Genomic DNA, 115,343 nt, shown 5'->3' on the forward strand with positions numbered 1-115,343 from the left:
GCGCTGTGCTCAATTCGTATCGCTTGATCCCCATCGCCCGTTCCCCCATCAACACGGAGACCTATGAAGCAGCGATTAGCCTATTTGGAAATCCTGAATGTCGATTGGCCCTAGAATTCCTCTAAAATCACCTTCATAATCAAGATGCGTTTATAAGAGTGTTGCTTCCACCAACAAGATAAATACTTTCCCACATATGATGACGCCGTTGTGTTGGTGATAGGACGCGCGTCAACTTTCGAAGTGAGATGCCACACCATGAAAGCGCTTCCCTTAATGTCCATTCAAAAGAAATGTCGTGATAATCTGCTTTCTGAAGGGAAGAAAATAGAATAGGCACTGAACAATCAAACTCTCTCTGACATTGCTGTTATGAGCACCCTCAGGCGGAGGAGTATACTTTCTTCTGCCATTCGAGCTTTAGATAGTCTGCCTCAAGGCTATTGCCGGCGAACGGATAGCTGCTCGTAAAGTCTGCCCCAGGACAGTCACAACCGCAATAGCAAGGGCTCCCAACGTCACAATGATAAACGGCAGTGGTGTCAGAGCGATCCGTTCATCAAAGCCTGCCAGCCATACCTGCATCAATAGATAGGCCGCTGGCCACGCCACGAAGCTGGCGATCATGACCGGACGTAGAAACTGCATCACCAACAGCCAAAGAACGTCCCGCGTCTGTGCTCCCAGGACCTTTCGAATACCAATTTCCTGCATTCTGCGTGAAACATTGAAGGCAGAAAGTCCATACAGGCCAAGGCAGGCTATTCCGACAGCAACCGCAGACCCGATACCGAAAAGCACGCTATGGCTGGCATCTGAACGATAATCCTCTGCAAAAATGTCGGATGCGCTTTCAGCCGAGAAAGCGACGTCCGGCGCGATTTCTGCCCATGCTTTTGCCAGACGGTCCATCTCAACATGTTCTGACGCACCGCTATATCGCACAAGCGCCCCCACATAGGAGACAGGTCCAGATGTTCCAAAATATAGAAGAGGTGCCATGCGGCTTTTCGCGCCCCGAAAACGGATATCATCAATAACCCCAATGACCCGATATGTTTGGGGGAGTCCCACCTCCCGAAGCTCCTGACCAATGGCGTCTTGGGGCGAAGAAAATCCGAACTGCTCTGCCGCCAGACGCGACAGAATAATACTGGCCCCATTCTCTGCTCCACGATCGTTTAAAACATAGTCTTGTCCATGCTGCGTATCAAAGAAACGTCCAGCGATAAGCCGCGCGCCAATGGCATCAAAATAACCCGGCGTTGCCTTCCCCCAATGCATGGCATGCTTTTGCGTTTGCCCCACGCGGGTCCAGTCATCGTTATTCAGAAGGTGATGAGGGAAAATATCGGAACGTGTGGCAATCTTCACTCCCGGGACACTGGCCAAACGGGCTACAATTTCTTTCTGCCGCGTTGCAAGGGAGGCATCGTTAAGAGCACTGATGACAATGAGTCCGTTCTGTTTCATCCCGCGATTGAGAGTGCGTACATACGCCGCCTGATTGCTCATGACCAAAGTGCAGAGGGCCAAAGTCATAGCAAAACTGAACTGTAGGACAACAAGTACAGAACGCAGCGTAGATTCCACCCGGCCACCAGCAGGTGTCTTGCTTGCCGCAAGAACAGCAGCAGGCTGAAAAGACGAAATTACCAGAGCTGGATAAATTCCGGCAAGGCTTCCCGTTAGCAGGATAACGACAATGCTGGTGCAAAGCACGAAGCCCCAATCCAGCGAAAGCCTCCATCCGCCCCATGTATTGACCCAGTGCAGAGAGAGTTCCGTCAGGGCAACGCCAAATGCGGCGGCAAATGCAACCAGTATGAAAGCTTCTGCCATAAACTGGATGATCAGATTATACCGCGTTGCCCCGAGTACCTTTCGTACCGCGACTTCACGCGCGCGTAATGCGGAGCGTGCCGTTGCCAAGTTAACGTAGTTGATGACTGCCGTGGCTAATGCGGCCAAGCCAATAAATCCCAGAATGCTGACAAGAGCCAGACTGTTACCCCCTTCCCCAATCGCAGCATTATGAAAATGAACAGCAGGCAACGGGATCAGTTTCATGCCTCCATTGCCGAATACCTCCCGAATCATCTCTTTACTCCAGTTTCCTGGATGAAGAACTGGATAACGGGCAAGCTCTTGATTGATACGTGGAACCGCCTGCGGATTGTCAATCCGAGCCCATATTGTTCCCCAGTTTGATCCCCAATTTGTGAACGCTGGCTTGGAGAACCAGTTACTGGGAATCACTTCCACAATATCAAACTGCATTGTCTGGTTCGGGGGTGCTGGTGCCAGCACACCAGTTACCATGGCTTCACTCTGGCTATTGTCGACCCGGAGTTTTTTGCCAAGTGCCTCCTCGGTACCGAAATATTTGCGCGCTATCTCAGCCGAAATCACGATTTTTCCGGGACCATCCAAAGCCGTAGTCTTGTCTCCGGCAAGAAGAGGTAGGTCAAAAACCGAGAAGAACTCCCGGTCTGTCATCGTCACCTGTTCCTGTGCCAGCTTGCTTCCAACGCGCACCACGAGAGGTATCTGCATCACTCTTATGGCAGCATCAATCTCTGGAAAGTCCTGTTTGATGAAGGGAAACGGCACGAAACTGACTGCTTTATTTTCCGTGGGCTTATGGCCAGACGGATGAAAAAACTCGTCGATCTGGAAAATCTGACTGGCATGCGGAACGGTGGCATCGTAACTATTCTCATAACGAACGATCAGCGCCATCGTGAGAAATACCGAGATCCCGAGCGCCAAGCCCAAAACATTGAGAAATGTATAGCGTTTGTGCCGCGAAAGAGTACGAAGTGTGGACGTAAAAATATTTACCAACATAACTCGATCTCTCGTCTTTACCAGCCTGTACGGTCGAGTGCTGAAACAGGGGCTTGAAGTGGATCCCAACCACGGGTTCGAGCGTGCTGAAATTTTGCCTCAGCATCGTAATGACGCATGGTTGGGAGAAGATCCGCTGCCTGAAGATGACCTATGGCCGAGAGAAGATTGGCTTCTGCTACGATTGTGTCGTGGCGGCTGGAGGCCAGTTCCACTTGGGCAGAACGAAGATTTTCATCGGCATAGAGCACATCTGTCGTGCTGCGCAATCCATAGCCATATTCGAGTTGATAGCCCTTTAAAGTCATCTCGCCTGATTGTACTTCGGCCATCCCGGATTTAATTGCCTGAAGGCCGTTTTCGACAGCTTTCCAGTTCGTAACCACGTTTTGAAGAGCATTACGCCGCGCAGCTTCGACATTCTGTCGCGCCTGCTCATCCTTATCGCGAGCCTGCCTGATCTGGGAGTTGTATAAATCCCCATTGTACAGAGGTTGGACGAGGGAAACCGTACCCGCAAGTTGCTCGCCATAGTCTCGCCCGCGAAACGGGGATGCCGGTCCAATAGTGCCAAAAGTGCCCTGAACCTCGATTTGCGGCCCCCATTGGGAACGTGCAGTATCAATATCTGCGCGGGTCGCGGCTCGGGTTTCTTTCATCTGGGCCAGTTGCGGATTGAATGTGATCGCCATTTTCAAGGATTGATCGATATTCGTAGGCAGGCCGGGCAGCCCATCGGGCATTGTCAGTTTCTTCGGGGGCACACCAATAACGGCTTCAAAAAGAGCTTCAGATGCTGCCAGTGTGGCACGCGCCTGTGTCAGCGCGACTTCCGCCGAACGACGACGTGTTTCGGCTTGCTCCACGTCTGTTTTTGTCACTTGTTCACTGGGTGCGCCGCCAAGATTGTACCGTGATGTGGTAAGTTGGACCTGCCGTTGGAGCATATTCAGATCCGCCTGCCGGACATCCCGCACGTAACGGTCACGAAGAACATCCATGTAAGCACTGATTGCACGGGTAAAGACCTGTGCTTCCGTCAGCCGGAGAGCATGCCCTTCGGCCCGGGAACGTGCGTCAGCCGCTCGAACCTGATTAGCCACATGCCCGAACGAATAGAGCGTCTGCCTTGCCGAAAGATAACCCTCGGCAGCGTTAGATGTCACGGAACCAAGGCCATAGGCGGAACTATACGGCCCTTGTTGATAGCTGGCGTCCATGTTGATTGAGACAGTGGGGCGCCAGCCTGACCGCGCTTGAGCAGAGTTTTCCGTCACGGCACGCTGGTTGGCCTGCTCTCCCATAAGGGTTGGATTGCTCCGGTAAGCCAGTGCCAGAGCCTCCTGAAGGCTTTGGGCCTGAGCTGCCGAGACAGGGGCTGATAACAGGACAGATAAAGCGATCAACGGTCGCATGATCATCCCTCCGCCCTCAACGCACGCGCCGGCTCTACTCGGGCAAGGCGCAGGGTCTGCCCGAGAACAGTCAGTACGGCGATGATGACTGCCCCGCTTATGCCGATCAGGAAATATGCTGGGTTAAGAGCAATCCGTTCATCAAATTCGCTCAGCCATTGCCGCATGAGAACCCACGCCACAGGGCAGGCAATCAGGCACGCCAACAGCACCGGCCTAAGAAAATCGTGCACAAGCAGCCGGATAATTTGGGGGGCTGTGGCTCCTAATGTTTTGCGAATACCAATTTCGTGAAAGCGACGCGCTGCGGCAAAGGCTGCCAGGCCGTAAAGGCCAAGACAGGCGATAAAAAGGGCCGCTACAGCTCCCATCGTAAAAAGGTGCCCTCGCCTTTCATCTCCGGCGTAGTAAGGTTCCATCAATTCATCGGCGGGCACAAAGTTGCTGGCAATGTCGGGCCGGAGCGTCCGCCAGGCCCGATTGAGCCGTTCGGCCATGACAGAGCGCGGCACACCTTTGAACTGCACGGCAGGAACAGGGTTATCAAAACCACGGTGCGTCAGCGTTGAAAAAGTCAGTATTTCCGGTGGAACAGTCTCACGAGGCGAACCGAAACGAATATCACTGATCACGCCAATGATTTCGTACTGTGTCTTGTCCATATGCAAAACTTTGCCAATCGCCTCGGCTGGACTGCTAAATCCGTAAGCTCGCACGGCTTTTTCGTTCAAAATGACATTTCGCGTGGTGTTTGCACTCTCTCCCGGTAATGGAGAATCATCCTGCCCATGCGCAGAATCAAACCATCGACCGGCAAGCACACGAGGACGATACGTTTCCCTGTAGCCAGGCGATATCCGGTCTTGCAGTAACTGGGCTTCCACAGCACCACCCGGACTATTATAGGCGAAGTTGGTCCGCGTCTGGCTATGAGGGTCTGGTTCCAACTCTCCGAACGCAATGGATGTCACGCCGGGCACAGCCCGCAGCGTATCGAACATTCGTCTTTGAAGTCCGATATCTTCAGTCTCCATTGGCTGACCGACCAACAAACCGGATTTGACATAACCTCGGTCAGCAGTGCGGAGAAAACGTGTTTGTTGGTCTATGACGAGTGTACAAATCACGATGCAGACGGCGATTGAGAATTGTCCGGCAACCAGAGCATTTCGTAACATTACGGCCCTGCGCCCGCCCGATGGCATTCTTGTGGCAGCCAGAATTGTTGCTGGCTGATAACCGGACAGAACTAACGCCGGGTACACGCCTGAAGCGACGCCACACCCAATAACAATAAGTGGGAGAGCCCATAAGATGAAACCGTAATCCACGTGGATAGCTTCACCCGTCATACTGGCCATGATGGGAACCAGCACTTCGCAAACGGCCATACCGACAACGCCTGCTATCAGGGATATCAGAAGGGCCTCTCCCATAAACTGGGTGAAAAGTGCCGAACGTGAAGCCCCGAGCGTTTTACGTAGTGCAACCTCCCGAGCGCGCATACCAGCGCGTGCCGTTGCCAGATTAACGGTATTGGCACAGGCAAGGAGCAATGCCAGCAAACCAATCAGACCAATGCTGTCAACAACGTTCTGGTTGACACCATCATCTGCGTCCTGAACGGTTGCATCGTGAAAATGCAGATCACGAAGAGGGATTGCTGAAAGTGCATAGACCTTTTCAGGATGGGGTCCGAGCGAGATACGGTCATCTGCGCCACCACTGGCCCGGCGTTCGACAAAATTTGGCAGACCGTCACGAAGCGCGTTGATATCTTTCTTGTTTTTCAGCTTCAAAAAAACGTTGCTGCAACTACTTCCCCAGAAAAGAAAACAGGATCTTTTCTCTTTCATCTGCTGTGGTATCGGAAGGATCATCTCCACACCATCAAGAAGCCCGGGTCCGGAGATTGCTGTCAGAACTCCCGTAACAACATGGGTGCTTTTCTCGCCGCTCTGATTAATGGTAACTGTTTTGCCAATCGCGTCGATGGTTCCGAAGAGGCTTAGTGCTGCACTTTTTGAGAGAACCAGACTATCCGGCTCTGTCAGACTCTTTCCCGTGTTTTCGTGCAACAATGGGAGCGGGAAAATACGAAAGAATGCAGGGTCCGTCATCTTCCCGGTGAATGTGATAAAATGCCCTTCCCGCTCTACCCGCACCGTCGTGCCCATTAACGGAATTGCCTCTTCAATCTGTGGGAAGTCCTGTTTGAGAAATGGAATGGCGCGGAAAGTTGTATCAGCGCTCTCATATGGCGTTGTACCGGGCTCTGACCAACGTTCGTCTATCCGCACAATCCGGTCCGCATCGGAAAAATTGGTGTTGAAGCTGTATTCAAACCGGACAAGCTGGACGAGTGTCAGAAAGGCGCCAATTCCGAGTGCAAGCCCGAACACATTGAGACCGACATACAGCGGATGGCGGTACGCCTGCCGTAAAACGCTTTTTGTGACCGTGCTCAACATGATTTTGCCCTTTCAGATGGCGTTCCGCACGGAAACAACAACCTGCCCATCAAGCATGTCGATCCGCCGCTTCGCGAGATCAGCGTGGCTGGGCGAGTGCGTGACCATGATAATGGTCGCGCCTTCGTCATTAAGGCCCTGAAGAATATCCATGACCTGTGCACCGTTTTCTGTATCGAGGTTGCCGGTCGGTTCATCGGCCAGAATAAGGCGCGGTTCACCCACCACCGCGCGCGCGATGGCTGCACGCTGCTGTTGGCCGCCGGACAACTGTGATGGGTAATGCCGCGCCCGGTGCGCAATGCCGACACGATCCATAGCCTGTGCGACACGCGTGCGACGTTCTGCTTTTGGCATATTACGATAGATTAAAGCGAGCTCGATATTTTCCTCAATCGTCAACTCGTCAATCAAATTGAAACTCTGGAAGACATACCCTAGATGCTCGCGCCGGAATTTAGCGAGGGAAGCCTCATTCAATGCTGTCAGTTCATACTCGCCAAAACGATAGGAGCCACCTGTTGGGCGATCAATTGTCCCGAGAATGTTCAGAAGTGTCGATTTTCCGCAGCCAGACGGCCCCATGATTGCGACGAATTCCCCCGCATCAATCCGCAGATCGATATCCTGCAAAGCTGTGGTTTCCACTTCATCGGACCGATAAAGACGCTGGATGTGCGAAAGTTCAATCAGCATATCTGTGCTCCTGCACTTATTTAATCGCGAGATGGTTGAAATTTTTGTAAGAATTGTAAGAAGAAACGATCACCTGATCGCCTTCATGCAGACCGTCGGTTATCTCGACCTGATCAGGATTGCGTCGCCCTGAGGTAATGCTCACCCGATCCGCCGTACGGCCGTTCAAAGCAACCACAAAAGCTGAAGAGCCACCGCTCGCTTCCAGCCACGCACTATTAGGGAGCACGAGCGCACGATGTGTTTCGCCAAGTGTGATGCGCAGATCAACGCTCTCACCACGCCGCAAGCCTGTTGGCGGCGGCTTGTCAAAGGTTAGCTCCGCACGGAACTGACCGTTTGTCACCTGTGGGTGAACGCGCGAGACGGTCAGGGCAATTTTTGTGTCACCAAGATCAGCGTCAGCTCGTTCTCCCACGGCAACACGGCCGAGATAAAACTCATCAATATCCGCGTCGAGGCGATACAGTCCTTCGCTATCAATCTGACCGATTTTGTCACCTGCCTTGAGGGACTGCCCCGGCTGAAGTTCGAAGTTGGTCAACCGTCCCGACAACGGTGCGCGTAGTACGAGCGCATCAAGGCTCGCTTCCACAACGTCCAGATTGGAGCGCAAACGCTGCGCTTCTTCATCTATTTCCAGCCCCTGACGATCAGCAACCTTAACATCCTGCACCAACGCTCCTTCAAGCCGCTTGAGACGCTGGGCATAATAATCAGCCTCGTCACGGTAAGATTGAACGTTGGCATCAGACTCAAACCCTTGTCCGCGCAACTGTTCTCTGATGGAAAGCTCACGCCGGGCCTTAAGGAGATTGTACCGGGCTTCGGCGAGTTGTGTTTCTTCCGTTGTGCGTGTCTGTTGCAAAGTAAGGCGCTGAGCACTCACAGCGCCAAGCTGGCTGGCTATCTGTGCCTTGCGGGAAGTGACATCCAGTTGGAGTTGTGGATTTGTGAGCCGCGCCAGCACATTGCCCTTTTCCAGCAATGCGCCGTCTTTTGCGACAACTTCCAAGACCTCACCCCCCTGTATGGCATCAATAAAGGTAACATTCAGTGGAGCGACCGTTGCTCGGACGGGCAGATAATCCAGGAAGGGCGCAGAGTGAACGGTTGCGATGGAAAGCTGCGTCTGCGGAACGGAAAGCGTGCCTGACGCAGGGATCAGCCGCCATCCCCCCCAAACGAACAGCGCCATGGCAATAGGGGTGCCATATCGTAACGCACGCCGGAACAGGAGCTTTTGCCGCGAGGGACGCACAGCCCGATCCATCCCAGCCCCCGGGATAGCGCGTGGTGTTTCGGCAGTTACTGGATTGTCAGGGATCGATTGATCCATACACTGTTTCTCCTCTTGAAAAACAGTGTATCATGAGGGATATGAACACTATCTAATTGTAAAATAAGAATAATTTTTCGTCATTACAACGCGCCCGTTCGAAATCGGACACACTGTCCGGATACGGACACCCTTTAGCAGTCTGTCAAGAGGACAATGAATACATTTCACAACGAATCAGCGGAGGACATCCTGCAGCAAAATAGCTCAAATCCATCTCTGCTGTTCGTGGATGATGATCAGGATGTTCAGGCCGCCGCTCGTCTCCTTTTCCGTCGGCGCGGGATCAAAATGCTGTCAGCCTATGATACGCAAGAGGCCCTGACACAACTTGCTGTCCACTCCTTTGATCTTGTGTTGTTGGATCTCAATTATAGCAAAGGCGCGACAAATGGTGCCGAAGGGCTCGCGCTGCTGAAGGATATCCTCATTCTTAGGCCAGATCTGCCTGTTGTGGTTGTGACGGGCCACAGCGGGGTTACAATCGCTGTTGAGGCAATGCGCGCCGGGGCATGCGACTTCGTTATGAAGCCTTGGAACAATGACCGCCTTGGAGATCTAGTTCACAAGATCCTTGATGGTCGCAAGAGCGAAACGATGGCGGAATCCGAATCAATCCTGATTATCGCGTCCCCAGACATGAAGCGGATCGTTGCGGAGGCTGATCGGTTGGCACCGACCCGCGCACCGCTCATCATTTGCGGACCGGCGGGTTCGGGTAAAACGGTGTTGGCACAGCGCATCCATGCATTGTCCCGCAATACCGGTCCAATACGGATGATCTATGCTGAGGAATGCAACAGGCTGCCAGAAGGTGGCGGCACCTGGCTTTTTCGTGATATCGCAGCATTGGCTCCTTCATTGCAACGTCAACTGGCTGATCGTCTTGATGGGGGTGAGGCTGTTCGTGTTATCGCCTTGACCTCGCAGGATCGAAAAACGCTCGAGGCGCAACTTGAGCCTCGGCTGATGCTCCTCTTGGGAATGGTTACGCTTGTCATTCCACCCTTGAATGAAAGGCCAGGTGATATCCCTGCGTTGGCCATGCATTTCCTGCGCTATTTTGCTTCCCGTCATGGCCTACCCGAACCCGTCATGGAGCCGAGGCATCTTGCAGCGTTACAAGCGGGACTGTGGCCTCAAAACGTCAGGTCCTTACGGGCCATGATTGAACGGGCGGTGTTGATGGGGACATGGGAGACGCCATCGGAATCCCCAAATGCCTCTGGCGACGGCACACCAACATTACGCGACGCGGAACGCTCCCTTATCGAGACAGCACTCCGCAACCACAGCTTCAACGTGACAAAAGCTGCCCGAGAATTGGGGCTGACACGTCCTGCGCTCTATCGCCGTATGGCGCGATACGGGCTGTAAATGCGTAATGCACTAAGCGTAATGGGGCGGCTGGTTGGCATTATCCTCGCCTGCCTCCTGATCGGACCTATATGGCAAGAGGGATTTTTTGCAACGGCCGTCCTTTTGGTTTGTATTGCCGTCTTTTGTGCAACTTCGCTGGTTGTCACTCACCTCGAAATGTTACGTCGTGTTCAACGTCGTGAGCCGTCGATAGTACACCCGACGGATCGTGAGAAACTCCGCAACCGGGCGCTCCTTGACCACGCGCCGGTACCATTACTATTCCAGCGCGCGGATGGCACGTTGCATGCCGCCAATCGCGCTGCACGTCGCTTGTTTGAAACTGACGGTCCCATTCTCGTACCACCAGAACCACTTCTGGCGGCTCTTGAGAATAACATGTCAGGGCCAGAAAAAAAGATGATCCGTCTGACGCCTCCATCAGGCGGAAAGCCTCATGTTTATGCATTATCCATTGGTCAGGGGGGTGGCGCGGTTGGTATCGTGACCTATATCGCTCTGACAGACGTGGAGGCGGGCCTCAATGCTGCTGAGGCTCAGGCTCTGCGCGATCTTCTTCAGATTCTCAGTCATGAAATCATGAATTCCCTGACGCCGATTGTTTCACTTTCAGCAACGGCAGAAGAGCTATTTTCTGAAGACGCGACGGAAGACACGAAACCGCTTATATCTGAAGCGCTTGCGACGATCCGTCGGCGCGCGAATGGTTTGGATCGGTTCGTGCGGGGATACCGAGATCTTGCCCGGCTGCCTGCACCCGAACTAAAACCTGTCAATCTTGGCGAACTCCTGCAAGAAACAGCAAGACTTTTCAGAGCGCGATGGACCGGGCGTGTCGAGCTCCAGTTAGATCTGCCATCTGTCCGGACAATAGTCAGACTGGATAAAGCGCAAATGGAGCAGGCGCTGCTCAACCTGCTGAATAACGGCGCTGAAGCCGCTCTTGCGCAGCCCTCTCCGTCCGTACAGATTGCCGTAGAAGAACGTTCCGGTTCAATCAGCATTGTTGTGCGTGATAATGGTCACGGCGTTACTCCAGAACAGCGGGGGCGTATCTTCCAACCGTTCGTGTCGTTTAAACCAAACGGTAACGGTATCGGTCTCAGTCTCGCCCGGCAGATTGTACTGGGGCATGGAGGAACATTGATTCTTGACGAGGTAAAGCTCGAAATAAATTCTCCTTGGTCAACCTCGTTCCGCTGCCAATTTTGATATTTTCCAGTAATGGCAAGCAGCTACTTACGTCCGAGAGCTATCCATCTCATTTGTCTCTCTCTACCACTCTGCGCGTCTTCAGAGATGATTGCTCCATCCCCGTTGGACAACAGATAAGGCAGTTACAGTTCTTTACGTAGAATCTAAGAACGCAGCATCCATCGTTCCTTTATAGGTCTATCTTCCGTTTTTTGTACTATTCATGTATTTCTGAAATATTATCAAATGATCCTATGATGTATTTCTCTTTTACAATGCAAACAGGGTTTCACTTTTCTGAACCTCATTCCGTATGAAGCTACATACCTGCTCAATGCGAGCAGTTTTTTGCTCTTCCGCGCGGGTAATCAGCCAGTAATGGCGTTCAAGCCTTACCTGATGGGGCAAGACGGCTATTAACTCAGGCCGCGTTGCAGCAACAAAGGTAGGCAGGACTGCCATACATAAACCGGAGCAAGCGGCTTCCATTTGCGCCTGCACACTTGAGTTCTGAATTCGCACCATCTTGCGCGAGACGCCAAGATGCCCCAGATAGTCCAGCTCCCGCATAAAAATCATTTCATCTACATAGCCTGCAAACAGGTGTGATGAAAAATCATCCGGCCTTCTGATGGTTTTTTCCCGATCAAGATATGCACGAGTAGCATAAACGCGCAAATAATAGGGTGTCAGCTTTTCGCAGACAAATCGATCATCCACTGAAGGCATCACGGTAATGGCTATATCGGCATGCCTACGCGAGAGCGCGACAATCTGCTGTATAGTCAGAATTTCAATCGTCAGGGCAGGATTATCCGTCATCAGCGGACCAATGCGGGAAGCCAGAAAGAAATTAGCAAACCCCTCAAGCGCGTTGATCCGCACAATGCCTGTCAACCCATGAGCCGGATTGGTCGCCTGTGCCACCTGTGTTGCCTCGCGGTCCATGGCTTCCGCTGTGGTTAACAGGTCCTGCCCGTAGCGTGTCAGTGCATAACCGCGCAGATGCCGTTCGAACAGAGTTTTGCCGACCGATGTTTCCAAAGAAACAATGTGTCGGCCCACAGTTGCGTGATCAACGCCCAATAAACGTCCCGCTTCTGAAAGTGAACCCGAGCGCGCCACAGCGAGAAAAAACTGCAGATTTCTCCAGTCCAGGCTGCGTTTCATGGGATAAGAATCCTTGATTATCGGTGCTTATGTGCAGATTTGCACACCAATTGGGCGAAATCTCCTGATTTTCTAGTGATGCCTTTTGCGCGTTCACTACTCAGACAAGAACAACAGCCGGAAAGGAACGGCTCACGCCGTAACCATTCCCAGGAGAAAAGGCTATGACAGCACTTTATCTGCCCTCTCTGGTACGTATTGGAGGCGGTGCGCTGAACGAACTTCCCACCGCATTGAAGCAGGTCGGGCTTTCCGCCCCCTTTATTATTACCGATGGATTCATGGCCAAATCCGGCCTTCTGGATAGGGTGCAAGCGCTGCTGGCTGAAGCGGATATTCAGTCTGGCGCTTTCCCGGATGCAGTGCCGGACCCCACGGTCACATCAGTTGACGCCGCGCTCGCTGCGTTAAAGCGTGGTGTTTATGACTGTGTGATCGGCCTTGGCGGGGGCAGCCCAATTGACACCGCCAAAATGGTAGCGGTGCTCGCCAAGCACGGTGGCACGCCTTCACAATTGAAAGTGCCACACGTGCAGGATGAGGCAGGCCTACCCATTATCGCCATTCCCACCACTGCTGGCACGGGATCTGAAGCCACACGCGTCACGGTCATTACTGACGAAAAAACCGACGAGAAAATGCTGTGTACAGGCTATGCCTATCTGCCACACATTGCCATTGTCGACTATGAACTGACCCTGACCATGCCACGCCGTCTCACGGCTGATACCGGCATTGATGCGCTAACCCATGCACTTGAAGCCTATGTGTCCAAACGTGCGTCCCCTTTTACCGAGGCTCTGGCTCTGGCAGCCATGAAGCGTATCTGGTACGCCCTACCCATCGCCTGCGCAGAACCCTCCAACCGTGAAGCGCGCGAGCAGGTGATGCAGGGTGCGTTCGAAGCGGGCATGGCGTTCTCCAACGCATCGGTCGCGCTTGTGCATGGTATGAGCCGCCCTATCGGCGCGCATTTCCATGTCGCGCACGGGCTTTCAAACGCCATGTTGTTGCCGGAAATAACGGCATGGTCTGTTACCGGCGCACAAGCACGTTATGCCACCTGTGCCCGCGTGATGGGTATTGTGCCATCGGGCACGGAGGACGGTGCTGCCTGCGCTGCACTTGTCGCAGCACTTCGTGAACGCAATCGACAGTTGGATGTCCCCTCCCCCGCCGCCTACGGGCTTGAGGAAGGCCGCTGGAACAGCCTGCTGCCCCTGATGGCTGAACAGGCTCTCGCTTCTGGCTCTCCAGACAACAACCCGCGTGTGCCAAATCACAGCGAAATTATTGATCTATACCGGAAAGTCTGGGCCTGACGACAAACGGCTGCGTATAAAAAACAGTAAAGCTCCTGATAGGAGACCAAAATAATGATATTCCATGAAAAAGAAGAACGCTCCATGCGTTCTCTGGTGCTTGCCTCAAGTGTTGGCACCGTTATTGAATGGTATGATTTTTTTCTCTACGGCAGTCTGGCCATTTTCTTTGCCCGCCTGTTTTATCCGCCAGGCGATGACGTTGCTGCAACCCTCATCAGTGTCGCTACCTTTGCAACCGGGTTTGCCGTGCGCCCGCTGGGCAGCCTGATATTTGGATATATGGGCGATAGTGTCGGGCGAAAAACTACTTTTCTGATCACGCTCCTTATCATGGGCTGTTCCACAGCGGCTATTGGCTTGCTGCCTACATTTGCAACAGCCGGTTATGCAGCGCCTGTTCTGCTTATTCTATTACGCATTGTGCAGGGACTGGCTCTAGGCGGTGAATATGGTGGGGCAGCAACCTATGTGGCAGAACACTCCCCGCCCGGTGAACGCGGGAAATGGGCCAGCTACATTCAGGCCATGGCCTCCGGCGGTTTTGTACTGTCTCTGGGGATGGTGCTCACCCTGCGTCTGTGGTTGGGCGAGGATGCGTTTGGCACATGGGGCTGGCGAGCACCATTTCTGGTATCATTTGTTCTGGTTGCAGTCTCTTTGCGTATTCGCCTTCGGCTTTCCGAATCTCCTGTTTTTGTGGAAATGCACAAACAGGGCAAACTGTCCAAATCACCAGTGCGCGATGCCTTCCGTATTCCGGGTAATGCACGGCGTATTATCCTGTTCCTCTTTGGGGTCGCCTGTGCACAGGCCGTTACATTCTACACGGCTCAGTTCTATGCCCTGTATTACATCCAGACATTTATGAAAATGCCGTTCCTGCCAGCCACCTTGTCTGTCGCAGTCGGTGCGTTTCTGGGAGTACCGTTCTTCGTGCTATTTGGTGCACTGTCGGACCGAATTGGACGTAAACGTCTGTCGCTTGCGGGTATGGCAGCGGCTGTACTGTTCTATATCCCTATCTTTTCCATTATTCGCCACGCCATAACACCAGAAAACACGAGTTACGCTACAATTTCAGCCTGCGTGTTTGTTCTGGTTATCATTGCTGCCGCTGTTTACGGCCCCTATGGCGCATTCATTGTTGAAAGCTTTCCCGCCAATGTGCGCTACACTTCCATTTCCGTTCCTTACCATATCGGGAATGGCATTTTCGGTGGTTTTCTACCACTGGTTAGTCTCTGGCTGGTTACACAGACAGGTAATCCTTACGCGGGACTGCTCTACCCGATGGGCCTGTGCCTGATCGGCTTTTTCATCACACTGTTCTGGGTGCCTGAAACATTGAACGTACGAAAAGGTGCGCACACCCAGATCGTCTCCCTCTCACATGAAGCTATTGGCGAAGGCTGATATTCAGTAAAACAAGGATAAGAAAAATGAATACAATTCAGCACATCATCGGTGGAAAGCCTACCACGGGCAACAGCGCCCGATTTGGCGACGTATTCAATCCGGCTACAGGCGTGGTCGAAAAAAAGGTTGTGCTTGGCACACAGGATGATCTGGATGCCGCTGTTGCCGCAGCCAAGAAAGCCTTCCCCTCATGGGCAGAAACTCCACCGCTGACCCGCGCCCGTATCCTGTTCCGTGCGCGCGACCTGATAGAACAACGTATGGATGATCTGGCTGCAATTATAACCGCAGAGCACGGAAAAATCCTGTCTGATGCCAAAGGGGAAGTCACACGCGGACTGGAAGTTGTTGAATTTGCAACCGGCGTGCCGGAATTGCTGAAAGGAGAATATACAGAACAGGTGGCACGCGGCATTGATGCATGGACCATGCGCCAGCCTATTGGCATTGCTGCCGGGATTACGCCCTTCAATTTTCCGGTGATGGTGCCTTTATGGATGGCCCCAATGGCGCTGGCGACCGGTAACTGCTTCATTTTGAAGCCTTCTGAACGTGATCCCTCAGCATCCGTGCTACTGGCCGAAATTCTGCAAGAAGCTGGCCTCCCGGACGGTGTGTTTCAGGTCGTGCATGGCGACAAGGACATGGTAAATGCCATTCTGAAGCACCCCGATATTGCGGCTGTCAGTTTTGTAGGCTCTACCCCTATTGCCCAGCACGTGTATGCAACGGGTACCGCGCACGGAAAAAGAGTGCAGGCTTTAGGCGGCGCAAAAAACCACGCCCTTGTCATGCCAGATTGTGATCTGGAAAAAACGGTCGATGCCCTGATCGGTGCTGCCTATGGTTCTGCTGGCGAACGATGCATGGCTATTTCCGTGGCTGTGGCCGTAGGGCCTGTTGCGGATACTTTAGTGGCAGAACTGGCCAAAAAGGTAAAAGCCATCACCATTGGCAACGGCACGCATGATACCAGTGAAATGGGTCCACTGGTCACCGCACAGCATCTGGCCCGTGTAAAGGGATTGGTCGATGCAGGCGTCAGTCAGGGCGCAAAACTGGTTGTGGATGGGCGTAACGTGACAGTGAAAGATCATGAAAAAGGATTTTTCATTGGTGGTTCACTGTTTGATAATGTCACACCAGAGATGGACATTTACCGGGAAGAAATTTTCGGCCCTGTTCTGTGCGTCATGCGTGCGCCAGACTTCGATACCGCACTCAAGCTGATAAACGGGAGCCCCTTCGGAAACGGTACGGCCATTTTCACTCGTGACGGTGACACCGCCAGAACCTTTACCCATAATGTAACAGCCGGAATGGTGGGTGTGAATGTCCCTATTCCGGTGCCTATGGCATTCCATTCTTTCGGTGGCTGGAAAGACTCCCTGTTTGGAGATCACCACATGCATGGGCCAGAAGGCGTGCGTTTCTTTACACGCATGAAGGCTGTAACACAGCGTTGGCCGGCAGGTATCCGTTCTGGAGCGGAATTTGTGATGCCCACTCACGGATAAATAAAGCCGTAGGCCGGGCGAAAGCGACCCGGCCTCTCGTGAGTTTGTTATGCCGTTAAGCGTCTGGATTCAGAAAGATTTCAGTCCGTTTCTTGCTACACTCTATCTTGCCCTATCCAACCGGTATCATTCCTTATCCGATAGGCTCATAGCACGTTTTTTGTCGCGCTCGCATTCTTCGTCTGGTGAGCTGGCGTTTATATTTCGGCACCCAACCAGACCAGAGCATCGTTCATGCTAGGTGGCTATTTTGCTTCTGCCACATCAGAATGGCTTATCGGCAGCCCGGTGCTGGCGGTTATTGCACGTTATGCTCCAGCCAGCCTGAATGCCCTAATGGTCGGCGCCTATTCTCTCACTGTGGGGGCTGGCATGTATTGGGGTAGCAAAATTTCGGGTTTTGCGAGCCCAGTAGTCAAGACAGGTGCCTTCCAGAGCAGACATTCTGAGACACTGTTCGGCGTCTTAGGTGTGGCTGCTCTCGGGTTGGTAATTATCTCTTTGCTTGTCGCCTAACTCATCAGGCGGCAGCCAGGCCGCCATCAGGAAGATGATCTCGCATCAGTTTTATACTGACGATATTGGGTAACGCGATTACGCAGCTTTCTTATGATGTCATTTATGCACCTCAACAGCGAAGACATATGTTGGGCCGAGCATATTTGACCGAAAAATCACATATTTGCCATCAGGCGTGAAATTCACGTTCGGCTCTAAATGGTAATTATGTTTGGACATATTGACCAACTTCTCTGCCCGGAACCGGCCGGGCTGAATGAGATGCTCACCTAAACTGTGGTCATCCTTTATCAACTCTGGATGAAACAGATAGAGCCACTTTGCTCCAGGGGCATCGCTACCGTCGCCAGCAAACAGTGTCCCGTCAACAGACCTAGTAAAATGGATGGAGGATTCTTCCGGGGTATAATGGAACCACGTCCTATCACCATTTTCGACGTTATAACTTGCAACGAACGAGATCATTCCTAAAGGTATATGGAGATCGTACCATATATTTTTCCCGTTATGGTCCCACCATTGGTGGCCACTGCCCTCCATTTTCATGATACGCGGGTTGATATGTTTATTCTGTGAACCATCGGTGCGAATGGTCCAAAGTTTTTCTACCTGCTGCCACTCACCTTGATGGGCATACATGAGCAATGTCGGGTCGGTTGGGGAAAACTGTAAATGATCGATCCAGTCCGTGCTGGCAAAAACTGGTTTGATCTGACCCGTGTGTAAATCGACGGTAAAGACAACCATCGGCAGCCTTGCGGCAAGACGTCTGGCCATCTTGGTCTTTTTATCTAACGGTTCATCCGGTGTATGTTGCTGAGCGACCTGCCCGGCTTGGCGTCCATTATAATCTTCGCCATCCCCAATGATGTAACTTCCTACTCCCAGCGTCTCATCAGCATTAATGGAAAAGATGCCTGCGCGACGTGGTAGATCAGCTATTTTTCTCTGCTCTCCCGTCTGGATGTTGGCACTCCAGAGGGAAGCATATTGCGCATCGCCCTTTAGTCCTTTGAAATAATAAACTGTTGGTGTTTTGTGCCCCACAACAACAGCGCCAGGGCCGCCGCCAACTGGTCCTTTTACCAAAGGTTTGGCTGTAAACGTAGCCAGATCGATCACCCCAATACCACGGTCTGCTGTCGTGTATATCATCTGCTTACCGTCGGGCGTGTAAGCATTGATGTTAAAATAAAGGCTTGCAGATCCAGGTTCGTCTGTCACCCGAATGACGCGATGACCCGTATCAGGATCAATCCACGATTGTGGAGGTGATTTTTTTTCAGCAAGAGCCATGGCTGGCAGTAGGAGCAACGCAAGGCCGCCCAAGACACAGCGGGCCGAATAACGGAAGAGCATAGATGGACCTTTTTGTTAACACCAAACCCCGTTGTATATTAATATCTATAAAACGGAATATTACGATTTATTAACTATACCATCCAATTATAACGTGCAAATCGGCATACCAATATCAATTACCGTTTTTCAGTGGTGGTTAAGTTGAGTATCTCAAGACACGCTTTTGCTAGTGGCTTTTTGCTGGCGACAACCCTGCTGAGCACCAATGCATGGTCCGAGCAAACCTCCCCTTCTTCCAATTCAAGCCATAAGAAACTTCACAAGCTTGCCAAACAGAGAAGAAATCTCGCAGCAGGAGAATCTGTGGAGGTTTTAGGAAACAGGATCACAATAGATAGGCAAAGACCCACCTCGTCATCCTATCATTTCACGGGTAAGGAACTTGAAAGTGAACGGATCAATACCATTGAAGACCTTCAGCAACTCTCTCCAAGCCTGAATGTTGATGCTGCAGATCCTTTCAACAGTAGTATCTCTATTCGCGGCATGGGTGACGGAGGCGGCCAGACTGGGGGGGAAGCCAATGTTGGTATGCCGAGTAGTGTCGGGCTGTTTCTTGATGGTGTTTATTTGAGCCGTCCTTCCATGATGGCTCATGGGTTTAACGATCTTGATTCTATTGACGTCTATAACGGCGCAACTCAAGGAACCTTGTATCCGGCTAACGTGACGGCTGGTGTTATTGACATCAAAACAAGAGTGCCAACAGCCACAACGCGCCGTGAAGCGTTCTTTTCTTACGGCAGTTACGGCTACATGCGTGCATCTGCGCTCGTATCGGGGAAAATACTGAATAATCTGTACGGAAGCATAAGCTATAATCACACCGCTCAAGGCGGCTATATAAAAAATGTCCGTTATGGAAATAGCGTGAATGGCTATCACGGAGATAGCGTACGCACTCAACTTTACTACACACCAAATGAAAACCTGAATTTTCGTCTGATTGCAGATTATAGTGCTGAACGCGAGACGCCCACACCAGTTCTCTATAAAAGCATTACTGTGGAAGGCGTGAATCAGTTCGAAAATATGTCCGCTGCTTTGGGAAACCATATTATAACCGGGCGTGCAACTGATCTTGATTACCAGAATTATGACACCACCCAGCAACTGGGTGTCTCTCCACAAATAAGCTGGAGATTTGGTGGGGGCTGGAAACTGTCGTCTATCAGTTCATTCCGCTACTTCTATACGAACCCTGTCATGTCTGACCCGTACAGCATTAATGTCTATTACAATTCTGGCACGAATGTCAGGGATAGAACGTGGTATGAAAACATTCGCTTTGATTCCCCCCAATGGAAGACGATTAATTTCGCAACGGGTTTTGCCTATTCTGGTGAAAGCCTTAACACAAATGCGATTAGCCAATATAGTGATGGCGTTTCCGGTGCCTGGTATAAGAGCACCAGTTACGATAATTTGACCGTCTATCGCTATGGTTCTTTAAGAGACGATTACTATTCTCTCTATGCTCAGGCAACAGCGCACCCTTTAAAGAGGCTCACGGTTAAATTTGGATTTAGAGAAGGGATTGATGATAAAAGTGGAACATTCAGAAGGCTGAATAAAAGTCCATTTTACTCGGGGGTGTTAAGCAAAACGACAGCTTTGCCATCAGCGATGGTAAATGTTGATTATGATCTGGACAACCTTACAAAATTTTACGTGGCGCTGTCTTACGGTAAAAAAGCAGGTGCCTTAAACATATCCTCTGGCTCGGCAGGCAAGGCTGGATTCGATAGCCTTTATATCAAGCCAGAAACGACAGAGAGCATTGAGGTCGGTTTGCATAAAGATATTCCCGCGGCAAAGCTCGACTTCAAAATTGATTACTTTAATGCGTTAGTCAAAGATTTTCAGACCCAAGGCTATGATACGGAAACTCAACAGACCTATTTGACCAATGCAGGAAACTACAGGTCTCGTGGTGTTGAATATACTATGAACTGGCGTCCGATAAAAAACCTGACGATCACACCAAATGTTTTGTATAATGACACAAAATACCTGAGCTATGACAATGCTCGGTGTGCACCAGAAGTCTCTCTGCAAAGTCAGCCGCCTGCCTCCTGTAACCTGAACGGGCGTCCTGTATTCCGCGCACCCAAGCTTTCCTTGAGCGTGATGGGACGTTATGAGCATAGTTTGAATGACAAGTCTTCTCTGTATGCAACTGTTCGCTATTCCTATCGTACAGCGACTTTTGCAACGGTTGATGATTCTCCTTCAGCCAAAATACCCGCCTATGGCCTGCTGAATTTTTCATTGGGCTATAAGCTGAAAGTTCATGGCACTTCTTTGGACACATCTATTTGGGTCAATAATGTTTTGGATAAAACGTACTATATGAGCCTTCGTGAAGGGGATTATGGTTCCGTTTTCGGGTGGATGGGAACCCCGCGTGTTATTGGTGGGTCTGTTGGCGTTCATTTCTGACATTTAAAGCTTAGATGCATATGTGGCCATGTGTGAGTTTATGCGGATAGTGTTAAGGAGTTGCGCCGAAGCATGGCCGGGCGGTGTAAGGTTTTCATTTTGATGAAAGACGTGTTTTATTGATAGTTCTTATGATCAGAAAGTTTGATCAGCCCGCCCCGTCAGGTTTTCTGCCATCGTATTTTACATCTTTTCTAAAGTTTCAGTATGATAGGTGCGAAAGTGAGAAAACTGATAGCTCTATTCTATGAGAGAGACGGCTTTTTATGACACTGTTTAGGCCCCTATTCATGCCCCACACGTGGATTGTGGGGCTTACGGTAAGTCTGATTATTCAAGCCTCAGCATTTCCCAAAGCTCATGCTGAAAGTACGGTCACCGTACAAGATAGACAACACCATACATGGCGTCTGGAAGCAGAAAAAACTGCGCAGGGCATCCCTCCTTCGCGTATTGAAGTCTCTACTAACGGACTTCGGGTGTGGGCACAAAATGGTTTGACGCTCTGGCTTCTTCTTCCTTTACACGGTAACTATACGCTCTCTTTTGACCGCAAAATCTTCAAGCCTATAGGCAATTTCCGTGTTTCAGATATGAACATCTTCTGGAATGCACATGAAAAAGATGGTGGTCTTCCTCGTCCACTCAACGGAACCCTTGCTGCATATAATAGCCTTGTCCTTGAATATGCCGGAATTGGTGGCAACGCCAACACTACAACGCGGTTCAGGCATTATGACGGGTCAGGTAACCGTATCCTGCTGCAAGAAAGCAAGGATCAGTCAGATCTTCTTGTTGCTGATCATGTTTACCATACCATCATAAATGTTCGGAACGGCACCACCTCAGTCTCACTGGATGGAAGGGTCATTTTCTCTGGGCCAGTTATATCCGAGATTCCAGGTTATTTCGGCATTCGTACTGTTGGCTCATGGCAGGAGATTTCGCATCTCTCGGTTTCAAAATAATACCGAAAAATTCGTATAGAGCCGACAGAGGTATAGGCTCCCCTCCCCGCGCAGATCACCTGTCATATATGGCACGTGTAAGTGCAAGAGATGTAACGGCATTCCGCCGAAAATTAAGCAGGATGGCTTCTTCTTATTTTCAGCAGGCGCTACATTAGTCAGACAGGGGATGAAGCCGCGGGAATAGGGCCGCTCCAACGCTTGAGCATCTGTTGCTCGACCTCCCCGATCCACTCAAGTGCTGTCATGTCACTTATGATCCAGTCGAGATCAGAGGGCAGAAGAGTGCCCTCGGAGAAAGTGACGCATTCGCGAGCCTCCCCGCCGGGCAAGATGGTGCGGGTCGAGGCTGGGGGTAATAGCAACCCTCCGTCTGTTATGGGAGCAGCCAGCGCCTGCGTAATTTCTTCATGATGCGTGGGCTTCTGGCAGAAGGAAAGCGCCTCCTGAACCGCAAGTGACATACGGCTTACCTTTTGTTCGCAAGCTAATAGTTTTCTTGATGCGACAAGGACCTTCTCAAGGTGACCGGGAAGGACGGTGGCCGATCCCCCCACCTGAAAAGCAAGTCCGAGTTGCTCTGCTTCAGTGCCCCATGGCGGACCAACACAACCGCCATCAATCGCGTTTTCCGCGAGTGCATGGATCATATCAGCGGGAGGCATGACGGACAGAGTGACCTCATTCTCCATATCCACATCAATCATCTTCAGGAACCGCCGGAGAATGAGAAGATGAGTGGAATACATATGAACAATGGCTATGCGCGGTTTCCTGCCGATAGCATTGCGCCAGATATCAAAAGCATTTCGGCCATGGGATCCTGCTTGCCATACTCCGCTAGCCGGGTTGATACCGCGCAGCATGATCGTGTTGCCGCCTCGGCTGATCCGTGCCAGAGGGCGGAGTTCGGCACCATGGCCACGGTGCCCAAGCGCCGTCATCATAGCGAGCGGCGCGAAAACAACAGCGGCATCCAGACGGTTCCACGCCAACCCATCGGCTATATTCGCCCAGGATGGGGAGACAATAATCTCGGTTTCCAGCCCATGATGGGCAAAAATTCCCTTTTGCTGCGCCATGATGACGGGGGCGCTGTCAGCCAGCTTCAGCACGCCAATCCGTAATGGTGCGTTCATGATGCCTCATCCTTTTTCTGCGCTGCCAGATATTCCTCGGCAACCACCGCTATCCGACGCGAGGTCTGCATGGCCCGGCGCTGGAGCCACCGGTAGGCCTGTGCTTCGTTGGCTTTTTCATTTTTCATGAAAGATCTCTTTGCCTGCTCGATAAGCCTGCGTTCGGCAAGGGCGATCTGTGCTTCGGTCAGTTCGTCACGTGTGCGGCGGAAACGGGCATAAAGCGCAATAGCGGCACGCAGAAGCGGCTTTACATCCCGCGGTAAGGCTTCAAGAACATTGTAGGAACACACGCCTGTATCAAAAGCTGTCTCCATCAGATCAACGTCATCTTCGTCCACAAACAGGGCAACGGGCCGCTCAAGCGCCGAACAGGACAGAGCACGAATGCTATCCAGCGCATCACGATCCGCCCTGTCCAGATCAACAAGCACCACGTCCGGCCCATAATCGCGTACGGCATCAATCAGTGCTTTATCGGGAGGAACGGTCAGAACATCCAGTGAAGCATCAGCATGCAAGGTTTCTGACAGCGCGTGTCCTCTGCGGGGATTTTCATCTGCAACCAACACCCTGAGGCGCGTGCCTGATGATTTTTTTTCCTCATTCATCAATAAACGTCACGCAGATAGCGGCCTTCACGTGTCAGATTGCTCACAAATGCGTCTGCATCACCTGAGGACAGATTGCCATGGCGCGCCACAATCCGGCGCAATGCCGCGTCAACATCCCGTGCCATGCGTGTTGCATCCCCGCATACATAAACATATGCTCCTTCCTTCAGCCAATCCCACAATTCTGTTCCAGCTGCTTCCATACGGTCCTGCACATAGATGCGCTCTGATTGATCACGTGAAAAGGCAGTGTCCAGACGTGTCAGTAATCCTGCCGCCAGAAAAGCATCAAGTTCGTCCTGGTAGTAAAACCCTTTTGCGGCGTGGCGTTCGCCAAAGAAAAGCCAGTTTCGGCCCGTGGATTTCCGTGCCGCCCGTTCCTGCAGGAACCCCCGGAAGGGTGCGATGCCAGTGCCAGGCCCGATCATGATCATGGCAGCGTCATCGTCCATTGGCAGACGGAAATGCGTGGTTGGTTGGATAAAGACCGGAATTTCTGCATCTTCCGTCAATCCTGCCAGCCAGTTTGAACAAATGCCGGGCCAAGGCGTGCAGCTTACCCCCATTGTCAGTTCAATTACCCGCCCAGCCACTTTTGGCGAGGACGCAATCGAATAAAGCCGTGGCTGGAGACGTCGGAACAAAGAAGCAACATCCTGCGCCGTAACGGTCAAAGAGGCCTCTTTCAGCAAATCAGGCAGGAAGCCGGGCGCACGCCCCCCAAGTGCAGCCAGCATGGCCGGATTGGGGCGTGTCAGATCAAGATGACGGACAAGCGCTTCACGTAGCTCTACTGTGCCGCAGCCACGCAGAACAATGGGCGTGTCCTCTGCAAGACCAAGGGCGCGCAGGGCCACTTCCACATGATGCTCCGGGTTGCGGGGCCATATGCCTAATGCGTCTCCGGGGGTCCAGCTTAACTCTGTCCCACTGACATCAAGACCAATGCGCCGTGTGTCCCTGTCATACCCCGTCGCACAGAGGCGTTCGTTGATACAGAGCCGCGCCATAACCGGGGCATCGCGAGAGCCTGAGACTGGGGCAGCTGGCTTTTCCACCTGCAGAGGCAAGGCCGGCAGCATAGCTTCCGTCTTGTCGGATGATAGCTGGGAAAAAGCATTCAGCAAAGAGCCCCGCCAAGCCTCCACCGTATCTTCAAAATCAGGTTCGCATTCCACCCTTTCCAGCAAGGGCGTCGCACCAAGTTCCATCAGATGCCCATCTAGCGCCCGCCCGAAGCCGCAGAAATTCGCATAGGAAGAATCTCCCAAGGCTAACACCGCAAAGGTCAGGCCGGACATGGGGCCTTTTTGCGTTCTCAGCATATCCCAGAACGGAGCGGCACAGTCTGGAGGATCACCATCACCGAAAGTGGACACGACAAAGAGAGCCGCGCCCACAAAATTGCTGGCTGTATCAAATGTATCGAGGCACTTTGCTTCTGCTTCGTGACCTGCCTCCCGTAACCAGGTCACGATCGTGGCGGCCAACCCTTCCGCTCGTCCGGTCTGGGACGCCCACCATACGATGATCTTCGGCGCAGTTGAGGCATTTGCCTCCTGTAGCGGCAAAACCTCATGGTCCGCATAGGTCCGGCTGTAAAGACCCGCGAGAAGGCCGCCAATCCGTGCCCGCATCTGTGCTGGCAGGGGAGCTGATGCGGGCAGTGTGGGCATTTCGCCTGCACCTGGCGGTGCCATTTCCAGTCCGTCAAGAAATCCGGAAAGCCACGCTCGCGCGTCATCGGACAATGATGCCGCGACTGGCTGATCCGACCGTTCCAGACCAAGATGACTGGTTAGCGCACGCAGCATCATAACGGAATGTCCCTTCCTGCTTGGTTCTGCCCCTTGGGGGGCTGGACATGCGGGTTTTTCAATACGTTCCAGCGCCACCGCGCAGAGTTTAAAGCCAGGTTGCAACGACAACGGATCAACTGCGTCCGGAGTGACGGAATTGACCGTCAGATCCTCTCCAAAGCGGTCGTTCCAGTGAAACGGTGCAAAACAGGTGCCGAGCCTTACTCGGGTGGAAATCTGGGCTGGCAAAACAATCTGCCCTCGCCGTGATGTGATCCTGACACTATCATCCTGTTCCAAACCCAGCGCCTGTGCATCACACGGCGCTATTTCCACAAAGGGACCGGGGTTAAGGCGGTTGAGGCTTTCAACCCGGCCGGTTTTGGTCAGCGTATGCCACTGGTGTTGTAACCGACCGCTGTTCAGCACGAAGGGAAAATCCTCGTCCGGCCATTCCTTGGGCCGCATCCAGGGCCGGGCAAAAAAGACCCCCTTCCCGTCCGGCGTTGCAAAAACGGGCCCCTTCCCATCGGGAGAAATATAGCGGATGGGGTGTCGGGCTCGCGTGTCGCCTGCAGGAGCGGGCCACTGCACCGGCCCCTTGTGCAGCCGTTCATGACTTACGCCCGCAATGTCATAACCCGTCTTCGGATTACTAAACTGGCTTGCTTCCGAGAACACCTCTGCGGCAGACGTAAAAGCAAAGTCTTTTTCGAACCCCATGGCCCGCGCCACACGTGCAATGATATCCCAATCCGCCAAGGCCTCTCCCGGCGGGGAAACCGCTTTTCTGGCAAGTGTCATGGTACGATCAGAATTGACCTGCACACCATCACTTTCAGCCCATAGGGCCGCAGGCAACACGATATCTGCAAAACGGGTCGTTTCGCTGTCTGCAAATGCATCCTGCACGATAACGCATTCTGCTACCTCCAACCCCCGAATGACGTGGCGGCGGTTGGCAACAGTCGCAACGGGGTTTGTGCATATCACCCAACATGCCTTGATCTCACCGCGCTCCATTGCCTCGAACATGGCAATCGCGCCGCCTCCCCCGGTTTCTCGTAGCGTGCCGGCAGGAAGAGCCCACAATTTTTCGGTAAAGGCCCGGTCTGCTGCCACGAGCGCACTGCGCTGGCCCGGCAGTCCCGGCCCCATATAGCCCATCTCGCGCCCGCCCATGGCGTTGGGTTGGCCCGTCAGCGAGAACGGTCCACTACCGGGGCGGCAGATAGCACCCGTAGCAAGATGGAGATTGCACAGCGCGTTGGTATTCCAAGTACCTGCAATGCTCTGGTTTAGGCCCATGGTCCACAGGCTCATCCATTCTCCAGCCTCAGCAATCCAGTGTGCTGCAGTCAGGATGTCTTCAACCGGCAGGCCCGTGATTTCAGCTACTGTCTGGGGTGCATACTCATCCAGAAAGGCTTCCATTGCCTCCCATCCCGTCGTAGCCCGAGCGATGAACTCTCTGTCTATTGCATCATTCTTCACCAGCACATGAAGAAGGCCATTAAGGAGCGCCAGATCCGTGCCCGGACGAATGGGCAGATACAGGTCGGCTTTTTCCGCAGTAGCCGTGCGGCGGGGATCAACAACAATCAGCTTCGCGCCCGCCCGTTTGCGGTCCATCAGCCGCAAGAAGAGGATTGGATGGCAATCCGCCATGTTCGCACCGATGACGAAAAACAGGTCTGTGCAGTCAAAATCCTCGTAGCTACCCGGCGGGGCGTCTGCCCCGAGGGAAAGCTTGTAGCCCGTGCCTGCGGCAGCCATGCAGAGACGGGAGTTGGACTCGATATGCTGGCTACGAACAAATCCTTTGGCCAGCTTGTTGACGAGGTACTGCGCCTCCATCGACATCTGTCCCGATACGTAAAAGGCAATAGCATCCGGCCCGTGCGCATCAAGGATAGCACGTAGCCGCTCAGCAGTTGTTTCAATGGCCTGCTGCATGGCAACGGGGACCACCTTTTCGCCCCGTCTGGAACGGATGAGAGCCTGATGCAGGCGCTGGTCGGACAGAAGCGGTTTGTCGCAGGAACTGCCTTTGGTGCACAGGCGACCACCATTTGCAGGATGTGCGCCATCGCCACGCACTTTCCTGATACGATCGTCCTCTACCTCAAGTATGACGCCGCACCCTACCCCACAATAGGGGCAGACAGTGCGAACTTCTTCCCGCGTCATGACTGAATCAGACCAGAACAGGTTCCGGTGCGGCTTTGATCGTCTTGGCCCGGATTTCTACTCTCCCGTTTTCTACGCGCGCGTCCCATGTCCGCAACTGGACGGTGGAGTCTTCAAGGCATTGGCCGTCTTCCAGACAGAAATGCTGTTTGTAGAGGGGAGACGCAACCACCAGTTGCCCCTTCAGATCACCCATCAGTCCTCGGCCAAGCACGTTGGCGTTTGAGAACGGATCATGGTTATCTATCGCATAGACCCGTGCAGGCGTCTCTTCCGTGCCAGGCAGGTAGAACAGGGCAATCTGGTTGCCCTCATGCCATGCCACAACCCCTGATTTTGCCACCAGGTCGGCTTGGCTACACAGTTCAGTCCATTGCGTTGGGCCGGCCGAGGCCGCAGTTTCGGGCATATTATCCGCCGGGCGAACCTGTTCCCGTTCTGGCAGGGTGCGTATGTTCGGGTCAGGGCGACCATCATTGACGAACGTCCGGAACCTTTTGAGTTTTTCACGGTCGGTCAGTGCATCACGCCATTCGCACTGATAGCGATCCACCACCATCTGCATCTGGCGCTCAAGTTCTTCGCAGATACCCAAGCTATCGTTTATGATGACGTCACGCAGGTAATCCAGTCCGCCTTCAAGATTTTCTCGCCAGACAGAGGTACGCTGAAGTTTATCTGCCGTCCGGATATAAAACATCAGGAAACGGTCAATGTATTTCACCAGCGTTTCAGCATCGAGATCTGTCGCAAACAGTTCTGCATGGCGGGGCCGCATACCCCCATTGCCGCAAACGTAAAGATTCCAGCCGTTTTCTGTAGCAATTACTCCCACGTCCTTGCTTTGTGCTTCCGCACATTCGCGGGTGCACCCTGAAACGGCAAATTTAAGCTTATGGGGAGAACGCAGACCCTTGTAGCGGTTTTCCAGATCCAGCGCCTTGCTCACGCTGTCCTGTACCCCATAACGGCACCATGTGCTGCCCACACAGGATTTTACAGTCCGGGTGGATTTGCCATAGGCATGGCCGGTCTCGAACCCGGCTTCCAGCAATTCGCTCCAGATATCGGGCAGTTGGTCCAGTTGCGCACCGAACAGATCAATACGCTGGCCGCCGGTAATTTTGGTATAAAGGCCATATTTCTTTGCTACTTGCCCAAGGACAATCAGTTTATCTGGCGTAATTTCACCTCCCGCTATGCGCGGTACAACAGAATATGTGCCGTTTTTCTGCATGTTGGCCATGAACGTGTCGTTCGTGTCCTGCAACGGGATATAAAGCGGGTCGGTAATGGGTTTGTTCCAGGCTGATGCAAGGATTGAACCGACAGCGGGCTTACAGATATCGCAACCAAGCCCCCCATTGCCATATTGTGCCATAAGCTCTTCAAACGTCTGGATTCCGTGTACGCGAACGAGGGAATAAAGCTCCTGCCGCGTATAGGAAAAATGTTCGCACAAACTATGGTCAACAGTAATGCCACGGGCTTCCAGTTCCGTTTCAAACACGGTTTTGAGCAGGGCCGAGCAGCCACCGCAGCCAGTGCTGGCTTTTGTGGATTGTTTAAGCCCCACAAGATCCGTGCACCCTTCCTCAATGGAGGAACAGATCGCTCCTTTTGTAACGTTGTGGCATGAACAGATCATGGCTGAATCGGGCAGCGCGTCGGCACCTAGCAGATCCGCCCCTTCCCCGCGTGGCAGAATCAGTGCAGCGGGGTCGGCCGGCGGTTTAATGCTGTTCTGCACATACTGAAGAATGGTGTCGTAATAGGCGTTGTCCCCCACTAGCACAGCCCCAAGCACGCGGCTGCCATCCCCAGAAAGCACAAGGCGACGATATGAACCGTCCATCTCCCCAATGAAGCGATAGCTCAGGCTGCCCGACGTGGAGCCATGCGCATCACCGATGGAGCCCACATCCACGCCCAGCAGCTTGAGTTTGGTGGACATATCCGCCCCGCAAAAGGCGGCGTCTTCTCCGGCAAGCGTGGAGGCAACCGTGCGGGCCATTGTGTATCCCGGCGCGACCAGCCCAAAAATCTGACCGTTCCAGCAAGCACATTCGCCAATGGCATAGATATGCGGGTCAGAAGTAAGGCATCGCTCGTCAATCACGATACCGCCGCGCGGGCCGATAGCGAGGCCGCAGTCACGGGCCAATCGGTCCTGTGGACGAATACCGGCCGAGAACACCACCAAATCAGTTTCCAGAAATGTGCCATCGGCAAAAACCAGCCGATGTCGGTGCGTTTCCCCTGCAATGATCTGCTGGGTGGCATGAGCCGTAAGGACATTGATCCCTAACGCCTCAATCCGTTGCTTCAGAGCCTGACCGCCCTCGTCGTCCAACTGTACCGGCATAAGGCGAGGCGCGAATTCAACAACGGCCGTGGATAGCCCCAATCCCGCCAAGGCATTTGCTGCTTCCAGCCCCAGCAATCCTCCGCCAATGACCACACCGTGTGCGGCTCCTTCTGCCGCGGCCCGGATCATGTCCAGATCATCCAGTGTGCGATAAACCAGTCCCGCTGTGCCCGTATTGCCGGGAACCGGTGGCACGAAAGGTGTGGAACCGGTAGCAAGGATCAACGTGTCATAAGGCAGCAGGCCTTCAGCACTTTCCACCATCCGCGCCTCACGGTCGATGCGCGTCACCCTTACGCCACGGTGCAGGGTCAGGCCGTGATGGGCGTGGAAATCATCCGCATGCAGCCGCAACGCCAGAGCATCCTGTCCGCTCATATACTCCGTCAGATGCACGCGGTCATAGGCATCGTGAATTTCATCGCCAAAAATATGGATCGCGCAATTTTCATGCAGCCCATGCATCACAAGTTGCTCGGCACAGTAGTGGCCAACCATCCCATTACCGATGACGACGATATTTCCTGTTTTGGACATGATCATTTCTCCTGTCGTGCTATCGGCGGTCAGAACTTGAATTCCATGGTTTGCATGTAGAAAGCGCCGTCCTTTGCGCCTGCGTGATGCATACCGTGTGAGGCGACAAAACCTGCGATGTCATGCGTCCAGGTCCAGTGGGGCGCAAAGTTCCACGCAAGCTGGGTCTGGGGTGTAGCTCCAATGAACCCGCCCGAAAGACCATTGCGCCAGCTATATATTTTTCCCGTGCCATACACCGCATCCTGCGTGCTTTCGCGCCAGAAAAAGGGAACGTGCAGCTTGAGATGCAGGTTCGCCAACGGTGCAGCCGCAATAACAGGCCCAATACCAATCAGGTTTTGGGATGTCAGAGCCAGTGTTACATCGTTATAGTAGGGCAGCGGAAAATAAGGGGTGGCGAATGTGCCGACCGCACCATCCTGACTATGGTAGGACCCACCTGAAAACACGTCCCCCTGCAAGGCAATGGATGGTTTGGCTTTCAGATTTTTTGCCGTCCAGCCGAACGTGCCATTAACTGCATAGGCCCGGACTGCCCGTGTGGGATTGTTACCGGCAGGCCGGAATTCTCCGCCCTGAAACACGCCAGTGAGGCTGATATCGAAAGGACCAACATTCCCCCATACCCGTGAACCGATATTGTCCCGGCGGGTCGATCCCGCCCGTGTACCTGTTGTGGTCGCCAAAGCGGCTGCTGCTCCGTTGAACAGGTAGTCAATGAAGAATACATCCGCAAAAATCTGGCTCTTCTGTCCCATGACCGAAAATTGCGGCAGCGCGGTGGAGGTATAGATGCCATACATCCGGGCGTTGTAATTCGTACCATCAGCAAACACATTGCGGGGAAGCTTGTTGGTCTGCATGAAATCGAACAGATCCAGCCGGAAAGATTTCCATACCGCATAACCGCGAAATCCATCCCACGATTGCTGGGCATTGGTCAGGTCCCGTGCGGACTGCATGGTAACCGGGGCATCCAGAAAAATCTGGCGACCACCGATCACGCCCATTTTAGCCCCCAGCATTCTGCCCTTTATTTCCAGAATACCCTGCTGAAGATCCAGCCGTTCACGCTGTACGCCGTTCTGGTAGCCGTAATAATTCGATCCTCCGGCGACACCCCAAAGAAACTCGGCATAGGCTCGTACGTGGTCCCCCAAATGGAGGTCCGCCCCATACTGGTTACGCAGCAAAATGCGGCTGGCGTCTGTTTTGCCCGCAGTTCCCATCATGGGCTGGTTCTCAAAGATGTAACGCAGCCGTTCTTCCCCGTTGAGGGAAAGCCAGATGTCTCCCTTGTTGGTCAGGGAAATGTGTTTCAAGCGGTTAAACCAGTCCTTCCGCCGTTGTTCGGGGGCTGTCGTAACAAGGTCGCTCCAGTCCTCCGCCCAGCGCGCCTGACCAAAACCACCGGCAGTTCCGAACCCGGCTGCCGCCCCTTTCCCGGCGTTGAATACTCCCCAGTCAGGACTATGCGGCAATGTAACATGGTGAACCGCCGCTTTTTCTGCCGGTGGAGATGAAGCCGACTTCATTTTGGTGGCCGTCACGCCAGCTGCAGGCGCGATGTCGGCCTGTGCCGCATGGCCCACATTCAGACTGACAAAAAGGGTGGTGATACCTGCCGTAAGCGAGGCTGGGCGAAACACTGCAGAGATACGGGTCACGGGACACGTTCCTGATTAAGTAGGGAGCAATAATTACGAAGACGCAGCAGCATCGGCCTCGGCCGACATGTGGGACTGCTCAGCCGTCCAGCGACGGCGGCACAGCCCGACACAGAGAAACGCCACCACCGTGATCGCGGCAAAGCCCAGAAAACCCGGACCGTAGGAGCCCGTAGCCTGGCGTGCGGCCCCAAGGGAGGATGCCAGATAGAATCCCCCTACCCCGCCGCTCATGCCCACCAGGCCTGTCAGGATACCAACCCGGCTCGGGAACCGTGTCGGCACAAGCTGGAAGACAGCACCATTCCCCAGACCCAGCACAAGCATACCAAGAAAAAAGGCAGGAAACGCAAACCAGATTGTCGGCAGGCCAAACCCGATCAGAGCAAAAATGACAGCAGCAAGTGCGAACAGGATGCTCAAAGCGCGTTCCCCGCCGATACGATCAGCCATTGCGCCCCCAAGCGGACGCACGAAGGACCCAACAAACACCACGAAAGCCGTGCAGCTTCCTGCAATGGCGGGAGGCAAACTGTACTGATCGTTGAAATAGATGGTCAGGAACGAAGCAAGCCCTACAAAACCGCCAAATGTCACGCCGTAGAAAAACATCAACAACCAGCAGTCGCTGCTACGCAGAACGGGCAGCCAAGCCACCAGCCCCCCGCTGGACCGACGCTGAGGAGGCTCGCTGGCGAGAAACAGAAAGGCAATCAGAACAGCGATCAAAGGCAGGGTTGCCAGCCCCAGCACATTTACCCAGCCGTAGAGAACTGCCAGACCGGGCGCAAAAAGGGATGCAAGGGCGGTGCCGGAATTACCCGCCCCGGCAATACCCAACGCCGTGCCCTGATAGTGTGGCGGATACCATGCAGACGCTAGCGGCAGAGCAATGGCAAACGATGCCCCAGCCACCCCTAACACCAGCGCCACACCGAACAATGCGCCATAGCTGTGTGGCGCAATCAGCCACGTCAGGAATAGCCCGGAAATGACAAGAATCTGGGCACCAATCGCAACCCGACGAGGCCCGAAATGATCGACCAGCGCGCCAGCCAGCACACGTAGCAGAGCCCCTGCCAGAACCGGGGTGGCCACAAGCAGCCCCTTCTGTCCGGCATTCAGGTGCAGATCATGAGCAATCGAAATACCGAGCGGTCCCAGCAGGACCCACACCATGAAGGAGACATCGAAGTAAAGAAACGCCGCCAATAGGGTACGCGGGTTTCCGGCCTTGAGAAATCCTTTGTCCACGTCATCGCATCCAGTCTCCACCAGCAAAAGGAACGGAGACGCCTTCTTCAGGCACGGAGACCATCGTTGGCCACCCGGGTGTCGTCGTGAGCGATTCTGCCATTTCCTTATCGTTCACCGCCATTGATGAACGAGTTAATAGGAAACCTGCGTCCTCTTTTATTTGCACACGGAATAATGCGATGTCAAAACATTTTGCTCATAACGAAGCTACTAAGCCCGGCGCACGCTGATGGTATGTGCATGTCGTAAGGGTTTTCTGGGCTATTGCAGTGTCTTTTTCGGATGCCGTGTCTGCCCTGCATTGCGCAGAACAATCGTTTGAGTCAGTCTGTCCAGAAAGAGCAACCCATCAATCCAGTATCCAAGGTCGCACTGATTCCCAATATGACCTTTCCGCCCCGCATCGACGAACGACGCCTGCCAATGGCGAGCAAGGGTTCGGGCACGCCTTACGCCAAGCCATGGATCATTTCTGCTTCCCACCACTAACGCCGGAAAAGGCAGCGGTGATAAAGGTATCGGACTAAAAGCGGCAACACGATGCAAATGCTCGGACGGCCCATTCTCGACGTCTGCAGGAGCAACAAGCAGCGCCCCAGCCACGGTACTGGGCAATAATCCCTGCTGCGCAGCGTGCGCTACCAGAAGGCAGCCCAGACTGTGGGCAACCAACAGGACCGGTTTCTTACTGTGCGTTACCGCCGCACACAGCGTCATCAGCCAGCTCTTGTAATGAGGTTTTGACCAAATTTCCTGCCGGACACGGCTGACGGCAATATCGTAAGAACTGAAGAGTTTCTGCCACTGGGACTGCCAATGCTCCGGCCCGGAACCATCAAGCCCCGGAACAATCACGATTTCAAACGGTGCCAGAGATCCTGAAAGATGCCGAAAAACTGCTTCTGGAACAGTCGTGTCCAACAAAGCCTCGCCTTGTGGCCCGCGTGCCCGACGAGACGCTGTTTTACGTCGGGGAGGAGACGGATATGCCGCCAGCCTCTGTTCGACGGAAGGCGGCATACTCATGGCTTTATGGGCCTCGAAGACCCGTTTACGTATACCCTGTCGCATTCACCCTCTCCCCCACTCGCAAAAAAACACTTCGGCTGCCTTAGGAGAGTTTCACCAGACGCAGATAGGGCTTGAGTGTTTTCCAGCCTTGCGGAAACAGCTTCTGTGCCTGTTCATTACTGACGGAAGGCGCGATGATGACGTCATCTCCCAAATGCCAGTTGGCAGGCGTTGTCACTTTCTGCCTGTCTGTCAGTTGCAGACTATCCAGCACTCGTAAAATCTCATCAAAATTTCGGCCTGCTGACGGGGGATAGGTAAGCGTCAACCTGACTTTCTTGTCAGGATCAATAATGAAGACGCTCCGGACCGTTACTTTCGGGTCTGCCTCCGGATGGATCATGCCGTAGAGTGTAGCCACCTTTCTGTCTGCATCAGCTAGAATTGGGAAATCAACACTACTCCCCTGAGTTTCGGCAATGTCGGCTTTCCACCCTGCATGATCTTTCAGTTCATCGACAGATAATCCCAGCACTTTTGTGTTTCGTTTGGCCCACTCCGGTGCCAGACGTGCCACTGTCCCCAATTCTGTGGTGCATACAGGCGTGAAATCCTTGGGATGACTGAAGAGAATTCCCCACGAAGACCCAAGCCACGAGTGAAAGTGAATGGGCCCCTGAGTGCTTTCCTGCACAAAATCAGGGGCAGTCTGCCCAAGTTGGATGGTCATAGAGGCGGCTCCAAATCACACTTAGAAACATGAAATTAATTAACCACATTATTTTATGGTTGTAAAAATTATAATTCAACATATTTTAGTGAAATATGAACCGGAAGTTCTCCTACGAGAAACTCCTTTTTTCACTCAGGCGAGGAGAACGCTTCTATGCCGCAAAAAACACTTTGGTCAGGTGTGCTCGCATTCAGCATTATGCTTGTCGCAGGTTGCCTTACTGTATCCAAGCCAACGGCAAGATCAGCCGTGTTTGCCTTCTCCGAGGCAACCTCCTGCCTGTTTCAGTATGATGTTACGCAACCCACCGTGAAAATAGCGTCACGCTAAAAATACCATGAGAAAAACAGTTATTCCCCCGCCATTTTGCGGAGGTATATAATTAAGGTGTGGAGGGTTCTAAAGACCCTCCTTTTATGGTCGAATGGAAACTATACCCATTGATATACCAAGATATGGAAAGTCCCCAACGAGAATTTCTCGAACCCTTTACGAGTATATACCTGCTACCAGGTGAGTAAAAAACTTATAATACTGGTCGAGGCACAATACCCCTTGCGCCGCATAGCCAGATGAAGAGTAATAAAAACCCTCGCTCACGTTTTCCACTTGTTAAAATCCCTATGCGTGACGGTTTTTACGCGATCAGGAAAAGGCGTATTTCTAGCCCCCTACCTCATCCAAAGCCTTTATCAAGCGAACCGCCGAACACTTCAGGGCTGAAATTAGCACACAGCGACACTCGCAGAAAATCCTTACTCCAAATCCTCTGGTAATGTAGTGCTCTATGCTTCATTTTGGAGAGCCAGTAAGTTTGTAGACGACAATAGAATTGTCCTTCAGGGCCACCCTATAAGCAGGATAATAATATGATGAGAGAGACTGATAAAGTAATTGCCGAACTTGCATATTTTCGCCTTCTATAGCAGGTTCTCTTGACATAATATACATCGGTTTTTGATTTAATATATGCTGAATTTCAATTAATGGGTTCATCCCTGTCGAATTTCTTTCTATATATTCATGAAAATGCCCAGGAAATGGATGTGTTGTCATTTTACAAAAATTTGTAAAATCATAAAAAATAGGAGAACCACTGTAAATAAAAAGACAACCTTTATTCTTAGAAATATTCGAAAGAATATTTTGAAAAATGATCTTATCCCCACGAGAATTCTGATGCTTTATTATTGTAGTTTGCCCTTTGAACGTTATATAGCCCAAAAGGAGTAACATCCAGATTTTGCCTGCGCTTTTGTTCCAATAAGCGGCTGATACAATTGTCAAAGGCGTAAAAAGAGGCAGCGCATAATGAGTATACCAGCTTCCAAAGACAGCTACCCCTGAAAGTGCAGAAAAAGTCCAAAGATCAAAAAAACGACCGCATAGTTTCTGCTGCTTGGTCATGCCCAAACAAAAAATTCTTCTAAAAGGAATACTCACAAGAAGCGGGAGCGTAAACTCCAGCATTTTTGCGGCTTGATGCCTGACGAGGGCATGGTTCCGTTGGCCCCGATGGAAAATTGATGCAATATTTGCAAACCACCATTCCTGACTATAACCAGCCATCATGTAGACCACAGCAACCCCAATTGTCGGTAAGCAGGCAATGCAGATCCAGATGACGGCTTGGAGAGAGAGAACTCGAATGGATTTTGTTTTCTGGTAAAGAGAAAAAAGAAGGAAAATGCCTGAAAAAATCCCTTCAAAAAGGGTAGTATATTTTATCTGGATTGAAATGCCCATGATGAGCATTACGGCATATGCTGTTTTTTGTATGTCAGGTTGTCTTCCCTTTTTTTCTACAACATGTTTGAAAATGAGGTACATACTAAAAGCAACCAATAAATTATAAAATACCGGAGACTGGCCGCCTTCACCGCCAGCAATATTTAGGCAACTAATATATAATAATGCAGCCAAAAAAGCTCCGAATGGAGATGCAATTGCCATCGCCATTTTCATAACAATCATACTGGTGAACCCTACACATAATGTAGCACCAATTTGATAAGCTAATATTCTATAGGGTCCGAATAAATGAAAAAAACTATATAACGAGAATAAACCAAGAGGCTTTCTGTCCCAGATATCGACAAAAGGAACGGCACCCTGCAGTATCTGGCCACCAACAAAAAGGTAAAATCCTTCATCAACGTCAATTAATGGATTTCCCAAAGAAGCAAAACGGGATGCAATACAAAAAGACCAAAGAAAAACATAAAGAACAGACACATAGTTAAAACTGGATATAAAATTTTTCAGATAAGAACGCATAAAAATATCTTTCTATGAAATGCCGCCTAAAACCTTCTTCACTTTCATTCTTGCTATGAATTTTAGAAGATTTAAAATAACGCCAAAATCCAGCTTACTTTCACCGTAACGGCGTGGTTTAAACGTGGTTGGAACTTCTTTTATTTTCAAAGGTAATGAACTGGAGCAAATGAGATCAAGTAAAATTTTAAACCCTGCACCAGACATTTGCGTTGCCGCCTTTTCAAAAAGAACCCGTTTAAACATAAAAAAACCACTCATTGGATCTTGTAACTGAATGGAGAGTAATCTTCTTGTAAAGGAAGAGCCACCTTTTGAGAGGAAATGGCGCCAGATACCATCCAGCCCGTTATCATCACCACCGACAACATAACGACTGGCAACCACCAGATCATATCCATGTTCAGTAATTTCACGGAGCATAGGAACAAGGCAACATTCATCATGTTGCAGGTCACCATCCATTACAGCAGCAAAAGGCGCTGAAGACGAAAGAACACCTTCGATTACTGCGGAGGAAAGCCCCTTACGGCCAACACGTCTGATCCCTCGTATTCGCGGGTCTCTTGCCGCACATTCCCGAATGACATCAATCGTATTGTCGGGAGAATTGTCATCGACAAAAATGATCTCCCACGCCACACTACTCAAGGCTTTATCAATAGCAGACACGAGAATTTTAATATTTTCTGCCTCATTATAACAAGGAACAATAATGCTAAGCTGGGGGCTTTCTCGCTTTGTGTAGACCGGTGTTGTGTCAGTAAGAAGTAGCGAATTTTTAGAGTGAAACATTTCCACGCGTTTTCCGAAAAGTTTCTTGGATATCAAACGGAAAGATGTGGCCGTCTTTTGGTTTGAGCATGTCAGTATGGACATGTGTTTCGTCATGTCCGCTGTCTTGTGAGGACGCTCTTTGTTTTCAGAGCAGAAGATCTCATCAAGATTTCAAGGATTGTATCAATCTGTTTCACTATGTCACGAACAGCTGCTTCCACACTATCAGAATTGCCGAATTGAAGGGGTCACGCCGCCATAATTTGGTGCTCCCACATCAGGAAGCTCTATTAAAGCGAATTTCTTCCGATAGTCATAAAGCATAAATATCTTGGCATCGCATTTTATGTCTTCTTTAACGGATCGTGCAGACCTGCGGTGCCTCCGTTGCCATCCTGGCGCTGCAATATTTCCCCATTTCATTATCCAGCATGCGCGTAGCCCGACAACTCCATCGGATAGCCGTCGCAATTACGTCATATGTCGAATCTGATGCTTCAACCCTATCCGATCTGTATCGATAGCGCAGTAACCGGCTGGAGCAGGCCGCTTTCTTTGACATCAATGAAAGGTAACAGATTAGCTGTGTGAAGGACCTCTAAGGCGTCCAGATTCAGATAGCTGGAACAGCATTGTCTCCCGTTCAAAATCCGATGCTTTTGGTCGAAACTGCCCTCTTACATGCTCAGGTGAAAGTTGACTGCCTCACTATAGCTCCCAACATGCAAGACTTGTTCTTTCTCCTTAAAATAAAGAGCCCTCCCCCCGTTCCCTACCCGAAAAAACTCTGGAGCATAAAATCCCCCCCTCCCTTTCATCTCGGCAGTTATTTAGAAATCAGAAAGTTTCCTGTTGTGAATGAGGCAATTGGAGCTACCTTGCACAATAGCGCACAGACCATGAGAGGTTTTGCAGCTGAATCAACTTTCACACTGATGCTCCTGTTGATGAGCGCATCAAAATTGATCCACCTCCCTAGTGAGGGCCAAGGCTTTAGCAAGTGCCTTTTGTAACTCGCTAGCTCTCGCACTCATGGCTTGAGGATTATGCTTATTGACACCATAAAAAAGCGCGCGCTCATTTGTCTCAATCGCTTTATGCAACAAATCCGCATGAGCACGTAAAGCCTCACTTGCCTCCCTGCTTTCCCTTTTGAACTGCCCCAATTCATCTATTGCGCAACTTGGGCAGTAACTCATGCGGTCGCCAGTCTGCAATGCAGCCACAAGAGCATCCGGAGCATGCAGAAACCGCTCAAAAGGAGCCAAAGCCGCATATGACGCCCTTAGCAAGGAAAGGCGCCCAGCAAAACCATCGCGTCCTTCCTTCGTAGCAACTGGCGCAACATCACGTATCACATCCAGAACCACTGATTTCGCAACATCTGTTGGAGGAACAGGTATAATCGTTGTCAGTGTGTTGCCATCATATCGCCAGCCGGCAACATTTTTCCGCACTGTAAAATTAAGCGAATGTCCGTTAACTGATACGCTGACAGGCGGTAAATCCGCGGGTAGACGAATTTCGTAAGACCGAAGATCGGTCACGCTATGAGCAAGAGCCGTGCGCTGTTTCCCTGTTAGTCGGCCGCTTTTTTCTGGACCAATAACAATATGCAGCCTGTCTTTTTTCTGAGGACCTCCTCCTCGCACGACCTCTACCGGAAGACGTGTATATTGCCCCATCTGGTAGGTCAGCCCTTCCCCCGTGTCGTCATAGACTTCATAGTCGCTACGCTGCACCGCTCTTAGCGGCCAGATATTTAGCGCCAGAACAGACTTTGTATTTGAACCTTCGCCTGTAGCTGCCTTACGCTCCGGTATGATGGCACCTGCCCGCATCAATACGGGTATCTGTTCCAACGTATAATGGTTAACGCGTAACTGCGGTCCATTAAGTAAAGCGCCACTACACTGCTCAATCCACTCACCCGGAGGCACCCAGACCGTCTTCTCGGCCAAGCCTGTCATCGGATCAACAGGAGCTGTAATGGGTGCCGCTATCATTTGACTTCCGAAAACATACTCTCCTTTTGTGCTATAGGCATCATCCTGCTCCGGCCAGTCATAGTACAATGGATGAAGGAAAGCGACGCCGTTTTCATATGTCTGACGCGCTTCTGTATACAGATAAGGAAAGAGAAGAGCACGCTGCCTTAAAGCATACTGCATGACATCTGCATACGGTTCGGGATAAGCCCAAACCCGACGCTCAGCATCAGGATTTTTAGTGGTATGTGTTCGAAAAATTGGACTTAAAATACCAAACTGTATCCAGCGAGTATAAAGTTCGGGTTCGACCGCGCCCGGCGCATGACCACCGATGTCATGGCTCCAATAAGCATACCCAACATTTGCAGCGGTAGCCGTAAACCACGGTTGAAACGCCAATGATGCCCAATCTGACTTTGTGTCACCTGAGAAACCAATCTGATAACGGTGATTACCCAAACCGCCCCAGCGATGAAAAATCAGAGGCCGTATCCCCTCTGCTTCCTGCTCCATAAAATGCAGGTAGTTCAACCACCATGTTGGGTTCAACCCAGGCAGGGCGGTCTTGTTTTCCTGCTGCCAATCCAGCCACCAAAAATCTACGCCTTGTTTTTCCAAAGGACGATGAAGGAGTGAAAAATATGCATCGACATAATGTTGATCCGTTGGTGCAAAAGGAACATAAACCTCTTGTCCAGCAGAAAGGCCAAGGGTCGCTTTTACATCAGAGTACGCGTCTTCCCACTTCTGCACACCAGAAGCTGGATGCAGGTTAAGTGAGACTTTAACGCCGCTATCATGAAGTCTTTGCAAAAAACCTGATGGATCAGGAAAGAGAAGTCGGTTCCAACTGTAGCCTGTCCAACCGAGTTTGTGACCAGATAGATCTTTTAATCCCCGGGTAGCCAGCTGGTCCTGGTTAAGATGCCAATCCATATCGAGCACCATGACATCTAACGGTAGGCTATGCTGTGCAAAGTCATCCGTTAACGCCAGCAACTCCTGATCGCTATAGGACCAATACCGTGACCACCAAACTCCGAAAACTGATTTTGGTGGTAAGGGAATTTTCCCTGCCACCTGCGTAAAATCTCCGAGTGCCCTTCTGTAATCATGACCATAGCCAAAAAAATACAAATCCTGACGCGGTCCGGAACGAGGTGCAACAGCCCAGGGCCAAGTGAGTGGAGAAGCCGAAGGACTCTTCTGAACAGGAAAATCCCTGTCGAAAACGGGCCGACCTGTGTCATCAACAAGAGCCCATCCGCTGCGGGAAACCAAACCAGGTTCCATGGGCTCGCGAAGTTTTATGCCATCTGAACCGTCAAGAGTGCGCGTCGTCCCAAGAAGGTTGGCATCATCAGTCTGGCCCGGTCTCCACTCTGGGCGCGGGCTGCCGCAAGTTACGTTCACATGAAGACTGTCGGCTGTGAATGCGCCATTTCCTTGAGGTCTGTAATGGAGAAAAAGACACGCAGTCCGGATCTCCAATGCGCCGTCCTGTGCCCGTTGAGTATAATCCGGCACAGGCAGGTTCCGGTTAACAAACACCAGAGAGGCCCTATCCTCAAACTGTCTGTCTTCCGCCCATTCCATACGTACCAGCCTGTCCGTCAGAATGGTAAAACGCGCGTTGCCAAACCTGACCATAGCGGCGGGATTGGCAACAGGAGAGCTGCGACCAGACACTACCCACTTTTCAGATCCAGTCGCTGGTATGCTGGCCGCATATGTCAGAGACGGTGAAACAGTGACGAGTATCAAGCTCAGACATACCCGTCGGCGAGACCACCCTCCGCCTTTGCAACCTGCTCCCATCTCATCCCACCTTAAGTTCATTATTTATAGTCAAGAATGACATGAAAATATACACCGCGGCCCAAGTAGTTTGTATTGTTGGTGTACTGAAGTTTGGAGCCAATAACATTATTGAAGTGCGTATTGCTGAGATTTTGCACTTCGTATTTAAAGCTCACATTTTTATAGACCTGATGCCACAGTGCCATGTTCAGCATGAAAACACTTCCCTGCCCGGTATTTTCATCTCGAGTAGACCCTAATCCGGTCAGGAATTTTCCGTTATAGTTTGCAGTGGCACGCAAAGCACCTTTGATAGCTGGTATATGCCAGGTTACAGCGCCATTTACCAAAACATCTGGTTGGTAGATCAGATGGTCACTGCGTAGCATCGTCGTGCCGTTAGAGTAGTGCATATGACCCTGCATCCAGGTTGCATTCATGGAAAGGTCAAACACCTGGCCAAGCAGGTGGATGGACCGATCCAATGCCGAGAACTCAACCCCACGCAGAATAGACCCGCTTGCGTTCATAGGTGTGCTGCTTTGGAATATTTCGCCATCCTGCATGTAGATATTGGTAAGATTATAGATGTCATCTTTAATAATCTTATTGAAAAATGTGGCGCTCACCATCCCATTTCCATGGTCGAAATATTTATCCACGGCAACGTCAAAGTTATGGGCTTTACGTGGTTTCAGATTGGGGTTGCCACTACTGATACTGCAACTCGCCACGCCACTATCATCATCCGTCCCACACGAAATTTTTTCCGCTTGAGCAATGTTGGAAGGCGTTGGACGTCCAATAGAGCGGCTATATGAAGCGTGCAAATTTACGTTCCATGGAAAATGATGGACAATATCAAAAGATGGTAGAGGATTAATGTAATTTCCGTTCCGACGTGTGAATCCTTCAGATGCGATATTGTTGGATGATGTCGGCGACCAGGAGGTATAATCAACATTATCCACACGCACCCCGGCGATAAAAACCGTATGAGGCAACGCATAATGAAGTGAAACGTACCCATCGGTAACATCTTCACGGTAGCGGTAGTCACTCATTCTGGAATTATAAAGACTGGTCGCCGCGTTGGACTTGCTCTGAGAAAGGCTGGACCAATCATATTTCAACCCATTCACGTTCATGAATACAAACGGAATGCTCCATTTCCACGGATAATAATTGGAATACATGGCATCGCTCGTAACATCGAACCCGTTATTCCATATTTTATCTTTCTCATCGAATTTGATGTTGAAGCCCCGCCATTCAAAACCCGCAGCAACACCAAAACCTCGTGAATTCGGCCTTACGTTGTAACCATAATCAGCCCGGACTGTAGGGATACCCTCAGTCGATTTCCGCCACTGTTGCTGCATCTGATACGCCGACCATTTGGCGTTCTGAACCTGGCTCGGGTCTGAAAGAGAGGTGATACGGAACATCTTCCCATTCTTCGGGTCACCCGCATAATTGGCATAGAGACTGGAAGGATAGGTCCGCATACGTTCAAGCGGCTGGTAGTTGTCGTAATCCTCCCATGTGTAGCCACCACGCACCACCAGATCATGCTTGCCACGTGTCCAGTCCACATGGCCGATAAGGCCGTTCGAGCTACGTGAATATGTGTTCTGGATACGCCGAACATAAATGGAGTTAACCTGCTCCGTGCCGCTGGTGGGCGTCTGATTGGTCACGGAATTCTTCAGGTTGTAAGCATCCCAGTCGCCCACCTGGTGCTCCTGCCGCCGGTACGTCCAGCCCATAATAGACGCGGTAAGGCCAGTATTAACCGGACGCCACTCAATCTTACCAGAACCGCCTAACGTCGTCACAGAATTGGCGTATTCGGAACTTCCATAAGAAGACGGAGCCACCATACCGTTCCACTTAGCAGAACTTGGCTCACTAATGGACTTACCCGCCGTATCAAAATACTGAAGACCGCCGCTTGTACCGGTCTGGTTCGTCACACGGTTCTGATAACGGCTTGAAATAATAATGCCGAATTCTTTATTTTTACCAAACCGACCTGAAATGACGGCTTTTTCCCCTGCCCCCATGTGTTTTGGATAGCCGGATAGGCCGTTTTGTCCTGCCGCACCACCATATAACGAAGCAATTCCGTAACCATCCAAATAAGCATACAGCCCCTTGTGGTCAAAGGCACTCATGGGGATCATATCGATCACGCCACCGATGGCATCCCCCGATTGCTCGGCCGTGAAGCTCTTGTAGATATTGGTATGCGATGTCATCTCCACGGGAGTATCCTGTAGGTTGACACGCCGCGTTCCTGAGCCAGTTTCGCCAATAGAGGCCATCGTCAGGCCATCAACCGTCGTGTGGTTCAGGTCAGGACTGATACCACGCAGGCTGACGTAGCGGGGCTCATCCCCGTTGTAGATAGCCGCCACACCCGGAAGCAATATCAATGAGGACGCGATGGAGGAATTTCCGCCCAGATTTTCAAACGGATCGTAAGCAATACTGTCTACAATGACATTAGAGGTGCGTTTCTCCGATTTTACCTTTCTGTGGGCGAAGGAAAAAATCGTCTCAACATCATTAGCCTTTATTTCTGCAGATTTTTTACCAATTGCAGAGGCTTTTTTGATTGTAAAACCTGCACCGGGCACAATCTCGGCTTTCAGTCCGGAGCCAGAGAGCAGACGCTGTAATGCCTCTGTCGGGGTCATGCGTCCTTTCATGCCACCAACATTGATGTGGCTGGTCGATTGCGGGGAAAACAGAATGGTCTGGTGGGTCTGAACAGAAAGAGCGTTCAGCGCCTTGGCCATGCTGCCAGCAGGAATTTGGAGAGAATACTGAGATTGAGAAGACGCCCCTTCAGCGGTACCACTGCTCACCCCCGCAGCATGCGTAGCCCCTGACATGCAAACAGACGCTGCAGTGCATAGCAGAACGGGCAGCAAACCCCGCAATGCTGTGTGACAAAACCAATACCGCTTCAAACTATTCCGTCGCATATTTCCACAATCCCGCTGGGCCAATACGTGTTGCATTCAGAACCAAGACAAACCACAGGGGACCAATCCTCACCTCGGGATTTGGATTTCACGAAACTTTCACAAATTGTAGGGCAGAAATTCTTCTACACAGCGGCAGGCTTCTTCCATTGACCTAGAACGGCATGAGCAAACGTGTGACAAAAAACTGGTTACCGCAGCAGCAGGTCTGGGCAGCACTTCGGCAGCGTATTCGCGCCCTCACACATAGGGACGATGCGGAGGATCATTTGCAGAGCGCGTTTGTCAATTATCTGGAGCGAGAGGGCGAACCGGTTCGGGAACCCCACGCCTACATCACGCGTAGTGCCATCAATCTGGCCCGCAATGCCCATAAACGGGAGCAAACGGGCTATGTAACGCTGACGGAAGATAGTCTTCTACCCTATTTTGAAATTGCAGATCCCGCGCCATCTCAAGAAGAAGTATACGCAAGCCGTCAGCGCCTGGCCCACTTCAGGGCAGGTTGTAGCCAGTTACCAGAAAAGACCCGACTTGTTTTTCTACTTCACCGCGTAAAAAAAATGAAATATCAAGAGATTGCAAATATTTCGGGCATGAGCGTAAGCAGTGTTGAAAAACATATCGCAAAAGCCTTAACCTTTCTTTCCGCATGGATGGAGCAGTGACCAAAAGACAAGAACGTACTGCCATCCGGAATCACGCGGCATACTGGATTGCCCGGCTTCACGCCGAGAACTGCACAGAACTGGAAAAACAGCATTTTCGACAATGGCTGAAGGCGAGGCCAGACCATGCAGTAGAATTTGAGGCGATGACAGATTTATGGGAGCTTGGTGGTGGTCTGGCTGATGGCATTCCGTCTCATCACGCTCCACCTGTTGCCACCTTTCCTGCGCAGCAGAAATCAGTGCAAACACGACGCCGCATGCTGGCAACGTTTGCTGCTTGTGCTGCGGCAACAATTCCTCTTTCAACTTCTCTGCATGCAGCGCGTGTTCTACAGACCGCATCAGGTCATTTTTCAGACAGTGTACTTCCCAGTCAGGTCAAGTGTTTTCTTGATACCAACACTCGGCTTGTTTGCGCCCATAACAACCGTTATTTTCGGCTTGAGCACGGGCAGGTTATTTTGTGTTCTCAGGCTCCTGCGCCAGCCCAATGGGTCGCTGCGGGAGATGTAAGGCTCTATCTGCAGGACCATTCATCAGCAATCATACGCGCGGAAGAAAACCGGATTGAGGTCACTGCCCTGAAAGGGAAAGTTCTGGTCCATAATGCGTCCCTCACCGGTTCTTTTGTCAGTGGGCAACACCTCCCGTTAGGGGAGCGTTTGAGCTTTTACACCAATGGTACCTACCATGCGGACCGACCGGACCTTGAAGCCCTGCTCGCTTGGAGAAAAGGGTATCTCATGTTCCAGAACCGTCCTTTATCCGAGGTTGTGGCCGAGATTAACCGCTACCAGACGCAAAAAGTTGTCTTTACGGCCGGCTCCCTCAAAGCAATAGGAAACATGCGTTTAAGCGGGATTTATTACATTGGGCAGGGTAAAGATTTTTTCCGCATTCTACCTCATTTGCTGCCCATCCAGCTTATATCCCATGGCTCCAGAATTGAAATTCTGCCCTCATAATCCAAACATATCCAAGAAGAGCACAGACTTTAGCGGCAAGTGAGGAGGATATCAATTTGGGTAGAAACGTCCCGCTATGTTGCATGGAAGGAGCATCTACGGCGGCCAAAGCGTAGCGCACTCTCTGCTAAGCAGGAATTGACCATATCTTAAGGGCAAAAATGATCACTGGTTTTGGTTATATACGGCAGAACTGCTAGTTACCCAAGAATCAAAAAATAGTATCGGGAATATCGAACTCATTCGCTCCCTGCATCCTCTGAAAAAACATCGATACCACGGGGAAGTAATTCTCTATCTCTCACTGATAAATCTCATACTAAAGAAGCTAACTATCTATGTTCTGAAGAACAGATATTATGGGGAACCAGAAAGTACAGCCTTTATGCACTACACAAAGGCCTAATTGACGATACGCTATAATACTGTTCTTTCACCCCACCCGGCATGAAACAGCAATCCCCATTCAGAAACAGTGCTTCATCGAATCTTTTTGGTTGTCGTCATCACGCAGACATCGCCACATACTATTTTTCTGGAGCAAGAAGATAATGAGCCAGCCCCTGGAGAGCCATATTCAGGCCAAAATGAAACCCTTCATGTGGATCACTCTTTAGGATATGCTGCCACGCTGAAGCTGCTACCGGATAGCGTAGCAAAAGAGCCTGAAGATCAGGGCTTTGGTTGTGATCTGGGCGTTTTTCAGAAAAAGCCTGTTCTTCTATTGTAAAACCCATAACATAATAGAGTGTGGAGAAAGTACCCCAAGTGGCCGCACGATCATTCGCGCCAGCGTCTTTAAGGCTAGATATCATTTGCGAGCTGATCCGGGCTACATTACCGGAAAGAGGATAAGTCCGCGCTAGAAAACGAGCACCATCCCGGTGAGCCAATAATGCCTGCCTCACCTCGCAGGAAATTCTAAAAAACATATCCTGCCATTGTTCGCCAGCAACAGCAGTAGTCGCAACCTCTTCAAGAAGAGTATCGGCAACAGCTTCGAACAACGCATCCTTGTTCGCAAAATGCCAGTAAAGCGAGGGCACCTGAACACCAAGCATGTCTGCTAGCTTTCGCATTGTCAGACCTTCCATACCCAGCTTGTCCAGCAATTGCAGCGCTGAACTGATGACTTGTTCCCTTACAATTTTGGCGCTCACAGCTTCTCCATTTCCTCCTTGCTCTTCAAACCTAATACCGTTAGATTTTGAATCTAACAACGTTAGTTTGAGGGATACCAGTCATGAAGACATCTTACGATGTATTGGTCTCCGGCGCGGGCCCCGTTGGCTTATGGGTTGCCTGTGAGCTGAAACTTGCACAAATTGATGTAGCGGTGCTTGATCGGCGCGCTGCTCGTATTACTGAATCCCGCGCTCTGGCCATACATGGGCGTACATTGGAAACGTTGGGGCTACGCGGCTGCGCGGAAGATTTTATTAAAGCTGGCCGAAAAATTCCCCTGATGGAATATGGGGCATTGGATACACGGCTTTCTTTTTCGCCTTTTGAAAGCCGCTTTCCGTTCACCCTGTTTCTTCGCCAGACCAAAACGGAAGAATTTCTGGAAAGGCGCGCTTTAGCTCTCGGCGTGCCTCTGCTTCGCGAAACGGAAGTCACTCAGATTGAAGAAAATGAAGCAGAAATGAAGGTAACGACTTCCCGCGGGCAGTTTTCTGCCTCGTGGTTGATCGGAGCCGACGGTGCGCGTAGCTTGGTGCGGCGGCAGGCAGGTATTGGCTTTGACGGTTTTGATGGTCGTGTTACCGCCATGCTGGGCGATGTGGTTCTGGCAAAGCCGCCAGAAGAAGGCGGCGTCGTGTCCATGGTTACCCCTCGTGGCGCACTCATGATGTCTCCATTGGGTGATGGTGTACATCATCGGGTAATTGCCATTGATGTGGAGCGGTCTTCGGTAGAAAAGGACGCCCCGCTCACGGTCACAGAACTGGCATCTGCTACATTGAAAATCTCCGGCAAAGATTATGCGATGGGCGAAGCATCCTGGCTGTCCCGCTTTACAGATACCACACGCCTTGCCTCGACCTATAGAAAAGGCCGTATTCTATTGGCCGGGGATGCTGCGCATATTCACGCTCCCATGGGAGGTCAAGGGCTGAATGTTGGCCTGCAAGATGCAATGAACCTCGGCTGGAAGCTGGCTATGGTCGTCAAAATGCAGGCACCTGAAAATCTGCTGGATACCTATCATTCCGAGAGAAGGCCGGTCGGTCAGATGCTATTTGACAACACGCTGGCGCAGGTTGCGTTGGCGACCAACTTTACGCCGCCTAATTTGTCATTGCGTCAGACAATGAAAGATATTTTGTCTTTCCCTGATGTAAACAGCCGCCTTGCTTCGGAAATTTCCGGATTTGGTGTTGCCTATGGATACGACAAAGTTGTTCCCGAAAATTTACCAGTGCACCTGCTGCCCGGCAAGCGTGTTCCAGATGTTGATCTAATGATCGAAAACAAATCTGCCACGCTCTATGGGTGTATGGAAAAAGGTGAATGGGTGCATCTGTCACTTTCCGCAAAAAAACAAGATATTTCAGAATCTCCTGAATGGCTGGATCCGAATATTGTGAAACACATAACAGCAGACTGTGTTGATGATAGTCCGTCTTTTAATGGTGTGTCATCTGTATTGATCCGTCCAGATGGGTATGTCCATAGCGTGACGATGGCGTGAACAGAAACATATCTTCTGGCCTGACCGTGCAGCAATGCCGCGATATTCCTTATCTAGATATCTCGTTGAAATTCATATTGTTTTACAGAAAGACCTGCGACGAATGACAGAAAAATCCCACATCCCGGTTCGTTCTGACGCTACTGACTATGGCGTTTCCCGCTTCTTCCAAAATCAAACCTTTCATTTTCAGACCCTTCGGGCTCTGAACGACATCGCGGCGAATGGCGCTGATCTCAACGAAGTGCTGACAGCAATCAGCACTATCCCAGACGGCGACACAAACGCGTGGTTTGATGCCTTTTCCAGCCTTGCCATGCGCACTGAAGACCGTATCCGCGCCTGCGCCGATCCGCTCAGCAATGGCTACGCTTGGCTTCGTGCCCATAATTACTGGCGCACCGCCGAATTTCTTCTGCACTCTGATGACCGGCGCCGCAAAAGCACCTGGACACGGGAAATCGCCGCTTTTGATAACGGTCTGAAACTGGCTGGCATCGCCCACGAACGTTTCACCATTCCCTATGAAGCCGGCTGCCTGCGTGGCATTCTCTATCCGGGCCCTGACGGGTGGCAGAAAAAGCCGCTCATTGTGCTCGTTGGTGGATATGATTCCACTCTGGAAGAGTTGTATTTCGTCCTTGCCAAAGCCGCACATGAACGCGGTTACGGTGTCTTGACCTATGAAGGACCAGGCCAAGGCGGCGTCTTACGTGAATACGGTCTCACCTTCACCCCGGAATGGGAGAAGCCCACTGCGGCGGTTCTGGATTACTTTGAAGCTACACAGTTCCGGCCGAAAAAAATCGTCCTTGTTGGCATGAGTATGGGTGGTTACCTTGCGCCAAGGGCAGCCGCCTTTGATCCACGCATCACTGGTGTCGTTGCTTATGATGTCCTGTTCGATATGGGGAGCATTGCCGAACGCTACGCCACCCTAGCCCAGAATCCCGAGGCCTCGAAAAATCCCGATCTGGTATGGGCCGTTGATAACGCATTGTGGACCCTCGGTGTAAGGACCCTGCCGGAGGCTGTGGAAGCTATTCGCCCTTATACACTCCAAGATGTCGCTGGAAAAATCACAGCAGATGTCCTGATTTTAGTCGGTGAATACGACCACTTCATTCCCGCTTCTCAAGCTGATGATTTCTCAAAAGCCTGTACTGCTGCAAAGTCTGTCGAAACTGTCACCTTTGATGCCCTCTCAGGTGGGGCCGAACACTGCCAACTCGGTGCCCAGACGCTCTGGCACGCTGCTTTTTTCAGTTGGATGATCCGCAAGTTCAACTGAGCATTTATTTTTTGTAAGCAGCACCCGAAGTGTCAATCCCGCGCTTTCCGGTAGAGTAAAGTGCACCGTTGTTCTGGATAGTTATGTGGTCAATATCGTCAAGTTCAATGGTTAAGGTTGTCTTGGAAGTCGAGACCGAAGACGTGTTCGTGTAAGTCTGATTGCTATCCAGATCAATTTGGCTGCTCATGCGCGTAATTCCCAAAGTCGGGGCTGTAAAAGATCGCAATAGGAAGTGAGTTTTTATAGATTGTTAATAGGTGGTGGTCCGTTTTAACAAAATTTTCACAATTATTTGGTGTTACTTTATATTTTGAAATATTTCTGAAAAATATTGGGATGATGATAATTTATTTCCTTTAAAATATGGGAACATAAGGCAGACTTTTGTGCTGAGGTTGAGTGTCCTGCGGGTATGCAGCACTCCACAACCTACCGGATGAACTAACAGAGTATCTGAGTAATTCAAGTGCTAAAAATAGCCCACTATCAACCGACAATTTGAGGTGGGTTAGGACAATTGTTTTGCTATTCTTAAGAACATTATTCAAAGAAAGGCAGCATAGGATGCTACCTCCTCGATACCCACCAGAAATTAACGCGTGTACAAAAAGTAATTGTTCTACAGATTACTAATGATCAGGGCTTTGTCTGTCATGTCTGTCACCTTTTCTGCATGAGGCTGGTTCCGGAGATTCACGCCTGCTCAACCTCGACAGGCACCGGAACAGGACGACGGCGCACAAAAGCCAGCACATTTCCCGCAAGAACAAGGCCGAGCCCTGCCAACATGACAGGTGTCCACCGTGTGCCTTCGAACAGGCACGACACCGCAAGGGCCAGCACAGGAGAAAGGATTGTCGTATAACCTGCCCTGTCTGCTCCGATCCGGTGCACCAGAGACAGGTAGGTCAGAAATCCGATGACTGAGCCGAATACCGACAGATAGGCCAACCCACCAAGCCAGGCTAAGGTAAGCGGAATAGCGAAGCTATATCCCTGTGTCAGGGCAACAGTTCCCACAATGGCCGTGCCCGTTCCCATCGCGTAAAATACGGCATTCGGCAGATCGAGATCGAACCGACCGATCCTGCGGGTGACCATATTACCCAGCGAAAAGAACAAAGTGCCCGCCAGAGCCAGCCCAACCCCGGTGAGGCTACCCACCTGCAGTCCTCCCCCATGATCTCCGCCCAGTAGTAACGCGACACCCAGTACTCCCAGAAGGCCACCACCAATAATCCGTGCATCAGGCCGCTGACGAAAGAAAAGCCAGAGGTTCAGAGCGTTCAGGACGCTGGCAAGGCTGAAGATCACCGAGACCATACCACTGGGCAGATAGGCCGCCGCCCGGTACAGCACGAGATAATTGCCAGAGAACAGACAGATCCCCATGGCGATCAGCCATGGAACACACTCCAGCGACGGTCTTCTCAGCCGCCCTGTCAGACATAACCAGCCACCAAGCAAAACAAGGGAAAGTGCGAAACGCCAGAAGATCGCGATCTCTACCGGCCCGGCGCCAAGCTGAAGATGCATCGCGAACCACGTCAGTCCCCAAACCACAACGACAGCGATGAACAGAAGGATATTGGTCATGGCAACTGCTCACTCTTCTTTGGCTGCCTGGGCTCAGGATCAGCCAATTTCAGAGCACGCCTGACCGCACGCTTCAAGGGCCTGTTGTCCCCTTCCGTTGCAATCCAGAGCGTTGCGCCTTCCAACTGGGCCAGTGTATCGGCGGCAGTCGCTGCGGGAGATGCGATCTTTCCGGCCCGCAGGATGCGGATCATGGCCTCCCGCAGAGACTTGAAGAATACCCTGACGGCTTCTTGCGCATCAGGTGTCGCGGACGTCACTCCATAGGCTAGATGGAGTCCGACGCAGCGACCGCGGATTTCCAGTGTTTCCACGATGCGCTCGACTAACGTTCGCCATGCGGCGCGCCAGTTCCGGACTGGGTCCGGCAAGCCTTCCAGCGTTTCTTTTAGCGTCAGGGCCAGCACTTCAGACACCAGTGCTTCTTTGGAGGCAATGCGCGTATAGAGGCTTTGTGGGCGCAACCCTACTCGACCGGCGAGATCACGCATGGATGTACCTTCATAGCCGTATTCACGAAACAGCTCGCGCGCTTCGATCACTATGTCGCGCAGGGGGACAGGCTCTCGCATTTGTTTTTTGACTCACGAACACTCGTTCGTCAGCGTAGAGCCATCACCTCTAAAGAGGCAATTCACAAGTCGGTTGTGCTGAATAATAACAATGACAAAATCAAGCTCTCACGCTCAGGCTACTCTCCGCAAACGATCTGCAGGCCTTTTATGACAAGGCCGGTCATGAGCCGTTCAGACGCTCAGGCAATGGAAAATGAAGTTGTTGCAGGCACAGCGGTTCCACTTCGTCAGATGGCGGCTCTCTTCGCGCTGGGCAGCTGCGCGCTTCTGAATGTCTACGCCACGCAACCAATCCTGCCTGACATCGCGCACCGGTTTGGCGTCAGTCTTGGTTCCAGCACCTGGACAATCAGCGCCTCCACCTTGGGTGTCGCAGTCGCAGCCCCTCTGGCGGGGGCCATGTCGGACCGCTTCGGACGCAAGCGAGTGATGGTAGCAGCCCTCATCGGACTGATACTCACAACGGCGTCTTGTGCTCTGGCATGGAATTTTCCAGCTCTTCTTTCTCTGCGGTTTGCGCAAGGATTGCTGGTGCCCTTCATCTTCACCGCCGCCCTCGCCTATATCGCAGAGGAATGGTCCGGGCGCACCGCAACCACCATGAATGGTGTGTATGTGGCGGGCACGGCATTCGGTGGGTTCTGTGGGCGCTTTCTGGCCGGTGCTGCTGCGTCCTTTACCGGCTGGCTCTCCACCTTTCTGGTTTTCGCAGTTCTTCTGACACCAGTGCTTGTCCTTACGGTGTGTTGTTTGCCCATGGAGCGCCGGTTCAAAGCCAGTGCATCTCTTGGAGATAGCTTACGCAGTGTCGCAAAAGGTGTGTGGGACTGGCGGCTGCTGGCCACGTGCTTTGTCGGAGCGAGCCTCCTGTTTCAGCAAGTCACCTCCTTTACCTATCTGAGTCTGCGTCTGGCAGCACCACCGTTCAGTCTGACCTCAATTGAAGTCGGCGCCCTGTTCGTAGTGTTCCTTCTGCCCGTTACAGTCACACCTTTCTTCGGACGTCTTATCGGCACAATCGGGCGCCCGCAGGCTTTTATGCTGTCGCAGTTCGCAGGAATTGCCGGAATTGCCCTGACCCTCTCCATCTATCTGCCTTCGATTGTGGTCGGACTGGCTCTTTCCTGCATGGCTGTTTTTGCCGGGCAAGCCTGTGCCACCGGCTATACCGCGCGACATGCCAAAGGGGGACGGTCTGCAGCAACCGGCCTCTACCTCACATGCTATTATCTAGGTGGCAGTATCGGGGCCGTTGCCCCCGCCCCTCTCTACGTCCGTCACGGATGGTTCGGCTGTGTTATCTTGATCGGTCTGGTGGCCTTGGCTAGCACGGCCGTCGCACGAGCAGCATGGCGAGATAGGACCCCAAGAATAAAGAATGAGGTCAAGGATATACAAAACACATAGTTTAAGACTACATGAAACACAGTTTGAAATAATCTAATGAACGTGGAAATTTTCCATGCCTATCATGTAAAGAGGCGCTGGGCTGATTGTCGTTGAACCACACAGTCATTACGATCTAATTTTCAGCACTGCCATGAACCCTCGCATAGGCAATAAGGAAAGAAAATCGAAAAAACCGGGTATCGCTCGTATGCGAGAACAATGAATTTACGATACTCTGTATTTTCTCGCAATCTGTCAGAGGAGATTGTCGCCGTGCCTGATACCGATTTTCACAGTTACGAACCCGCAGTTGGGCATGGCCTGAAGCATGACCCGTTCAACGCCATCGTGGGGCCACGGCCTATTGGCTGGATCTCATCCATCGATGCCGAAGGTCGCGTTAACCTCGCCCCCTACAGTTTTTTCAATGCCTTCAACTATACGCCACCGATCATCGGTTTTTCCAGCATCGGGTGGAAGGACACGGTGGCCAATATCAGGGCGACGGGAGAGTTCGTCTGGAACCTTACGGATCACTCTCTGGTCGAGCAGATGAACGTTACTTCCGCTGCCGTCCCGCACGATATCTGCGAATTCGATCTAGCGCATCTTGCCCGCTTGCCGAGCGACTTAGTCCGACCGCCGCGTGTCGCTGCCAGTCCGGTGCAATTTGAATGCCGGATGACACAAATGGTACAATTACAGACAGCGCAGGGACAGACGGTTGAAAGCTGGGTGACCTTCGGCGAAGTCGTGCGTGTGCATATAAGGCGTAGCCTTGTAGCAGAAGGGACTTATGATACAGCCGCGGCTCGGCCTATCCTGCGCGCAGGTGGCCTTGGGGATTATGCTGCAATCCAGCCGCAAGACATGTTTGAAATACTCCGCCCGCAGGGGCACAGACACTTGAGCGACTGATCCGAGATAGTCGCGCATCTCCGCGCTAAGGCGTCAGACCTCTGCTGCCTGCCCTACGACCCGTCATACTCCACGCTCGCGTTCAGTGTCAGAGGGCCGACGGAAAGCAGGGCCTGAACAGAGTTCCGCTGTTATCGAAAGCGATGTGCTGTATCTTTACACTGGGAGGATAGTCGATCCCCTCCCAGTGCCACTGTTCTTACTTCCGATATTTCAAGTCATATGATGTATTATGACTGCAGAGCTAGCCACAGCTTCAACCCTGCTCTGGCTTATGGGATTCACAGATACACTTTTATTCTGAATTGAAAGTATTATTGCTGAAATTTTAATTGAGCACCTCAATATATCGTTTACCAACGATAAGCCAAAGTAACAAACATGGCGCGGCCGGGAGCCCACGCACACGCAACATTTCTGGTACAGATAGCAACATATCGGCGGTCGGTTATGTTTGTTCCGTTGAGCTGGATAGATGCCCGCTTGTAATCGACATGCGCCACAATATCCCACACCAGTTGGCTTGGAACAGAAAATGTTTCTGGTAAAGATCCTGCCGTGTTGCCTGTGTAACGGACTCCCCCACCTACCCCAGTGACGAGGTCAGGTAAAATATGGAAATCCCGTTTAAGGAAAAGCGAGGCCATATGTGATGGCACAGCAACCGGTCTCTGACCGACCTGAGAGATCGTAGTAGATTTTGTTATTTTCGGATCCTGATACGTGAAGGAGGCGAGGAAATCTATTTTCCATGGCAGGCGGCCCACACCTTCAAACTCAAAACCTTTTGTCCGTTGCTCACCTGCCTGAATATCATAGGTTGAATCAACCGGATCTGGCGTCAGAACGTTGGTTTCTACCAGATCAAAAAAATCGGCAGTTAGCATGAATCGATCGCCCCATGGCGCGCTCTGAGATGGCTTGTATTTTAATCCGGCTTCAATCTGCCGCCCCCGCGTTGGCAGGAAAGGCGTATTCAGGCGGGTCGTGCCAACCTGAGGCTGGAATGATGTTGAGTAAGCAACATAGGGAGCAAGCCCAAATGGTGATGTATAAAGAAGGCCAACACGTCCAGTAAAAGCGTTATTTTTTTGGGGTGTCCGTAAACTAGTTAGATTATCGACAGTCAGACTTTCAGTAAAGTCGCCTCTCCCTGAGAGAGTTAAATGAAAATTATGCCAATCGGCTTGTTCTTGCGCATAAATGCCAGTCTGACTTTCTGTTTCGTTTGTATTGGTTGCCGTGCCATAAGATGGCCAGGTAATGGCGCGATAGACTGGAGTGTAAAGATCAAGAGAGGGAGCGGTGCTCTGCCCCCGGCGGTTCGCCAGAAAATCACTACGAAAATCGACACCAACGAGCAATTCATGCTTGACTGGACCGGTTTTGAGCTTGAGATCGGAGCGCGTATCCAGCGTTACATTGTTATAATTGGCAGATTGAAGAAGTGCTTGCCGTGTAATGGTGCGTTGATCGCTGGAAAGAGCTCTCGTTGTGACAAAACGGTAATCTAGGTCCAGATGTGCATAACGCATGTTTTGGGTAATGCTCCAGTTGGGCAGGATCTGGCGTGTCACGCTATAACCAATGGCCGCCTGCCGCTTGGAGTAGACATCATAATCAGCATCGCTCGATAAGAAGCTGCGAGCTATGCGGCCATATTGTGTTGCTGTTATTGTTCCTGCTGCAGGCAAGAATTGTGCCGTAGATCCCGCATCTAACTGCTCAAAGCTGGCAAGTATGGTAAAATCAGTCTTGTCGTCTGGTTTCCAGCGTAGCGAAGGAGCAACATAGATCTCATTGTTTTTGATATTTTTTGCGTAAGTATCTGATTTGCGAATAAGCCCGTTGAAGCGCCATAATAGTGTTTTAGATGCATTGATTGCGCCACCAATGTCAGCAGCGCCTTGAACTCGACTGTAAGATCCTGTTTGGAAATTTATCTCGTTTTTTTGTCCTGCATTCGGGCGCTTGCTAACGGCATTAATAATCCCCCCGAGTTGTCCGGAACCATAAAGCGCGGATGTTGCTCCACGCAACACGTCCATTTCCTCCAATCCCCAGGGTTCGATACTGAAAGACTGAGATGATGTTGCATCAGGAGTACGTGTGCCATCTAGGTAAATATCAGGGGAAAAGCCGCGAATAGTGCCAAAATATCCTCTGGGGTCATCCTTGGAGCCGTAATCAGAAACGCCGGCAGCGTATCGCACAGCTTCCGAAACACTTCGAGAATTCAGTATTGCCATACGCTCTTGTGTTATGACCGTGATGTTCTGAGGTGTCTGCTCAATCGGCGTCTCCGTTTTTGTTGCCGAAGACCCGTTACGTGCCAGCAAGTTGTGCCGCGATGCCGAAACTTCGATCTCCTCGTTTTTTTTCGCTTTGTTCTGAGCTGAGCGATGTTTGACGGAGGAAGCCTTATCCTGCGTAACCGGAAAATCCTGCGGTGTCGCGGCAAAGGCATGCGTTGCTAAAAGCAGCAGAGAAGATGGCGCGAGTAAAATCGAGCGAACGAGGTGCTGCATGGGCGACGAGTGCTCACCATAGATGTTGACGCTCCAAAATAGTGCATGTGATAATCATTATCAACAAAATCTTTGTAAGCTATCCGACAACAGTGTTAAGGGCATATTTCCATCGTTTCTGATGCATGACCTCGGGCCAGCCGGGAGCGGACCGTCCGCCCCTTCCCGCCTAAACCTTTAGTCTGCCCTGTAATCTTGAGCACAGAGGCTGCAGTCATCTTATGACAGTCATTCAACAGTCTGTTTGTGCTCAATAAAATCAGAAACCTACATATAACAAAAATAGGATTTCTTATTTACCAAGTATTTTTTTCATTGTAGCGATCCTAGAGCAGGATCTTTCTCACGACCTATCAGGAGATGCGTCAGTTCATCCACAAGGCAGATACGCCCATCCCTAAATTGGTAAAAGGCAACGACCTTGATCAGATTTTGCTCGCCAGAAAGATATGTGGCTCGTGCCACGTGGACTGTCGCAGCCTTCTCACCAGCGCAAACGATATGCTGAATATCTATTTCCAGATTACTAAGAGTGTTGCGTAAGGCTTGGGTATGAGTTTGGAAGTCGCTCAACGTCATTTCATGTCCATCGACAAATTGCCGATAGTCCGCAGTCATGAAATCAAGCAATCTATCGGGCTTCGCACTAAAATCTGTGAATACGGAAAACATTTCCCGAATGACTTGCTCGTGCTTTGTGGCAGACATGGTCTCTCCTCTGGCCTTTTAAATCAGTGAACGAAGAGACTTTAAAGAAGATGCTTTTGGCATTCTTCCGTTAATAGGCCATAATTCGACTCATGAACGCCAAATCTCACTGCTTTTCTTCAGAAGACCTTGTGCCACCAAGTGGCGCTCCTTGGCTATTGGGAAGCCCTATCCGACAGACAAATCGTCGAACGACTAAACCGCATATTCACGAAAGGGGACAAATATTCGCAGTGGAAAGCGGTGTTATGGCCGTAATAACCCACGGTGCATATTGGTTGATCGGACCAGGACAGTTTCTCTGGTTGCCACCGGGCTGCGTCCATGAGGCGCGCTCGCATGGTGCTATTAGAGGCTGGAGCCTATATGTCATGGGAAAAAGGTGTTCTTACGTTGCAGACAAGCCTTTTGTGGCAGATAGCACGCGGCTATTTATTGCTCAGGTTGAACGTCTATCGCAAAATGCCCAACAGACAGCATGGCAGGAAAGTGTCACCCGATTGGCCGAAAGTTTCTGGGATGAATTCCTGTCCATTCCACGTCATTCTGTCTCCCTGCCTTTCCCTGAAGATGCTCGGCTAAAACGGGTGGCAGAAGCCTTAAGCGCCACTCCCGCTGATCCACGAGGACAGCAGGAGTGGGCGGATATGGCAGGAATGTCTTTGCGGTCATTCGTTCGGCATTTTACCATTGATACGGGAATGCAGTTTTCAGTCTGGAGGCAACGCCTGCGCATTCTAAATGCGCAAGAGAGACTGGCACGAGGCGAGCGTGTGACCAGTGTGGCGGCCACTGTAGGTTACGAAAGTCTGGGAGCATTCGCTACTGCCTTTAGAAAAGCCACTGGACATAGCCCCAGCGCTTATGCACGACACTGCTGCGCTGGGCAGCCTACAGAACCCACGTGAACACAATGCCAGCAAGCTTTGCTTTGTCATTGATAAAAGTTCGGACAAAAGTAACATCGGCAGCTATCGCAGCATCAAAATGTCGAGCAGATATTGCCTGACTGAAAGCAATCGTCATTAGCCCCCTTTTCGTCCGCTCGGCCCCGACCACTTCTTCGTGTGAGAACTGGTTGACAGGTACCCCCTGTGTAAAACTGGCAAGTTCCCTAGTTAGTCCTTCTATAGCGGGTATGTTGCCACTACTTTGTAAGCAGAGATCCATGACCGCAGTGCGGGCAATAAAATAGAAAAGCACGTCAATGATGCAGTTCTGCAACCACGATTGACCTCCTGCTCACATAGCTCTCCCGTCCACTACGGCGATATCGGGCTGTGCAGCAGCATTCTGTGCCACGATTAACTGGCTTGATCGGCCGGAGCTTTCTACACTGCACACATGACTGACGACCGATTCTCCGCTTTGAGCCGCCGTGGCGCGCTTTCCTCACTCGTGGCACTAGGTGCCGCTGGGTTGGGCAGCAATGCGCGTGCCGATACGCCTTCACCATCGGCCCCCGCCGCGCCCATACCGCCTCAGGCCCCAGACCGAATGCGCACGACCGAACCAAATGCTTCGCACCCTTCGCCCGCCGATCAGCCAGGCGTCGTCTCACGCCCGGCTGTGAAGACACAAAGCGATGTTTTCTATCGCCCGACAGTCCATTTCTCGCCCACCAGCGGCTTCATGAACGATCCGAATGGGCTGATCTTCGACGGCACACGCTATCACCTGTACTACCAGTACGATCCATTTGCCCCGTATGCGGGCCACGTGCATTGGGGGCATGCAACCAGCACGGACATGCTGCACTGGCAGGACCAGCCCGTTGCCATTCCCGAGACAAAGGATGGTGAAGCCTTTACCGGCTGCGCGATCATGGACACGACAAATGCCTCGGGCCTGTTTGCTCCAGAGCCAAACAGCGAAACTCAGGGTGACAAGGTCACAGGCGGAATGGTGGCGATCTATACCCGCGCCACCGCGCAAAAGCAGGCACAGTATCTTGCCACAAGCCGGGACAATGGCCAGAATTTCACCGAATACGCACATAATCCGATCCTGGATATCGGCAGTAATTCTTTCCGTGATCCGCAGGTACTGTTTCATAAAGCCACCAACCAATGGGTTATGGTCATTGCTAAGTCACGCCTGCATCAAATCGCGTTCTACGCCTCTATCGATCTGATTCATTGGGTGCATCTAAGCGATTTCGGTCCCTCAGGCCTGTTCGGCATTGATTATGAATGTCCGAACCTGATCGAAATTCCATTGGAAGGCGGCGGAACACGATGGGTGTTATTCGTTTCAGTCAATCCGGGTGCCCCGACCGGAGGGAGCATCACCCAATATTTCGTGGGTATGTTTGACGGCACACGCTTCATTCCGGACGACACGGTGATCGGACTGACTGATTTTGCCAAGGACGCCTACGCCTTGCAGGTCTATAGTGGCATGCCAGACGACCAGGCAGTCTCCATTGCATGGCTTGGGAACTGGCAATATTGCCAGGAACTGCCCACCCAAAGCTGGCGTGGCACGATGACCCTACCCCGGACTATGACACTCCGGCGTGATTTTGCTGGTTGGATCCGGCTGGCACAGAACCCTCGCGGGCTTGAAACCCTACATGGACCAGCCATTCCCTTCCCAATAAGACGCCTGGCTGCCGGATCCAGTAACCAAATACCGCTGCCGCTCGGCACGGCACTTGATCTGACTTTAAGTGTCACCGTCGACGAACGGCCGCACGGCCTGCCATTGGGCGACAAAGGCCGCACTGGTCGGTTTGTTATCGTCTTCGGCAACGAGCAAGGCGAATCTCTCACCATCGGGTTCGACGCGTTTTCCGGCCAACTCTGGCTCGACCGTAACGGCCTCAGAGGCTTCGAACAGCCGTTCTTCACGGGTGAGTTTTCTACAGCACTGAACCCCGATGACCGGCATTTCGAGGTCCAGATAGTACTGGATGCGTGCACACTGGAAATCTTCGCCAATGGCGGTCTGTCAGTCGGTACAGCGCTGATCTATCCCGTCGCCCCGCTTGATTTCCTACGTCTGGAGGCTAACGGCGCTGGTGCCACCATCGAAAAACTTACCCTTTACCCGCTACAAAAGACGATGAAGCGCGAAACGGCGGTATAAAAGCTAGATCGTAAAAGCGCACGTGGACAGACCAAGAAAATCATTTTCAGGTATTAAGATGAGATATTTAGTTCGAATACAAAGGGGATCCACTCTATCTGAAACTCTACCACTCTGTTTCTTTCACACGGAGTGGTGCTCTGTCTGCGTTGATCATCTATGCAGTTGCACGACTATTTCTGACAAATAGGAAACAATCCACTCCAGACAAACTCATGATTGGTTTGTGCGCCGATCATGTCTTTGCTGCTAAAGGTTACGTCAGGAACAGTTCGTCAGCCTACTCAACTTCAAATGCCGACATCGTCTATAATATGAAGCCACCTCTTCTCGTCAGGTGGATTAGTGAAGTGATATCTTAGTCAGATTACAAGGGAAGCCACCCTGCCAGTTAAGCAGAGTGGGCAAGTATCAATTACCCAAAAATCATGGTAGGAACTCATCCGTTGCCGTTATATTGACCTCTTACCTCATCATGCGGAGACACTCAAATCTCGACCGTGTGACGAGGTTTGCGTAAGGATAGAGCATGTATCCGTAAAAGAGCCGAAGCAGCAAAGCGATATATGAGAGCAGGTCGAACAGGAAAGTCTCTGCTACTGTTGATACAGCAGAAAACAACACTATCCTGCAACTTCGCTGCCCCCATAAATTTTTATGGTTGAAAGGCTGCCGCAGTATTAGTAGCGACTGCATCATCCAGATCATCCGTTGCGCCACTTACACCTACAGCACCGATTACATATTGACCGCTCATGACTGGCGCCGACCCGGGGACCGCGGTAATGCCCGGCAGAGTCGTTAAAAATGCCTGATTTTGACTGACGCGTTCGGCCAGAACTTTCCCCCTGGACTGGTACAAAGCAGCAGTCCGAGCCTTCTTGATGGCAGTCTCATCCGTTCCAGATTGTGAATCATCCATTCGTATAAATGCCAGTAACCTTCCTGAACCATCCACAATTGCAATACTGACCTTCATGCCACGTCGTTTTGCGTCGGCTTCTGCCACATTCAGCAAACTTTTGGCGCCTGCACTGCTAAGCACAGTGCGGGTTAATACCTTGCTGTCTTCTGCGTGTGCCGCCGTAAATGTGGAAAAAAACGCTATAAAAGCCAAAGGCTTGAGAAATTTCCGTTTCATGTTACATCCTGACCTGAAGAAGTTTTACCAACTTTTATTTTTGTAAGCGCATTTTCCGCATCATATTATTTTTCAACGAAAATGCTTGGCAGTATCGACAACAAGCGCCTGCTCCGCTTCGTTCGTATCCCCACTTGTGCCAATGCTGCCGACAACGTTTTCACCCTGTTTGAAGACAGCACCTCCAGCTGACGGCAAGATACCGGGAACAAAGCCTATAGGAAGGTTTTGTGCGCGTGCTGCATCAAAAAACTCTATAGTATTCCTCGCAAATCGTGCTGCCGATTTGGCTTTCGCAATCGACGCCTCGACACACCCTGCATAGGCCCCTTGCATACGAATGAAAGCAACCAGATTGCCATCTGTGTCTTCTATTGCAATACACAGCTTTAGATGGCGGCTTTCTGCCAGACCCACTGCATAATGCGCCATATCCATTGCTGCATCTGTCGTAATGTTAAGTTGGGGCGCGGTAGATGCCGGCTGTGCCAGCGCGGTAGATGCACTCAACGCAGTGACTGCAAAAGCTGCAAGTATTTTTTTCATTTCAAAGGGTACCTTGTTGTAAATGTTATTATTGACCCGCTCGTAACGTTTACTTTTTGCCTCCGCCAAGGTTCCAAAATATAAACGTACCTGTCACAAAAGGATGACACGAACATCGCTATGACATAAATAATTTACAATTATAAAAATAAAAATCAATAACTATTATATAAATCACGTTTTTATGATAATTTTGTCTTTACGCTTATTGAATAAAATAATAGTTTAATTGAATTGAGGTCTATACTCCTAAATCTATACATCTTTCGGCAAAATGAAGCCCCCTGCTGCTAAAAGCATATTCACCCTTTTACGCGCACATAATCTGGCTGACCTGAAACACAGAAGGGGCGCAGGAATCGGGGCATCCAGCCATGCGCTATCAGCCAAGCATCTATTGAGAATTTCCCTGCTCCAGCAATCGAAAAACTCGCAAAAAATACAATCATGAGCATCGGATATTCCCATCCCCCGACCGGCGCATTATTCCATGTAAATCCATCCTCAAAATGACGGCCGTACTGATTAGCAATCACATAGTAGAGTGCGGCTCCTCCGCCGGCCAGCCGGGTAAGAAACCCCATTCCGACGCCAATCGCTATAGCAAGCTCACACAGACCGGCGACAATAACAGCTGTCCCACCGGATGAAAGCCCGAAGCCAACAAATACTTGCGACATATGATGAAAGGAGTCTATTCCTGCAAACAATTTTTCCGCAAAATGCCCGACCATATCAAAGCCAAAATATATTCGTATTGTCGCTATTTGCCATTGCAGATGACCATTCCATCCAGATACCCGAGCAGGTACCCAGTCATGAACGAGGCAATCAACATAAAGTGCCAGGTAAACCAGCATCACGACTGTCGAACTTGCCATACCAAGAAATGAACCATGGATAGCCGCCACGCGCCAACTGATTACAAAAGGCAGCATCGACGTCAAAAAGCCAACAACAAAGTATCTGGGCATTATAAACACCGCAATACTTAGCGCAATGACGTCCATTCCAATAGTAGAGAAGCGGGCAAAATCTGGAATAATCGGCACGACAAAAGCAGAATAGATCATCGCGAGGGTAGAAACAGCCAAAGCGATCCATAAAAGCCAAAATGGCACATAGCGCGGGCTTAATGCCGCAAACGACAAAACCGAGATATTTGGCTTCATAGACATTGTTTTTCTTCTTCTGAAAGGATTCCAGACTCAAAGACTACGTATGGTCGTCAAGTTGTGGTCACAAGAAACTGAAGTTTAAAACGAAACTTTTACTCTCTTCTCGCTGATCGAGATTTTTAGTTCTTCTGGGGTGCTTTACAAAGTCACGTGGGCATTCATGCCTAACACCGCAGCGTTCTTGACACGGCCGGAACCTCCTGGACGCCAAAAATACTGGAAATCAGGAGCAATATCGATTCCATTGCCTAAATGAAAGTTATAGGTGGCATCAAATATTGACTCCCGACTTGCCAGAAGAGGCCTGTTCGGCGCGAGTGGGTCCAACAGAATTGTTCCCTGCTCTGGCTGCCAGATTGATTTGACGTTGGGACCATAACGAAGCGCGGACCATGTCAGCCCGAGGGCATCACGCGGACGGCCGGCAAACTGTCCCACATCTTCTATCCCTACGTAAGCCTGATCGGAAAGAACAGATATCCCAGATGTAACGTGCGTATACCCCCCCAGAATGATGATACCACTATCAGAATACTTCCCGTTACGTACGAGCATTTGGTCAAAGGCCACATAGCTGATCATTTGCCCGTGCCTCCACCGGGTTGGCGCGTCAGACGTCACTTCATTGTAGGCGTGAGGAGAGGAATCCCACAGCATACCTGCTTTATAGTGACCGTTCAGTTTATGGGGGCCAAATGCTGGCTCATATCCTCCGCCAAGAGCCAACGTAACACCGGTTATATGCTTTCCTCCCCAGTCCGTTCCGGCTGTACCTCCTTTAAGTGGACTGGTTTCATATGCTCCAAACGTGACATATGTCGGCATGGTCGGCCGCAGACGCAAGACTGCTGACCATGCTGTTCCCGGCCAGGAAGAATAGCCATCTGTTAATGTCGTCGCACGTGGCTGGCTACATGTTGCTTGCCCCATAACCAGACATTGCAGTGGGCTGGAGTTGAAATCTGGCCCAGGCGCATAACGACCCATTGTTAAAATGATCCTTCCACGCAGCCATTTCTTTTGCGCATAGAAATAAACAAGATGCAGGATAACGTTACCGCCCCCGCCGTAGATCTGCTGAGGGTTGACCACTCCGTCCTGCAGCGCATCTGTTGAGAGCCTCCTGCCATGACGCTGCACAACAGTGATTGTGGTTGTGAAGTCCGGAATATTGAAGATCTTGCCCCAGTCCAGATCAACTTCCAAGGCAATCTGGCCGGCGAATACCTGAGCTTTACGCGTGCCGCCTGAAAGATTACCCGCGAACTCAGACCAATCATCGAGCAGGATATCAATCCCTTTTTTTTTCAGAGATGACCGCAAATCGCCGATTTCCCCTTTTAGAAGATGGGTGGTAGGAGGCGGTGGTGGATAATCGGAATTAGGCGGTATCGCGTTGAGAATTTCAGGCCGCGCTCCGGGACCGGTGCGTGTTGCCTGTGCGAGTGCTTCAGCAGCCGGAGCCAGCATCGCAACTGCCAAAGCCAAAACAAACAGAAAGTACCGCATGGCATGCGGCCTCTCACAGACATAAAGAAAAGTGAAACATTCAGAAACCTCATTTATTTTTCTTATTTTCGATTTCTTATTGTTTTTTATGACGTCAGAAGACCGATTTTTGTGGAGAATTAGCCCCTTATTTCTTGTCGCTCTTCAGTTTCAGCCGTGCGTAGGCATAGAAAATTCAGCTCCCTTTCGAATCCCTGTCGGCCAACGCTGTGTCACGGCCTTCATGCGTGTAAAGAAACGTACACCTTCGGGGCCATGCATATGGTGGTCACCAAACAAAGAATCCTTCCATCCACCAAAGGAATGAAACGCCATCGGTACAGGGATCGGAACGTTAATCCCGACCATTCCTGCCGTCACACGATGCGTAAAGGCGCGTGCACTATCACCGTCCCGAGTAAAAATGGCGGTACCATTGCCATATGGACTGTCATTGACCAGTTTCAGGGCAGTTTCAAAATCCGGTGCACGCATTACGCACAATACCGGGCCGAAAATTTCCTCGCGATAGATATCCATCTCTTGTGTGACATGATCAAAGAGCGAGCCGCCAAGAAAAAAGCCTTCTTCATGCCCTTTCACCACGACCTCACGTCCATCGACAACCAAAGATGCACCCTGCTCGACACCTGTATCAATAAGTTGGCGGATTTTAGCCCGATGCTGCGCGGTGACAACCGGCCCCATTTCGCTGCTTTCATCTGTGCCCACACCAATCCTAAGTGCCCGTGCTCGGTCTGCAATCATTGCGACCAAAGGATCTGCAACGGGCCCAACGGCCACAGCAACCGAAATTGCCATACAGCGTTCTCCGGCTGATCCGTAAGCTGCACCAATCAGAGCGTCCACAGTCTTTTCCAGGTCACAATCCGGCATAACGATTGCGTGGTTCTTTGCTCCACCAAGGGCTTGCACACGTTTGCCTGATGCTGTTCCGGTCGCATACACATGCTTTGCAATGGGGGTTGATCCCACAAAGCTGACAGCTGAAATTGCCGGGTGCTCAAGAATGGCATTCACCATATCCTTGTCACCCTGAACCACTTGGAATACGCCATCCGGCAGGCCGGCTTCCTTGAAGATATCCGCAAGAAGGACCGATGCAGAAGGATCCCGTTCAGAGGGTTTCAGGATAAAGCAGTTGCCTGTCGCAATGGCCATAGGCGCCATCCATAACGGCACCATAACCGGAAAGTTAAACGGCGTAATGCCTGCAGTAATGCCAAGCGGCTGGCGCATGGTCCACGCGTCAATACCACGACTGACCTGTTCGGTATATTCGCCCTTGAGAATTTCCGGAGCAGCCGTGGCGAACTCCACGACTTCCAGACCGCGCGTCACTTCACCTTTTGCATCGGACAGCACTTTGCCATGTTCTGAGGTAATAATAGCGGCCAGTTTATCTCTATTCGCCTCAATCAGGTCACGTGCTTTAAACAGAATTCGCGCACGCGTAAGCGGCGGCGTTTCTGCCCAGCCCGGAAAAGCTTTTTGGGCTGCTATAATCGCCGCAGCCAGATCCTCTGCATCCCCCAATGCAACCTGACGCGCCACCTCCCCCGTCGCTGGGTTAAAAACATCAGACCGACGAGTGCCGTGCCCCTCAGTATGTTGTCCATCGATAACGTGAGGAATAGTAACCATTTTTCTCTCCAGACTTTTAAGAAATTTAAAAAGAAGACGATAAATCGATAACAATCAGAACAGATTAGTAAGATGCCTGAGATGTCTGTTGGAGAACCCCAGCACCTTCCGTCGGAGAATGATCGGGCGCAATAAGCCGTCGTGCTTCTGCAACACTCTCTTGCGCTGCTTGCGCCAGCAGTCGCACGTCATTGGAAATCGTCACTAGATCGCATCCCCAGGAGAGTGCTTTGGCAGCGTAAGATGCTGAACCGTTATGTAACCCCATCCGGATACCTGCTGTGTGAGCAGTTGTCCTAATACGGTGGATCGCTTCAAGCATTTCGGGTTCATCACGATCGAAACCCGTGCGGTAACGTCTGCCAGTCAGGCCTAATGTAAGGTCCGCCGGACCAACATACACTCCATCCAGACCGGGTGTCTGAACAATCTCCTCCAGATTGTTCATCGCTTCTGCGGTCTCGATCATGGCGAAGCACAACACCTCTTCATCTGCTACAGCCGCATAATCCCCGCCGAGTGCAAAATTTGCCCGGGTCGGGCCGAAGCTTCGGCAACCGTGAGGCGGATAGCGAACATAGGAGACCAATCGCTCTGCATCTGCTCTGGAATTTACCATCGGGCAGATAACGCCCCACGCTCCGGCATCAAGCGTTTTCATGATTGCTCCCGGCTCAAGCCAGGGGGCACGCACCATTGGCGCTACACCCGAGGCCCGCAAAGCCTGAAGCATCCCTACCATGGCATCGTAGCCAATGGCGCCGTGCTGCGTGTCAATCGTGACTGAATCATATCCACAAGACGCCATGATCTCGGCGCAAAAAGGGCTTGGGATAGAAAGCCACCCGTTGATGACTCCCCCTCCTTCTGACCAGATTTTCCGTATCGGATTTCTATGCATCTTCATCACCGTATATCTGCCTGTCTAGCCGAATGGGCCTAATAAATGACCGGTTCCGGAACTGGAGCGCCGAAATCTGTCTGGAGAAAATCGAAATCACATCCTTCATTGGCTTGGCGCATATGGTGGGCAGCCATCCACCCATAGCCACGCTCATAACGCGGTTTGGGATGTACCCACTCTGCTTGACGGCGCGCCAGCTCCTCTTCTGGCACTTCCATCGACAGAGAACGCTTCTCCACATCAATGGAAATAATGTCTCCCGTTTTAAGAAGCGCCAAGGGTCCACCCACGTAGCTCTCTGGTGCAACATGCAGCACGCAGGCGCCGTAACTGGTTCCACTCATTCTGGCATCCGACAGGCGTAGCATGTCACGTACGCCTTGTTTGATAAGCTTTTTGGGGATGGGCAACATACCCCATTCCGGCATTCCTGGGCCACCTAACGGACCGGCATTGCGAAGCACGAGAACATGATCAGGCGTGACATCCAGCGTTTCGTCTTCAATAGCCTTCTTCATGCTGGGGTAGTCATCAAAGACCAACGCAGGACCGCTATGTTTATGAAACTTTGGATCGCAGCAGGCTGGCTTCATCACACACCCGTCGGGTGCCAGATTTCCGCGCAAAACAGTCAGTGCTCCGCCCTCTTTACCGGTGAACATCGGTTGATCAAGTGGACGGATTACGTCATCATTATAAACTTCAGCGCTCGCGATATTTTCACCAACAGTCTTGCCTGTTACTGTCAGGCAGGAAAGCGTTAAAAAGTTAGAAATCCTGTGCATCAACGCAGCAATGCCGCCCGCGTAGTAAAAATCCTCCATCAGATAGGTTTGCCCAGTAGGCCGCACATTGGCGATAACTGGCACAACCCTGCTGGCACGATCAAAATCATCCAGACCGATATCAACTCCGGCACGCCGCGCCATGGCAATGACGTGGATGATGGCGTTTGTTGAGCAGCCCATTGCCATGGCAACTGCAATGGCATTTAAAAAGGCCGGTTTTGTCTGAATTTTTGAGGGTCTGAGATCTTCATGAACCATATCGACAATGCGCCGACCCGAACTTTTGGCCATACGAATATGATTCGAATCAACTGCCGGGATCGAACTAGCACCAGGCAAGGAGAGGCCAATAGCTTCAGCAATGGCTGTCATGGTGCTGGCTGTGCCCATTGTCATGCATGTGCCTGCACTCCGCGCAATTCCGGCCTCAACGCCCTGCCAGTCTTCCTGTGTGATGGTGCCAGCCCGCAACTCATCCCAATATTTCCAGGAATCTGCTCCCGAACCAAGGGTTTTTCCGTGCCAGTTCCCGCGCAGCATCGGGCCCGCTGGCACGTAGATTGCGGGAAGGTCCATGCTCGTCGCACCCAGAAGGAGACCGGGCGTGGTTTTATCACACCCCCCCATCAGAACAGCGCCGTCCACCGGGTAAGCCCGCAATAACTCTTCTGCTTCCATCGCCAGCATGTTGCGATACAACATGGTTGTGGGCTTCATGAAGTTTTCCGACAGGGAGATAGCCGGAAGTTCCAAAGGAAAACCACCAGCCTCTAATATGCCGCGCTTTACATCTTCAGCCCGCTGCCTGAAATGCATGTGGCACGGATTAATGTCTGACCACGTGTTGAGGATGGCAATAACGGGCTTTCCCTCCCAATCTTCCTGATCATATCCCATTTGCATTGCGCGAGAACGATGCCCAAAACTGCGCAAATCGGCCGGACCGAACCACCTCTCACTCCGAAACCTGCGTTTTTCGGGAGCTGTTTCAGCCTGATCTGGCTGAGTTCCGGCGTCTTTCGTCATCCTGTCACTCTCCTTGCGCCTATCCTCTTCAAAACAAAGGATAGGCATTTGTGTGACAGTTAGGACGTGACAGATAATGTGTGTCCAACTTAGATACAGCATTGATCAAGACAGGATTGATATCGATGCTTCAGCTAACCCAGGTACGTTGTTTCGTAGCCGTTGCAGAAGAACTTCATTTTGGGCGTGCTGCTGCCCGCCTGAATATGACGCAACCCCCTCTCAGTCGGCAGATACAGTTGCTTGAGCACGCACTTGGGGTCGGGTTGCTGGAACGCACCAGCCGCAATGTACGCCTTACTCAGGCCGGGATCGTCTTCCTGCCTGAGGCAAGGCGTTTGCTCCGGGGCGCAGAGGATGCCGTGCTGGCTGCTCGCCGTGCCGGACGAGGCGCGCTAGGGCAGATTGCCATCGGTTTCACGCCTTCCAGCAGCTATGACTTCTTGCCACGCCTGATTTCCGCCCTTCAGACAGAATATCCCGATATTGAACTCATTCTTGAAGAGATGATCACGCGGGATCAGATTGCCGCTCTCACATCAAACCGGATCGATCTGGCTTTTGTGCGCCCGCCCTTCGGCGCGACGGATATTACATTTCTGCCAGTCAGGTCGGAACGCATTGTGGCGGCGCTTCCAGCCCATCACCCTCTTGCAAACCATGAAACCCTCACCGCAGGAGATCTGGAAAGGCAGGATCTGATTATGTATTCCGTCCTAGGTGGCGGCTATTTTCACGATCTTGTGCAACGCCTGCTTGTTAGCGCCAACATCCAGCCACGTCTTATCCATCACCTCACACAGATCCACGCTCTCCTCTCCATGGTCAGGACCGGGGTCGGAATGGCTCTGATTCCCGAATCCGCTTCGCGGCTTGATATCGGAAATGTTATCTGCCGCCCTTTAGCATTTGGTGATGACATTTTGGCCGAGCTTTACATGGCGCATCGTGCGCAGGACACCAGTCCTCTTTTGCGAAGTGTGATGGCTGTTGTCAGCAGAATTACGAAAGATACTACGTCAGATCTTCCACCCCTTTCATAATGCCATCCGGCTTCATAAGCGACCGTAAAATCCCGGCAATACTCTTCTTGCATCGATCCATACGAAGTTTAATTTTGACGTGATCAAATAGCATGCGTTCCCTGTTTTCTGAAAAACCGCGTGACGTCACAGCATAGCACGCACCAGAGGAGAAAACCGGGTGACCAGAACAAGAGGGCCAACAGGCTCCGCCGTCACACAAACCACAGAACCATCCGAAACATCGCGCGTCGGGCGGCGGAGTTCCGTCCGGTATAGTGTTCTTGCTTTCCTGTTCACGATCACCGCTATCAATTACGGAGACCGTGCCACACTAGGGATAGCAGGTAGCAATATCTCGCAGGATCTAGGCCTGACTCCCATTTCGATGGGATACATCTTCTCCGCTTTCGGATGGGCGTATGTTCTGAACCAAGTTCCGGGCGGCTGGCTTCTGGACCGTTACGGCTCCATTCGGGTTTACGGTGTCAGTCTCTTTGCGTGGTCGCTCTGCACGCTGGCTATAGCTGGCGTAGCGCATGTTCCTCACTCTCTCATTTTCCCTACGCTTTTCCTGCTTTGGGCCATGCTGGGGCTTGTAGAAGCACCGACATTCCCAGCCAACAGCCGTATTGTGTCAAGCTGGTTTCCCACCGCGGAACGCGGTCTGGCCACGTCTATTTTCAACTCGGCGCAATATGTGGCTGTGGCGTTCTTTGCTCCCCTCATGGGCTGGGTTACCCAAACATTTGGATGGAAGTATATTTTTACCCTGATGGGCGCATTGGGTATGGTGCTGGCCTTTGTATGGCTGGCCAGAATGTACCCTCCAGCCCGGCATCCCGGTGTTAACGCTGCTGAACTGACCTATATGCGGAATGGCGGAGCGCTGGTTGATATTGATGACCAGTCCATGCGGGTCAAACAAACGCTTACAGGAAAACAGATTTGCTTCATGTTGACCAACAGGACGCTTATCGGCGTTTATGGTGGCCAGTACTGCATTACGGCTCTTCTGTATTTTTTCCTGACATGGTTTCCCCTTTATCTGCATCAATCACGTGGCTTCTCGCTTACGGCAACAGGGTTTGCTGCCAGTGTTCCAGCTTTGTGTGGCCTTGTGGGAGCAATTTTCGGCGGTGCGCTATCTGACAAACTTCTTCGTGAAGGCCGTTCGGAAAATATTGCGCGGAAAACGCCTTACGTGCTTGGCATGGCAACCGCATCTTCCATTTGCCTCTGCAACTTCATCCAATCCGGTTGGCTGATTGTGGCCGTCATGTCCATTGCGTTCTTCGGGAAAGGGATCGCCGCCATTGGCTGGGCGGTAATTTCCGATATTGCCCCGAAGGAAACTCCTGGCCTCGCAGCAGGTATTTTCAACGGTGTTGGAAATATTGCCGGTATTGTCACGCCAATTGTCATTGGATACATCGTTGCATGGACAAAATCCTATGACGGCGCGCTATTTTTTGTAGCTGCGCACTGTATTGTTGCGATTATCCTCTATGTCTTTGTTGTCGGAAAAATAAAGAGGCTTTCTCTCCCATCCTGAGATCCAGTTTTCTCTTACAAGTCAAAAAATAATAAAAAAGAGACCACCATGATCCACGCCCCCATCTTCTCACGTCATGCCCTCTCACGTCGCTCGGCTCTCAAGGGCCTCGCGGGAGGTGTTGCCCTGACCGGCCTTGGCTCAGCAGGCCTCTCGAACGCCTTGGCGGCAGCCACCCCCCCTCACTTACCAGCGACCGTTATTGCATCGTCGCCCCGCTACCTGTGTAACGCTATCGCTGCCACACGGAATGGTACGGTCTTTCTTGGCTCCCCTCGTTGGGAAACCATGGACGACACCCCCAGCGTCTTTCGTGTGTCATCAAATGGCACACTCAAACCTTTTCCCGGCGGCACATGGAATCAATGGAAGCACGGCGCTGATCCAGCCAACGCTTTTCTGATGGTCAATGGCCTCCACATTTTCAGCGATGACACGTTATGGGTTGTCGATCAGGGCATAGACCCGATCACAAAAACAACAGTCGCTGGTGGCCAGAAACTGGTTCAGTTCGATCCTCAAAGCGGAAAAGTGCTACAGATTCTGCGCTGGGGAGAAGATATACTGCCGCCCGGTGCCACAATGAATGATCTGCGCATTGCCGGTGATCTAATGTTTATCACCGATTCCGGATTAGGCGGTATTATCGTTCATAATATGAGCAGCGGCACAACGGTACGGCTACTTTCCGAACATCCGTTGTTGCGGGCGACATATACCAAGCCGATGGTAGGACGTGACGGGCACATACTTCGGGATAAGGATGGCAAACGTCCCCTTGTCCACTCCGATATGCTGGAAATTACGGCTGATCGTAAATGGTTTTATTTCTCCACCCCCATCGGTCCACTGCGCCGTCTGCCCACCTCGGCTCTTCTGGATAGCAGTCTGACAGATTCTCAACGCGCCGAGAAAATTGAAACAGTCATGGATATGCCAACCATGATGGGAACTGCAATCGATACATTGGATAATTTTTACTTTGCCGATGCAGAACGTGGGCAAATTATGGTTCTGACGCCAGAAAAAGAGAAGCTCGTTCTGTTTGAAGATGCTCGACTGGTCGATGGCGACGCGCTGTTTATTACGGCTAATCGCCAAATGCTGGTACCCATTCCGCAGACAGAGCGCCTGCCTGCCAATAATGCCGGCGTAAACGCCTTAAAGCCGCCCTTCCTCAGCCTATCCTTTCCTCTCCCCAAAACTCTGAACGGTCACCCTTTGGGTAACGTGGTCAGTAGCCTCTAAGGCTACGACCATCTCCCATCCAAACTACCTTAAATTTCTTTTTCTTTACTGAAGAAAACGAACTTCAACTATCAGCATGACAAGAGCAGAACACGCTCCAATATGGCGACCAAAGGCAGAGAAGGAGACAATAATGAAACGCCGTGACGCCTTGAAAGGAGGGCTGGTGCTGTTGGCAACCAGCACTCTGGCCTCCATTTACAAGCCCGCCTATTCAAAAACACTCGTAGGAGGAAGTGGCCTATGGAAAGCCCAACCACCACCTCCCTTGGCGGTAGTCGATTCCAGTCGATTAGTCTTTTTGACACCTGATGAAGCAAAGCTGGTTGGCGCAATATTTGACGTTCTCATTCCTGCTGACGAACTGGGCATGGGCGCAACTGAAGCAGGGTGTGTAACTTTCCTTGATCATCAACTTGCTGGTCCCTTTGGCTCAGCAGCCAAAGATTACAAATTAGGGCCTGTTGTTGAAGGCCTGCCACAGCAAGGACCGCAAAGTATTGCAACGCCTGCGGAAATCTACAGAAAAGGGCTGGCTGAACTTAACCGTTTTAGCAAAAAAAAATTCGACAAGACATTTCTGGATTTGGATGAAGCCCAGAAAATTGAATTTCTTAAAAACATGGAAAATGGAACGATTGATTTTGAAACGGTGAAGAGTAGAGACTTCTTTACTCTGCTGCTTCAGAATGTGCGTGAAGGATATTTGGCTGACCCAATGTATGGCGGCAATCGCGATATGGTTGGCTGGAAACTTATTGGGTTCCCTGGCGCCGTTTATGACTATCGTGACTGGATTGTCTCCAAGCGCGGACAAAAGATTGATGTGCAACCAGTCAGCCTTTTAAGGACTGCCTGACAGAGTATACGTCCGGCTGATCCTTGAAAAACGATATCCGATATTACGCCAACGCAGTAAAACAATAAGGTGCAGTTCAATGCATTATAAAAGACCAAAAGCCGACGTTGTCATTGTCGGGCTGGGGTGGTCCGGCTCCACCATGGCTGAAGAACTTACCCGCGCAGGCCTGAATGTTGTCGCAATCGAACGCGGTGCATGGCGGGAGACATCAACAAGCTTTCCCACAACGCGCAATCCGGACGAATTGAGCGGTTCTATTCGCAAGGAAATCCTTCAGGCTCCTGTGACGGAAACCTATACGGTTCGGAACAAACCTGAGGAGACAGCGCTTCCTTTACGGAAATACCATAATCTTACCCTCGGTAATAATGTTGGCGGAGCCGGAACGCATTGGGCGGGAGCAAGCTGGCGGTGGCAACCGTTTGATCACCAGCCATACAGCCATGTCATGAAACGTTATGGCCCCAAACAACTGGTGGACGGGCTTATCCTGCAAGATTGGGGCGTCACGTACGATGATCTGGAACCATTCTATGATCGCTTTGAAAAAATTGCGGGAACATCTGGCACAGCAGGTGTCATTAATGGTGTGAAGCAGCCCGGAGGCAACCCTTTTGAAGGCTCCCGTCAAAGCCCCTACCCTACACCAGCCTTAGCGCGCACCCGAGCCAATATTCTGTTTGCAGATGCAGCGACGAGACTGGGCTATACACCTTTCCCCGTGCCATCAGCCATGATAGGCGCGCCCTACACCAATGCTCTTGGCATCAATCTCGCTCCATGTACCTATTGTGGCTACTGTCAGCTTTACGGATGTGGCAACTGGTCAAAATCCAGCCCGAATATCTGCATTCTTCCAGTTCTCATGCAGCGTTCAAATTTTACAGTTGTTACAGAATCAGAAGTCGTCCGGATTAACACCTCGTCAGACAAAAAGACGGCAACAGGCGTTACCTTTGTTGATTCAGACGGAAACACAGGCGAACAGCCAGCAGATATTGTTATTGTCGCAACATTCACGCTCGACAATACTCGGCTGCTCCTTCTGTCTGGCATCAGCACTCCTTATGATGTCTCATCCGGACAAGGTGTAGTTGGTCGCGCCTTCACGTTTCAGACATTGTCCTGGGCATTCATGTTTTTTGAGAATGAATATCTCAATCCATTTATGAATACCGGTGCCCTTGCAACACAGATTGATGATTTCAACGGCGATAATTTTGACCATACCGGCTTGGGATTTATCGGCGGCGCCGGCATCCAGTCTTTATGCAATCAGGGATTGCCCATTGGCATGTCCGGCCTTGTTCCTGAAGGCAGCCCGAAATGGGGCAAGGGTTGGAAACAGGCTTTCCAAAAAAGTTATCAGAATTACGCTCAAATTCAGGGTCAGGGCACTAGTTTTGCCCATCGTGAACAGTTCATGGATCTTGATCCCACTTACAAAGATCGGTTTGGACAACCGCTCCTCCGCATTACATACAACTATAATGAGAATGATCGCCGATCGGGTCAGTTTATTCGCGATAAATGCGTTGAGATTGCAAAAGAAATGGGTGCTCGGGATGTTACGGGGGTTTCCTTGGCGGACCAGCCCTATTCAGGATACACGCCATGGGATTCATCACACGTTCAAGGTGGCGTCGTGATGGGCGAAGATCCCAAGACCAGTGTACAAAACCGATACCAACAGAATTGGGATATTCCGAATCTCTTCGTGATTGGCGCCTCTTCTTTCCCTAATAATGCCGGATACAACCCAACTGTTGCTGTAGGCGCAACCACCCTGTGGACGGCAAAAGCTATTAAAGAACTTTACCTCAAAAATCCTGGTCCACTGGTGAGATTATGATCATGGCACGAAATCTGCTTCAGCGTGCCCTGCGCATCAGTTTTCGCAGTGGCATAGTTTTTTCTGTCACGGCTCTTCCTGTTTGCACGGTTCGCGCTGAAGATGCGCCTACAAGTGCACGCATTGAACATGGCCGTTACCTCGCAGTTGCGGGAGACTGTCTTGCCTGCCACACCGCGACAGGAGGTCAACCTTTTGCGGGTGGTCTCGACCTGAAAACGCCGTTTGGCATTATTACAACGAGCAATATTACTTCTGACAAAGAAACAGGTATTGGTAACTGGACATTCCAACAATTTGAAAATGCTGTCCGTCACGGTAAGGGGCCTAATGGGCATCTATACCCTGCCATGCCTTACACCGCCTACAGCCAGATAAGTGATCCCGACATCGCAGATCTATGGGAATATATTCGGACTCTTCCGCCTGTAAATCATAAGGTTGAGAGTAACAAACTTCCGTTCCCTTACAATATCCGTAGTCTGCTCGTGTTCTGGAACCTTTTGTTCTTTAACGATTCTGCATTTGTAGCAGACGCCTCAAAAAGCGAAGAAATTAACCGAGGTGCCTATTTGGTTAATGGCCTCGAACATTGCGGAACGTGCCATACTCCCAAAAATGTCTTTGGTGGTGATACGAAAAAAACTTTTCAAGGAGCATCTCTTCAGGGCTGGTACGCTCCAGATCTTACCAACAATGCCCATACAGGTCTCGGCCATTGGACTGAAGATGACATTGTAACGTATCTGCGCAGTGGTACCAATCGTTATACAGCTGCCTCCGGCCCCATGACGGAAGCGATCGTGAATTCCACGCAGCACCTGACAGATGCAGATCTGCGGGCCATTGCAGCTTATTTTAAATCCCTGCCCCCGCGAACGGTCTCCCCACCCCAGCCGTTGCCTGCTTCAAATGAGCAGGTAAAGGCGGGCCAGCAGGAATTTGTTGTTGAATGTAGTGCCTGCCATAGAAGCAACGGCAAAGGTATCTCGAACATGATCCCCGATCTTCAGAACAACCCAGCCATTAACGCTCTAAACTCGGACAGCCTGTTGAACATCGTGCTGAAAGGAACAGAAGGCCCGGCGACGCACGCAAACCCCACCGGCGCAGCAATGCCCAGCTTCGGCTGGAAATTGCAGGATGCGCAAATTGCCAACGTTCTGACTTACGTCCGAAATAGCTGGGGCAATGCCGCGCCCGCTATTTCCGCCGCCGATGTAAGTAAGGCAAGAACCGCCCTCAACGCTCAACCAGCAGTTCCGCGCTAGTATTATGTCGGCAAAACGCGTTGCGCGGGGACTAGGCGCAATCAACTGACGGATACCTGAACCGGATGTCACCGAAACGGGGTGAGAAAGAGTGGCGCTCCTCTTGTCTTCCTTCAGCCTGCTATGCTGCGCCAGATACAGGCATATTCGGCAAGACAGCCGCATGGTTATCTCCCGCACAATTATAATAAAAAAGGTAATGCGACATGAATTACAAAAATACAAAGTCTGACGCAATCATTATGTAGGTAGCGTTGGTCCACCTCTCCAATGGCAGAGGAGCCAGTTTACCAGTCGGCTAAAATGTTCAGCCTTTGCCTGACAACGGCATGATGACCCAATTGCGTATATCGTGCCCATAGATGTCAGGCGGGTCAGCTAGACCGTCTCAGCTTTGCTGGCTCTCTGCCATTGTTAGCACCCACCCTCCCTGCCTTTGTCAGCAGGAAGGGAACAAAAAATGACCTCGGCTGTTCTTCCTATGCTGAAAAATAGCCGGATATATATCGCCTTTTATTCATCATATATCAGATAAGGAAGACATCTCATGCTTGGAATTGGAGTTCTGGGGTGCGGCCGTATTGGTGCCATGCATGCCGCCAATATTGCCACCCATGCCAAAGCGCGTGTTGCAGCCGTGTATGATATCAACCGTGCGGCAGCGCAAGCCGTGTCGGACGCAACCGGCGCACCTGTGATGGCGTCCGCAGCCGAGGTTTTTGCTTCGCCCGATGTGGATGCTGTGCTTATTGCGACCGCAACCGATACCCATGCCGACCTATTGGAACAAGCCATTGCGGCAGGCAAGCCCGTCCTGTGCGAGAAACCGATTGACCTCAGCCTTGCACGGGTAGACCGTTGTGCTGCTGCTATTGCGGATACGACTTTGCCGGTTCAGATCGGGTTCGTGCGCCGTTTCGATCCAGGCCATAAAGCGGTGTTCGAAGCCGTTCGTGACGGCACCATAGGGGATTTGCATCAGCTTATCATTACGTCACGAGATCCAGGCTTTCCGCCGGAAGCCTATCTGGAAAAGTCGGGTGGGATACTGCGGGACATGACGATCCATGATTTTGACATGGCCCGTTATATTCTGGGTGAGGAGCCAACACGCGTATTCGCCATGGGATCGCGCCTTGCGGCCCCTGTCCTTATGAATGCGCTAGATGATGAAGATACCGTCACTGTTGTGATGACAACACATTCGGGCAAGCAAGCGGTCCTTATTAATTCGCGCGAGGCCACATATGGCTATGACCAGCGTGTGGAAGCCTTTGGCAGCTTGGGAATGGCAGTTTCCGAAAACCGTCGCCCCCATCATATGGTACTGTCTGGCAGCACGTTTACCGAACATGCAGCGCCTCTACTGAATTTTTTCATCGAACGCTACCGCGAGGCGTTTGATGCAGAGATTGACGCCTTTGTTGACGCTGTGGAAAATAATAGTCCCGTTGCCGTCAGCTATAATGATGGAAGACAGGCGTTGGTTCTTGCCGAGGCGGCGCTAAAATCTCTACACGAAGGACGTATCGTGAGTATAAGCGAAGTCGGGTAAAGACATACAGGCCTTGCAAGTTTTCTTGCAAGGCCAACCTTCCCATTACACATTTTCAGCAATTCGGTCTGGTCGTCCATACTGTGCGTTATGGATGACCAGACCTCTATTATGTCCCCATGGACGCCATCAAGAAAAGAGTGGATTTGAGCATCCGTCTTTCTATTTCGATAGGCAAGCCGTAAAATCAGGCTAACTTTTTCCGTGAGAATAAATAGGTGTTAGGCGCACCATTTTTAACTGCGCAATCTGGCCCCACAAACTGGCATGCGGCAGAGAATGCCGCATGCCTTTTTCCCGACAGTTTTACTTCTGGCCGGGTATATCCGTCAGACCATCTTTCGGAACAGTCGCTGTGCTGGCCTTGGGTTGGCGTTTTGGGGCCAGCATGACACTTTCGATCTTCTCCAGCGCAATGCCTTTTGTTTCCGGCACATAGCGCTCCACAAACCACCATGAGAAAAGCGTAAAAAGCGCGAAAAGCCACATCGGCAATGCACCGTGAAATAGGGAATCAAGTCTTTGATTCTGCGCTATCATCGGAAAAAGCTGGCTGACGATGAAGTTCATCACCCAGTTAGCCGATACCGCGATGCTCATACCCACGCCACGGATCCGATTTGGAAAGATCTCAGCGATCAGCACCCATGTCAACGGCCCCCATGATAGACCAAACAGCAGCATGTAAACCAACATACCAGCGAGAGCTGAATATCCCTGTGTTTGGGTATAAAGCGCCCAAGAGGCAACCAGCAGACCAATGATCATGCCGATCGAACCGAACCGGAACAGCGGCAACCGCCCTTTGTGATCAATGACCCAGCTTCCCAGCACCGCACCCGATACGGATGCCACCCCAATCCATATGGTCTGAAACAAAGCGTTCTGTACACTGCCGCTCACTGAACCCAGTACCAGCGGTGCATAGTACATCATACTGTTCACCCCCGTAAGTTGCTGCAGCATTGCGACCGATGCCCCCACGAAGATAATCCAGCGTGCGCCTTTAGAGGCGACAGCCCGGCCCAAATCAGACGTCTCGATCTTATGTTCCAGGGAGTCCTTGATTTCTGTCAGAACTGACCGGGCATGTTGTTCATTGGAGATACGCGTGAGGGTCTGCATCGCATCATCATCACGTCCGCGCAGAACATGCCAGCGCGGGGATTCCGGCATAAAGAAAATTGCGGCGCAGAATACAATGCACGGAATGACTTCTGACCCCAGCATCCACCGCCAGCCCACATTTGTAAGCCACTCCTCGGTGGCGCTACGAGCGATCAAATAATTGACGATGAAGACCGCTAACTGGCCGCCGACAATGGCAAAAGATTCCATGTAAAGTGCGCGCCCGCGCATGTCTTTTGGTGAAACTTCTGACATGTACATGGGAGAAACTGAGGACGCTACACCCACCGCGACCCCGCCAATGAAGCGATACACCACAAACCATGCAAAACCCGTCGCCAGCGCCGCACCAATGGCTGACGCGGTAAACAGCACAGCGGAGACAGCCAATGTCGGGCGCCGGCCAAAGCGATCGGCCAGCCAGCCCGAAACCGCTGCCCCCAGGATACAACCAAGCAGCACGTTGGAGACCGCCCAGCCAATTTCTGCCGGTGAAAGGTGAAAATAGGACTGCAATGATCCAACTGCACCCGAAATGACAGCTGTATCATAACCGAACAGAATGCCACCCAGCGCCGCGATCGCACATATTCGCAGCACGTAGCCTACATCATGTTTGTCCGATTGGACAAACATAATATCTTTTAAGGATCTTTTCATTTTTTACTACTCCAACAGGTATTTGTTCTTGTTGTTCTGTTTCAGCAGAGTGACGCGAGAATTTTTCCAGCGCCTTTCAATGAATCCAGCCGTAGAATACGCTACGTGGTGGCAAACCTTTTTCCGGAAACCACGTCTGCGGCCTGAGTTATCATTAGCCTGAAGTCCGAAACACGCCCTCTTCCATAATCTTGTCGCATTTACAGACAGCACGGCTGTGGCAGAGAAACCTTTTGACCGGATTACAGGGAAGAGTGCTTATTTTTTATCTCAGGAATAGAAAGATATACATTCCTCAATAGAAAAAGAGAAAACGAGCGGTAAACAATACATTCATTCGTGTTGTGTTTCGAGGATTGTGAATTCCTCTGTGTTTTCCTTTACTTCATTCCTCACACGCCATCCCTGCACAATTTCATAGGGATGCGTATGAATTTCGATAATGGTACCGAATGGATCACGACAATAAACCATTCTGTAAATGCCGGACGGGGGGCGATCATCCCATACCTCTGAAATTTGGCTACCCCCGGTTGCAACAATCTTGCTGATCAACCCGTCTATGTCCGGGTCCGTTACGCATATGTGAAAGGGGCCGGACTGATCAAACCGGATATCGGTAACATCAGGCAGCGAAGCGGGTGAGACAGGCTGAAACAGCTCAATACCCACCCCACCACCCGTTGAAAGATGTGCGATGCGCACGTGCTTGCACCGCTCGCCCAATGCATCCTGAAACTGTGCCTGTGCTGGAGGACTGGCAACCAGATTGAACGGACCACTGAACAGCCGATATCCCAGAACCTCCGCGTACCACGCTATGGCGCGGTCAATATCTGGCACGCTGATACCGATATGGTTCAGCGGCCGGGGACAAGTGGTGGATGTCATAATTTCTGCCCTTGCATGATGAATAAGGCAACGTGGTTCAGGGTCACGAAACGGCCTGCACCATGACGCCAATCAGGTCGCTTTCCGGTGGTTCCTCGACAGGCGGTAGAATGACAACCTGGTCCTGCTGTATGCCCTCCCGTGCGGCAAGGGGGGGCAGGGATTGAGGTTCCCCGGTGCGCAGAGCTACCTCCGCGGCAACCAGAACACGGACATCACGCAACCCATCCTCACCATCCGGTTCGGGGTCCTGGTCATTAAGGATACATTCCGAGAAATAGAAAGTTTCTCCCCCGAACTGCTCAACGGGGCCATGGGAATGCCGGTCTTTCTTCCCATCAATCAGCGTAGTGTATGTAATGGCGACGGAAGGGCCAAAAGTATAGCATGGATCAACCTTCACGCTGCCTCTGCTACCAAACAGAGTCATACCTTCCACGGGTGCGCTGGCATAGCTGACTATGAAGTCCGCAATCCGGCCATCCGCAAACCGCAGCGTGACTGAAACCGTATCCTCAAAATTGAAATTCCGGCCGGGCGTGCGTGTACCGACAGCCGTAACCTCCACGGGTTCAGCCCCAAACATATGGCGGACCGCATTGATCGGATAATTGCCAAGATCCGGCACCGGGCCCGACCAGTACCCCCCATGAGCGCGATGGTTTGATTGCGGCACATCCTGCCCAAATACCGAACTGAATCCGACAAGAGTGCCAAAATCCCCGTCGCGGCAACGTGACACCAGTTCCACCGTTGCTGGCTCACAATGCAGACGGTAGGCAATCATAAGCTTGCCGCCCCCACTCCGCTGGGCCTGGAGGATTGCTTCGCAGTCTTCCACACTGGTTGCCATGGGTTTTTCAAGCAGAAGATGCAGGCCCGCCTCTAGCACCGGCACCGCATACTGCCTGTGCAGGCTATTCGGCGTTGCCAGATAGACTGCGTCAATCTCACCCGATGCCAGAAGGTCGGGCAAGTCATCATAATGCCAGACCCGCACACCGTAGCGGGCTTCAAGGGCCTCTGCTTTTTTCATGTCGCCGGTCATCAGAGCAGCCAAGGTGGAATTGGCGGCCCGCTCGATACCAGGAATAAAAGATTGTTGGGAGATTTGCCCGCATCCAATTACGGCGTAGCGGATCTTTCGGTCATGTGTCGGCTGGTTCATGGTAATTCCTCCATGACGTAATGAGATATTCAGGCATTATGCCTTTTCGTGCTGCCGATATTCTTCCTGATGCTGTACCTTGTCCGTCGGCACGTCCCGCCAGGCAGCGGACCGGCTTGACGCGTGAATGGTCTCGACCAGTGTCTGGATGCGCAAGCCCGCGCGAAAATTGAATGGTTCAGGCTGATGACCGGCCAGTGCTTCCAGATACCTTGCCACTTCTATCGCCTTAAGGTCATTGAAACCCAACTGGTGACCCGGCGCCACGCAGAACAGACCATAGGGCGCATGCTCCGGCCCCGCTTCAATGCGGCGGAAGCCCTTGCGGCCCCGCGCATCGCTGGCGGAGAAAAAATGCAGTTCGTTAAATCTCTGCTGGGTGAAGGCAAGTGCGCCCTTCGTGCCATAGACCTCAAAGTCATGCTGCATGGTGCGACCGGTGGCAATCCAGTTCCCCTCAACTGATCCCGTCGCCCCATTCTCAAAGCGCAGGAGAGCGCGCCCGATATCATCCACCTGCACTGCACGCGTACCGCCCTTGCCATCCGGCCGTGTCTTGATAACCGTCACGCAGTCCCCCATCACCTGTGTAATCGGGCCTGCGGCTGGCCCCATCAGGAATTCAGCCGTTGCAAGGGCATGACTACCAATATCAGCGAGCGCCCCGCCTCCCGCCGGATCAAGGCGGAAAGTGAAGGGAGACATGGGGTCCGCCATGTAATCTTCCGCATGCAGGCCGCGGTATCCCCTGATTTCACCCAATTCGCCCGCCACGATCATATCGCGTGCCAATGCGAGCATGGGGTTACACAGGTAATTGAAACCGACCTGTGTCTTTACTCCTTTTGCCTCTGCCGCATCGGCCATTTCACGAGCATCAGCAGCAAGCGGTGCCAAGGGTTTTTCACAATAGACATGCTTGCCCGCAGCAATCGCCGCCAGCGCCATTTCCTTATGAAAGGCGTTAGGGGCCGTGATATTGACCACATCGATTTCGGGATCGTTGACAAGGGCGCGCCAGTCACTGGTGGAGCGGGCAAACCCCAGAGCATCTGCCGCCTTCGCTGCTGCCTCGTCAGTAATATCAGCCAGACACGCCAGTTCCAGCTGAAACGGAAGATCAAACACACGGGACGCGGTTGAATAGCCAAAGGCATGGGTCCGGCCCATAAAGCCACTGCCAATCAGGCCAATGCGCAGTTTACGTTTGGTCATCTGACAAACTCCCTGTTCACAATAAGGGCGGGATCAAGCGCCCCGGCAAAAAAATCCAGAACATTCTTTACGGAATAAACAGCCATGCGTTCGGCCGCCTGTGCAGTCAGCCCGGCGATATGGGGGGTCAGGATGACCTGATCCATATCCAGCAGTGGGTTATGGGTGGATGGCGGTTCAGGATCGAATACATCCAGCCCTGCTGCCGCAATGCGCCCGCTGGACAAGGCTTCGGTCAGGGCTACTTCATCCACCACGCCACCGCGCGCGGTATTGACAAGAATGGCACCCGGTCTGACATGCCGCAGTTCGGCTACACCCAAAAGTGGACGATCGCCCTTGGGCACGTTGACGGAAATGATATCCGCCCACTCCAACCCGTCATGCAGGGTTTCGACGCTGCCTACAGCACCAGTTGGCCATTTGCCTTGGGCAGCAAGGAACGGATCATACGCCCGGATATCCATACCAAATCCGGCTGCCATGGTAGCAAGATGACGGCCCGTGCGGCCATAACCGAGTATAAGGAGCCGCCTGCCCCCCACCTCTCCCGCCATAAGCCGGTTGCGCCACTGCCACTGCCCATCCCGCACGGCCTGATCTGCCCGGACCAGATACTTGGTACAGGCAAGAATGAGCGTCATGGCGTGTTCCGCCACGGATACGGAATTGACGTCACCTGCAATACACAGCGTGATGCCACGTACATCCAGCGCCTGCAGATCGACCGCATCATACCCAACGCCGTGACGGGAAACGATTTTCAGCTTCGGTGCCCTTGCTACCGTAGCAGCAGAAAGAGGCTGGGTACGCAGCACCAGAGCATCGGCATCCGCTATGAATGGGGCGTAACTGTCTTCTGATATTTCTTCGATGTAATCATAAGTTACATTCGGCGTGCGATCGAGCAGAGCAATACCCGCTGAATGCAGGTGCCCCGCAACCAGTATGTGGGGCATCAGTACACTCCTCCCTCTACAGCCATCACGCTATCGTGGCTGACCAGCTTGCGAAACCGCGCGACACTGGCACCGGCAGCCGCAGCAAGCAGCCGGGAATCTCCCGATACGGTGGTCATGTTAAACCCCCAGTTTATGGCACGGGCGGCATATTCCGGTGTGCCACAATGCAAGGCTGCGCGAATGCCGCTGTCCTGACAGGCAGCTAGGATTTCATGCAGGCTTTCGATTATCTCCGGTTCTTCACGGTCAAATCCCGGAGGCAAGCGTCCGGCAGCCAGGCTGAACGTAAGGTCCGCAGGGCCAACATAAATGCCATCTAGGCCCGGCGTTGCAGCAATTTCGGTCAGATTGTCCATACCCTGCTGTGTTTCGATCATGGCGAAGGCAAGAATTTCATCATTTGCACCGCCAGCATAATTGCTGCCCGCAGCAAACGAGACCCGCGTGGGGCCGAAGCTGCGCTGCCCGTAAGGGGGATAGCGCATGTAACTTACAAACTCGGCAGCCTGCGCCGCCGTGTTTACCATCGGGCAGATGACACCATAGGCACCGGCATCAAGCATTTTCATGATGATGCCCGGTTCCATCCATGGCACGCGAACCATGGGCACCACACCAGATGCACGCATGGCCTGCATCATGGGCAGTGCACTGGAATAATCCAGCGCACCGTGCTGCACATCGATAGTGACTGAATCATAACCTTGGGCCGCCATGATTTCAGCCGTGAAAGGATTGCCGATAGAGCACCAGCCATTTAGCGTGGGTTTCCCTTCGGCCCAGAGTTGTTTGAGACGGTTGGGGATCATGTCAGAACACCACCTGCGCCAGTTTTACGTCCAGATAATCCAAAATGCCTTCGCTTCCCCCTTCCCGGCCCATGCCGGAGAAATTGGTGCCACCAAAAGGAGCTTCTGCCGCCGCAAGAGCAGCCGAATTGATGCCCACCATCCCCGCCTTCAGTTCCGCAATCGTGCGGCGTGCCCGTGTGGGCGAGCGGGTAAAGGCGTAGGCAGCAAGCCCCATATCCGATGCATTGGCTCGCGTCAGAACTTCGTCATCACTTGAAAAACGGGTAATGGCGGCAATGGGACCAAAATTTTCTTCAGCCATCACACGCATATCATCAACCACATCGGTCAACACCGTTGGTTCATAGAAATAGCCACTGTTGAACCCTGATGGGCGTTGACCGCCCGTGCGCACCTGCGCGCCACCCGCTACTGCATCGCCAACAATGGCTTCCATTTCCGCCAGGCGGTGCGCATTGATGAGTGGCCCCATACCGACGTTCTCATCCAATCCATCACCTAGCCTGATTGCTTTTGCGCGCCTGACAAAGCCGTCCACAAACGCATCATGTAAGCGGTCATGGATATAAAAACGGTCCGGAGCCACACAAACCTGGCCAGTATTGCCAAACTTTGTCTGGGCCGCAGTATTCAGGGCCAAGTCCAAATCCGCATCATCATAAACAATCAGCGGTGCGTTACCGCCCAGTTCCATTGACACTTTCTTCATTGTGTCAGCGGCATCACGGATCATCTGCTGACCGATGCGCGTGGAGCCGGTCAGCGACACCTTCCTCACGACTTTTGTGGCCATAATCGGCCTGTAGGTCGCATCAGTTGTGCCCACAACCAGATTGACCACGCCGGGCGGCAGATTTCCCGCTCGACAGCAGTCAAACATGACCATGGCAGTACCCGGTGTTTGTGAGGATGGACGGGCGATTACGGAACATCCCGCCGCCAGTGCGGGAGCCACCTTGCGGGCCAGGAGGGATGCCGGAAAATTCCACGCTGTAAACGCTGCAACCACCCCAACCGGTTCATGATTGACCTCGAAACGGCCACCTGGCACACGGCTTTCTATAATACGCCCATAAATGCGGCGGGCTTCTTCAGCATACCATCGGAACTGGTCAATACTCAGCCCCCATTCACGCCGAGACTGAGCCAGCGGCTTTCCTGTTTCACTGGAAATCATCCGCGCTGCTTCTTCCGTGCGTCGGCCCATTTCATCGGCAATGGCGTGCAAGGCGTCCGCGCGCGTCTGAGCAGGAGTAGTGGACCATCTGACCAACCCGGCCTGCGCGGCTTCTATGGCAGCCTGCGTATCCTCAATGCTTGCACTTGGCACATCTCCAATAGGGCTTTCCGATACAGGGCTTATAACCGGTTCGGTTTTTCCCTTGGCTGCCTTGCGCCATGCACCATCAATAAACAATCCGAAATTCGTGTACATTATTCGGTCCCTGTTATTTTTATGACACGACATGCAGCGATTGACCGGATCGCCACTGCGGTAAAAGCAGACAGGCATTTTGCGTTTCCTGTCGCAGTAAAACCGCACTCTTTGTTGTTGGTCCTTCTACCACTCACAAAATTGTCAACTTCGTGACAGCAGAAGTATTTTTTCACGAACCAGTAAAAAACAGCCAAGTGGCGTTTCATTGTCCCAACGAGGGAATAATGACGGCCTGACAACACAGTGAACCGACCTCTGCGCTGCGGCGTTCACCACCGGCAGGCCATCAGTCCATCTGAATGTGCGAGACGCCCCTGCGATCACCAGGCTGGATCACCAAGCTCCTCTCTTCCTTTTTTACATTAGCAATTAATGTTGCGTATTTTATTAGTTGTCAACATATATTGCATTTGGATATGGTGACCATAACCCGTCAAGGGAGGAAACAAAAATGACACAGGCGACAATCCGCCTCACTACTGCTCAGGCCATTGTGCAATGGCTGGTCAATCAGTTTACGGAAATCGAAGGCCAACGCGTACCGCTTTTCCCCGGTGTCTTTGGCATTTTTGGGCATGGCAACGTCAGTTGCCTCTCAGAAGCACTCGAAGCTGTGCAGGACAGGCTGCCCACATGGCGCGGGCAAAATGAACAGTCCATGGCGCTGGCAGCAACAGGTTTTGCCAAGGCCCAGCGGCGGCGGCAGATCATGATTGCCGCATCCTCCATCGGACCGGGCGCACTGAATATGGTGACAGCCGCCGGCACAGCCCATGCGAATCGTCTGCCGCTCCTTTTGCTGGCAGGTGATACTTTTGCCTCCCGCCTGCCCGACCCGGTCCTGCAACAGGTTGAACATTTCGGTAATCCCACAATAACCGTCAATGACGCATTCAGGCCCGTAACCCGTTATTGGGACCGGATCATGCACCCGGCGCAAATCCTGCCTTCCCTGCCGCAAGCCACAGCCACAATGCTTGATCCAGGCGATTGTGGGCCGGCCTTTCTTTCTCTGCCGCAGGACATTCAGGAAATCGCCTTTAATTATCCCGTCTCTTTCTTTGAAGAAAAAATATGGGGTATTCCCCGGCCCCGACCGGACCGGCACAAACTGGCGCAGGCAGTAGAACTGCTAAAAACTGCTAAAAAACCACTTCTGATTGTAGGTGGTGGAGTAAGATACTCCTTAGCCGAGGACGCTGTTGCCGCGTTTGCGATAAAGCATGGTATCCCGATTGTGGAAACAATCGCAGGCAAGGGTAGCCTCACGCATCATCATGAAGCACACGCGGGGCCGATCGGCATTATTGGCTCCACCTCCGCCAATGCGCTGGCGAGTGAAGCGGATGTCATTGTTGCGATCGGCACCCGACTGCAAGATTTCACAACCGGGTCATGGACGGTATTCAGCCAGACAGCCCGGTTCATTTCTATCAACACGGCCCGGTTTGATGCGGTCAAGCACCGCGCGGTTGCCGTTGTGGGTGACGCGCTGGAAACCGTAACCGAGTTTGATGCCCTGCTGGGAGAATGGAAAGTTAACCCACGGCATATGCAGCATGCCCAGACTCTGTTTGGGGAATGGGACAAACTGCTGACAAAGCTGCAGACCCCTACCAATGCCCCCGTGCCGACATATGCGCAGGTTGTACATGCAGTGAATGACGCAGCAGGTGAAACCGATACCATCATTACCGCTGCAGGCGGCCTGCCCGGCGAAGTCTGCAAAGGCTGGCGAGTGAAGGCCCCCAATACCTTCGATCTTGAATTCGGCTTTTCATGCATGGGATACGAAATTGCCGCAGGTTGGGGCCATGCCATGGCCAGTAAAGGACCCGGGGGAACGGGTGGCACTCCCATCGTCATGATTGGTGATGGTACTTACATGATGATGAATTCCGACATTTATTCATCCGTGCTTACAGGCCATAAAATGATTATTGTGGTGTGTGACAATGGCGGCTTTGCAGTCATCAATCGCCTGCAGCAGGCCAAGGGGGTGCCCGGTTTCAATAACCTGCTTGTCGACTGCCGGGTTCAGCAGCCCAGCAATCCGCTCCATGTCGATTTTGTCAAACATGCTGAATCTATGGGCGCACTTGCGCGCAAATGCGATAGCTTGGCTGAACTGACAGCCGCCCTTGATTGGGCAAAAACCACGGACCGGACCACCGTCCTGACTATTACCACGGACGCCCATGCCTGGTCACCCGGAGACGCAGAGTGGGATGTGGGCGTTCCTGAAGTATCCTCCCGCGCATCGGTGCAGGCGGCAAGAAAACAACAAGAAGAAATCCGCGCGAAACAGCGTGTGGGAGTATAAGAGTCATGAAAGCAAAACTGGGTATTGCGCCTATCGCATGGTGGAATGACGACCTTGCGGAACTTTCGGATGATGTCAGCCTGGAGGAGTGTCTGCGTCAGGCCAGCGAAGCGGGCTTTACCGGAATGGAAACCGGACGGCGTTTCCCAATGGACATGAACGAACTGGGACCAATTCTGAAACGCTACGGCATTTCAGTCTGCGGAGGATGGTTTTCCGGGCTGTTACTGGATGGAGACATGGAAGCGGAGAAGGACCGTATCCGCGCCCAGATGGATTTTTTCATTGCCGCTCGCGCGCCGTGCATCGTTTATGGTGAAACCGCACGATCCGTTCAGGGAATTCGCTCAGCCCCGCTGGCCACCAAGCCACGTCTTTCGGAAGAAGACATTCGGACCTACGGACGGAGAATGACAACCTTTGCCGAATGGTGCGCCGATGAGGGCATGCCCCTTGCCTATCACCACCACATGGCCGCCCCGATCGAGACGGAGGCAGAACTTGATCTGCTGATGAAACACTCAGGCAAGGCGCTGCACCTGCTGTTTGACACGGGCCACATGTATTTTGCGGGCGGTAATCTGCTACGCGTGATTGATAACCATCATGCCCGCATCAGCCACGTTCATACCAAAGATGTCCGGAAAGCCGTGATTGATCGCCTTGACCGCAGCAAGGAGAGCTTTCTTGATGCAGTTGTAAAGGGAGCCTTTACCGTACCGGGAGATGGCTCGATCGATTTTCTGCCCATTTTCGAACGGCTTTCATCTTATGATTACGAAGGCTGGTTCGTTGTTGAAGCTGAACAGGACCCGACCCTCAACCCTCCGTTGGAAATGGCCCGCAAGGGGCACGCCGCCCTTATGCAACTTATGGCGCAGGCAGAATACAGCGTAGCATCATGAACCGGATCGACAACAGAATCTGCGTGGTCACAGGGGCCACGCAGGGTCTAGGGGCGGCTATTGCGCGTCGCTTTGCTACAGCTGGCGCCGAGGGGATCACCATTACAGGACGCAACGAGACACGCGGGACAACGCTTGCGCGTGAGATTTCGGAGCGTTACGGCGCGCCTGTATTGTTCATTCGTGCCGATCTTGAATCCGTTGCAGACTGCCGCGCAGTCATTGCCCAGACCCACGAGCGTTTTGGGCGTGTGGATGTGCTGGTAAACGCTGGCGCGCTAACTCAGCGGGGCACCATACTGAATACAGACCCGGATCTGTTTGACCGCATATTCGCAACCAATGTGCGCGGCCCCTATTTCCTTATGCAGGAAGCAATCCGCCATATGATACGTGATGGCATTGAAGGAGCGATCTGCAATATCGGTTCGATCTCCGCCCTTTCGGGGCAACCTTTCATCAGCGCCTACTGTGCCTCAAAAGGAGCATTGGCCACACTCACCGCTAATACGGCGTTTTCCGTCATGGGCAACCGGATCCGCGTTAACCAGCTCAATATTGGCTGGATGGCCTCGGACAAGGAACAAGAAATCCAGATGACGGAAACGAATGACCCGGACTGGATGGAAAAAGCTGCGGCCAAGCTGCCTTTTGGGCGACTTGTTTCACCAGAAGAGGTAGCACGGGCCGTGAACTTCCTCGTCTCCGACGATGCCGGCCTCATGACCGGCGCAATTGTCAATTTTGATCAGTCCGTGTGGGGTGCTACAGCCCGTGGCATGCCTACACCTGAAGGGCCAATGCACTGGCCGCCAGACAGCGTTAGCATCTGAACTATTCCAGCCTTGCTTGCCCAATGCTGCTATTTCTGTGTGGCAACTGGTATCCGCGGTTTGTCGGGGTCATTTTGTAACCGCGATGCCAAGGCCACAACCAGTGCCTGAGTCAGACACATGGGGGCTGCCAACGAGCGTGAAAACGTATATTCATGCTCTGGCACGCAAAACAGTACCTTTGCGCTACGCGCCAGCGGGGAAAGGGTGCTGTCGCTGATCGCCACGACCGGTACCTCACGGGCGGCAGTTTCCTCCATGATATTCACAACTTCGCTGGCATAAAAGCGGAAGGAAACAGCGAACAACAGATCAGTGGAGCGAATAACTTTGGCCATATGGGTGGCAAGTCCTCCCGCCGCGTCCAGCAACACCGTACGCTTCCCCAGCATTGTCAGCGTATAACGCAGGAGTTCAACAACAGGAGCGGAACGCAACTGACCTATTAAGTAGATCGTATCGGCCTGTTCCATAAGATCGACAGCCTGTACGATCTGCTCTGGACTAATATTTGTCAGCAATTCCTGCAACGAGGAGATATCGCGTCCGATCAGGTCCTGCAGGAACCCTCTCTCGGTGCGATCTTCACGGGTATCAAGTTCATCTTCCAGCGCCTTAACGCGGGCATTAAACCCAAGCGCAGCCGTAGAAAGACGATGCCTGAAGATGGTCTGTAGATCCTTGAAGCCTTTATAACCCAAGGACTGGGCAAACCGGACAAAGCCAGACGCATGCACTCCGCATTTCTCTGAGACGACATGAACCGAATCCACAGCAATAGCATTCGGATTCTGCGTTATATACAGGGCAATTTTCTGATATGAATTACTCAAACCCGCATATCGGTCATGGATCACACGGATCAACTCCTCATACGTGGCTGGAGGAGAGTGTGCGGACGCTTCCTGCTTTTTTTCCGATACCGTCATCGTTCCCTGACTATCCAATCTGAAAGGCGTAACCTCAGGCGCAGGCTCTTTCATCATGTACAAGATGAGGCTCCCGCCCCATATCCTTCCCACACGATCGCAACGCCACCCTTTGTAACAGGGACAGCCTAACACCATAATACTTTCTAGCCACCCAACCGCGCCCCGGTCTCGTTCTTAATGCAACAGGGCGGTATTTCCATGTGAATTGCCTCAAACGTTTCTGTCTCCAAAATACCTGAAGCAGTTCAATGGACTGGCATTGTCTCAACACGCTAACCGATCACGGTCAACGCTGTTTTGTTATCAATCAGGCCCAAAATGATCTGCGATCCACGTGGACCTCCAATCTCCTACCGATCTTCCGGTTTGTCCGCCCTCGCCCACATAGCAGCCCCTCAAGCATGGTGATTGACAAAGTCCTGAAGCAACGCCCCGTTCTACGGGTTATAACGCTGCAGAATATAATTGCGACGGGTCGTTGAATCATCCAGACTGGTAATGAGGATTTTGATATGGTCATCAGAAGACACGTTGCTGAGTCCGATCAACGCAGTCCGTCCGGCATGATACGGATCATGTGTGGCGTTAGACATTCAACTGCGCGGCCCCCTCGACTACGGCCTGAGGAGTTCATGCCGCACGTGGCTGATCTCGGGCCCCTCATCGCGATTTAGAAAGGACTGGAAGAGCTTCATCACTGTGTACCCTTGCCATGCCGGCAGACCGGTGACTGTAGAGACCCAAAACGCACAGGCTGCCAGCATAGTGCTGGCAGTTTCTGTGCGTTGTTTCACATCAACGCCTACGAAGGTACGGCCAGCAAAAACTGTACTAACAACACAAACTCAAGTCTCCGCAAACAGTGTCTGTCGATAGATTTCTTGGGCTCTACCCCTTGCCATCACGCGCCGGGTGGCCGACCTTTAGGCTCCTCAGATCGGACAGACCCCGCTGGCGCATTGCAGGTGCGCCCAGTCCACCACTTCACGCACCTCGTCATCCTGGATCATAGCCGTGATGGCCGCAAATTTTCCTGCCGAGACTTCTTCCTCCGGCAGGTATTCATAGCCAAGGCCGGAATCCGGACGGCTGGGCAGCACGGCGCAGCAGCGCACATGCGGCTGGTTGGCCGCCACCATGGCGCGGAAACTGTCCAGACTATGCCGGTCGGTATAGACCTTGAGCGTGTAGGACACCTGATTCCCCTGCTCCGCACCGATCCAGTATTTCTCCAACAGTTCCAGCCAGCGATACTGCTCCTCTGGAGTAGCTTCCGGGGCGGTGAGCACACGCTCGCCCATGCCGAGGCGCTGAATGAACGGCACGGTGGGAAAGCCAACAATGCTCATGCCGGGAAAACTGCGCAGCGAACGCACGGGATAACCCTTGCGCTCATAGGCGGGCAGCAACGGGTCGGTTCCTGCTTCCCACGTGCCGTCTTCCCGCCGCACGCCCTTGAACTGCACCCAACGAAGATACTGCCGCCTCGCGGGCAGATGCGCGCCTTCGGTCAGACCGAACAGTTTGGAGGTGGTGCCCGCAGGTTTGACTGTTGTGACCGTAACCGGTCGGGCAGCCCCGGTCTCGCGCGCATAAGCATTTGCCTCGCTTTTGGCGATCGTGGAGAGTTCCCGCACCGCGTTCCAGAACGGGGCTGCGCGATTCTCATCCAGCAGATCACGGAAGTCGAGACCAAAGCGCACCCATGCCCATTCATGCAGGCCGGTTGGGCCGATACCGATACGGTTGGTCCGCCGCACTTCCTCACCATACAGGGCGTCCATACGGTTGGCACGCAGCAGGAACCGCACACCCAGCCGCACGGAATCCCGCACGCGGGCATCCCATACTGCCGCCGTCTCAGTCGGCACCTGACCGGGCGTCACCTCTTCAGGCGTCACGGGACAGGCCAGCAATGGAGCGAAATCACCAATCACACAATAACCACCCGTGACATGCAGCGTAATCTCGCCGCACGGGTTGGTCGTGACCGGGAAATGCGCGGACGTGGCCCGTTGTGCCAGATCAGCCAGCAGGGCTGCCCCCTCGGTGGCCTGATAACGGTGCGAGCGAAAATCCCGCCCGTCCGCATGCACCTGTTTGAGCCGTGCGCTGCCGGTGCGGTTATCTTCCAGCCGGTCACCGTTGATGAAACCAGGCTCGCCATTGATCCATGCGCATCGCGTGGCCTCGGCAAACACCGTGCGGGCGTGGTCGGCCAAGGGACCAGCCTTCGCGGGATCGTTCACGTAATCCCAGAATTCGGCATCCACCATGACGGAATGGTTGGCGGTCCACAGGCCGCCTTCCTCCTTGGCGCGGATGAAGCGCAACACATCCGCATCCCGCCATGACTTGGTCGCCATGCGTGCGGCCCGGCGGGCACCTCCCACCTGCACTTCGACCGACAGATAATGGTCCACCCGTAGCGCCTGTTCCCATAACGGCATGCTACCTGCGCGCGCTGCCTCGATCACATGTTCACGCATATTGAGCAGCCCGCGCAGCAACGAGACCGGCCCCGAAGCAGGCCGTCCCTGCATGCCTGCAATCGGGCTGCCAGCACAGCGGATGGCGCTGAAATCGAGCACCAGCGTGCGGTCGCGTTCGCCACGGAAGGCCATCGCCTCAATGATCTCGACCGCCTTACCCCAGCCTTCACGGCTGTCCTCAATCATATGGACGAGATCACTGCCTTCCGGCTGCCGGGACATTACGGTTCTTTGCAGAAAGGCGTGGACCTGTGCCTCCATTTCCGTATCGAAGGCGTCCAGCGCCGTGCCCCAAGGCAAAAGCTGCATCTCAAGGCCGAACTGCAACAGGCTGGCGCGGTCATGCGGATAGTCCGGGTGGTCGGGCGAGAGGACGAACTTCAGGTCCGGAGCCTGCGCCCAGTCCACTACACACAGCTCATCATCATAGGCACGCCCCACGCCGGAGCCATTAAGCAGCAAGTAGAATTTGGCGAAGGAACAGATGGCCGTCGCGCAGTTGGTGAACATCTCCATATTGCGGTTCGGCTGCGTGCTGTCGCCATGCTGCAGATGGCGGCCTGATGTGAGCAGCGCCCCGGTAGCGATGGCGTTACGGAGTTGCATGATCTCTGCATCACCGACCGTAGCTAGTAGGCCAGCATTGCCTTCGGCGACACGGTCGGCAACACGGCCGAAATCTTCCCGGTCGGAAGGCCGGAACACAGTCCGACGACCGACTGCCTCTCCCATACCGCGATCCAGAGGACGAGCCGGAACCGGTCGCGTTCCGAATGCCCCCTCAAACGGGCTGCGACCAGCCCTGCCCTCGCTCTGCTTCTCCGTAAACAACGAAAAATCTCCGTCCATGCACCGGCTCCATTCTGCGGGCGAGCGTGGTCCGTCCTCGGTGCCATAGTCGCTCATATTGTGTGATCTGAAACACCATGACACCAGATATTGTGTATTGCACGGATAAAATGGTGACCTAAGCAGACCTAATCGCTGTCAGCAGCAGTTTTCCTTGATCTGCATGCCAAATTCTTTTTATTGGCCTCCAGAACAGTGTCCGAAACGACTCCCGCTCTAGACATTCAGGTCCGGTCGGAAAGCTTTCAGGGTCGTTAAAATATCCTGCGTCAGCCTAATGTCCGCGAACTCTCCCCTGAGGTTGGCAAGACTTACGGCGTGGGCCAGTTTCGCGGGAAAGACGGTCCCGTCCGGCTCTGTTAGTCCATAGGTCCATGTCGCGTCGGAAACCAGGGTGACGCGAAAGCCTAGATTTGCCGCCATGCGTGCCGTCGTCTCGACACAGTGGTTGATCGTGGCTCCCACAATCGTGAGGCTAGTAAGTTCATGCTCTCGAAGAAATGCTTCCAGCTCGGTGCCGATGAAGGCGCTGTTTTCACGTTTGACAATCACCGGCTCGGATTGAAGCTCCTGCGCTTCAGGCATGACCCGATAACCGGGCTTGTCGGGGCGAAATTTTGACTCTGGATTCCTGCTGAAGTGGCGGACATGGATGACCTGTTGACCTGTCTGGCGATAACTGTCGAGAATACGACATATATTTTCGAGAGCATCTGGGTTACTTGGAACGGCACCTTCTGCGTCCATCAACCTGAATGCTTCCTGGACATCGACAGTCAGAAGTGCGTTGCGGTTGTTGGGATCAGGAATCATGGGTCATATCCATCCTGGGCCTTTTCATCTGAGGCGAGGGGAAGCGCAGGGTTGTGACAGAGGGCGGCTGCGGTCAAGGACCTTGTGTGGCCCGCAACCGAAAGTGGCAGGGAGAGACTTCGCCAGTGTTCGTGCCTTATTCCCCCTGCGTCGAGGATCTCGCGATCTATCCCGTTAAGGGAATGCAGGGGCACAGTGTAAGAAGCGCAGTTGCGGAAGAATGTGGCTTGCTGGGCGATCGGCGATGGATGGTGGTGGACACAAACGGGATATTCCTGAGTCAGCGGGAGCTACCAGGCCTTGCAAGACTCTCTCCTTGTTTGGGTGAGCATACTCTTTCCCTGACGACCGGTAGCGAGACTATTCATGTGCCCTTTCCGGACGCCAAAGCAGTAATCCGAGAGGTCAGGATCTGGCACGATACGTTACCCGTCAGGGATGGTGGAGATCAGGCCGCACAGTGGCTCAGTCGTCAGTTGGGTCGCGCAGTTCGTCTTGTCTTTCAGAATGATCCGGCCCTGCGCCGAACCGATGTAACCTATGCGCCAACGCAGCCATCCGTCAGTCTGGCCGATGGCTTTCCCCTGCTGATCACATCCACCGCCTCTCTTGACGATCTCAATCAGCGTATGGCGACTGATGTGCCAATGGCACGGTTCCGGCCGAACATTGTGGTCACAGGCTGCTCTGCATGGACGGAAGATACATGGCGGCTGATCAGGATCGGCGCCTGCGTTATCCGGCTGGTGAAGCCGTGTGCGCGATGCGCTGTGATCCTCGTCGATCAGAAGACGGGAGAAAAACCGACACCACGAGAGCCTCTGCGGACGTTGGCGACATTCCGTCGCGGGCGCCGTGGTGTCATGTTTGGTCAGAATGCCATCGTCGTAAAATCAGGCGTGATCTGTGTGTCAGACCGAATTGAACTACTCGAAATCGGCCCTGTCGATCTCGACATGTGAGCGCACAGAACGCCTCAAAGAAAGGTTCGGCTTGTACACATGGGGCGGCTCAATAAAAAAATACGGGGATAAGGTTCATAAATCGCGCCCAGAGGCGTCTATCGACCATGAGAAAATCTGCGGTTACCGTATCCCGGAGAGCAGCACGACGGAACCACTTCGCGTCACGCAGGCGAAACGGGACCTGCGGTGATCTTCTTTCCCACGCGCCAAGTGCAGCTCCATACAGATTGCGGGATCTGAAGCCTGCTGGACCGTCTCTTTGTGCTGCACCGGGCCCTTCTCACTCCCCCATAACAACAAGTCCGTCTCCTGTGCGATGCCTGGCGAACAGATGCGTAGCGCAATCGCACATACGCAATGGCATCAGAGACGTGCCGGAATATACTGAGCATGCGTAAAATCCGAGTATGGGCTGCAGGCATTGCGCTTGGTTGCCTTTCCTTTCCTCTCTCCAATTCCGGAATGGCTTCAGAGTTTGCCTCAGAGCATGTGACTGTGGCGTGGATGCCCCATGGAATCCCGCACATTACCGCGAGGGATTTTCGGGGCCTCGGGTTTGGAACGGGGTATGCCTATGCTCGGTATAACGCCTGCCTTCTGCTCGATACGGTGATAACCGTAAATGGGGAACGTTCCCGATATTTTGGGGCTGACGGCGAAGCAACGCCAGGTTTTCAGACGGTCTCCAATCTGGACAGTGACGTGTTTTTTCGAGGGTATTTCGACCCGAATGCTCTGGAGAGTGAATACCGAAAACATCATGCCCGAGCCTGGCAGTTGATTTCCGGATACGCTGCCGGGGTCAACAGCTTTCTCGGGAGCGCCAATGCGGTCGGCCAGATGGCAAGTTGCAATGGAAAACCCTGGGTTCACCCCGTGACACCACGCGACATCATGATGGTTATCGCACAGAAAAGCGTCCTGACCAGTGGTTCGGCTTTCGCTGGCGCTTTTGCTTCCGCGAGCCCCCCAGATGCACCGTCTCGCGCGAATGATCGTTCGGCTGCACCGGAGCCAGCGGACAAGCACATTGGGAGTGTTGGCAGTAATGCGTATGCCTTTGGCTCTGATGTAACACAGGCTCATACGGGTATTCTTGTGGGCAACCCGCACTTCCCATGGAATGGCCCTAACCGTTTTTTCGAGTTGCGTCAGACGATCCCCGGACAGATCGATGTGCGGGGCGCGGCTCTGGGCGGCTTTCCTCTGGTTAATATTGGGTATAACAATGATGTAGCGTGGTCGCACACGGTCTCCACAGGACAACGCTTCACGATTTTCCGACTTGCGCTGGTGCCCGGACATCCAGATCAGTATCTGGTGGACGGAAAGGCGGAGACTATGGACCGCCGCGCAATTACTGTCCCCGTCCTGACGTCTGCGGGAACGGTCGTGCCTCAGACCAGGACTGTTTTCTGGACACGGTTTGGAGCAGTTGTTGTTGCCAAAGGACGTGGTCTTCAGTGGGACGACAAGCAGGCTTTTGCTCTGGGAGATAGCGAGCGGAACAACACGCGCCTGATCGATCAGTGGCTGCGTATCGGCACTGCAACATCTTCCTCGGATCTTCTTGCGGGTCTCAAGGAAGTTCATGGCCTGCCATGGGTCAACACCGTGGCCGCGGATCGAAGTGGGACTATCCTGATGGCCGATGAGTCAATTGTGCCAGCCATCACTGTCAGTCCGGAAAATCATTGTATTCTCAGAGGGGCTACTGGCGGTGGACCGTTGGTGATGGATGGCTCGCACTCTGCGTGCGACTGGACGACGGCCCCTCCCCTCTCGACCGATCTCATGCCTGCGGTCCTTCGGAAAGATTACGTGTTCAATAGCAACGATCCGGCATGGGCGTTTAATAAAAACGGTCGCATGGCAAACGTGCCGCCGATCGTTGGCATGATGGGGAAACCGTTACGACCACGGTCGCGCATGAGCATTCTTGCTGTTGAGAGCAGGCTGAAAGCGGATCATTCTGCTCTAACGCCGGACGAGGCGGCGAACATTGTTCTGGATGACCGAAACTATGCGGCCACACTCGTGCAACCAGCGCTTGCGGCGTTGTGTCACGGAGCCGAGCAGCGGACGGCCGAGCAGGATGGTGCATGTGGCGCTCTGGAAAAATGGGATGGTCGCGACACTCCTCAAAGCGAGGGGGCTGTGCTTTTCCGGGAGTTCTGGCAGAAAGCGCGCAATATTCCTGACCTGTGGAGTGTGGCCTTTACTCCGGATGACCTGCCAGACACTCCCGGAACACTGGCTGTCACTAATCCGGTGGTGCGACAGGCCCTGCTGGACACGCTTGGTGCCGCAGCGCAGAAACTCCAGTCCCTGCACTTCCCTCTCTCGGTTCCTCTGGCCGCAGTGCAATACCGGGAAACCCCGAGGGGTAAAGTGGCCGTTCCAGGCGGCCGGGAATTCGAAGGTACACTCAATATTGCCGGGTTTGGGGCTCTGGGTACCGATGGTTATGGACATGCCGACATCGTCGGCACCAGTTATTTGCAGGTTGTCTCGTGGGAAAAAGGCCTACCTAAAGCCCGTGCCATCCTGACATACGGTCAGTCTGCAGAGACGAACCTGCCAGAATACGACGATCAGACAGAGCTTTACGCGCGGAGCCAACTTTTACGGCAACCATTCGACCAGCCTGCGATTTCTACCGAGCATTTGCAGGTTCCATCTCACTGAAGGGTTTTTCAATCTGCGTAATTGTGAGGCATGACTTTCTCCCTGTGGTCTATCCAGATCACTCACGAACTCCATGCCTTGGCAGCCCTTACGCGTTTAAGGAATGCCGGCTCAATCTAATGGATGCCTCTTCATGGTGATTAAGGGACCGCACCACCATGCAGGGACACGCTAATGTCACCTAGCCGAAAGAACACGGTTCTCAAGGGCATTCGGCCACTGAATTGTGTAGCGCAAAATGTAGCGGCGTAGCGCCTGTTCCTGGACGAACCAGCCAACGTTCTTACATCTGCCTATCCTTCCACAATTGGTTCAGACTGGCCCGGCTAACGCGTATCTTACCGTCCGGATTGGTGATTTCTCATCGTCCAGACTGAGCGGATCGCGGGCATGGGAGGATATGGTAGCAGGTCCCCCGACGTAAGTGTGGTTTATAAAAACGCTGCATCAGCGTCTATGTCCACGAGCCAAAAACGCGAATGCATCCTATTCGCTATAAATTTCCGAAAAGTTGGAAGGGCGTTGATCATGCGGCGGTTCAAACAACGAGCACGGATGAAAGATCAGACTGAACGTGCTCAGGTTATTGCAGGATATCTATTCTTCTGCCGCCGCAATCCTCGCGTTTCAGGCAAATGACGCATGTCACGGGCGACACGAAGCTCTGCAGCCAAGTGTCGTCTCAGATTACCCGAGAACCCGAAAACCCACGCAGGCCGTGTAGCGACGAGAGATACTCTAGGCATTGGGTCCTCATGTTCGAGAGTCCTAACGAAGATCTTTCCTCACATTCTTTCGTTCTGCGGCTACATCCTTTTACCAAGTGGCTATCAGGACCTTACTGTCTGGTACAGCGGCCCGGGATCTCAGTATTTCCATTTCATCCGGGAGAGCTTAGCCATGGCAGCCCCTTCATCAGCGCCTCGTAAGCGGGGCTTTCTGGGTGACATCATCACCCTGCTCCGGCCATTCTGGTCTGTGACACTTCTTTCGACACTGGTCGGGACGCTGGGAGGGCTTGCCACGGCGTGGCTTCTGGCAAGCATCAACCGGGCTCTCCACGAACCAGATGGATTTACAGGCACTCTCGCGCTGCAATTTCTTGGTCTATGTGCTCTGTCGATAGCCGGTTCAGCTGTGGCAGGCATTGGAAACAGTGTGGCGGGACAGAAGATCATTGCCTGTCTTCGTCGAGACGTTGCGGCCCGTATTCTGGCGACACCAATAGACGTTCTGGAGCGGCATAAATCACATAAACTGCTGGCAATCCTTAACGGGGATATTGGAACGGTCAGTGCATTCACTTTTAATTTTGCCGGATACGCGGTTTCCTTCGCGACCGTAGTGGCAAGCCTATTCTATCTGTTCGTTATCTCGCCGTTGGCCTGCGCGATTGTTGTGCTTTCCTTTTCCGTTGGTACCGGACTAGCGCTGTGGCGCCGACAGATATGGCAGTCAGATTATCGGGAAGTCCGTGCCACCGAGGATGTTCTGCAAAAGCAGTACCGGACCATCACTGAAGGGGCGCGTGAACTACAGCTCAATCATGATCGCCGCCGGCATGTTCATGAAACGCTTCTCGCCGGCGCCGCCGATCGGATTGCCGATATCAAGATTGTGGCCATGCGGCGTTTCTGGCTGTTTGATTCGGTGTCTGAGGCGATCTTCTTCCTGACGGTGGCGGTTCTGCTGTCGACGCGGCCTTGGACGGGCCTCTCTGCGTCCGCTGTCAGTGGTGCTGTGCTGGTTCTTCTGTATGTCCGAGGCCCCCTTGAGCAGACCCTTCAGGCGCTACCAGCTATGAGCAGTGCCGAAATCTCAATGCAGCGCGTCGCTGATCTGACTGCGGAACTTCCTCTCGATAACGATCAGGATAGCGTTACCGATGCTCCTGTGTTTCACAAGGCAATCTCCTTGCAGGAGGCGGTGTACGCATTCCACAAGCCGGACAACATGCCGGATGGGATGGAGGGCTTCGTGCTTGGTCCTCTGAACCTGACGATCAGAAAAGGCGAGACCCTCTTTATCGTTGGGGAAAACGGGTCAGGCAAGACGACATTGGTGAAGCTTCTTCTTGGATTATACGCACCCACATCGGGTCAGCTGCTTCTGGACGGTGCGCCAGTGACCGCCGACAGCGTTTCCGGATATCGTCAGCTTTTTTCTTCGGTCTTTTCGGATTATTTTCTGTTTGATGACCTGGTAGCCCCATCCCCGCGGGATCTTGAGATTGCACGGCACTGGCTTGAACGGCTGGAGATCGGACATAAGGTCAAGGTCGTAGATGGCAAATTCAGCACGATTGACCTGTCTACAGGTCAGAAAAAGCGGCTGGCTCTGGTACAGGCGTTTCTTGATCATCGGCCGATCATGATGCTGGATGAATGGGCCGCTGATCAGGATCCGACGTTCCGCAAAATCTTTTATACGGAAATTCTCCCTGAACTGAAGGCGGTTGGCAGGACACTGATCGTTGTGTCCCATGATGATCGTTATTTCGACTGCGCTGATACGGTAATCGGCCTGAAAGCGGGGAAGATTATTGACGTAAAGGCCACGCCTCAAACTGCTTGTCTTGCCTCCTGAGGAGACTGTTACGTCAGGGAAAAACGCTCGTAAGTTCCGCTGTGATATGAGCCGTCAGTCCGGGACTGGCGGCTTTTCTTTTTTTAATAAGCGAAAACGATCAGAACGTTTTGTAGGGCAAAAATTTGCCACTCATGTTCAACTCCACACGATCACCTGCCTCATGGTGTTTACGCTTGATCTCGAATTTAAAGTCGATCGCACTCATGATTCCATCTCCGAATTCCTCGTGGATGAGTTCCTTGATTGCGGGGCCATACACGCTCACGATTTCATACAATCGATAAAGAAGCGGATCGGCAGGTGCCGTTCCTGCGAGAGCGCCCTTGGCTGGCGGAATCTGGAGCCAGGGTAACGCCGTCTGATCAAGGCCAAGAAACGCAACAAGCTTTGCTGCGTGATCTGCTGTAAAAGCCATTTGCCCCAGACAGGCTGTGGTCGTCCATTCCAGACTCTGGCCAAGTTCTCCAGCGATATCCGACCAGGACAGGCCTTTTGCGACACGAGCGATGATAATGGAATCTGTGACGTCCTGACGGCTTCTCATTATTGTCATGTTCTGGTTCTCCAATAGAATGGGTGTTTGTGTTAGCCCTACGGAAGCCAGATAGTTGGCACGGCGTCTGCTTCTCGCTCCCGTTGTTGATCGGTTCTTAAGCTTACTTGCTTCGCGCTCTTATAATTACCGTTTTATCCCGATCAGTTTACAACTGCGACGAATAGTCCTGTCGTGCAGGCTGTAGAACTGGGGATGGCAAGTGTGACCATCTCAGCGCCTCCTCCTGGATCGACAGAAGGACGAAGGTGTCGTCAAGAGAGATATCGAGATGTACAAGAAGGAACACGTGGATGTAAATCCGTGCATCGTGATAGTGCGCATCTATTTTCTGACGCGTATCCCTCGCGGGGCCAGTGTATGTCCCAGTTGATCTGCCTGCCTTTTCACCTACGGGAAAGGACGGGTGTATGGAAGAATGCACAGGTCTACTGTTTAACTGGGCCACCTCAGGTGACAGAAGGTGCACCGATTTCAATAGTCAGACACGTGGACATGCCGTTCGGGAATGCGGCCACATGATCTCCAGGCTAGCCAGATCGGCTATTCCCCAGCGCGTGATTGTTCTCGGCACGGAGCCAGCGACGGCAGCAGCAGGCTTGCGCCCCGCCCGCTCCTGTTTTCGCGTTACGATCCTGCGTGATACCAAGATACTGGACAACAGGCTCGTCAAGGAACGAGTGGCAGGAAAGCTATGTTCATCATGTGATGGTGATGTTGCCGGGAGACGTGGAAGCCAGTGTCCGCTCACGGCGAGACATGCTGCAATATGTTCAATCATCCGCGAAACGGACGCATATGACGCTGCTCTGTTCTCGACAAGCCTGCTCACGTACCCGCGTACATACTCTGTGTCACCGTCCTGTGATGCAGCTATCGCTGCAAGGAGCGTCCTGACCTTCTCATTGATACGTAATGGATGCGCGGATCTCAGCAGTCTTGTTACGCGATCCGCGACGATTTCGTCTCCCATGGCCTCTTTGAATGCACCAATTAGTGCTCGTGCATCCTGAACCGGAAAAAGCTGCGCAACAGGAGGAAGGCTTGACCGACAGGACCGGCTGGAAGGATCGGAAAGACTGTGAAGCAGCCATAACGCGACCTTCTCACTTTCGGTCAGTGCGCTCTCGTGTGTATGTGTGATCGCCATCGCAACCTCCTGGTGCTGCCCTCATCAAGGGAGTCTATGATTTCACCATAAATGCGACCACCTCTTACTTGCAACAATATATAAAAACATATCTGGCTTACAGTTTCTTTGGTTATTCAGAGTGGTTTTTTGAGATTGCAAGCCTCGAACCTGGATATCTCCAGGCACATTCCCAAGGCAGTTGCTCGCAAATAGTGCGCGACGGTGAGACGTTGCTCGACTGGCTTTGTCGGGGCACCGGGAAAGGTCGTGTTGACGGTGGTACGTCTTTCGATGAAGTGCTGACCAGCGTGTTGCTCGTGTCCGAGTTATCGGAAAATGGAGGATTTGATTTTCTGGTAGTCCTGCAACGATACGCGGACGGAAATATCTGGGACGTCAAACATCCGGAAGATCGTCGGCATTTGTCTCCATTACGCGCTGGATGATGTCATGCCGGTAACTTGCACGAGCAAGAATACCTTCTTCGCGTCGGATCCCTGCCCTGTCGACGGGATTAAGCCGGTAGGGTCCGATGCGCCGTTTCCGGGAAATCGTTAATGCAGCCTGGAATTCGATCTCCGGGTCAACGGCTCCAAGATCATCGAGTGCATCCCGGGATGCCCCTTTTTCAGCCAGTTTACGCATTGCGACCCGGGGTGACCGGCCACGTTTTATAAGGCTGTCGCGCTCTTTGGTGAGGCGTACTGTTGCTGAGAACGCCCCTTCCTGTTCCAGATCGTCAAGCACCTTCGTGAGAGCGGCTTTCGCAGCGTCAAGCGCTGGATCGTTCTCTTCAAAATTATGCTTATCGATCCGTCGGAGCAGTACCTGTTCGAGGGCACTTCGCCCAACCGGAAAGCGCGCGATATAGTCACGGGCGCTTGTGTCCAGAATGGCCTGCCATTGGGATGTCTGGTTACGACCCATGATTTTGTCCATTGTCTGCCCTTCTCTCGTCTGGATGTGGTCTGACTATAATGTTGGATATGTGGAGGCGCCATCCTCTAGCTCGTATAGGCTTTTAGCACTACAGTTGCATATTATGTTGTGAGTGAGCGCGGATAGCACTGGCCTGATGTGTTCGTCGAAAGACGGACCATCTGAGGATGTGGGCGAGGGGCAATGTGCGTTGTGAGAGTTTTACGACGAGACGCCTGATTTCCTGTATGGACCAGCGGACAAGGACTGTCGTGTCCGGTGCAGTGTTTTTTTCGATTTCAGTGCGTTTGCCTGGTAACGGACACTGGCCATGACGGCATAGGCGAGCATGACCAGAGAGACGTGCCGACGCCAACCATGCCAGGAACGGGTTTCGTTATGATCAAGACCGAATTCGTTTTTGGCCGTCTCGAAACATTCTTCGATTCTCCAGCGCGTGCCTTCAACGTTTACGAGTTCCTGCATGGTTGTTCCTTTTGGACACCATGTCGTAAAACAGGCAAGGTCTCCATCGGCGATGTTCCGGCGGATCAACCGGCCACGTGTCCATGGTCCGGCTATAGGGCAGTCAAATTCTTCAGCATCCAGATCGGCAAGCGGAAGATACGCCCAGTCGTATAACCGCTCGCCCTTTGTGCCGCTTCCCGCTGACAGACGGCACCAGGCCTGCTCTGGAAGATTTGCGGCAATATCTTTGGCTTCTCCTGCAATCAGCGAGCCTGTCGCCCATGACCCGAACCAGTGATTGCCTCTGACCCCAAGGACATATCCAATTCCTGTCCGGCGAAGCGTGCGTTCCACATCGCCGACGCCATACACGCTGTCTGCTGCAACCCAGCGGAAGGGCACACCGGCCTCAATACTCCGCTCAATCATCATCGAGGCTAACGCCGGTTTGGTTGCAAACACCACGTCATCGGGAACGTGGGCCTGTTTCAGGCGCTCACGGTTCGACGTCCAGTCTTTTGGAAGATACAGGGCGCGGTCAACAAAGGCGTGGCCCCGCGCCGATACATAAGTGGCAAATACACCAATCTGGCAGTTCGTGATCTTGCCGACAGAGCCCGTATATTGCCGCCCCACACCACAGGACGCCTGACCTTTCTTCAGAAAACCGGTCTCATCGATGACCAGCACGCCATCTTCAGTGCCCAGATGCTCGACCACATGCTCCCTGACGACATCGCGAAGGGCATCGGCATCCCAGTGCCCGCGCCCCAGAAGCGCCTGTTGCCGCCATGGACCGGGATCTCCTGCGGCTTCCGCACGCATCCATCCCGTCTTGCGTGGTTCATTGCCAATCAGAACGTCAAGGAAGGCGCACGCAGAAGCCGCAACACGCTTCTGCGTAAACAACGGCGCGATCCGCTCCTTGGCGGACCGAAGCCCGGACGCCCACAAATCCAGCGTCTCTTCAACAGACGCACCGCCACTCATCATATCCTGAATCATGGTGACCCATAGATTCAAAACTCAATATAATATGCAACTGTAGTGCTAGACAGTCGATTTGATGTGTCCCGCGTGAGGAAGCAGGATACGCGCTGAAATGCGGCGTCCAGTGATAAGTGCGGGCCATCTTTCCTCGATTTTCCGCGACAACTCTCCTGCGTAAGCTATCTCCCATAAGTGGGAAACTCCGGTAAGGGTGTTTTTGATTATTATGTCGCCAGTGACATTCTGTTTGCACCATAGACGGTTACCAAGCGCATTTTTGATGCTGCGTGAGAAAAAAACAGACCGAGTTCACTTCCTCAGCAAGGTTAATATTGCAATCTGAAATACGTCTAAGGAAAGTCTCGCGGTCGAAGGGACATGATTTGCTGATGCGACAGTGAGCCTGTTTCTTTCGGCAGGGTGATCTTTATCGTGGCTGTCGGAAGGAACGTCATAAATGACGCGTTGCAGACGAATACAGTTATCTCCGCCAAAAATGCGAACGCGATGCAGTCGCGTAAGGATTGTGCTCTGGCTGTCGGTCACGATCTCCTCAAAATAGCAGAATGATTTCCCTGTATAGGAGCGGAAATGCCCGCGAACCGTAGCATCTTATCAAGAAGCACGGCGATTGCATTGAACCGATCATCTCACACCGGGCTCTGTGCCAGCGTGCCAGTTCGGCCCACCCCATTTAGGAGGGCCTCATGCCCAAGACTATTCGTGCTCCGTACTTGAATGCCGTGGTACCTCCAATTTCGGTAAGCAGCGCCTACTACTTTCGTGATACGGAGGAGTTCCGGCGTTATAAAGCTGGAGAGATATCTGGGGGACGATACGGTCGGTATGATAATCCCTCATGGCTGCAGACAGAAGCTGAATTGGCCCAATTGGAAGGCACTGAGGCGGCCCTTCTGTTCCCATCGGGCATGAGTGCTGTGGCCAATACGGTTTCTGCGCTGTGCAAACAGGGTGATCGTATTCTTTATACGGGCTGCGCGTATCGCAATCTGCGGACATTCTTCAATGAGCAGATGAGCCAGTATGGCGTGGAATCCTGCGCGATATGTCAGGCTGATATTGAAGAATTCAACGAAGAATTTAAGAAGCAGTATGACAATCGATGTCGGATTGTATTTGTCGAAATGCCATCCAATCCGCACATGTATCTGGTTGATTTAGAATACATAAAGTCTGTCATTGACCCGTCGAAAACGCTGCTGATCGTGGACAGTACATTTGCAAGCCCGATTAACTGTCAACCGACGAAGTTCGGTGCTGATCTTGTTGTTCATAGTTGCACAAAATATCTCGGCGGCCACGGCGACCTGCTGGCGGGGTGTGTCTGCGGTTCGATGCAGTTAATTGATCCGATTCGTAACTATCGAAATATCTCCGGTGCGGTATGTGACGGGTTTACGGCTTTTCTGCTTTCCCGGAGTCTTGAAACGTTAGGCGTTCGTATGGAAAAACTCAATCGGACGGGCCTTACTGTTGCGAAAGCTCTAGAAAAAAACCCAATAGTTAGCCGGGTATATTATACGGGGCTATCAAAACACCCACATGCTTCGCTTGCTTCTAGATACCTTTCTGGTCATGGAGGAGTAATTGCTTTTGAACTTGGCTGTAGTGCTGAAGAGGCGGAAAAATTTATTGATAGGCTAGAGGTTCCTTTTATGGGCACAAATTTTGGTTCACATCATGCTATGGTTGAGCAATGTGCAGAATTTACGTATTATAAATTAAGTGGGGCGGAGCGTTCGGAAATGGGAATATCGGACACACTTATCCGTTACACGGTGGGATTACATACGCCAGATGTCGTTATTGATGATCTTGTCCGTAGCCTTAGAAGTATTTCTTTACAGATTCAGGACAATCGACGAAAATCACCAGTTGTTCATGTTTAGTGAGCATTGCAATCACTTCGTCTATTTCAATGAAAACCCATGACATAGGCGTCTCTTTTGATATTTCCCTATCAAAGAGGCAGGAGCAGGTGCAGAGTTCAAAGAACCATAGACTGAAGCCCTTGATACCTGATTTTTGACCTAACGGACGATGATTTCAATTTCTGTGTGATAGGTTGCGCTCTGTGTTCGAGGTATGGCAGGCGCTTCCGCAATCGGAATTACTACGGGTTGGCACTCATCCGCCTAAGCAAAGCTCTGTTGCACAATTTGGTCGATCGGCGTGGCGAGGCCGTTATAGAATTTTCCGTTACGCGACCGCGCGTGTGAGAGGGGTTCCGAGCGCTGTGAAGCGCTTGAGGATGGCGACGCGGATGTGAACTTCGGTGATCTGGCGGTCGAAATCGCGATTACTTAAGCGCTGGCCCAGTAGTTTGAAGCAGTGCATTTTCGTCTCGACGCGACTTCGTCGATGATAATCGCTCTATCGTCTCCAGATGGTTCGTCCAAGATGCTTGCAGGCCCGCAGGGCTTCATTCCTGGCAACGGCGCCTGGTGATGTGGATCTCCATGGTTTGCATTCCCGCGCGGGGGAATGATGGCCTGCGCGCCACGTTCGGCGATGGTCTCATGAGATGTCCTTGTATCATACGCGGCATCAGCAGTGACGCTGGCGATGTCTTCTTCATCGGGGATTTGCCCCAGAAGCATCGGCAGAACCGGAGCATCACCGACATTGTTTTTCGTGATCTCAACAGCCCTGATTTCCAGAGATCCTTCGTCGATCCCGATATGGAGTTTACGCCGGTGCCATTCACCTTCTCCCTCCACCTTGATCCCGGTGCTGTCGATCAGAAGATGGAGCGGGCCGTCCGAACGACGATAGGCAATATCGACCGTCAGGAATTTTTGCCGGCGGCTCAGCGTGCTGAAATCTGGCATAGACCACGCAAGTCCTGCCAGACGCAGGAAACTTTCAACGAAACCCATCGCCTGTCGCAGGGCAAAACCAAACAGAACCTTCAACGTCAAGCAGGTCTGTATCGCGGCATCGCTGTAACTCTGCTGACGGCCCCGACGCCCGGTCGGAAGGCCCTCCCAGTTCATCGACGGGTCAAACCACACTGTTAAAGACCCACGCTTCTTCAGCGACGCGTTAGAGGAGGAGCAATTCGTCGTTCGGTAACGCGTGGGCTTCGGCTTGCTCATGACAACCAGCCTACCAGACCAGATACACCCCATGAATCCCGCGCAGGCATTTCCGCAACAAAGCCCACCAGCGGCGCAAACGCCGGTGCACGTTTTTCCAGTCACCGAACAGGGACGGAAGATCACGCCATGGAATGACCGCGCGATAGCGATACAGTACCGTCTCCACAAATAGACGGTTATCCGCAGCCGTGCCACCGATATGACCTTCACGACCGGTGAAGAAGGTCCTTTATTCTCCTCCACTGTTCGTCGCGCAAACCATAACGTCGCATTCGTCGGTCTCCCCCAAAACCGGGAAAACAGACATCATAAAGCACCACAAAGTACAATCCTCATGTATCGCATTCTGGGCTTAACTGACGACACGCCGTAGCACTACTTTGGTAGAATTTCTTGTGGGGTCTGAAGTAGAAGGTTTCCACAGTGCGGACATTGCCCGGTGGGTGGTCGCAGGATGCGATCAAGGATAGCCTGTCGTATTGCTGGAATACTGGGCTGTGGAGGTGGGCCGGTGACTCTTTTTTTTTCCGCCCGACCGCCGTGAGGCGCCGGGACTGGAGAAAGGCGTAGGCCATCATGGACATCAGTGCGTGTCGGTGCAGGCCTGTCCATGATCGCCCCTCAAAGTGATCGAGGCCCAGTTCCTCCTTGAGTTGCTGATGAGCCTGTTCGCAGACCCATCGGACCTTGATCGCAGCGGCCAGTAGCCTGAGGGAGGTGTCGGCAGACAGGTTGGACAGATCGTATTTCCGTTCTCCGGTGGAACGGTGCTCGCCAATCAGCCAGGCTTCCTCTCCGGGCATATGCTGGGCCGTGCGGCCACCGATACGTTGGGCTGGACCATCTGCAACGCGTATCCGTATGGCTGCAAAGCGGGTAGCCAGGCCGCCTTTGGTTCCAAGACGCCAGATGACCCTGCGCCACGTTGCAGTTTCCAGTATCTTATGGGCAGGAACAGATTGCTGATCCGGTAACGGATGCATCCGGGATGGGCCGCGTTTCCTAACCGGAATCACCAGCTCCACATCGGCGGAATAGACTTTCTGATGACGCGGAATTCCGACTGCCCAGCGCAGGTTCCGTGTACTCAGGGCCTGACGGAATGGGGCAGACAGGCCATAACCGGCATCCGCTAGAACACAGCCAAAACGGACACTTGCAGCACAGAGGCGATCAATCTCTTCGATAGCCATCTCCGGTTTGGTCTGCGGGCCCTGATGTTCCAGTGGAATGCCAGCCCGCTTCAGGCGTACCGGATCTGCTGTCCAGCTGTCGGGCAGGAACAAACGGAGTACCAGCATCAGTGGCACTTCACGCGAAGTCAGTGTCACGGACACCAGTGTCTGACAATTCGCTTTCTTGCCCAGGGTCGAAGCATAATTGGGGAGCCACGCCAACAGAATGGTCTCCCTTTTTGGGAAGGGAGGTATCATCAATGATCAGCCACGAACGCTCGCCGCCCACCAGATGGTCAGCATGCCACCACAGAGCAGTCTCAAGTGGCGCACTGTCCCACGACCGGCACTGACGAAATGATGCAACAGGTCATAAGGAATATCGCCACTGCGTGCAGCCATGGGTTGCACACTCTTGCGGTCACCGGGTCCGATCAGGCCTGCAATGTAAGCCGGACGCATCGCCCTCTGCGCTTTGTGACCTGGTGCTGACAGAAATGGCGCAAGCCATACTTCCAGATCCGATCGTCAGTCGTTGTTCATCGCCAACTTGCATTGCAGCTGGTCTTCCATGAATCACAGATCGCTCCCGTTGGGAATCCTTATTCCAAATCTTCTGCCAAAGTAGTGGTAGAAGAACCTTCGAGTGTTAATTTCTGTCTGCTCCATACGTCTATGCGTCACCAAAATTATCTGACAATCTAAGGCAGGTTTTATATGCTCAGCAGTTCTCAAACAAGCCTCTTGACAGAAACAAAAACTTCTAAAAGAACCGCAGATATCCAAATTATTTTATTCTGGGCAATTGTTCCTATTGCTCTATCTTTTCCACGGTTGGCTCATGCGTCCTCCGATAAAGAAAATACCACGGTTCCTATCAGCATCCCGCGCGGTACACTTTCAAAATCGCTATTAAATATCGCGCATGCAGCGCATATACAAATTTCATTTGACAGAAGCATAACCGATGGAAAGATAGCCCCATCTTTGGAAGGAAGTTATACGCTGTCACACGCGTTAAAAATAATTCTTTCGGGGTCAGGTTTGTCCTATCACTCAGATGGAGCAACACTTGTAATAATAAAAAATAGTGAACATTCTATAATATTGGGTCCTGTTCGGGTGGCGGGCACGACGGAGCATGAATCAGCGACTGGACCCGGCATAGGATATGTTGCGCATTATACAGCCGCTGGATCAAAAACGGACGCACCTATTACAGAAATCCCGAACTCTATTTACGTTATTACAAAACAGCAAATGCAAGACCAACAGCCTCAAAATATCGTGGAGGCGCTTCGATATACCCCTGGAGTTTATGCTGGTCAGTATGGTACAGGCGATAATGGATCCATGGCCATTAATGGGACAGGGGGAGGAACTAGCGCTTCAATTTTAATGCGTGGTTTTAATGCGAGCCAATTCGTAGATGGATTGAATACACGAAGCTATTCAGCAGGAGAGACGGCCTTTGTAGAACGAGTTGAGGCGGTAAATGGCCCTGCTTCCGTACTATATGGACAGGTGGGGGCTGGCGGTCTAATTGCGACCAGCCTAAAAAAGCCGACAGATACCGCTATTCATAACGTATCATTAGGGTTTGGCAACTGGGGACGATATGAAGCCACTGCCGATATCGGGGATAACCTTACCAAATCTGGCAATCTCCAGTACCGAGTGGCTGCAATCGGCGTAACCCAAGGTTCGCAGACTGATTATATCCATTATAAAAGACTAGGTATTTTACCATCAATTAAATGGAAGATCGATAAAAAAACCAATCTAACTTTAATCGGTAGTTACGTATATACACCAAATGATGGAATAAATTGGGTTGGGTACCCTCTTAACGGAACGCTACTTCCAAATAATGGCCGCACGATACCTCGTAGTCGGTTTTTGGGTGACCCAAAAGTTAACAAATCAGGCGCGACATCTGCTGAATTTGAATATCAGTTTGATCATACTTTTAATAAATATCTATCATTTCAGCAGGTATTTCGATATTCTAATTCCAAACAAAGCATGAATCAATATTATGAAGATTACCAAAGTAGTGACGGGCAAACGCTATATCGTAATGCGTGGAAAAGTCGAAATAAAAATGATAATATCGGGCTTGATAGCAGATTTGTAGGTCATATTCCGACCGGTTCAGTAAATCAGACGCTTGTTGCAGGTATGGATTTTAGAAAAATAGATATTTCTCAGCCGCTTACCTATGATTTTAATGATTTTCCGATAGATATTTATAATCCAATTTATGGAGGTATTGAGCCTAATTATTCATTTACTGGCCCAGATTTTACATCTGTATCTAATACAAAATCTAGTTATTTCCAGAAAGGTATATATTTTCAGGACCAAATAAAATTTGGCCGTCTTTCTGTGATAGTCGGTGGACGACAAGATTGGGCCTCAGCATCCACAGATACCTACTCGGGAGGTGGAAATGGCGACGGCACATATACAGCAGTTCATTATACGAGAACGAGAGGGTACAGCGCATCAAAGTTTACTTGGCGCGCAGGGTTCACATATAATTTTAGCTTTGGCCTTACGCCATACTTTAGCTATGCTACCTCATTTTTGCCACAAGAAGGATCGTACGACTTCTCGGGTAAACCGATAGCTCCGTTACAGGGCGGCCAATTCGAGGCTGGTTTAAAATATTATATTCCGCATACAGATGTATTCCTCACTGCTGCTGCATACCATATCAAAGAGAATCATTATAAAACGACCGACCCAGAGCACCCAAATTATTCAATTGACGCGGGGACAGTAGTGTCAAAGGGCATCGAACTCTCTGCGCATGCGAATATTACGCACGACCTTCATCTTATTGCTTCTTATTCTTTTACTGATGCGAGGGTGACAAAAAGCGGAACATCAGAAATTTCCTATGATGCAACCGGAAATGAATTAGGTTATGTTCCTGAGCAAGGAAAGTATCTTAGAGCTGTTCCACGAAATATGGCGAATTTGTTTTTTGACTATACCTTGTCTGAAACTAGATTTCGTGGGCTTGGTATGAATTTTGGTGTCCGGTATACTGGTTTTACATACTCTAGCGATGCCAATTCTCTTAAGGTGCCTGCTTATACGGTATTTGATATCGGTGCGCACTATGAATTTGGAAATATGTCGTCAACGTTAAAAGGTCTTCGAGCGCAACTGGCAATCTCAAATCTAACTGATAAAGGTTACCTGACATCTTGTTATGGAAATGGAAGTTGTTCTTACGGACAGGGCCGAAGAGTTTACGGAAACTTGTCATATAGTTGGTAGTAAAACCAAAAATTTGCGTGCTATTTATACTGTGGAATGTTAGTGTCTGCCTCAAAAGGCGGCCTGATTGATTTTCCGCACAAGGGCCTGCGAGGCTGATTGATCGTCATGGTGGTGGTGCTGCCCGCCGCATCACACCTTGTCTCATGGAGGCCCTGGCGCAGCGGATTGAAGATCGAGGGTTCGAAAAACCCCTAGCTCTGACCTATTGATTGTGATTCCATTCGTGGTGGGAGGATGGATGATGAAGCAGCCGGGTTTCTTTAATGTTGAAGAGCGGC

General features: G+C 52.2%; 78 protein-coding genes and 5 pseudogenes (1 of these 83 running past the window's edge). 32 read left to right on the top strand and 51 right to left on the bottom strand.

The window, feature by feature from the left end; all coding sequences use genetic code 11:
* Positions 1–420: 420 nt before the first annotated feature.
* The 5 genes from AD948_RS13235 to AD948_RS13255 are packed head-to-tail and all read right to left on the bottom strand — an operon-like array spanning position 421 to position 8,771.
* On the bottom strand, positions 421–2,850 hold the full coding sequence (locus AD948_RS13235; RefSeq protein ID WP_061472332.1) for an ABC transporter permease: 2,430 nt from the start codon (positions 2,848–2,850) through the stop codon (positions 421–423).
* Positions 2,851–2,867: 17 nt separating this feature from the next.
* Positions 2,868–4,265, bottom strand: a complete 1,398-nt coding sequence (locus AD948_RS13240) for a TolC family outer membrane protein (protein ID WP_082782462.1) — start codon at positions 4,263–4,265, stop codon at positions 2,868–2,870.
* 2 nt (positions 4,266–4,267) lie between these two features.
* Positions 4,268–6,736, bottom strand: a complete 2,469-nt coding sequence (locus AD948_RS13245; protein WP_061472334.1) for an ABC transporter permease — start codon at positions 6,734–6,736, stop codon at positions 4,268–4,270.
* Between the two features lie 12 nt (positions 6,737–6,748).
* Positions 6,749–7,432, bottom strand: coding sequence for an ABC transporter ATP-binding protein (locus AD948_RS13250; RefSeq protein WP_058988825.1), 684 nt, complete (start codon positions 7,430–7,432; stop codon positions 6,749–6,751).
* A gap of 16 nt (positions 7,433–7,448) precedes the next feature.
* Positions 7,449–8,771, bottom strand: coding sequence for an efflux RND transporter periplasmic adaptor subunit (locus tag AD948_RS13255; RefSeq protein ID WP_248846030.1), 1,323 nt, complete (start codon positions 8,769–8,771; stop codon positions 7,449–7,451).
* 156 nt (positions 8,772–8,927) lie between these two features.
* Here AD948_RS13255 and AD948_RS13260 point away from each other — a divergent pair, with 156 nt between their 5' ends.
* Together AD948_RS13260 and AD948_RS13265 are read left to right on the top strand one after the other, a co-directional pair.
* Complete coding sequence (locus AD948_RS13260; protein WP_061472335.1) at positions 8,928–10,148, top strand: sigma-54-dependent transcriptional regulator; 1,221 nt, start codon at positions 8,928–8,930, stop codon at positions 10,146–10,148.
* Positions 10,149–11,363: a sensor histidine kinase gene (locus AD948_RS13265; RefSeq protein ID WP_061472336.1), complete on the top strand. Its 1,215-nt coding sequence runs from the start codon at positions 10,149–10,151 to the stop codon at positions 11,361–11,363.
* Positions 11,364–11,615: 252 nt separating this feature from the next.
* Here the strand turns inward: AD948_RS13265 and AD948_RS13270 are convergent, their stop codons facing one another.
* Positions 11,616–12,515, bottom strand: coding sequence for a LysR family transcriptional regulator (locus AD948_RS13270; protein WP_061472337.1), 900 nt, complete (start codon positions 12,513–12,515; stop codon positions 11,616–11,618).
* A 164-nt stretch (positions 12,516–12,679) separates the two neighbouring features.
* Here AD948_RS13270 and AD948_RS13275 point away from each other — a divergent pair, with 164 nt between their 5' ends.
* The 4 genes from AD948_RS13275 (at position 12,680) to AD948_RS13290 (ending at position 17,289) form a co-directional block, all read left to right on the top strand.
* Complete coding sequence (locus AD948_RS13275) at positions 12,680–13,837, top strand: iron-containing alcohol dehydrogenase (protein ID WP_061472338.1); 1,158 nt, start codon at positions 12,680–12,682, stop codon at positions 13,835–13,837.
* A 54-nt stretch (positions 13,838–13,891) separates the two neighbouring features.
* Positions 13,892–15,253 carry an MFS transporter gene (locus AD948_RS13280; RefSeq protein WP_061472339.1) on the top strand — a complete coding sequence of 454 codons (1,362 nt, stop codon included), beginning with the start codon at positions 13,892–13,894 and terminating at the stop codon, positions 15,251–15,253.
* A gap of 26 nt (positions 15,254–15,279) precedes the next feature.
* A complete protein-coding gene (locus AD948_RS13285; RefSeq protein ID WP_061472340.1) occupies positions 15,280–16,773 on the top strand; it encodes a CoA-acylating methylmalonate-semialdehyde dehydrogenase in 1,494 nt (497 codons plus the stop codon).
* Between the two features lie 234 nt (positions 16,774–17,007).
* Positions 17,008–17,289, top strand: a complete 282-nt coding sequence (locus AD948_RS13290; protein WP_061472341.1) for a hypothetical protein — start codon at positions 17,008–17,010, stop codon at positions 17,287–17,289.
* Positions 17,290–17,388: 99 nt separating this feature from the next.
* On the opposite strand, the gene AD948_RS13295 is transcribed toward AD948_RS13290, so the two are convergent.
* Positions 17,389–18,588 carry an oligogalacturonate lyase family protein gene (locus AD948_RS13295; protein WP_248846031.1) on the bottom strand — a complete coding sequence of 400 codons (1,200 nt, stop codon included), beginning with the start codon at positions 18,586–18,588 and terminating at the stop codon, positions 17,389–17,391.
* Positions 18,589–18,795: 207 nt separating this feature from the next.
* Here AD948_RS13295 and AD948_RS13300 point away from each other — a divergent pair, with 207 nt between their 5' ends.
* Both AD948_RS13300 and AD948_RS13305 read left to right on the top strand, forming a co-directional pair.
* Entirely contained in the window at positions 18,796–21,096 is a 2,301-nt protein-coding gene (locus tag AD948_RS13300; protein ID WP_156479034.1) for a TonB-dependent receptor, read from the top strand.
* Positions 21,097–21,386: 290 nt separating this feature from the next.
* On the top strand, positions 21,387–22,064 hold the full coding sequence (locus AD948_RS13305; RefSeq protein ID WP_061472344.1) for a DUF6250 domain-containing protein: 678 nt from the start codon (positions 21,387–21,389) through the stop codon (positions 22,062–22,064).
* A gap of 158 nt (positions 22,065–22,222) precedes the next feature.
* On the opposite strand, the gene AD948_RS13310 is transcribed toward AD948_RS13305, so the two are convergent.
* The 12 genes from AD948_RS13310 to AD948_RS13365 form a co-directional block, all read right to left on the bottom strand.
* Positions 22,223–23,203 (bottom strand): CmpA/NrtA family ABC transporter substrate-binding protein, encoded by a 981-nt coding sequence (locus AD948_RS13310; RefSeq protein ID WP_061472345.1) that lies wholly within the window; start codon positions 23,201–23,203, stop codon positions 22,223–22,225.
* Entirely contained in the window at positions 23,200–23,814 is a 615-nt protein-coding gene (locus tag AD948_RS13315; RefSeq protein WP_061472346.1) for an ANTAR domain-containing response regulator, read from the bottom strand. The genes AD948_RS13310 and AD948_RS13315 overlap by 4 nt, the downstream gene beginning before the upstream one ends.
* Positions 23,814–27,806: a bifunctional nitrate reductase/sulfite reductase flavoprotein subunit alpha gene (locus AD948_RS13320; RefSeq protein WP_061472347.1), complete on the bottom strand. Its 3,993-nt coding sequence runs from the start codon at positions 27,804–27,806 to the stop codon at positions 23,814–23,816. Before AD948_RS13320 ends, AD948_RS13315 begins: the two co-directional genes overlap by 1 nt.
* A gap of 7 nt (positions 27,807–27,813) precedes the next feature.
* The gene (gene nirB, locus AD948_RS13325; protein WP_061472397.1) at positions 27,814–30,711 is read right to left on the bottom strand and encodes a nitrite reductase large subunit NirB; all 2,898 of its coding nucleotides are present in this window, start codon (positions 30,709–30,711) and stop codon (positions 27,814–27,816) included.
* Between the two features lie 29 nt (positions 30,712–30,740).
* On the bottom strand, positions 30,741–32,381 hold the full coding sequence (locus AD948_RS13330; RefSeq protein ID WP_061472348.1) for an alginate export family protein: 1,641 nt from the start codon (positions 32,379–32,381) through the stop codon (positions 30,741–30,743).
* A gap of 33 nt (positions 32,382–32,414) precedes the next feature.
* On the bottom strand, positions 32,415–33,635 hold the full coding sequence (locus tag AD948_RS13335; protein WP_061472398.1) for a nitrate/nitrite transporter: 1,221 nt from the start codon (positions 33,633–33,635) through the stop codon (positions 32,415–32,417).
* Positions 33,636–33,899: 264 nt separating this feature from the next.
* Complete coding sequence (locus AD948_RS13340; protein ID WP_158307602.1) at positions 33,900–34,664, bottom strand: RBBP9/YdeN family alpha/beta hydrolase; 765 nt, start codon at positions 34,662–34,664, stop codon at positions 33,900–33,902.
* 85 nt (positions 34,665–34,749) lie between these two features.
* Positions 34,750–35,379 carry a peroxiredoxin gene (locus tag AD948_RS13345; protein ID WP_061472349.1) on the bottom strand — a complete coding sequence of 210 codons (630 nt, stop codon included), beginning with the start codon at positions 35,377–35,379 and terminating at the stop codon, positions 34,750–34,752.
* Between the two features lie 795 nt (positions 35,380–36,174).
* The gene (locus tag AD948_RS13350) at positions 36,175–37,659 is read right to left on the bottom strand and encodes an ArnT family glycosyltransferase (protein WP_061472350.1); all 1,485 of its coding nucleotides are present in this window, start codon (positions 37,657–37,659) and stop codon (positions 36,175–36,177) included.
* Positions 37,660–37,671: 12 nt separating this feature from the next.
* Positions 37,672–38,550, bottom strand: a complete 879-nt coding sequence (locus AD948_RS13355; RefSeq protein WP_248846032.1) for a polyprenol monophosphomannose synthase — start codon at positions 38,548–38,550, stop codon at positions 37,672–37,674.
* 842 nt (positions 38,551–39,392) lie between these two features.
* Positions 39,393–42,023 carry a glycoside hydrolase family 31 protein gene (locus tag AD948_RS13360; RefSeq protein WP_248846033.1) on the bottom strand — a complete coding sequence of 877 codons (2,631 nt, stop codon included), beginning with the start codon at positions 42,021–42,023 and terminating at the stop codon, positions 39,393–39,395.
* Between the two features lie 242 nt (positions 42,024–42,265).
* Positions 42,266–45,100 carry a TonB-dependent receptor gene (locus AD948_RS13365; RefSeq protein ID WP_248846034.1) on the bottom strand — a complete coding sequence of 945 codons (2,835 nt, stop codon included), beginning with the start codon at positions 45,098–45,100 and terminating at the stop codon, positions 42,266–42,268.
* A gap of 284 nt (positions 45,101–45,384) precedes the next feature.
* On the opposite strand from AD948_RS13365, the gene AD948_RS13370 reads away from it, so the two are divergent.
* Entirely contained in the window at positions 45,385–45,888 is a 504-nt protein-coding gene (locus AD948_RS13370; protein WP_082666737.1) for an RNA polymerase sigma factor, read from the top strand.
* On the top strand, positions 45,885–46,856 hold the full coding sequence (locus AD948_RS13375; protein WP_169797415.1) for a FecR family protein: 972 nt from the start codon (positions 45,885–45,887) through the stop codon (positions 46,854–46,856). The genes AD948_RS13370 and AD948_RS13375 overlap by 4 nt, the downstream gene beginning before the upstream one ends.
* A 527-nt stretch (positions 46,857–47,383) precedes the next feature.
* Here the strand turns inward: AD948_RS13375 and AD948_RS13380 are convergent.
* The gene (locus AD948_RS13380; RefSeq protein ID WP_061472354.1) at positions 47,384–48,016 is read right to left on the bottom strand and encodes a TetR/AcrR family transcriptional regulator C-terminal domain-containing protein; all 633 of its coding nucleotides are present in this window, start codon (positions 48,014–48,016) and stop codon (positions 47,384–47,386) included.
* Between the two features lie 83 nt (positions 48,017–48,099).
* Between AD948_RS13380 and AD948_RS13385 the strand changes: the two genes are divergently transcribed.
* Both AD948_RS13385 and AD948_RS13390 read left to right on the top strand, forming a co-directional pair.
* A complete protein-coding gene (locus tag AD948_RS13385; protein WP_061472355.1) occupies positions 48,100–49,551 on the top strand; it encodes an FAD-dependent monooxygenase in 1,452 nt (483 codons plus the stop codon).
* A gap of 103 nt (positions 49,552–49,654) precedes the next feature.
* Positions 49,655–50,842, top strand: a complete 1,188-nt coding sequence (locus tag AD948_RS13390) for an alpha/beta hydrolase family protein (protein WP_061472356.1) — start codon at positions 49,655–49,657, stop codon at positions 50,840–50,842.
* A 696-nt stretch (positions 50,843–51,538) separates the two neighbouring features.
* On the opposite strand, the gene AD948_RS13395 is transcribed toward AD948_RS13390, so the two are convergent.
* Both AD948_RS13395 and AD948_RS13400 read right to left on the bottom strand, forming a co-directional pair.
* Positions 51,539–52,441 (bottom strand): DMT family transporter, encoded by a 903-nt coding sequence (locus AD948_RS13395; protein ID WP_061472357.1) that lies wholly within the window; start codon positions 52,439–52,441, stop codon positions 51,539–51,541.
* Entirely contained in the window at positions 52,438–53,013 is a 576-nt protein-coding gene (locus AD948_RS13400; RefSeq protein WP_061472358.1) for a TetR/AcrR family transcriptional regulator, read from the bottom strand. The genes AD948_RS13395 and AD948_RS13400 overlap by 4 nt, the downstream gene beginning before the upstream one ends.
* 165 nt (positions 53,014–53,178) lie before the next feature.
* Here AD948_RS13400 and AD948_RS13405 point away from each other — a divergent pair, with 165 nt between their 5' ends.
* Both AD948_RS13405 and AD948_RS13410 read left to right on the top strand, forming a co-directional pair.
* Positions 53,179–54,423, top strand: coding sequence for an MFS transporter (locus AD948_RS13405; protein WP_248846035.1), 1,245 nt, complete (start codon positions 53,179–53,181; stop codon positions 54,421–54,423).
* A gap of 255 nt (positions 54,424–54,678) precedes the next feature.
* Positions 54,679–55,323, top strand: a complete 645-nt coding sequence (locus AD948_RS13410; RefSeq protein WP_248846036.1) for a flavin reductase family protein — start codon at positions 54,679–54,681, stop codon at positions 55,321–55,323.
* Positions 55,324–55,676: 353 nt separating this feature from the next.
* Here the strand turns inward: AD948_RS13410 and AD948_RS13415 are convergent, their stop codons facing one another.
* Together AD948_RS13415 and AD948_RS13420 are read right to left on the bottom strand one after the other, a co-directional pair.
* Positions 55,677–57,851, bottom strand: coding sequence for a TonB-dependent siderophore receptor (locus tag AD948_RS13415; protein WP_082782457.1), 2,175 nt, complete (start codon positions 57,849–57,851; stop codon positions 55,677–55,679).
* Between the two features lie 312 nt (positions 57,852–58,163).
* On the bottom strand, positions 58,164–58,559 hold the full coding sequence (locus AD948_RS13420; RefSeq protein WP_061472360.1) for a nuclear transport factor 2 family protein: 396 nt from the start codon (positions 58,557–58,559) through the stop codon (positions 58,164–58,166).
* 92 nt (positions 58,560–58,651) lie between these two features.
* On the opposite strand from AD948_RS13420, the gene AD948_RS13425 reads away from it, so the two are divergent.
* On the top strand, positions 58,652–59,467 hold the full coding sequence (locus AD948_RS13425) for a helix-turn-helix domain-containing protein (protein WP_061472361.1): 816 nt from the start codon (positions 58,652–58,654) through the stop codon (positions 59,465–59,467).
* On the opposite strand, the gene AD948_RS13430 is transcribed toward AD948_RS13425, so the two are convergent.
* Complete coding sequence (locus AD948_RS13430; protein ID WP_061472362.1) at positions 59,451–59,783, bottom strand: hypothetical protein; 333 nt, start codon at positions 59,781–59,783, stop codon at positions 59,451–59,453. The two genes, AD948_RS13425 and AD948_RS13430, sit on opposite strands and share 17 nt — an antisense overlap.
* Before the next feature lie 120 nt (positions 59,784–59,903).
* Between AD948_RS13430 and AD948_RS13435 the strand changes: the two genes are divergently transcribed.
* A complete protein-coding gene (locus AD948_RS13435) occupies positions 59,904–61,649 on the top strand; it encodes a glycoside hydrolase family 32 protein (protein WP_061472363.1) in 1,746 nt (581 codons plus the stop codon).
* Between the two features lie 655 nt (positions 61,650–62,304).
* Here AD948_RS13435 and AD948_RS13440 read toward each other — a convergent pair.
* From AD948_RS13440 to araD, 7 genes are all read right to left on the bottom strand, one after another.
* Positions 62,305–62,790: a GlcG/HbpS family heme-binding protein gene (locus AD948_RS13440; protein WP_061472364.1), complete on the bottom strand. Its 486-nt coding sequence runs from the start codon at positions 62,788–62,790 to the stop codon at positions 62,305–62,307.
* Between the two features lie 72 nt (positions 62,791–62,862).
* Entirely contained in the window at positions 62,863–63,405 is a 543-nt protein-coding gene (locus tag AD948_RS13445) for a GlcG/HbpS family heme-binding protein (RefSeq protein ID WP_237955692.1), read from the bottom strand.
* A gap of 233 nt (positions 63,406–63,638) precedes the next feature.
* Positions 63,639–64,514: a DoxX family protein gene (locus AD948_RS13450; RefSeq protein WP_061472366.1), complete on the bottom strand. Its 876-nt coding sequence runs from the start codon at positions 64,512–64,514 to the stop codon at positions 63,639–63,641.
* 138 nt (positions 64,515–64,652) lie between these two features.
* A complete protein-coding gene (locus tag AD948_RS13455) occupies positions 64,653–66,023 on the bottom strand; it encodes a carbohydrate porin (RefSeq protein WP_061472367.1) in 1,371 nt (456 codons plus the stop codon).
* A 150-nt stretch (positions 66,024–66,173) separates the two neighbouring features.
* The gene (locus AD948_RS13460) at positions 66,174–67,667 is read right to left on the bottom strand and encodes a CoA-acylating methylmalonate-semialdehyde dehydrogenase (RefSeq protein WP_061472368.1); all 1,494 of its coding nucleotides are present in this window, start codon (positions 67,665–67,667) and stop codon (positions 66,174–66,176) included.
* Between the two features lie 64 nt (positions 67,668–67,731).
* Complete coding sequence (locus AD948_RS13465; protein ID WP_156479035.1) at positions 67,732–68,574, bottom strand: HpcH/HpaI aldolase family protein; 843 nt, start codon at positions 68,572–68,574, stop codon at positions 67,732–67,734.
* A gap of 32 nt (positions 68,575–68,606) precedes the next feature.
* Entirely contained in the window at positions 68,607–70,385 is a 1,779-nt protein-coding gene (gene araD, locus AD948_RS13470; protein ID WP_061472369.1) for an L-arabinonate dehydratase, read from the bottom strand.
* 125 nt (positions 70,386–70,510) lie between these two features.
* Between araD and AD948_RS13475 the strand changes: the two genes are divergently transcribed.
* The 4 genes from AD948_RS13475 to AD948_RS13490 all read left to right on the top strand — a co-directional run bounded on the left by AD948_RS13475 (position 70,511) and on the right by AD948_RS13490 (position 75,069).
* On the top strand, positions 70,511–71,428 hold the full coding sequence (locus AD948_RS13475) for a LysR family transcriptional regulator (RefSeq protein ID WP_061472370.1): 918 nt from the start codon (positions 70,511–70,513) through the stop codon (positions 71,426–71,428).
* A gap of 160 nt (positions 71,429–71,588) precedes the next feature.
* Positions 71,589–72,962: an MFS transporter gene (locus AD948_RS13480; RefSeq protein WP_061472371.1), complete on the top strand. Its 1,374-nt coding sequence runs from the start codon at positions 71,589–71,591 to the stop codon at positions 72,960–72,962.
* Positions 72,963–73,010: 48 nt separating this feature from the next.
* Positions 73,011–74,210: an SMP-30/gluconolactonase/LRE family protein gene (locus tag AD948_RS13485; RefSeq protein WP_061472372.1), complete on the top strand. Its 1,200-nt coding sequence runs from the start codon at positions 73,011–73,013 to the stop codon at positions 74,208–74,210.
* 133 nt (positions 74,211–74,343) lie between these two features.
* Entirely contained in the window at positions 74,344–75,069 is a 726-nt protein-coding gene (locus tag AD948_RS13490; RefSeq protein ID WP_061472373.1) for a gluconate 2-dehydrogenase subunit 3 family protein, read from the top strand.
* 84 nt (positions 75,070–75,153) lie between these two features.
* Here the strand turns inward: AD948_RS13490 and AD948_RS18765 are convergent, their stop codons facing one another.
* Entirely contained in the window at positions 75,154–75,336 is a 183-nt protein-coding gene (locus tag AD948_RS18765) for a hypothetical protein (RefSeq protein WP_248846037.1), read from the bottom strand.
* Between the two features lie 19 nt (positions 75,337–75,355).
* On the opposite strand from AD948_RS18765, the gene AD948_RS13495 reads away from it, so the two are divergent.
* The 3 genes from AD948_RS13495 (at position 75,356) to iolG (ending at position 79,750) form a co-directional block, all read left to right on the top strand.
* Positions 75,356–76,924 (top strand): GMC family oxidoreductase, encoded by a 1,569-nt coding sequence (locus AD948_RS13495; RefSeq protein WP_248846038.1) that lies wholly within the window; start codon positions 75,356–75,358, stop codon positions 76,922–76,924.
* Between the two features lie 2 nt (positions 76,925–76,926).
* Positions 76,927–78,195: a c-type cytochrome gene (locus AD948_RS13500; protein WP_248846039.1), complete on the top strand. Its 1,269-nt coding sequence runs from the start codon at positions 76,927–76,929 to the stop codon at positions 78,193–78,195.
* A 547-nt stretch (positions 78,196–78,742) separates the two neighbouring features.
* Positions 78,743–79,750: an inositol 2-dehydrogenase gene (gene iolG / locus AD948_RS13505; protein ID WP_061472376.1), complete on the top strand. Its 1,008-nt coding sequence runs from the start codon at positions 78,743–78,745 to the stop codon at positions 79,748–79,750.
* A gap of 306 nt (positions 79,751–80,056) precedes the next feature.
* Here iolG and AD948_RS13510 read toward each other — a convergent pair whose 3' ends face one another.
* The 7 genes from AD948_RS13510 to AD948_RS13540 form a co-directional block, all read right to left on the bottom strand.
* Complete coding sequence (locus tag AD948_RS13510; protein ID WP_058989411.1) at positions 80,057–81,514, bottom strand: sugar porter family MFS transporter; 1,458 nt, start codon at positions 81,512–81,514, stop codon at positions 80,057–80,059.
* Positions 81,515–81,871: 357 nt separating this feature from the next.
* Positions 81,872–82,429: a VOC family protein gene (locus tag AD948_RS13515; RefSeq protein WP_061472377.1), complete on the bottom strand. Its 558-nt coding sequence runs from the start codon at positions 82,427–82,429 to the stop codon at positions 81,872–81,874.
* Positions 82,430–82,472: 43 nt separating this feature from the next.
* A complete protein-coding gene (locus AD948_RS13520; protein ID WP_061472378.1) occupies positions 82,473–83,597 on the bottom strand; it encodes a Gfo/Idh/MocA family protein in 1,125 nt (374 codons plus the stop codon).
* Between the two features lie 36 nt (positions 83,598–83,633).
* Positions 83,634–84,812, bottom strand: coding sequence for a Gfo/Idh/MocA family protein (locus AD948_RS13525; protein ID WP_061472379.1), 1,179 nt, complete (start codon positions 84,810–84,812; stop codon positions 83,634–83,636).
* A complete protein-coding gene (locus AD948_RS13530) occupies positions 84,809–85,771 on the bottom strand; it encodes a hydroxyacid dehydrogenase (RefSeq protein ID WP_061472380.1) in 963 nt (320 codons plus the stop codon). Before AD948_RS13530 ends, AD948_RS13525 begins: the two co-directional genes overlap by 4 nt.
* A complete protein-coding gene (locus AD948_RS13535; RefSeq protein WP_061472381.1) occupies positions 85,771–86,583 on the bottom strand; it encodes an HpcH/HpaI aldolase family protein in 813 nt (270 codons plus the stop codon). The genes AD948_RS13530 and AD948_RS13535 overlap by 1 nt, the downstream gene beginning before the upstream one ends.
* Before the next feature lies 1 nt (position 86,584).
* A complete protein-coding gene (locus tag AD948_RS13540) occupies positions 86,585–88,021 on the bottom strand; it encodes an NAD-dependent succinate-semialdehyde dehydrogenase (protein ID WP_061472382.1) in 1,437 nt (478 codons plus the stop codon).
* Between the two features lie 454 nt (positions 88,022–88,475).
* Between AD948_RS13540 and iolD the strand changes: the two genes are divergently transcribed.
* The 3 genes from iolD to AD948_RS13555 are packed head-to-tail and all read left to right on the top strand — an operon-like array spanning position 88,476 to position 92,085.
* Positions 88,476–90,347, top strand: a complete 1,872-nt coding sequence (gene iolD / locus AD948_RS13545) for a 3D-(3,5/4)-trihydroxycyclohexane-1,2-dione acylhydrolase (decyclizing) (protein ID WP_061472383.1) — start codon at positions 88,476–88,478, stop codon at positions 90,345–90,347.
* A 5-nt stretch (positions 90,348–90,352) separates the two neighbouring features.
* Complete coding sequence (gene iolE, locus AD948_RS13550) at positions 90,353–91,252, top strand: myo-inosose-2 dehydratase (protein WP_061472384.1); 900 nt, start codon at positions 90,353–90,355, stop codon at positions 91,250–91,252.
* A complete protein-coding gene (locus AD948_RS13555; protein ID WP_061472385.1) occupies positions 91,249–92,085 on the top strand; it encodes an SDR family oxidoreductase in 837 nt (278 codons plus the stop codon). The genes iolE and AD948_RS13555 overlap by 4 nt, the downstream gene beginning before the upstream one ends.
* A gap of 29 nt (positions 92,086–92,114) precedes the next feature.
* On the opposite strand, the gene AD948_RS13560 is transcribed toward AD948_RS13555, so the two are convergent.
* The 4 genes from AD948_RS13560 to AD948_RS13570 all read right to left on the bottom strand — a co-directional run bounded on the left by AD948_RS13560 (position 92,115) and on the right by AD948_RS13570 (position 97,171).
* Positions 92,115–93,071, bottom strand: coding sequence for a MurR/RpiR family transcriptional regulator (locus tag AD948_RS13560; protein WP_248846040.1), 957 nt, complete (start codon positions 93,069–93,071; stop codon positions 92,115–92,117).
* 383 nt (positions 93,072–93,454) lie between these two features.
* Complete coding sequence (locus AD948_RS18220) at positions 93,455–93,610, bottom strand: hypothetical protein (protein WP_156479036.1); 156 nt, start codon at positions 93,608–93,610, stop codon at positions 93,455–93,457.
* Positions 93,611–93,949: 339 nt separating this feature from the next.
* The gene (locus AD948_RS13565; RefSeq protein WP_061472386.1) at positions 93,950–96,358 is read right to left on the bottom strand and encodes a recombinase; all 2,409 of its coding nucleotides are present in this window, start codon (positions 96,356–96,358) and stop codon (positions 93,950–93,952) included.
* Positions 96,359–96,574: 216 nt separating this feature from the next.
* Positions 96,575–97,171, bottom strand: coding sequence for a cysteine hydrolase family protein (locus tag AD948_RS13570; RefSeq protein ID WP_061472387.1), 597 nt, complete (start codon positions 97,169–97,171; stop codon positions 96,575–96,577).
* A gap of 86 nt (positions 97,172–97,257) precedes the next feature.
* On the opposite strand from AD948_RS13570, the gene AD948_RS17860 reads away from it, so the two are divergent.
* The 3 genes from AD948_RS17860 to AD948_RS13585 all read left to right on the top strand — a co-directional run bounded on the left by AD948_RS17860 (position 97,258) and on the right by AD948_RS13585 (position 103,410).
* Positions 97,258–98,133: an MOSC domain-containing protein gene (locus tag AD948_RS17860; RefSeq protein ID WP_156479037.1), complete on the top strand. Its 876-nt coding sequence runs from the start codon at positions 97,258–97,260 to the stop codon at positions 98,131–98,133.
* Positions 98,134–98,526: 393 nt separating this feature from the next.
* Positions 98,527–100,824 carry a penicillin acylase family protein gene (locus tag AD948_RS13580; RefSeq protein WP_061472389.1) on the top strand — a complete coding sequence of 766 codons (2,298 nt, stop codon included), beginning with the start codon at positions 98,527–98,529 and terminating at the stop codon, positions 100,822–100,824.
* A gap of 900 nt (positions 100,825–101,724) precedes the next feature.
* The gene (locus AD948_RS13585) at positions 101,725–103,410 is read left to right on the top strand and encodes a cyclic peptide export ABC transporter (RefSeq protein ID WP_061472390.1); all 1,686 of its coding nucleotides are present in this window, start codon (positions 101,725–101,727) and stop codon (positions 103,408–103,410) included.
* A gap of 100 nt (positions 103,411–103,510) precedes the next feature.
* Here AD948_RS13585 and cynS read toward each other — a convergent pair whose 3' ends face one another.
* The 3 genes from cynS to AD948_RS13600 all read right to left on the bottom strand — a co-directional run bounded on the left by cynS (position 103,511) and on the right by AD948_RS13600 (position 107,489).
* Complete coding sequence (cynS, locus tag AD948_RS13590) at positions 103,511–103,966, bottom strand: cyanase (protein ID WP_211264489.1); 456 nt, start codon at positions 103,964–103,966, stop codon at positions 103,511–103,513.
* A gap of 1,528 nt (positions 103,967–105,494) precedes the next feature.
* On the bottom strand, positions 105,495–106,025 hold the full coding sequence (locus AD948_RS13595) for a regulatory protein RecX (RefSeq protein WP_156479038.1): 531 nt from the start codon (positions 106,023–106,025) through the stop codon (positions 105,495–105,497).
* A gap of 213 nt (positions 106,026–106,238) precedes the next feature.
* Positions 106,239–107,489 (bottom strand): IS701 family transposase, encoded by a 1,251-nt coding sequence (locus AD948_RS13600; RefSeq protein WP_061472393.1) that lies wholly within the window; start codon positions 107,487–107,489, stop codon positions 106,239–106,241.
* Positions 107,490–108,181: 692 nt separating this feature from the next.
* On the opposite strand from AD948_RS13600, the gene AD948_RS13605 reads away from it, so the two are divergent.
* Entirely contained in the window at positions 108,182–109,384 is a 1,203-nt protein-coding gene (locus AD948_RS13605) for an aminotransferase class I/II-fold pyridoxal phosphate-dependent enzyme (RefSeq protein WP_061472394.1), read from the top strand.
* A gap of 310 nt (positions 109,385–109,694) precedes the next feature.
* On the opposite strand, the pseudogene AD948_RS13610 reads toward AD948_RS13605, so the two are convergent.
* The 4 pseudogenes from AD948_RS13610 to AD948_RS19005 form a co-directional block, all read right to left on the bottom strand.
* Positions 109,695–110,593 (bottom strand): annotated as a pseudogene (locus AD948_RS13610) (IS5 family transposase).
* Positions 110,594–110,660: 67 nt separating this feature from the next.
* Positions 110,661–110,868, bottom strand: a pseudogene (locus AD948_RS13615) (transposase); the annotation flags it as partial.
* Between the two features lie 270 nt (positions 110,869–111,138).
* Positions 111,139–111,933: pseudogene (locus tag AD948_RS13620) on the bottom strand (IS701 family transposase); the annotation flags it as partial.
* Positions 111,908–112,233: pseudogene (locus tag AD948_RS19005) on the bottom strand (transposase). The pseudogenes AD948_RS13620 and AD948_RS19005, both read right to left, overlap by 26 nt.
* Before the next feature lie 255 nt (positions 112,234–112,488).
* Between AD948_RS19005 and AD948_RS17875 the strand changes: the two are divergent.
* Both AD948_RS17875 and AD948_RS13630 read left to right on the top strand, forming a co-directional pair.
* Positions 112,489–115,062, top strand: coding sequence for a TonB-dependent siderophore receptor (locus tag AD948_RS17875; RefSeq protein WP_082782461.1), 2,574 nt, complete (start codon positions 112,489–112,491; stop codon positions 115,060–115,062).
* 241 nt (positions 115,063–115,303) lie between these two features.
* Positions 115,304–115,343 (top strand): annotated as a pseudogene (locus AD948_RS13630) (IS5/IS1182 family transposase) (its annotated part continues 158 nt past the right edge of the window); the annotation flags it as partial.

The organism is Acetobacter senegalensis, assembly GCF_001580995.1.
GTDB lineage: Bacteria > Pseudomonadota > Alphaproteobacteria > Acetobacterales > Acetobacteraceae > Acetobacter > Acetobacter senegalensis.

Bases quoted from the DNA above. Each gene is read 5' to 3' on its own strand.
- AD948_RS13270 (WP_061472337.1), bottom strand. From the start codon at position 12,515: ATGAAACGCAGCCTGGACTGGAGAAATCTGCAGTTTTTTCTCGCTGTG.
- AD948_RS13580 (WP_061472389.1), top strand. From the start codon at position 98,527: ATGCGTAAAATCCGAGTATGGGCTGCAGGCATTGCGCTTGGTTGCCTT.
- cynS (WP_211264489.1), bottom strand. From the start codon at position 103,966: ATGACAATAATGAGAAGCCGTCAGGACGTCACAGATTCCATTATCATC.
- AD948_RS13310 (WP_061472345.1), bottom strand. From the start codon at position 23,203: ATGAACGCACCATTACGGATTGGCGTGCTGAAGCTGGCTGACAGCGCC.
- AD948_RS13245 (WP_061472334.1), bottom strand. From the start codon at position 6,736: ATGTTGAGCACGGTCACAAAAAGCGTTTTACGGCAGGCGTACCGCCAT.
- araD (WP_061472369.1), bottom strand. From the start codon at position 70,385: ATGACGAAAGACGCCGGAACTCAGCCAGATCAGGCTGAAACAGCTCCC.
- AD948_RS13415 (WP_082782457.1), bottom strand. From the start codon at position 57,851: ATGCAGCACCTCGTTCGCTCGATTTTACTCGCGCCATCTTCTCTGCTG.
- AD948_RS13315 (WP_061472346.1), bottom strand. From the start codon at position 23,814: ATGAATGAGGAAAAAAAATCATCAGGCACGCGCCTCAGGGTGTTGGTT.
- AD948_RS13595 (WP_156479038.1), bottom strand. From the start codon at position 106,025: ATGGGTCGTAACCAGACATCCCAATGGCAGGCCATTCTGGACACAAGC.
- nirB (WP_061472397.1), bottom strand. From the start codon at position 30,711: ATGTCCAAAACAGGAAATATCGTCGTCATCGGTAATGGGATGGTTGGC.
- AD948_RS13440 (WP_061472364.1), bottom strand. From the start codon at position 62,790: ATGAAACGGAAATTTCTCAAGCCTTTGGCTTTTATAGCGTTTTTTTCC.
- AD948_RS18220 (WP_156479036.1), bottom strand. From the start codon at position 93,610: ATGTCTAACGCCACACATGATCCGTATCATGCCGGACGGACTGCGTTG.
- AD948_RS13450 (WP_061472366.1), bottom strand. From the start codon at position 64,514: ATGTCTATGAAGCCAAATATCTCGGTTTTGTCGTTTGCGGCATTAAGC.
- AD948_RS13520 (WP_061472378.1), bottom strand. From the start codon at position 83,597: ATGAACCAGCCGACACATGACCGAAAGATCCGCTACGCCGTAATTGGA.
- AD948_RS13280 (WP_061472339.1), top strand. From the start codon at position 13,892: ATGATATTCCATGAAAAAGAAGAACGCTCCATGCGTTCTCTGGTGCTT.
- AD948_RS13305 (WP_061472344.1), top strand. From the start codon at position 21,387: ATGCCCCACACGTGGATTGTGGGGCTTACGGTAAGTCTGATTATTCAA.
- AD948_RS13295 (WP_248846031.1), bottom strand. From the start codon at position 18,588: ATGGCTCTTGCTGAAAAAAAATCACCTCCACAATCGTGGATTGATCCT.
- AD948_RS13320 (WP_061472347.1), bottom strand. From the start codon at position 27,806: ATGACGCGGGAAGAAGTTCGCACTGTCTGCCCCTATTGTGGGGTAGGG.
- AD948_RS13525 (WP_061472379.1), bottom strand. From the start codon at position 84,812: ATGACCAAACGTAAACTGCGCATTGGCCTGATTGGCAGTGGCTTTATG.
- AD948_RS13530 (WP_061472380.1), bottom strand. From the start codon at position 85,771: ATGCCCCACATACTGGTTGCGGGGCACCTGCATTCAGCGGGTATTGCT.
- AD948_RS13235 (WP_061472332.1), bottom strand. From the start codon at position 2,850: ATGTTGGTAAATATTTTTACGTCCACACTTCGTACTCTTTCGCGGCAC.
- AD948_RS13255 (WP_248846030.1), bottom strand. From the start codon at position 8,771: ATGGATCAATCGATCCCTGACAATCCAGTAACTGCCGAAACACCACGC.
- AD948_RS13420 (WP_061472360.1), bottom strand. From the start codon at position 58,559: ATGTCTGCCACAAAGCACGAGCAAGTCATTCGGGAAATGTTTTCCGTA.
- AD948_RS13265 (WP_061472336.1), top strand. From the start codon at position 10,149: ATGCGTAATGCACTAAGCGTAATGGGGCGGCTGGTTGGCATTATCCTC.
- AD948_RS13460 (WP_061472368.1), bottom strand. From the start codon at position 67,667: ATGGTTACTATTCCTCACGTTATCGATGGACAACATACTGAGGGGCAC.
- AD948_RS13350 (WP_061472350.1), bottom strand. From the start codon at position 37,659: ATGCGTTCTTATCTGAAAAATTTTATATCCAGTTTTAACTATGTGTCT.
- iolE (WP_061472384.1), top strand. From the start codon at position 90,353: ATGAAAGCAAAACTGGGTATTGCGCCTATCGCATGGTGGAATGACGAC.
- AD948_RS13455 (WP_061472367.1), bottom strand. From the start codon at position 66,023: ATGCGGTACTTTCTGTTTGTTTTGGCTTTGGCAGTTGCGATGCTGGCT.
- AD948_RS13425 (WP_061472361.1), top strand. From the start codon at position 58,652: ATGAACGCCAAATCTCACTGCTTTTCTTCAGAAGACCTTGTGCCACCA.
- AD948_RS13600 (WP_061472393.1), bottom strand. From the start codon at position 107,489: ATGATTCAGGATATGATGAGTGGCGGTGCGTCTGTTGAAGAGACGCTG.
- AD948_RS13490 (WP_061472373.1), top strand. From the start codon at position 74,344: ATGAAACGCCGTGACGCCTTGAAAGGAGGGCTGGTGCTGTTGGCAACC.
- AD948_RS13585 (WP_061472390.1), top strand. From the start codon at position 101,725: ATGGCAGCCCCTTCATCAGCGCCTCGTAAGCGGGGCTTTCTGGGTGAC.
- AD948_RS13340 (WP_158307602.1), bottom strand. From the start codon at position 34,664: ATGAGTATGCCGCCTTCCGTCGAACAGAGGCTGGCGGCATATCCGTCT.
- AD948_RS13390 (WP_061472356.1), top strand. From the start codon at position 49,655: ATGACAGAAAAATCCCACATCCCGGTTCGTTCTGACGCTACTGACTAT.
- AD948_RS13400 (WP_061472358.1), bottom strand. From the start codon at position 53,013: ATGCGAGAGCCTGTCCCCCTGCGCGACATAGTGATCGAAGCGCGCGAG.
- AD948_RS13355 (WP_248846032.1), bottom strand. From the start codon at position 38,550: ATGACGAAACACATGTCCATACTGACATGCTCAAACCAAAAGACGGCC.
- AD948_RS13570 (WP_061472387.1), bottom strand. From the start codon at position 97,171: ATGATTCCTGATCCCAACAACCGCAACGCACTTCTGACTGTCGATGTC.
- AD948_RS13565 (WP_061472386.1), bottom strand. From the start codon at position 96,358: ATGGACGGAGATTTTTCGTTGTTTACGGAGAAGCAGAGCGAGGGCAGG.
- AD948_RS13555 (WP_061472385.1), top strand. From the start codon at position 91,249: ATGAACCGGATCGACAACAGAATCTGCGTGGTCACAGGGGCCACGCAG.
- AD948_RS13260 (WP_061472335.1), top strand. From the start codon at position 8,928: ATGAATACATTTCACAACGAATCAGCGGAGGACATCCTGCAGCAAAAT.
- AD948_RS13290 (WP_061472341.1), top strand. From the start codon at position 17,008: ATGCTAGGTGGCTATTTTGCTTCTGCCACATCAGAATGGCTTATCGGC.
- AD948_RS13395 (WP_061472357.1), bottom strand. From the start codon at position 52,441: ATGACCAATATCCTTCTGTTCATCGCTGTCGTTGTGGTTTGGGGACTG.
- AD948_RS13560 (WP_248846040.1), bottom strand. From the start codon at position 93,071: ATGATGAAAGAGCCTGCGCCTGAGGTTACGCCTTTCAGATTGGATAGT.
- AD948_RS13285 (WP_061472340.1), top strand. From the start codon at position 15,280: ATGAATACAATTCAGCACATCATCGGTGGAAAGCCTACCACGGGCAAC.
- AD948_RS13240 (WP_082782462.1), bottom strand. From the start codon at position 4,265: ATGCGACCGTTGATCGCTTTATCTGTCCTGTTATCAGCCCCTGTCTCG.
- AD948_RS13605 (WP_061472394.1), top strand. From the start codon at position 108,182: ATGCCCAAGACTATTCGTGCTCCGTACTTGAATGCCGTGGTACCTCCA.
- AD948_RS13485 (WP_061472372.1), top strand. From the start codon at position 73,011: ATGATCCACGCCCCCATCTTCTCACGTCATGCCCTCTCACGTCGCTCG.
- AD948_RS13345 (WP_061472349.1), bottom strand. From the start codon at position 35,379: ATGACCATCCAACTTGGGCAGACTGCCCCTGATTTTGTGCAGGAAAGC.
- AD948_RS13500 (WP_248846039.1), top strand. From the start codon at position 76,927: ATGGCACGAAATCTGCTTCAGCGTGCCCTGCGCATCAGTTTTCGCAGT.
- AD948_RS13405 (WP_248846035.1), top strand. From the start codon at position 53,179: ATGAGCCGTTCAGACGCTCAGGCAATGGAAAATGAAGTTGTTGCAGGC.
- AD948_RS13385 (WP_061472355.1), top strand. From the start codon at position 48,100: ATGAAGACATCTTACGATGTATTGGTCTCCGGCGCGGGCCCCGTTGGC.
- AD948_RS13275 (WP_061472338.1), top strand. From the start codon at position 12,680: ATGACAGCACTTTATCTGCCCTCTCTGGTACGTATTGGAGGCGGTGCG.
- AD948_RS13535 (WP_061472381.1), bottom strand. From the start codon at position 86,583: ATGATCCCCAACCGTCTCAAACAACTCTGGGCCGAAGGGAAACCCACG.
- AD948_RS13370 (WP_082666737.1), top strand. From the start codon at position 45,385: ATGAGCAAACGTGTGACAAAAAACTGGTTACCGCAGCAGCAGGTCTGG.
- AD948_RS13475 (WP_061472370.1), top strand. From the start codon at position 70,511: ATGCTTCAGCTAACCCAGGTACGTTGTTTCGTAGCCGTTGCAGAAGAA.
- AD948_RS13540 (WP_061472382.1), bottom strand. From the start codon at position 88,021: ATGTACACGAATTTCGGATTGTTTATTGATGGTGCATGGCGCAAGGCA.
- iolD (WP_061472383.1), top strand. From the start codon at position 88,476: ATGACACAGGCGACAATCCGCCTCACTACTGCTCAGGCCATTGTGCAA.
- AD948_RS17875 (WP_082782461.1), top strand. From the start codon at position 112,489: ATGCTCAGCAGTTCTCAAACAAGCCTCTTGACAGAAACAAAAACTTCT.
- AD948_RS13360 (WP_248846033.1), bottom strand. From the start codon at position 42,023: ATGGAATGGGCGGAAGACAGACAGTTTGAGGATAGGGCCTCTCTGGTG.
- AD948_RS13465 (WP_156479035.1), bottom strand. From the start codon at position 68,574: ATGAAGATGCATAGAAATCCGATACGGAAAATCTGGTCAGAAGGAGGG.
- AD948_RS13435 (WP_061472363.1), top strand. From the start codon at position 59,904: ATGACTGACGACCGATTCTCCGCTTTGAGCCGCCGTGGCGCGCTTTCC.
- iolG (WP_061472376.1), top strand. From the start codon at position 78,743: ATGCTTGGAATTGGAGTTCTGGGGTGCGGCCGTATTGGTGCCATGCAT.
- AD948_RS13250 (WP_058988825.1), bottom strand. From the start codon at position 7,432: ATGCTGATTGAACTTTCGCACATCCAGCGTCTTTATCGGTCCGATGAA.
- AD948_RS13515 (WP_061472377.1), bottom strand. From the start codon at position 82,429: ATGACATCCACCACTTGTCCCCGGCCGCTGAACCATATCGGTATCAGC.
- AD948_RS13510 (WP_058989411.1), bottom strand. From the start codon at position 81,514: ATGTTTGTCCAATCGGACAAACATGATGTAGGCTACGTGCTGCGAATA.